Here is a 115,343-nt window from a genome sequence, read left to right on the forward strand (position 1 = left end):
CGCGATCGAACCATAACGAAGTAAAACTATTGCAATACTTTAACCCTAAAATAGTGCCGATGTGCTATTTCTCTCGCATGGATGCGGCATCGACACGACAAACACGGCACTACAGAAACGACGCTACAAAGCAAAAAAGCCCACCAGACACCTGGTGGGCTTTCTCTATATAACTAGCCTGACGATAAACTACTTTCACACTGGTTGCAGCACTATCATCGTCGCAAAATCGTTTCACGGTCCTGTTCGGGATGGGAAGGGGTGGGACCGATTTGCTATGGTCATCAGGCATAACTTGCTGGAAAACTGTTCCTCTACTGGGCAACAGGCCTCCTGAATTCCGGCTCGCATTCTAACAAGCAATTTCCGATACCACCAGCTTTATCGCACATGCCGTCAAAAACGCGGCAACGGCTGCACCGGGCCAGCCTGCAAGCCCGCCTGGCGCGTCGCCACCTGCACGGCCTCAATGCGCGCGGCCATCGACGGATGCGACGCCAGGTAATGCACCACGGCCGGCGTTGTCCCCTCCTCGCGCTGCAAGGTGGAAAACAATTCGGTGGCGCCGCCAGCATGCCCGTAGCGACATTGCAGGATAGCCAGTGCCTTTGCATCCGCAGCAGCTTCGCGGCCCCGCGAATACCCCGACTCGCCCAGATGCTGCGCTGGTGCCAGCACGCCCGCCGTCCCGCTGCCGTCGCCCGTGAGCACGGCGGCGGCGGCAATCAGCACCACGCGCCGGCCAACTGCGCGCAAGTGATCGCGGTTGGCCATGTGCGACAGCTCATGGGCCAGCACGAACGCCATGCCGTTTTCGGACTGCACACTGTCGAACAGCGCCGAGAACACGACCACCACGCCGCCTGGCGCGACCATCGCATTGGGCGTGTCCGAGCGATTCACGCGCACCGTGACCGGCCCGCTGACGCCGGCGCATTGGCGCATGCCATCGACCAGGCCCTGAGCCCACGCTTCACGCGTGCGCATCGCCGGCTCGCTCGCGGGCGGCGTCCATGCCACCATCTGCGTCAGCTGCGCCTCGGTCTCCGGTCCCATCCGGTCCACCACCACATCGACCAGCCAGCCCAGCACCAGATAGCCGACGACCACCGCCGCCGACAGCCCGGCAAGGATCAACAGGAAATCCTTGAGCGGATGGCCGGGCGTGACGTTGTCGTTGTGCTCGGGCAGCGAAGCCTGGTATTTCATGGTGCGGCGCTCTGTTCTGCGTAATAGATGGCGGTGCCGTAGGCCAGGACCTCGACGCCATTGATCTGCCGCTGGTTGCCCGTCAGCGGCATCGTTTCGAGGCGCACGTTGACGATCTCGTGGGCACCAGGGCAGCTTTCCTTCAAGCGCAGCACCGCTTCACGCTTGGCGCGATCAAGCAATGTCTCGTACGACTGCACCGGCCCGCCCACCAGCGAGCGCAGCGCCGACGCCGCCTTCTTGAAGTGGTCGACCGCCACCACCACGCTGCCCGTAACCAGCTCGGTGCGCGCCACCGGCCCAGACCCGAGCAATGTCTTGAGCGACGTGGCCGGCAAGTGCAGCCACGTTTTTTCCCTGGCGATGATGGAGCGGTAATGCCTGGCTTCGGCCATCCGCCCGAAGACATAGCCCAATCCAATCGGCACCGTCCAGAAGACAATCAGGAAAATTAAGTCCATCAGCCCACCGTCACCGCAGTGCCGTAGACATAGATCTCGGCGGCGCCGGCGGCCACCGACGAGGTCGAGAAGCGCACATTGACGACGGCGTTCGCCCCCATCTGCGTGGCTTGTGCCTGCATGCGTTCGGTGGCCTGCGCGCGCGATTCTTCCAGCAACTCGGTGTAGCCCTTGAGTTCGCCACCAACCATGTTCTTCAGGCCCGCCATGATGTCGCGGCCCACGTGCTTGGAGCGCACCGAGCTGCCGGAGACAACGCCGTGGCACGCCGTGATGGTCTTGCCCGGAACGGTTTCGATATTGGTCATGAACATGGAAGGCACTTTCTGAATAAGGAGTCGCCGATTGTAGGCGCCAATCTTTATTAGAAGCAATGTCGAATGCATAGTCACGCGAAGGACGACAGCATCACAGTAAAATACCGCCTTCAACCCCCCTCAGCCTGCCACCACCATGTCGATCCTGCTTACCACCCTGAACGCCCGCTACACGCACGCCTCGCTCGGACTGCGCTACCTGCTGGCCAATATGGGGCCGCTGCAGGACCAGACCCGCATTCAGGAATTTGTCACCGGCGCCAAGACCGCTGACCTCGTCGAGCGTATCCTGGCGCATGCGCCGCGCATCGTCGGCTTTGGCGTGTATATCTGGAACGTCGAAGAAACCACGCGCCTGGTCGCGATGCTCAAGCGCGTTGCGCCTGCCGTCAAGATCATCCTGGGCGGCCCGGAAGTTTCGCACGAGACCGGCGAGCAGGAGATCGTCGGGTTGGCCGACTATGTCATTACCGGCTGGGGCGACGTCACGTTCCCCAAGCTGTGCGGCGAGATCCTCAACGGCCCCAAGCCCTTGATGAAGATCCACGCCGGCGTGCAGCCGCCAATGGACGCGATCGCCCTGCCCTATGCGCTGTACAACGACGACGACATCGCCAACCGCACCCTGTACGTGGAAGCCTCGCGCGGCTGCCCGTTCAAGTGCGAGTTCTGCCTGTCGTCGCTCGACAAGACCGCCTGGCCATTCCCGCTCGACGCCTTCCTGGCCGAGATGGAAGCAATGTACGTACGCGGCGCGCGCCTTTTCAAGTTCGTCGACCGGACGTTCAACCTGAACGTCAAGACGAGCCTGCGCATCATGGATTTCTTCCTCGATAAAATCGCGCAGTATCCGGACGACCCGATCTACGCCCACTTCGAGCTGGTCCCCGACCACCTGCCCGATGCGCTGAAGGACACCATCGCCAAATTCCCGGCCGGCGCGCTGCAGTTCGAGATCGGCATCCAGAGCTTCAATCCCGAAGTGCAGGCGCTCGTGAGCCGCCGCCAGAACAACGAGAAGGCGGCCGAGAATATTCGCTGGCTCACGCAGCATGCCACCGCCCACCTGCACGTCGACCTCATCGCCGGCCTGCCGGGCGAAGACGTGGCCAGCTTCGCGCGCGGCTTCGACCAGTTGGTGGGCCTGGGCGCCGAGGAAATCCAGTTCGGCATCCTCAAGCGCCTGCGCGGCACGCCCATCATCCGCCACACCGAAGCCTTCGGCATGGTGTACGACCCGTACCCGCCGTACACCGTGCTGGCGACGGACAAGATCGACTTTGCGACCATGCAGCGCCTGGTGCGCTTTGCGCGCTACTGGGACTTGGTGGCCAACTCGGGGCGCTTTGCCAACACCACGCCGGTGCTGCTGGGCGCGGCGCCGTTCGACAACTTCATGGCGTTTTCGGACTGGATCTATACGCGCACCGATGCGACGCACCGCATCGCGCTCGATCGCCTGGCCAAGCTCGTGGCCGAGTACTTACAGGTGCGCGGCATGGCGGCGCATGAAGCGGCCAGCCTGCTCGCCAGCGACTACGCCGGCAAGGTCGATGCGCCGGCGCGCACGCCGCAACCGGTCCCCGATACGGCGCGCGCGGTGGCCCCGTCGCGCCAGGCGCGCCACCTTGCCGCCTGATTCGCGTAACCAACATTGTGGCAGCGGGCGCGATTCTCTTTTACACTGCCGCAATGCAGATTGAAAATGCGCCAACATTAACCATTCAACAGGCCGGCCAGGGGGCGGGCCAATCTGTCATCGCCAGCGGGGTCTGGCAAGTCCACGGCCTGTCGCAGCACGGTGTATTGAAGGGCATCACGCGCCAGCTCGCGAGCCTCAAGGATAAATCAGCCTGCACCTGGGACCTCTCAAACGTCGACAGCCTCGATCACATCGGTGCCCAGATGTTCTGGAATACCTGGAACAAACAGCGCCCGCCACGTCTCACGCTTGACCCACGCCAGGAAGACCTGTTCAAGCGCATCGAAGCAGCAAGCAAGATCACGCTGCCGCGCCAGCGCGTCAGTCCCTTCGACTGGCTGATCAGGCTTGGCGCCGGCATGCTTGATTTCTTCGCGCACCTGCGCAGCTTCATTGGCCTGATCGGCATCGTGATCCAGGACCTGTGGCGCTTTGCGCGCCGCCCGGCTACCGGCCCGTGGCGTGAAATCTCGGCCAATATCTATCACTCGGGTTTTCAGGCACTGGGCATCACGGCGATCGTGGGCTTCTTGATCGGGATCGTGCTGTCGTTCCTGTCGTCGCAGCAGCTGCGCATGTTTGGTGGCGACGCCTACCTGGTCAACATCCTTGGCATGGCGGTGATCCGTGAACTGGGCCCGCTGCTGGCCGCGATCCTGGTCGCCGGCCGCTCCGGCTCGTCGATCACGGCGCAACTGGGCGTCATGCGCGTGACTGAGGAACTCGATGCGATGCTGGTCATGGGCGTCTCGCACGGCTACCGCCTGATCCTGCCAAAGGTGATTGCGCTCGCGATCTCGATGCCGCTGCTGGTGGTCTGGACCGATGCGATGGCCCTGCTGGGCGGCATGGTGTCGGCAAAAATCGAGATGGGCATGTCGTTCCGCTACTTCGTGCAAAAGCTGCCCGATGCGGTGCCGTTCGTGAACTACACCATTGGCCTGCTCAAGGGCGCGACCTTCGGCGTGCTGATCGCGCTGATCGCGTGCCACTTTGGCCTGCGCATCAAGGCCAATACCGAGAGCCTCGGGCGCGGCACCACGACCTCGGTCGTCACCGCGATCACGGTGGTGATCCTGGCCGACGCAGTCTACGCAATCATCTTCAGCAACACGGGATTCTGATGGCCGATACCCAAGCACAATCCCCCCAGCGCCTGAACCTGCGGCCCGACGAAGAAGTGGGCAAACCCGTCGTCGAGATCCGCAACCTGTGGACCCGCTTCGGCCGCACCGTCGTGCACCAGGACCTGAACCTCGAGATCTACGATGGCGAGATCCTGTCGATCGTCGGCGGCTCGGGCACCGGCAAGACCGTGCTGCTGCGCCAGATGCTGGGCCTGGAGCGCCCGTCACAGGGCAGCGTGCACGTGTTCGGCGAAGACATCAGCGCGGCCAGGCCCGAGCAGCTGCAACGCATGCGCAACCATTGGGGTATGCTGTTCCAGCAAGGCGCGCTGTATTCGGCGCTGAACGTGTTCGACAACATCGCCCTGCCCATGCGCGAGCTGCATGCGCTGCCCGAAGACGTGATCCGCGACGCAGTGCTGCTCAAGATGGACATGGTGGGCCTGGGGCCGGAGCACGCGGCCAAGATGCCGGCCGACCTGTCCGGCGGCATGGTCAAGCGCGCGGCACTGGCGCGTGCGCTGGCGCTCGAACCGCAACTGCTGTTTCTCGACGAGCCGACCGCAGGCCTGGACCCCGACCTGTCAGATGCCTTCGTCACGCTGATCCAGACGCTGCACCGCGAACTGAAACTGACGGTGGTAATGGTCACGCACGACCTGGACACGCTGTTCGCGCTGTCCTCGCGCATCGCGGTGCTGGCCGAAAAACACGTGCTGGCCGTCGGACCGTCGTGCGACGTGCTCAAGGTCGAGCACCCGTTCATCAAACACTTTTTCCTGGGCCCGCGCGGCCAGCGGGCACTGGAAGTGCTCGACGAGCGCCGGGCCCAGAACGAATCGGAGACACACTAGTATGGAAAACAGGTCACATGCGCTGATGACCGGCATCTTCACGATCGCGCTCCTGGTGGCGACGGTGCTGATCGGCCTCTGGTTCAACCGCGACAAGACCGAGCTGGTGCCGTACGAGATCGTCACCACGCAGTCGATTCCCGGCTTGAACCCGCAAGCCACGGTGCGCTACCGGGGCCTGGAAATCGGGCGCGTCGACACGATCATCTTCGATCCGCGCGTCACCGGCCAGATCCTGATTCGCCTGTCGGTCGATGAGGCCTCGCCGATCACCAGCACCACCTATGCTTCGCTGGGCTACCAGGGCGTGACGGGCATCGCGTTCATCCAGCTCAACGACGAGCGCACCGGCTCGCCGCGCCTGAAGACAGGCTCGGACGCGATCGCCCGTATCCCGCTGCGTCCGGGCCTGCTCGATCAGCTCGAGGACCGCGGCCTCGCCATCCTCGTCAAGGCCGAACAGATCACGACCAGCCTCGACGAGCTGCTCAGCCCAGAAAACCGCGCCACGATGCTCGGCGCGTTCGAGAGCGTGGACCGCGCCGCCGAGGCCTACGCGGCAATCCCGCAGCGGCTCGATCCGGTGCTGAACCAGCTGCCGTCACTGATCACGAAGGTCGACCGCAGCATGGACTCGATCGACACGCTGGCCACCAGCGCCACCTCGATGACACGCAACTACGACAACCTGGCCACGCGCCTGCAAGCGCCGGACGGCCCGATCGAACGCCTGAACAGCACCATCGGCGCGCTCGGCGCGGCCACCAGCGAGCTGGAACTGGAAACGCTGCCGCACGTGGTGCAGATGACCGACGAAGCGCGCGCCTCGCTGCGCGCCGTGCGCCGCACCGCGAATTCGTTCTCCGACCGCCCGCAAAGCATCCTGTTCGGCACACCGGGCGACGCGCCCGGCCCGGGCGAGCCGGGCTTCGCGCCCCCGACCAAATGAGGACCACCGTGAATCTCCGCCCCTACCGTCTCGCCGTTGCCGTTAGCGTTGCTGTCGCCGCGCTGCTGGCCGGCTGCGCCAGCAACAAGGGCGCGCCCAATACCATTTATGACTTCGGCGCACCGTCGGCCCAGCTGTTCACGCCTGCCAACCCATCGTCGCAACTGCCCCCGATCGTCGTGATGGACGCCACCGGCGGCGCTGTCCTCGACAACGAGCGCATGGTGTACCGGCTGAACTACGCCGACCCATTGCAGGCCCGTACCTACGCTGGCAGCCGCTGGAGCGGCACGCCGCTCGACCTGGTCACGCGGCGCCTCAAGGTGCGCCTGGCGCAGGCCGGTGTCACGGTGCTGTCGGCCACCGACGCGGCCAACCGCGTGCCGATCCTGCGCATCGAGGTCGACGACTTCGTGCACGCGTTTTCCAGCACCAGCGCAAGCGAAGGGCAAATCCTGCTGCGCGCCTCGGTCCTGGCCGACCATCGCCTGGTGGCCCAGAAAAGCTTTGCGCACAGCGCCCCTGCCCCGAGCCAGGATGCCGCCGGCGGCGTGGCCGCGCTGGCCGCCGGCACTGACCGGATCGCGCTCGATCTCAAGAACTGGCTGTCGACCCTCGACCTGCAGGGCAAATGAGCGACGGGGCCATCTCCGCCGAAGTCGCGGCCGGCCGCTCGCGCGGCTCGCCGATCGTGCGCGCCGCGCTGATGGCGTATCTGCTCCTGATCATCTACGCCAGCTGGTTTCCGTTCACCGGCTGGCGCGATACCGGCGTGGCGCCGCTGGCGTTTCTGAACCTGGTCAAGCAGCGCTACTTCACGGGCTTCGACGTCGGCGTCAATATCGCCGGCTACATCCCGTTCGGAATGCTGCTGGTGCTGTCGTTCTATCCCCGCGTACGGGGCATCTGGGCGGTGCTGCTGGCAGCGCTGATCGGCATCTTCACCACCGGCGTCATGGAAACGGTGCAGAACTTTTTGCCCAGCCGCGTGCCGTCGAACCTCGATTTCGTGACCAATGCGGGCGGCGCGCTGCTCGGCGCCGTGCTGGGCGCCTTGTGGGCACCTGGCCTGCTCGATCGCAGCCGCCTGTTCAAGCTGCGTCAGCGCTGGTTCGCGCCCCATGCGAGCCAGGGACTGGTGCTGGTGGCCATGTGGCCGCTGGCGCAGATCTACCCGCAAAGCTACCTGTTCGGCCATGGCCAGGTGCTGCCGATCGTCTCCGGCTGGCTGTCGTCGTGGTTCGATACCGAGATCGACCTGGTGGCGATGCTGCGCCCCGGCGTGACGATGAGCGTCGAGCAGTACTGGCTGTCCGAGACCATCATCACCGCCTGCGGCATGACGGGCGCGGCGCTCACGCTGATGTGCCTCGTACGCCGCGGCGCTCCGCGCTTCTGGCTGATGATTGCCCTGCTGGCGGCGGCGCTGGTGCTCAAGGCGTTTGCCAGTTCGCTGCTGTTCCGGCCCGATAACGCGTTCGTCTGGGTCACGCCGGGCGCTGAAGGGGGCTTTTTGATCGGCATGATCATGCTCTCTGGCCTGGTGTTTGCGCCGCAGGTGGCGCAGCGGCGCCTGGCGGTGGTGACGCTGGTGCTGGCGCTGGTGGTCGTCAACACGATCCCGGTGAACCCGTATTTCTCGTCGACGCTGCAAGGCTGGGTGCAGGGCAAATTCCTGAACTTCAATGGCTCGGCGTGGTTCCTGTCACTGAGCTGGCCATTCTTCGCGCTCTGGTTCCTGGTGCTGCCGTCACATAAACTCAATCGCCAGTAAGATAATACTTCTGCCTTTTTCGACGAGAACGCCATGACCGACCAACCGTTTTACCAGCACCACGTCTTTTTCTGCATGAACGAGCGCGAAGGCAAGGATGCGCGCCAGAGCTGCGGCAAGTGCGGCTCTGAAAAAGCCCAGAAACATGCCAAGAAGCGCATCAAGGAACTCGGCCTGAGCGGCGAAGGCAAGGTCCGCATCAACCAGGCCGGTTGCCTCGACCGCTGCGAAGAAGGCCCCGTGCTCGTGGTGTACCCCGAAGGCGTCTGGTACACCTATGTCGATAACGAAGACATCGACGACATCATCGATACCCACCTGGTCGGCGGCAAGGTCGTCGACCGTCTCAAGATCTGACCATGAACATCCACTCGCAAAAATTCTATCTGGACGGCGACGCCGGCAAGATGCAATGCCTGCTCGACCTGCCCGACGAGGCCCCGCGCGGCATCGCGCTGGTCGCGCACCCGCACCCGCTGTACGGCGGCACCATGGAAAACAAGGTCGCGCAGACGCTGGCGCGCACCTTTGTCACGCTGGGCTACGCCGTGGCGCGCTTCAATTTCCGCGGTGTCGGTGAATCCGAAGGCGTGTACGACGACGGCAAGGGCGAAGTGGACGACATGGCCATCATGTACGAGCACATGCGTGCGCGCTACCCCGACCTGCCGGTCACGCTGGCCGGTTTTTCGTTCGGCACCTTCGTCCAGGCGCAGTTCGCGCTGCGCCTGGACGCCGAAGGCCGCGCGCCCGAGCGCCTGGTACTGGTGGGTACCGCGGCCGGCAAATGGCCGATGCCGCCCGTGCCGCAAGACACGATCCTGATCCACGGCGAGCAGGACGACACGATCACGATGCAGCAGGTATTCGACTGGGCGCGTCCGCTGGATATCCCGGTGATCATCATTCCGGGGGCCGATCACTTCTTCCATCGCAGGCTCGGCCATATTAAAAATCTGGTTGTTCAACTGTGGCGCCGTGACATTTAACGGTCACAGTCCCCTATAATCATTCCCTTCTCTTGAGGCAGTGCCCCCGGGCATTGCCTTGCGCTCTACCACCGCTCCACCTTTTACAATGACGAACGTTTCCATGAAAAAACTGTTAGCGGCCTTTGCCGCCAGCCTGGTAATGATCTCGGCCAGTGCGCAAACCGTGCCGGCTCCATCCATCGCAGCCAAGTCGTGGTTACTGCTCGACACCACAAGCGGCCAGGTCATCGCGTCGCAAGACCAGAACATGCGCATCGAACCGGCATCGCTGGCCAAGATCATGACCGCGTATGTCGCGTTTTCGGCAATTCGCGACAAGCGCCTGTCGATGAACCAGATGGTCAATGTGTCCGAGCGTGCCTGGAAAGTCGACAGCAGCAGCTCGAAGATGTTCATCGACCCGCGCGTGCCAGTCTCGGTCAGCGACCTGCTGCACGGCCTGATGATCCAGTCGGGAAATGACGCCGCCGTGGCGATCGCGGAAGCCGTCGCCGGCGACGAAGCCACCTTCGTCACGCTGATGAACCGCGAAGCGCAGCGCCTCGGCCTGAAAAGTACGCGATTTGCCAATCCGCATGGTCTGCCGGACGCAAACAACTACTCGACCGCCGCCGACCTGGCCAACCTGGCCTCGCACGTGATTCGCGACTTCCCCGAGTTCTACAAGATCGACTCGATCAAGCAGTTCACGTACAACAAGATCACGCAGCAGAACCGCAACCGCCTGCTGTGGCTCGATCCGACCGTAGACGGCATGAAGACCGGCCACACCGATTCGTCGGGCTACAGCATGATCTCGTCGGCGCGCCGGCCGAACGGCAGCACGGGCGAGCGTCGCCTGGTCGCCGTCGTGCTGGGCACCAGCTCGACCGAAGTGCGCACGCAAGAGAGCCAGAAGCTGCTGAACTGGGGCTTCCAGAACTTCGACACCGTCAAGCTGTATTCGAAAGGCCAGGCGATCCAGACTCCGCAGATCTGGAAAGGCTCGCAGCCGACCGTGAAGATCGGCTTCACGCGCGATATCCTGGTGACCGTGCCGAAGGGCGTGGCCGGTAAACTCAAGCCGGTGCTGGAGCGCCGCGATCCGCTGGTCGCGCCGCTGGCGCGCAACGGCGCGGTCGGCACGCTCAAGATGACGGTCGACGGCAAGCCGCTGCTGGTGCTGCCGGTCGTCGCACTGGAAGAAGTCCAGGAAGCGAGCATCTTTGGCCGCGCCTGGGATTCGATGCGTCTCTGGATGCAGTAATCCGGTCGCAAGAGCCGACAAGCCCGCCCGCGCAGCAGCGCCGGCGGGCTTTTTTCATGGGAGCCCGGCAAGAGAGTGGCGGTGGCAGGGCTATAATCGTGTAATCCTGTCATGACGAAAGAAACACGATGTCGCCTGCCCTGCCTGCCGATCTGCGCTGCCCCCGCATCCTCACACGCGAAGGCGGCCCGACGCTCTCGCGCATCGTCGCCGGCATGTGGCGCATGACCGACTGGGCGATGCCGGTCGCGGCGCGCGTCGAGTTCATCGAGCAATGCATCGCGCTGGGTGTGACCTCGTTCGACCACGCCGATATCTATGGCGACTACGGCGTCGAGATGCTGTTCGGTGAGGCGCTGCGCGCCCAGCCTTCGCTGCGCGCGCGCATCGAACTGGTGAGCAAGTGCGGCATCCGGCTCATGTCGGCCAAACATCCGGGCCACACGATCCAGCATTACGACACCGATGCGGCGCACATCATCGCGTCGGCCGAAGAATCGCTGCGCCGCCTGCACACCGACCACCTCGACCTGCTGCTGATCCATCGGCCCGACCCGTTGATGAACTTCGACGAGATTGCCGAAGCGTTTACCCAGTTGCAGGCGGCCGGCAAGGTGCGCCATGTAGGCGTGTCGAATTTCACACGCCACCAGTTCGAGTCGCTCAATCGCCGCGTGGCGCTGAGCACCAACCAGGTCGAGTTCTCGCCGCTCGTGACCACGCCACTGTTCGACGAAACCTTCGACGGCCTGCAAGACCTGGGCATCGCGCCGATGGTCTGGTCACCGCTGGGTGGCGGGCGCCTGTTCGATCCGACCAACGAGCGCGCAGCCGTGCTGCGCCAGACGATCCAGGGCATCGCCGAGCGTTTGAACCAGCCGTTTGCCAGCGTGGTGTTCGCGTGGATCATGCGCTTGCCGAGCCGCCCGATTCCGTTGACCGGCACCGGCCGCATCGCGGCGATTGCCGACGCGGTGGCCGGCACCACCTTTGAACTGACGCGCGAAGACTGGTTCCAGATCCTGCGCGCCGCGCGCGGCCACGAGGTTGCCTGATGCTCGAGGCCCACGTCAAGATCGTCGAAGGCCAAGCGTTAACGGCGCCGCAAAAGAAGGATCTGCTGAACCGGCTGGCACGGATCGAGGGCCAGCTGCGCGGCGTGCAGAAACTGATTGCGCTGGCCGACACGCCGTCGGACTGCGACGCCGTGGCGCAGCAGATGTCGGCGGCGCGCAAGGCGCTCGACCGCTCGTTCGTGCAGTTGCTGACCGCATCGATCGTGACCCAGACGAGCGGTGCGGCCGACCTGCCCGAGGCGCGCGCACGGGCCGCGCACCTGGCGGCGATGCTCGACAAGTTCGCCTGAACGAAAAAACGGCCCTTGTCAGGGCCGCCGGTTCATTCTTCGTCGTAGACTTTCGGCTGCGCCACCCCGCGCCAGCCCATCTTCCAGCCAATATTGAGCAACAGCGTCAGGCTGATGTACACCAGGAAGAACAGCACGAAGAAGCGCGTCTGCAGCACGGCCAGCAAGGCTGCGCACACAGCGACGATGACGATCATGAGCTTGCCGCTCGGGTGCTTGGAGCTGGGGAAGCGGATGGTCGACACCATCAGCGCGCCAACCACCACCATCAGGCCCGCCACCATGAATGCCTGCGCCATCTGGGTGACCGGATCGGGCCAGGCCACGACCACGGCCGACACGCAGGCCGCGCCGGCAGTGATCGGCATGCCGACGAAGTAGCGCGGGTCAGTGCGGCCCTGGCTGATATTGAAGCGTGCCAGACGCAGCGCGCCGCAGGTGACGAACACGAAGCAGGCCAGGCCGCCCATGCGCACCAGCGTCGGATGCACGTCGGTCAGTTGCGTGAAGCCGTAGCAGTACAGCAGCAGGCCCGGCGCACAGCCAAAGTTCATCACGTCGGCGATCGAGTCGAGCTGCATGCCGAAGCTGGACTGGGTATTGGTAGCGCGTGCCACGAAGCCATCGAGCGCATCGAACACGCCAGCCAGCACCAGCAGGATGGCGGCCAGGCGGAAGTCGCCCGGGTCGCCCACGCGCGCATTGTCGACCGAGATCACGATACTGGCGAAGCCGCAGGCAATCGACAGCAACGTGACGGAACTCGGCAGGGCGAACTTGGCGCGTGCGAGGCGTTGTTGGTTAATAGGCTTCAATGGACGACTCGACAAGATAAATGATGGCTTATTCTACAGCCTGCAAAACAAGGTGGTTGCGCGTTGACGTCACCACCCGCCGTGACGTCAAAATTTGCCCTAGAATATCGAATTGAGCCCGTATTGACAGGAGTTGTAAAATGAGCTATACGCTCCGTTGGCAGCTGATCATCCCAGCCCTGGCCGCCGCCCTGGGCCTGGCTGCCTGCGGCAGCAGCGATAGCGACAGCCTGTCCGCCCAGGTCACTGGCGGCACCGCCGTCAATCCCGATTCGTCCGTGGCCCCCGACCCCACCGGGGCCACAGCGCCCACGCAAACTGGCAATATCGCCGTCGACGGGCGCAACTGGATCAACTACCGGCGCAGCCAGATCAAGGTGCCGCAGGTGCCCGAGAACGCGCAGATCAACAACGCCGCGCTTGGGCATTCCGAGTACCTGCGCGTCAATAACCTCATGAGCCACGACCAGGTCGCCGGGCGCCAGGGCTTTACCGGCGCCGACCTGGGCGCGCGCCTGAACGCGGCCGGCTACACGTTGCGCGCCGATCGTGGCTATGCCTACGGCGAAGTCATCTCGGGCAGCCGCAACGGCTCGGGCTTCTACATGGCCGAAGAACTGATCACCGCGATCTACCACCGCTTCGTGATCTTCGAGCCGATGTTCCGCGAGATCGGCACCGGCGCAGCCATCGCCAGCAGCGGCTACCGCTACTTCACGGCCGATTTCGCCAGCCGCGACGGCTACGGCCCCGGCATCGCGCGCGGCACGCTCGTTACCTGGCCGTTCAATGGTCAGACCCAGGTCGTACCGAACTTCTTCAGCAACACCGAGCAGCCCGACCCGGTCCCCGACGCCAACGAGGTCGGCTATCCGATCAGCGTGCACACCAACCTCGATACCAACGTCACGGTCACCAGCTTCACCGTGCGCCCGCGCGGCGGCAGCGACCTGACCGTGCTGCGCATCGCGCCGCTGTCCGACAACAAGCCTGCTGCTGCCATCATCCCGCTGCAGCCGCTGCGCGGGGCCACCGTCTACGACGTCAGCTTCGCTGGCACGGTCAATGGTGCGGCCGTCACGCGCACCTGGTCGTTCACTACACGGTGACGGGCGCCCCGAGCGGCGATGCCGCAGCTGTCATCGACCTGGAAACCGCCCTGGACCGGGTCATGGGCGACCGTGCGATGTTCCTGCGCCTGCTGGCGCGCTTTGCCGGCGACTACCGCGACCTGATCCCGCGCCTGCAAGCTGCCATCGCTACCGGCGATGCCGTGCTGGCGCAGCGCATCGCCCACACGCTCAAGGGCGCGGCCGGCATGATGGAGGCAATCCCGCTGCGCCACCTGGCGCTCGACGTCGAACTGGCGCTCAAGAAGGACGGCGCGGCGCCGGCTGCGCTGATCGACGCGCTGGACGTTGAGCTGACACGGGTGCTGATGGAAGTGGATGCGCTGCTGGTGGCGCCGGATGCGGCGGCTTTGCCGGTGGTGTCGTCAACCGCATCGCCTGCGCTGCCGGTCGATGCGCGCGACCTGACGCGGCTGCGCGCGATGCTCGATATCGGCGATGGCCGAGCGCCCGAACTGGTAGCGCTGCTGCGGCCACGCCTGTTGGTCACGCTGGGCGCGGACCGCATGGCGGCGCTGGAGAAGTCCATCGAGCGTTTCGATTTCGAGCATGCGTTGCTGCTGCTGGCGCAGGCAGACGCCGCATCGCCGCCAGATCTCAACGCGTAAATTCAGCTTCTTCGTCGAAGGCATCGGCGCAGGGCTTGCCGCAGAACCGCCGCACGCTGTCGAGCGGCTTTTCGCAATACCAGCACGAGCCCTTGGCGGGCAGGTTGGCGCGGGTGGGCGCGGCGCTCACGGCGGCGGCAACCGAGACGGGCGGCGCCTGGAGCGCCCTGCCACTGTTCGGAAAACTCTCATAAGTCGTTTCCAAGATCCACCCCCTGATACGGCAACCTGAAGTCAGAGAAAGATTACTTCAGTGGAACTCCATGCCCATGAGAAAGCGCAAGCGGGAGCCCAACTGGCGAACCCATCACTGCGGTTCTTTGCGTATCAGTGTGCTCCCAATGCAATGTGGGTGCAATCCCTGACCTGCCATGACGATGCAATTTGACGTAACTGCAACATGCGGATCGGGTTGTGTTACTTCGCCGGTTCGAGCGTGACCACAAGGCCCGTGCGGGTGGTCTGGATGCGCGTCGGAACGAACTGCACGCCGGCATAACGCAAGTCGCTCTGGTCGAACGCATACACCGGCATGTCGCGCGCAACGGTGTCGATCAGTGTATTGGCAACGCGCGCCAGTCGGCGTTCGGCGTCAGGATTGCCAAGCTGCAGGCGGTCGACGCGCGGCTCGGCCATCATGACGGCGGCGCGCCCCGGATCGATGTACAGGCGGCCCGAGAACGCGACGTTGCCGGCCCAGGCGCGTGCAAACGGCGGTGCGACCGACGCATCGACAGCAAGCGCGACCCGGTCCTGATCCGGCACCAGTGACAGTTGCGGGCGCGTGAGCTGAACGTCAAAAATGTCGAGCAAGCGTTCGTTGATCGGGAAGCGCTTGTCGAGGCTGGATTGCAGCTTGTGCAGCGGCAGCTCTACCTGGCGCGGGCCGAGGACGCTGGCGCAGGATGAGAGCAGGCAGGCGCCAGCCAGCATGGCGGCGAGCCGAAATAGCGTGCGGCGCGCAGGACGGGGGGCAAGGGTCGTGATTCGCGTGTTCATAGCAGCAAGCCTAGCATGCCCGGCGGTGTTGGCGCGCGACGCGTCGCGACAACAGGGGTGAGCGATGCGCAAATGCAAGCCATTGCGCTTTGGACAGCTACCGCTATTCGCACACGCATTTCATACAAGTTGATGCGCTGGCGACGCGCAAGACCGTCTCAAGTTTTGGACGACACAATACCCACTCACAATTCATCGGAGGTGGGTATGGCGAATCGTATGAGGTGCGCAGTTCTGTGCGCTGTCCTGACGTTGATATGCGGCGCGGCGGCGCAGCCGCTTGGCGCATTCACATGGCACCTGTCGGGCGATAGGTTCGTGGCAAAGGTGGCCGGACAGCCAGGCGTGGATAAATGGAGCCAGCAGGCCGATGCGGCGTTCCAGCAGCGGTATGCAGAGGGCTATCAGGCCGGGGTTGTCGATGCAACGCAGGGGCGGCTGTGGTGCGCGCCGCCCGGTATGAAGCCGCTGGAAATCGATGATCGTATATGGGACGAGCTGCGCGGGCGCGCTGGCTCGATGCCGGGCAATGCAGCCGCCGAGCTGATAGCGCTGTATGTGGCTCGCTTCCCTTGCGCTGATGAAAAACTATCCAAGTAACCGCGTCGTCAGCCGCGACATGTTGTTCCAGCAGATCGGGTGGGATGACCTGATCAAAAATCCCGGCTACGGCAATACCTGCGCGATCCGCGTCAGTTTGGCGCTGATCCAGTCGGGCATCATAGTCCCGGTAATCGCCTTCCTATCAAGAGGATCGAGCCGGGACAGGCATCGAATCCTCCATTGGCAACTACCTATTTTCCGATACAGAATCGCCCGAAAATCACCCCCAGCAAATCATCCGGCGTAAACTGCCCGGTAATGCTGGAGAGCTGATCCTGCGCCAGCCGCAGCTCTTCGGCAAACAGGTCCAGCGACTGATCATCCTGCATTGCGTGCTGGCGCGCCAGCTCCAGGTGGTCGCTGGCCGCGCGCAGCGCAATCAGGTGCCGCTCGCGCGCCAGGAACAGCGACTCGCCCGTCTGCTGCCAGCCGGCGATGCGCAACAGTTCGGCGCGCAGCAGGTCGATGCCCAGCTTTTCGTGCGCCGACAGATACAGGTGCACGGCGTCCGTGCTTTCATCCTTCGACGGCTTGTGGCCCGACAGGTCGATCTTGTTCCAGATGCGCACCACCGGCACGTTGGCCGGGAAGGCCGCGACGATGGCTTCGTCAGCCGCGCTCGGGCCGAGGTTCGCGTCCAGCAGGTGCAGGATCACGTCGGCCTTGCCCACTTCGCCCCAGGTGCGCTCGATGCCGATGCGCTCGACCACGTCGATCTCGTCACTGATCGCGCGGATGCCGGCGGTGTCGATGATGTTCAGCGGGATGCCCTCGATCTGGATCGTCTCGCTGACCTTGTCGCGCGTGGTGCCGGCAATCGGCGTGACGATCGCGACGTCGGCCCCGGCCAGTGCATTCAGCAGTGACGACTTGCCCACGTTCGGCTGCCCGACCAGCACCACATTCAACCCTTCGCGCAGCAGCGCGCCTTGCGCCGCCTGGCGGAACACGTGCTCCAGCGCCGTAATGATCCCGGCAAGCTGGCCGCGCGCGTTCGATTTTTCGAGGAAGTCGATTTCTTCTTCCGGGAAGTCGAGCGTGGCTTCGACCAGCATGCGCAGATTGGTCGTCTGGTCCACCAGCGTGTGCACCACTTGCGAAAACGCGCCCGACAGCGATTGCGACGCCGACTTGGCGGCCGCTTCGGTCGATGCGTCGATCAGGTCGGCCACCGCCTCGGCCTGGGCCAGGTCGAGCTTGTCGTTGAGGAACGCGCGGCGCGTGAATTCGCCCGGTTCGGCCAGGCGCAGGTCCATGCTGCTGCCTGCTTCGAGCACGCGCCCCAGCAGCATCTGGAGCACGATCGGGCCGCCGTGGCCTTGCAGCTCCAGCACGTCTTCGCCGGTGTACGAATGCGGACCCGGGAAGTACAGGGCCAGGCCCTCGTCGATGATGTCGCCGTTGGCGGCCTTGAACGGGATGTAGGTTGCGTGGCGCGGCGCGAGCGTCACGCCGGGGAACAGCGCGGCGATCAGCGCGCCCAGCTCCTTGCCGGAGGCGCGCACGACGCCGATGCCGCCGCGGCCCGGGGCGGTGGCGATGGCGGCGATGGGTGAGGTATCGAGTTTCATGGGGCGATTGTAAGGGATGCGCGCGGCCGGGCCTATCGGCGGGCCGCGAAAAACAAAAAAGCCCGCGCACAAGGCGCGGGCTTTTCTCGACGACGCCGGCAGCTTACTTCGCGGCGGCCGTCTCGAACTTGCGCGTGATGACCCACTGCTGCGCGATCGACAGGATGTTGTTGACCACCCAGTACAGCACGAGGCCGGACGGGAAGAAGAAGAACACCACCGAGAACGCGATCGGCATGAACAGCATCATCTTGGCCTGCACCGGGTCGGTCGGCTGCGGATTGAGCTTGGTCGTGATGAACATCGACACCGCATAAATCACCGGCAGAATGTAGAACGGGTCAGGCTGCGTCAGATCCTGGATCCAGCCGATCCATGGCGCGCCGCGCATTTCGACCGACGCCTGCAGCACCCAGTACAGGGCGAAGAACACCGGCATCTGCACCAGGATCGGCAGGCAGCCGCCCAGCGGATTGATCTTCTCGGTCTTGTACAGCTCCATCGTGGCTTGCTGCATCTTGACCGGATCGCTCTTGAAGCGTTCGCGGATCGCCTGCATTTTTGGTGTGACCACACGCATCTTGGCCATGCTGCGATAACCTGCCGCCGACAGCGGGAAGAACGCCAGCTTGATCAGGATGGTCAGGGCGACGATGGTCCAGCCCCAGTTACCCAGCATCGCGTACAGCTGCGTCATGACCCAGAAGATCGGCTTGGCGATCACGGTCAGCATGCCGTAGTCCTTCACCAGCTCCAGGCCCGGGGTGATGGTTTCCAGCGTCTGCTCATCTTGCGGCCCCGAATACAGGCGCGAATCGACCGACACGGTGGCGCCAGGCGCCACGGTGCCCATCGACTGCACGGTACCGATCGCATACAGGTTGGTGGCGATCTTCTTGGTGAAGATGTCGCGCGGAGTGCGGTCGGCCGGGATGAAGGCCGAGACAAAGAAGTGCTGCGAAATCGCGACCCAGCCGTTGTCGGCCTTCAGCGAGTGATCCGCACTGCCCTTTTCGATCTGCTCGAAGGTCAGCTTCTGGTACTTGTCGGCGCTCGTGTACATGGTCGGACCGGTGTAGCTTGGCATGAACCACGAATCGGTGGCCGGCTTGGTGCCGTCATGCTGCAGCTGCAGGTACAGCGATGGCTGAACCGGTGCGGTGCCGATATTGGTCACGTCGTGACGCACGCCGATCAGGTAGTCGCCCTTGCGGAACGTCAGCGTCTTGGTCAGGCGCACGCCGGCCTGCTCCGCATCCATCACGACCTGCACCTGACCATTCGCGCCCAGCGTACGCACGCCAGGACGCACGATGAACGGCGTGGTGTGGTTCGGCAGCACGCCGGTGGCGGTGGTGCCGATCAGGCCTGTCTGGCCCAGATACACGTTCGGACCGTTCACGCTGAACAGGACCTGGTTCTTGGTCTTGTCGAAGTGATCGCGGTACTTGAGCATCTCGAGGCGCTTGATCACGCCGCCGACCGGGTCGATGTCGACCTTGACGACGTCGGTGGTGACGGTGACGAGCGGGCTCGCCACGGCCGCCACTGGCGCGCCGCCAGGAACAGCAGCTGCACCTGGCGTGGCCGGCACACCGGGCACGGCATTGCTGCCCGCTTGCGGTGCAGCCGGCACATCGGATGGCTTTTGCTGGGCAACCTGCGCCGGACGCGCCGGTGAGAACATCGACTGTTTGCCGTTAGCCACCATCCAATTGTTCCAGAGAACAATCAGGGAAATGGCGAACACGATCCACAGGACAGTACGTTTATTGAATTCCATTGGAGTCTTCAGGAGTGGTTGCAACCGCAAGCGGCTGAATGGGATTCCTTGGTGCCTGCAGGCGGCACCGGGTCGAGGCCGCCCGCATGCCACGGATGGCAGCGGCCCACGCGGCGCGCGGCCAGCCATGAGCCGCGTGCAGCGCCGTGGACGCGCAACGCTTCGATCGCATAATTGGAACAACTGGGATAGAAACGGCAGCGCGGCCCGAGCATCGGCGAGATCAGCAGTTGATAACCGCGCAGGATCCCGACAAACAGCGAGACGAGCAGCGTTTTCATGCCGCGTCCACCGGCGCCGGGCGCCGCAGCTGCGACGCGAACAGGCGCGTCAGTTCCACCTTCAACGCGGCCTTCAGGGCCCGGTTCGTGGCCGGGCCATCCTTGCCGTTGACCGGCCGCGACAAGCGGACGATGCAATCGACAGGCGGCAGGCCGGTGGTGCGGAACAGTTCGCGCGTGATGCGCTTGATCGTGTTGCGCGTGACCGCGCGCGGCGCAAAGCGCTTGGCCGCAACGACGCCCAGCCGCGCATGCGGCAGTGCGTTCGGTCGCGTATAGAGCACGAAATGCGCCGTTTTTTGCGCTGGCCGCAAACGAAAAACGGATGAAAATTCATCCGTTTTAACGATGCGCCGAACGCGCGCGAAGTCGTGCGAACCTTCGCCTGTCATCACTGACCGCAACGTGCGGTGTGTGACTTAGACAGCCAGACGCTTGCGGCCTTTGGCGCGGCGAGCGTTCAGGACTTGACGGCCACCACGGGTAGCCATACGTGCGCGGAAGCCGTGCGTGCGCTTGCGACGGACGACGGAAGGTTGGTAAGTACGTTTCATGGTGGTCTCGCTTAAAGCAAAATAAGATGCAAAATCGGGTCTGACTTGAGTCAGATTCGGCGCCGATGACAATTTCGCAGATTAAGCTCGCGTCATGCCACAGGTCTCTCTTCGCCCGACTACCAGCCGCTGAAATTATCAGCCTGACACGGTGCACGGACGGGGAACCCTGAATTAGACTCTAATTCGCGCATCAGTGTCAAGGTGGATGTTGTTTCGCAGGCCGCCTCCACCGCCCTTCCCGGCCCGCCTGCCGGGCACCCCGACAGGCCGTTTCGGTGGAAAATATGTGTAGCGCCTGTGGATAACTTTGTCCGGTGCGGGTAAAATAGCGTGTTACGTATCAACAAGCGAAGTAATGGAAAATTTTTGGCAGACCTGTTCCGCGCAGCTAGAGCTCGAGCTCACGCCACAGCAATATAGCGCGTGGATCAAACCGCTGGTCGCCCTCGACTACGAAGACGGCAAGCTGCGCGTGGCCGCACCGAATCGCTTCAAGCTCGACTGGGTCAAGACACAGTTTGCCACCCGCATCACGGAGTTGGCAGCCCAGTACTGGGAAGCGCCGGTCGAGGTGCAGTTTGTGCTCGACCCAAAAACGCACCCGTCGCGCAACACGGTCAGCGCCGGTGCGTCCGGCTCGACCGCAACGGTCGACTTCAACGCCCCGCGCCCGGCGCCCGGTGCTGAACACCCGAGCCCGAACAGTGGCAACGGCCCAAGCCACAACCAGAACCTGAACATTGCCAACTCGCCGAAACGCGAGCAAAGCCGCATCAACACCGAGCTGACGTTCGACAGCTTCGTGACCGGTAAGGCCAACCAGCTGGCGCGCGCCGCTGCAATCCAGGTGGCGAACAACCCGGGCGTGTCGTACAACCCGCTGTTCTTCTACGGCGGCGTCGGCCTGGGTAAGACCCACCTGATCCATGCGATCGGCAACCAGGTCATGGCCGACCAGCCGAACGCGCGCATCCGCTACATCCACGCCGAGCAATACGTGCGCGACGTCGTCACCGCCTATCAACGCAAGGGCTTCGACGACTTCAAGCACTACTATCACTCGCTCGACATGCTGCTGATCGATGATATTCAATTCTTCGGCGGCAAAAGCCGCACGCAGGAAGAATTCTTCTATGCATTCGAGGCGCTGATCGCCGCGAAGAAACAGATCATCATCACGTCGGATACCTATCCGAAAGAGATCACGGGCATGGACGACCGCCTGATCTCGCGTTTCGATTCCGGCCTGACGGTGGCGATCGAGCCGCCGGAGCTGGAAATGCGCGTCGCGATTCTGCTCAAGAAAGCGCAATCCGAAGACGTGACGCTGTCGGACGACGTCGCCTTCTTCGTGGCAAAACACCTGCGTTCGAACGTGCGCGAGCTCGAAGGCGCGCTGCGCAAGATCCTGGCGTACTCGCGTTTCCACGGCAAGGACATCACGATCGACGTCGTCAAAGAGGCGCTGAAGGATCTGCTGTCGGTGCAGAACCGCCAGATCTCGGTGGAAAACATCCAGAAGACGGTGGCCGACTTCTTCAACATCAAGGTCGCAGACATGTACTCGAAGCGCCGGCCGGCCAACATCGCCCGCCCGCGCCAGATCGCCATGTACCTGGCCAAGGAACTCACGCAAAAGAGCTTGCCGGAAATCGGCGAGCTGTTCGGCGGACGCGACCACACGACCGTGTTGCACGCGGTGCGCAAGATCGCGGGCGACCGCCAGAAGAATCCCGAATGCAATCACGAGTTGCACGTGCTGGAACAGACCCTGAAAGGGTAATCCGGCAGCAGCCGGGCAGACGCCTTGTGTTTGCCGCAGGCAATGGCACAATATCGTTTTAGTAATAATTAACCAATCAAACGTACTGAGGATAAAATGCAACTGGTCAAATCCACCCGAGATACGCTTCTCCGGCCACTGCAGATCGTGAGTGGTATTGTCGAGCGTCGGCACACTATGCCGATTCTGGCCAATATCCTCATTCGCAAAGATGGCCAGAACGTGTCGTTCCTGTCGACCGACACCGAAGTACAGATCACCACGCACGCCAATATCGGCGCGGGCGACGAAGTTGCCGGCACGACGGTCGCGGCGCGCAAGCTGCTCGACATCCTGCGCGCGCTGCCGGAATCGGGCGACGTCACGATGACGCTGCAAAACAAGCGCCTGGCCGTGCAGAGCGGCAAGTCGCGCTTCGCGCTGCAGACGCTCGCTGCCGAAGAGTTCCCGACCGTCTCGATCGCCGATACCTACAACGCATCGGTCACGCTGCCGCAAAAGACGCTCAAGCACCTGTTCAACATGGTGTACTTCTCGATGGCGCAGCAGGACATCCGCTACTACCTGAACGGCCTGCTGCTGGTGCTCGACGGCAGCAACATCATTGCCGTGGCGACCGACGGTCACCGCCTGGCCTTCTGCTCGGTGGAAACCGAACAGCAGTTCGAGCGCCAGGAAGTGATCATCCCGCGCAAGACCATCATCGAACTGCAGCGCCTGCTGGAAGAAAGCGATGAAACAGTCCGCCTGGACATCGCCGCGTCGCAAGTCAAGCTGACCTTCGCCGACATTGAGCTGGTCTCAAAACTGGTTGAGGGCAAGTTCCCTGACTACACGCGCGTGATCCCGAAGGGCTACAAGAACGACTTCACGATTAGTCGCGATGAGCTGCTGCGTTCGCTGCAGCGTGCCGCGATCATGACCAGCGACAAGTTCAAGGGCGTGCGCTGCATCATCGAGCCGGGCGTCATGAAGATCAGCTCGACCAATGCCGACCAGGAAGAAGCAGTCGAAGAACTCGAGATCGACTACGGTGGCGATTCGATCGACATCGGCTTCAACGTGACCTACCTGCTCGACGTGCTCAACAACCTGAAGTGCGACCAGGTCAACATCGCCCTGGGCGACTCGAACTCGTCGGCGCTGATCTCGATTCCCGAGGTTGGCGACTTCAAGTATGTCGTCATGCCGATGCGTATTTGATGCCTCGAACGGGCCGCTCCGGCGGCCCGGATGCAGCGTACCGCACGCTTCGCGTGCCGGTCTGAAATACTCAGTTTTAAAGAAAGTAGTCCATGTCCGAGAATACCCCAGCAGAAAATATCCCCGCCATTCCGGTGGATGATTATGGCGCCTCCTCGATCCAGATCCTGGAAGGCCTGGAAGCGGTGCGCAAGCGCCCGGGCATGTACATTGGCGACACGTCCGACGGCACCGGCCTGCACCACCTGGTCTTCGAAGTGCTGGACAACTCGATCGACGAATCGCTGGCCGGCCACTGCACCGAAATCCACGTCACGATCCACTCGGACAACTCGATTTCGATCACCGACAACGGCCGCGGCATCCCGGTCGGCCTGAAGATGGACGACAAGCACGAGCCAAAACGCTCGGCAGCCGAGATCGTCCTGACCGAATTGCACGCCGGCGGCAAGTTCGACCAGAACTCGTACAAAGTTTCCGGCGGCCTGCACGGCGTGGGCGTCTCCTGCGTGAATGCATTGTCGAAACTGCTGCGCGTGACGATCCGCCGCGACGGCAAAGTGCACCAGATGGAATTCGTGCGCGGCGTGCCGCAAAACCGCGAACTGGCAATGGTCAATGGCGTCGAAGTCTCGCCAATCAAGGTCATCGGCGAGACCGACAAGCGCGGCACCGACGTGCACTTCTGGGCCGACGAGACCATCTTCAACCACGTCGAGTTCCACTACGAAATCCTGTCCAAGCGCATTCGCGAACTGTCGTTCCTGAACAATGGCGTGAGCATCAAGCTGACCGACCAGCGCTCGGGCAAGGAAGAAATCTATGCATTCGAAGGCGGCACGCGCGGCTTCGTCGAATACATCAACAAGACCAAGAACGTGCTGCACCCGACCGTCTTCCAGGCGACCGGCGAGCGCATGTCGGACCAGAACACGAATATCTCGGTCGACGTCTCGATGCAGTGGAACGACGCCTTCAACGAGCAGGTGCTGTGCTTCACGAACAACATCCCGCAGCGCGACGGCGGCAGCCACCTGACCGGCCTGCGTGCGGCCATGACGCGCGTGATCAACAAGTACATCGACGAGCACGAGTTCGCCAAGAAGGCCAAGGTCGAAATCTCTGGCGACGACATGCGCGAAGGCCTGACCTGCGTGCTGTCAGTGAAAGTGCCGGAACCGAAATTCTCGTCGCAGACCAAGGATAAACTGGTGTCGTCCGAAGTGCGCGGCCCGGTCGAAGAGATCGTCGCCAAGACCCTGACCGACTTCCTGGCTGAAAAGCCGAACGACGCCAAGATCATCTGCGGCAAGATCGTTGAAGCCGCCCGCGCCCGCGAAGCCGCGCGCAAGGCACGCGACCTGACGCGCCGCAAAGGCGTCATGGACGGCCTGGGCCTGTCGTCGAAACTGGCCGACTGCCAGGAACGCGACCCGGCGCTGGCCGAACTCTACATCGTCGAGGGTGACTCGGCAGGCGGCTCGGCCAAGCAGGGCCGTGACCGCAAGTTCCAGGCCATCCTGCCGCTGCGCGGCAAGGTGCTGAACGTGGAAAAGGCGCGCTTTGAAAAGATGCTGTCGTCGGAGCAGATCACGACCCTGATCGCCACGCTCGGCACGTCGATCGGCCCAGACGAATTCAACGTCGAGAAATTGCGCTACCACCGCATCATCATCATGACCGATGCGGACGTCGACGGCGCCCACATCCGCACCCTGCTGCTGACGCTGTTCTACCGCCAGATGCCGCAACTGGTCGAACGCGGCCACATCTACATCGCGCAACCGCCGCTGTACAAGGTCAAGGCCGGCCGTGACGAGCGTTATCTGAAGGACGACATCGAAGAAGCCAGCTACATGATGAACTTCGCGCTCAATACCGCGTCGCTCATCCCGCGCGATGGCGCCGAGCCGATCAGCGGTGAAGATCTGGAGAAGCTTGCAAGCCAGTACAACCTGGCGAATACCATCATGCTGCGCCTGACGCGCGTGATCGACCGGGCTGCACTGACCGCGATCTTCAGCGGCGGCGTGGCACTGGACCTGACCACGCTTGAGAACGCCGAAGCATCGGCGCAGGCGATGGAAAAATCGATCAACGACCCGGCCGTCAAGGTCAAGGTGCGCTCGGACGACCTGTCCGAAAAGCACGCGCTGCGCATCGAACGCATCTACCACGGCAACGTGCAGGTGACGTCGATCGACGCCGACTTCGTGGCGGGCGCCGATTACGCGGTGCTGGCCAACTCGGCAGCAACATTCCAGGGCCTGATGGGCGAAGGCGCGATCGTGCGCCGCGGCGAAGGCGAGCGCATGAAGGAATTCGCCGTGCGCGACTTCCACGCAGCGATGCTGTGGCTGCGTGAAGAAGCCGAACGCGGCGTGTCGAAGCAGCGTTACAAAGGTCTGGGCGAGATGAACCCGTCGCAGCTGTGGGAAACCACGATGGATCCGACCGTGCGTCGTCTGCTGAAGGTGCAGATCGATGATGCGATCGCGGCGGATCAGATCTTTACGACATTGATGGGGGATGACGTGGAACCGCGTCGGAACTTTATTGAGGCGAATGCGCTGCGGGCGGGGAATATCGACGTTTAAACCACTGAAAACGGCATGAGCGGTTGTGCAGAAGGGCCGACCATCTAATTAGTCCTTCTGCTACCAAGTTTCATAAACAACATTCATTTGAATGTTCAATCGTAAAATGCTGTCGCAAGCGTAATAGATGATGGACCGCTCTTAATCAGAGGCGGTGGTCACTTGCATGCAATCCTTCTCGGCTAGCGTATGGGATGCAAAGCAATGACGGTTCGATAGATCAGCAAGCGTCTGCTAGATGTCGCAGTGCGCATCTTCCGAGAGAGAAACCAACGAACTATCGAAGACGTTGCAACAGCATCAGTTATAAAATAAAGACCTAATCAAGCCACCCCCCAAGATTCAACTTGCACGCCTAATAAGTTCCGACTTCTTCCGCTCATGTGCAATGTACCTTCGGCCGGCCCCAAAAAGCTATTGCCTAATAAGCTCAAGTCCAGACTTGCCGCATGCCGGCAAAACCAGCTCAATTTTAAAAACCCAAGCTGTATTGGATAAAGGCATGGCCGCGATGCGCAAGTTGTCTAGCCATGATTCCTTGGAATATGCCTTCGCTGCTCTCCGGCCTGTCAGCATCTTTCAGCTGAGTTCCTTGGCGCAGCGGTAGCAACATGGGATAAAATAGAGGGTTTCGAAATTGCGAGATATCAGTTTCTGACTGGTTATATCCTTGCCTTTCGAGAAAATTAAGTCACCCGGTTGTAATTTGGAAGAAAATTGATGTCAGAGCGTTGTAGAATCCCGGTTATCGATTTGTTCGCAGGTCCCGGAGGACTTTGCGAAGGTTTTTCTTCCATTGTCGACGAAAATGGATTACCTAGATTCGCTGTAAAAGTGTCAATCGAAAAAGATCCCGTGGCGCATCGCACTCTTATGCTAAGAGCACTGCTGAGAAAATTCCCAAAGGGTCAAGCACCAGATGCGTATTATCAATATATCCGCGGCACTATTACACGTGACGAGTTTTTAATCCATCCTGATATCCGAGAAGCCGCAGAAGCGGCCTCTAATGAAGCCCGCTGCGCCGAACTTGGAGCGACACCTCACGAAACCATCGACGCTTGGATCAAAGAAGGTATTGGCGATAGCGCTAACTGGGTGCTTATTGGTGGCCCTCCTTGTCAAGCTTACTCTGTGGCTGGGCGCTCTCGTTTAAGGGGAAAAGATCCGGAGGCTTTTGAAAGCGATAAGCGGCATTTTCTTTACACTGAATATCTGCGGATAATCCAAGAGTTTTCTCCTACAGTTTTCGTTATGGAGAACGTCAAGGGCATGCTGAGTTCAAAGCATGGCGGCTCTAAAATATTCGAACGTATTCTGCACGATCTATCTGCGCCTAAGGAAGGTCTTGCCTATCAAATTCGCTCATTCGTCGTTAATAGCGATGAGATTAAGCCCAGTGACTATATAATTGAGGCGGACGATTATGGCGTTCCACAAAGCCGGCATCGAGTAATACTATTCGGTATCCGGACTGATATCGCCAACTCCACCCCGGCACTGACTAAGCGTCCGCGTCGTTTTCTGCTAAGGAAGGCCACTCCGAAAGCGACGGTAAAGCAGGCTCTCTCTGGTTTGCCAGCGCTGAGAAGCCGGCTCTCCAAAGAGCCGGATTCTCATCAGGCTTGGCACGCGGCAATGAAAGAGGCTCCACTGAGCCTGAGCTATTGGAGGGCTCCTGCTCGCGAACGGATCAGCACACTTATGATTGATTCCGCCGATAGAGCAGAAACTCTGATGTCGTCGGGCGCGGAGTTCATTCCAACATTAGCTGCTGTAGGGCCTGAAATGCCCAAAGAACTGAGGCTATGGTATTCGGATAGTCGATTAGGAGGAGTTCTACAGCATAAGACGCGCGGCCACATGCGTTCGGACCTGCATCGTTACCTCTTTGCCGCGTGCTTTGCTGAAGAAAAAGGGCATGCGCCCTCGTTGTATGATTTCCCTCCTAAACTTATGCCAGATCATGTCAATGTGGATGCGGAGACAATTCCATTCGCTGACCGCTTTAGGGTTCAGGTTCGCGACGAGCCATCGTCCACAGTCGTAGCGCATATTAAAAAGGATGGGCATTATTACATTCACCCAGATCCTTTTCAGTGCCGAAGCCTTACTGTTAGGGAGGCCGCGCGTCTTCAAACCTTCCCTGACAACTATTTTTTTGAAGGAAGCCGAACTGAGCAGTATGGACAAATTGGAAACGCCGTGCCGCCCTTATTAGCCAGAAAAATCGCCAGAATAGTTTATAAATTTATGGTATCACCTCGAACTGGAATCTAAGCATGCGAGCACGCTATCTACGATTGCGTTGACGGCGCTCCAATCTCTTTAACTTCAATGTCGCTGTCAATCCAGCTGACAATCTGTTCTAGCAGGGACTTAGCCGTCGCAGAGTCGCGGGTGGCGCACTCCCATATGCATAAGACGCGCCACCCCGTAGACGTCAGCTTTCCAACATTGCACATATCGCGATTGACATTAGACTGCAACTTCGCGATCCAAAAATCGGTTCTCGTGGCAGGAATTTTGAAATATCTACATCTTTCGTGCGCGTGCCAAAAGCAACCGTGGACGAAAATTACTATTTTTCGTTTAGGCAAGACGATGTCTGGAGTTCCTGGCAGGTCACGACGATGAAGCCGAAATCTGTAGCCAGCGCTGAACAACATTTTTCTGATCAAAATCTCAGGCTTGGAGTTCTTTCCTCCGATACCGGCCATCATTCGACTACGCACCGCTGGTGAAACGACGTCAGCCATGAAACCTCTTGTTATAGATCTTGGACATCCCGTCACACCGACGCTGCCCGCACCTCCGGTATGTTAAACGCAAGAGCCGAATAGCTCGCGCTCATTACGGCATCCTTACATTCTGGACGTTTGGCCCACTCAGAAACCATCTTGCCTCCCGCCGAGGTGTGGAGAAAGTCGTTAACCTCTTTAGCCCAAACAGCGATTTGAGCCAGTAGCTCCGGCGATAGAGCTTGCTTTGCCCAAACGCGGTCTAGATCCATGCGGCTTCCCAGTTTCTCAGATAGCAACGAAACGGTGTATGCGGTAACGTTGGCTTGGAAAGCTTGGAACATAGGTCGCAAGAGTTTCTGGGATTCACGGTAGATTTTCGCTTTCGCGATCATTGCTTTGAAATCCGATACGGTCGGCACCGGGGCGTCTTGTCCATCGACTGGGGCGAGCGTAGCCATGAAGCGGTCAAAGTTTTTTTGAGATCCAAGGCTAACAATATCTGGCTTTCGATCCCATGCTGTAATGTACTTGGCCAAATCTGTCTTGGTAATACGTCGCGCTGCCGGAATAGCATCCTTTAGAGCTTTAAGTTTTGCTGCGGTCGTGCCCTCTCGGATCAGCAGTGTGTTATAGCTGCCGGCCGCGCGCTCGTAGAACCATTGGCTGACTCCATCTGGGCAATAAACAGTTCGCGAAAGCTTCTCAATTTCAACATGAAAAGGTTTATTAGCTGACAGGTCTGATTGCTTCACCGCATTTTGGCTGTTGGCGAATCGGGAGATATCAGACACCAAAGCCTCTTCTTTCGTTGAGTCTGCGGTTTTCATCACAATGATCTTCGCCGGCACTCGCACTTGACTAAGATCTGTATCGGGATATTTTTTCTTAGTGAAGTAGAGCGAGGCTGTCGTCTGGCCGCCATTGACAATCTGGAGACCCTTAAGCCATGCGATCCCTGCAGCCCCCTGATTGGCTTTGTCCAAACGCATTTCGTCTGCGACGATCACAATGCCGTTGTTGTAAGCCATAAACCGCTCGGGCGCGGATCGCAATGTGGACTGAATTCCCGCGTTGACGCCCTTTCCCTTGACGCTCAGGAAAGAGCGGACGTTCGCCTCAAGAAGCCGCGCACCGAATTTTTCGTAAAGTAGCCGCAGAGCCTCGCCAGGAATGGCTGTGAGAGCGTAATCATAGTCATCATTTTGACCCGGTACAAAGACGCAGGGAAGAGGGGAACCTGAGACCTCATTAAAATTGACAACTAACTCGTCACGGGGCTTGCCCTCTGACCAGTGACGGTGAAGCCGCTCGATATCCATGACTTCGAGACGCACGGCTTTGCCGCCAATATCTCGGGTTTTAAAACTCTTGGATTTTGCGACCTTGTCCGTAATTACGTACACACGGATTTGCTCAAGCTCGTTATAAATCGCATGCAGGGTCTCAGCCAACGAGCGTACGTCGCTTGATGGGTCAAGTTTTGCAGCCATTTTACCTTCAGCGCAAAGCGACAGAAAGCGGAGACATTGCTCGACCGCTGTTTTGGCTTCAGCGTCGGGGATTGGAGTAGGTACGTCGACATTGGCATATAAGCTCACAAACAAGTCAAGCTGGTCGTTTTCATCGGACACTGAATAGCCGCTAAGCTTAAGGTTCGCATTCCCTACCTTCCCCTCGAAGTAGCACTCGACCGGCTCGAAAGTCATACCGATCTCTGACATGTGGTCCATTACGATGCCGGCGAAAACCAACTCTTCATAAAGCGCTCCGTCACGCATCTGCGAGCGGACAGACGCCTGAGTCTCGCTCAGAAATTCACTTAAATTCATACCTAGATTGCTCCTAATTTCTTCAATGCTGCCTCAACGCCGACGTTTTCGCCGGGTGCTTTGTCCAAGTCAATGTCATACATGGCTCGGATCACGCCTGCTGGCGCGTTGCCTGAGGTAAGGCGGGGAAAATCATTGCATACTTCAATAACGCTCATTCCTATCGGCTCAAACCGCCGCGTATATTGGTTGATGTGGGCGTCAATGTAACCAGCAGCTAAAAGTCGCTCAGTCAAGAGCCTCTGCGCTTCCAAGTTCTCTTCATTTATTTGCCGGATCGCCTCAACGGCGTCCGGCAGATTTTGCCCACCGGAGGTCTGGCGTAGGCGTAGTCCCGCGATAAAAAGCGGTTGTCGTGTGGCATCGTCAAGCTGCTGCAGCGACCCGATTTTGGCTGGGAAGCCCGTAGTCGATAGCGTGGTTTTAACCTCTAGCGCGCCAGTGCCTAGTTCGAAGTCCTGTACCCCGTCCAGCGGGCCAACCCACAATTCGATAGCTAACTCTGGAGAAACACCTGCGTTAATAATAGCGTGCAACATCGTGAGCTCACCAATCAAACCGAGCTCCGCTTCGTAGCTCAAGGCCTGCATTCCCTTTCGCATGAATTCCTGCCAAGCGCCTACGCGCCCGACGAACAGTCGAAGAAGCTTAGCCTCTTCAGCGCCAGCCACAGCGGCGTCGTCGAGAGCTCCTACTACGTCGCACGCCATGGCTGCGAACAGCTCCGCGCTTCCGGAGAACTTGCGTGTGAGCGCTAACCAGAGCTTGCCGCTGTCGTCTGGGTCTGCACGTTCGACCGCAAAACCTTGTCCTTCTGGTAGTTTGGCTGCCGCAGCCAGCCGCTCGCTCGGAAAACCGATCAACACCGCTTCCTCATTGTCGGGTGATCGCCGGCCGGCGCGAACTTGAAGGGGTCCTGCGGATAGGAGCGCAATGGCTTGCCAACCTGGCTCGCTATCAGCGCCGCACAGCGATGACCAAGCCATCAGAAATTCGTCATTCGGCCGGGCCATATTCCTGCATCCAATAAAGAAGGTTCACTTCGTATTCCACGCGAATTCCATTTTCGCTTGCGGGGAACGCGATCGAAAAAGCCATGATTGGTTTATCCCAACCCGGCACGATGAGGTTCTCAGGGGTTTTATCTTTCCCCTTGTAGTAAGGAGCGAGGGAGTAAAGCAGTAGCAGTCCACGATCAGCCTCTCCGCCAAGCGCGCCCCGTGCCTCTCGAATACCTTTCCCACTCGGGGAGGTTGGCAATTCGGTTCGACGTCTGGCGGGGTCCGGCGTCCAAGCGGCACGCGTCCGCGCGAGTGCATCTCTCCAGACATCGTCATCAAGGTCAATGCCTTCATCTTTTGGATCAGTCAATACGCCGATTGCGAACATATCGGGGTCTCTAGAAAACGGCGGTTCCGGATCCTCAGTCTTTCGAGATTGGAAGGACTCCACTTTGAAGTCTCCAGGGAAACAATATTGGCTACCGGCTCCCTCGCCTCCGGTTAAAAGAGCTACGCTCCAGTCTGTTAATTTTCCAATATCCACCATTTTGGTAACGAAGTCTGCCAGTGGGCCTGTTTTGGCGCTGGTGGCGTTTGGATGCGTCGCGTATGAATCTAAGAACGAAAGAACATGCGAGGCATCGACGTCTTTCCATAGCCGAGCATTGGGCCATGAGTCATACTCGCCTTCACGTGAATATCTTGGTCCGTGCTGAAAATCCACGCCTAGCGATGCGATAAGTGAATTAACTGCAGCGAGATTATTTTGCTGGACCTTCGCGTCTCGATGGAAAAGGATTGTTTGAGGTTTGGTACCGCTGTATGTGAGGGAAAGTGTTTGCGCATTCCGCATCTTCAGCGGGGATGTGACGGTGAGTGTTTCGTGCGACATGACCTTAAGACCATATTGCTCAGGCGTGAGCTTGGCCTTAGCCATAAAGTCAAATTCTTCGCGTAGTTCTTCTGAGGCGTCGGCGATGTGAGCAAACCATTTCACCAGATCAGGCGACGTGTAGAGCCGACAGAGATCTAAGTAGTCGGGACGATACCCGAACCACCTGCCCATTTGCATAAGCGTGTCATACATTTTTGTCGTGCGTACGAAATAGCTTACGCAAAGGCCTTCAAGTGTCAGACCACGTGCCAGCTTGTCGCCGCCAACGGCGATGATCTTGAGAGCTGCGCCAGGAGTAGCATAATCCAATGCATCTTTCGCAGTACCGTTGACTGATCGAACCACGATGTCCTCGAGCACTTCGGTTAGCTTCGCTAGGACGTCATCCCATGACGGAAGTATAGGGGGGCATTCCTCAACGGGGGATAGCTCTGCAATCCGATCACGGGTAAGAACGAAATCCTCATCCCATAGCGTCCGCAACTGCGCGAGTAAGATCTCAGCATCTGTTTTCCGCGAGATCCGTTGGCGCATACGACGCACGACTTCATCAACCTGCTCCCGAACCTGGGCCTGCACATTGTAGTGGTCTAATGTCTCCGGACACCTCGATAGGTGGATAATTCACCTTCGAAGGAGTTTACATGACCAGGCAGCGCCGCAATTTTGACCCTAGCTTCAAGCTTGAGGTCGTTCGAATGATCACAGAACAAGGCCTCAGCATTTCGCACGTCAGCCAGACGATGGACATTGGCGTTACCGCGATCCGTCGCTGGATGGAACAGTACGAGGCCGAGCAACAAGGCCAGCCAGGCATTGGCAAACCGTTGACGGCTGAGCAGCAGCGAATCCGTCAGTTGGAGCAGGAAAACCGTCAACTTCGTAGTGATGTGGACGTCTTAAAAAAGGCATCGGCCTTCTTTGCCCGCGAGCTCAAATGAGCTATCGGCTCATCGATGAGCTGCAAACGAAGGCCGTACCTGTCGCACAAACCTGTCGTCTCCTTGGTGTTAGCCGGGCTGGATTTTACGAAGCCAAGCGTCGTGCAACTGCGCCGATGTTTTGCAAAGCGAGCGTGCATTTGCGTGCCGCGTTCATGAGCAGCGGCCAAAGTTACGGCAGCCGTCGGCTTGTCACGGCACTGGCCAACAGAGGCCTGCAGGTCGGGCGTTACAAGGTGCGCCGCCTGATGCAACAGGCCTGCCTGAAGCCAGTCTGGAAGCGCAAATTCGTACACACAACCGACAGTAAGCATGCCCTGCCGGTTGCGCCGAACGTCCTTGCCCGACAGTTCAACCCGGCAGCGCCGAATCAGGCTTATGCCTCGGATATCACGTACATCCGTACTGGCGCAGGCTGGCTCTACTTGGCTGTCGTGCTCGACCTGTTCTCGCGCAGAGTCGTGGGCTGGGCAATGGCGCCGAGCATGCCAGCTGCCTTGGTTTGCGATGCCTTGCGTATGGCGATCCAAGCTCGGCGACCAGCGGCCGGACTGGTCGTCCACTCCGACCGCGGCAGCCAATATGCAAGCGACCAGTACCAAGCGTTGTTGACCGAGCATGGCTTCGTTTGCAGCATGAGCCGCAAAGGCAACTGCTGGGATAACGCCGTCGCTGAACGCTTCTTCTTAAATTTAAAGATGGAGCGTGTCTGGCAGCGCAATTATGCGAACCAAGCCGAAGCCAAGCTTGATGTGGCCAACTACATCGTCGGCTTCTACAACTGCGAGCGCTTGCATTCTGTATTGGGCAATCTGCCGCCCAGCGTCTATGAACGCGCAATGGCAGAGAAAGAACTTATCGTTGTGTCCGAAATTACTTGACCACTACACATCGACGTATCGCGTTACGTGAATGAGCATAGAGCTGTGCTCGTTGCCTTGTCCCCGCAGTCCCCGAACCGCGCAGGCAAGAGCAAATGTTTGAATTGCCTTATGCAACGACGGCGGTATCGTCTCCTGTCCATCATAGATTGGAGTATGTGTTTTTTTGTGCTTTGGCGGCATCCATCCAGCATCGGTTTGCGGATTGTAATGATCCAGGATGCTTCGCGTAAGCGGCAGGGCCCCTATACGACCATCTTTCGTCAGCCTTCCAAACATGCGGGCAGGCCCAACGTAGTTTGATGGAGCCGCCAAGTTGATTATGAAAGCTTTCGGAAAAAGGTCGGGACCTTCCTTAACCGTGGCGCCTTTGTGGTGGATGTAAATGTTGGCAAACGGCGTGGCGGTGTAGCCGACGTAGGCCTTCCGAGTAAAGGAGTGGAGAATGCGACGAATTAGCCGATTGATCGTCTTCGGCTCATGCTCCTCGTCAGGGGTTCCATCATCATTAAAAAACTGCTCCCCCGTGTCCACCGACGCGTTATCCGCCTCGTCGTCAATAATTAAAAGCGGCAGTTTGGTTACTAACTTCCAGTCTGCTATTGAGCTAGGGGAATCTGCCACGCGCCCTTGAATCCACTTCAGCAGCTCCGTGAGGACAGTTTTTTGCTTTTTGACGACAAAGAGCCAAGGCCTTTCTTCTGGGGATATTCCATTGAAATGCTTGGCGATCTTTTTGTTGAAATCGCCGTTTTCAGCGCGCGTAGTCGCCGAATTGGTCTTGAGATCCTCGCCGAAGGCCGCGACGCCGATGGCCTCGCCCGCGACACGGTCAGTGGTGGTCTCGTAGCCCAAAAAACCCTCCTCAAGCCGAACCTGTGTCTGTGAACGAAGGTTGTTGTGCATGCCAGCTAACACGATGATGATTTTGTAGCCGGCGTCAGCGGCTTTGTTTATCAGTCCAGTATAGTTACTGGTTTTTCCAGATTGCACATGGCCAACCACAAGGCCTCGGCGGTCCCATGGGTCTGTCCGGTGCGGATCTTCTAGCAGGCCAAGGATGTTATCGGTCGCCTCATCAAGCTCGTCGACTACAACGTCAGAGAGCTTAGATTCTTGGTAGTCGCGGTAGCGTCGCCAATAATTCCAGTCTTTTTTCCTAGCGGCGGTGAGCCACTCAATATGACCTGTGTTGTCTTTGAGAGTAGTCGCTTTACCCATCCGGTGGCTAAATCGTTGAATCAACGTGACGACCACTTTCTGCTCGTCCAAGGCAATGGGCGGATCGCTGGCAAACATGGCCGCAGCGAGCTTTACCTTCGCGGCGATGTAAGAAGGCGTGATCTTGGATGAGTCCTTTTCAGCCTTTACTAATCTCTGTGCCGTAGCGATCACGTCTTCTAACAACTGCGCTTGGGCTGCTGCTGCTTCTGGTGCAATCATGTATTAATCCCTAGGGTAGCGACAAGCGCTGGATACTTTTGGAAGGGCTCGGTGCGGGCCATTGATTTGCGCGCTTCCTCGACGCTGAGGCCTTTTCGCCCAATCAGATCGTCAAAGAGCACCTGTGCAACCTCGACCACCGCGGCATTCGGTTCTCCCTCAAAGCTTGTTCGAGGCGTTTCTTTATTTTCGGCGGTGTCCAGCCAGATCCGTTGAACTGGTACAGTCTCTTCAATCACCCGTAGCATCGCCTTGATTAACGAGGCATGGCTCTTGGCACTTTCTAGCACGGCCGCGACAGACGGGTGGGTTTCTTCGATCCGGTAACGAATACCGGACTTGAGATGGTCAACACGCCAAGCTTGCTCGATCGGCTCATTTCCTTTTGCTGGTGTTGGTGCGCCTCGATAGGCGAACACACGCCGCGCTCGCTCCCTTGTGTTTTCGGCAAGGAGCGTGAGCCACGGACGAAGCGAGACCGGGGGACGTGCCTTGGATTTGCGGATGTCGATCTTCCAGTCAGCATCCGCTGTGTTGGGTATGTCTAGACGAATTCGAGCGAGTCGATGCGTTTCTTCCTTGTTCCATTGGCGTGGGCTTCCGAGCCCCAACCAACCGCCTGCGACCAACAGGCGCTCATTACGGTAGACATAGATGCCTTGCTGGGCCGTCCATCCATCGGGACCGGCATTCGTTTGAAATTCTGTGCCGCTCAGGGCATCTTGATGCGGTAAGACATGGCATTGGACTGAAACCACCCCATATTCAGTGTAGTGCTTTGTGGTTGGTGACGCCCATGGTTTGGCCGGGTGGCCTGACATGAACGGGTCCCAAGGAGCGATTGGGCGCCCATTAAGAAAAAGCATCAGCTTAGGTCGAGGACCCTGCAGCAGCCTATGAAAGACCATCGCTAAGTGAGACTGGACATTATCGATGAGATCGTGGAAGTCGTCCGAGTTGTATCCAGGAGTGACAATTCGGTCCATCACTTCCCAAAGAACCAAAGTACCTGACTTTTGCTGGGCAGGTATTTTAATGAACGACTCCGAGTTGTGAGCTGGCCCTTCGAACAAGAGCCACCCCCTGCCTGGATTTGCAGCGAGCTCGTCCAAGTCCCAACGCAGACAGCTCTCCACTCCTTCCTTGCTGGAGGCAACGGTCAAGAATCGATATACGACTATTCACTCCGCTCCACACAAAATCGACACGGACCTCATTGGCTCCGGCCGAGATACTATTGTCGATAATGTCAGCCAAGGCCGCTGCGGTCGAATATCCCAAGCCACGCAACGATTCAAGCATCGCCATTGCGTGCGGAGGAGCACTTCGCGTTTTTGAAGTCATTTCCAGAGTTCTTTTGTCATCTTGATCCAAGCTGTAAAACGCACAACTTATAAGCGGTTTTTTGTCCGCGAAATTTGTGTAAGGTGATCAGCATTGCCCTTGTCTCGCTCCTCCGGGTTGCTGGCGGGCCACTTACGTTTTCACTAAGTTCCGGTGATATGGGAGTTTGGTCCAGTCTTTGGGCAATCCTGCTCGGGTTACAGTTGCTCATCGCGAACCTTAGCGCCCTTGTGGACGTAGTGGCCTAAGAATACACACGCTAGAAGATCGAATTTGCTCGGCATCCTTAGCCTTTGAAGTGCTTTGGCTTCGATCTGTCGGACTCTCTCTCTTGTAACCTCATATCGAAGACCAACGTCTTCAAGTGTGAGTGCTTCCGGGATCCCAATGCCAAACCGTAGCCGAAGAACCTGCTCTTCCTTCGGCTTAAGAGTGGCTAGGATTTCACCTACTTTGAAGTGCGTCTGAGAGGTGACAGCGCTTTCAAACGGGTCAGGTGAGGAGTAATAAGACTGCGCATCCGGCGCTATGACCTCGTCGATTTGCAGGTCCTGTATCGGCAATGGCTCTTGAACGATGCGCTGAATCTCGTACAGCTTTCGAGCACTCATATTCGCCTTTGCCGCCAACTCATCTATTGTTGCTGACCGGCCGTATTCGATTTCAAGGTCCTGTACTAGACGAGCGATACGCTGCACTTGTTCGTAAATATGGACTGGCAAGCGAATAGTCCTGCACTTATCGGCGATGTAACGGCTGATGTGTTGGCGTATCCACCAAGTTGCGTAGGTCGAGAATTTGAAGCCTCGGCGCCAATCGTAGCGATCAATCGCCTTCAACAACCCGAGATTGCCTTCTTGCGCTAGGTCGTCCAGTGGCTCGCCACTATATAGATATTTTTTCGCATGGTGAAAGACAAGCTTCAGATTCGCCAACGCCATCCTGTCACGAGCTCGTTGGTAACTTCGAATAGCGCTAACATACCGAGAGGCGAGGTTTGCTGGATCGTCGATTTGTATATCCGCAAGCTCGGACAAGAATCGACGACATAACCGCAGCGATGCTAAGCTAGACCGCGCAGCTTTATAGGCGGAGCTGCTGCGCTCCGTGCTGATAGTGAGATCGGCCAAACAAGCTAATGCGGCCGAAAACTCATCCGCAAACCTGTTTGTTGGGCTTGAGGCACCGGTTTGTGCGTCAGAATCCATATCGGGATCAGCTCCATCGTCGATATCACCGTGGTCATCCACTTGGCGTCTGACCAGAGTATCAAGATCGTCGTCGACCAAATTTTCTGACTCAAGGTCAACCTGTGGCTCAGCCGGGCTGGTGGAGAGCCAACTCAATGGTTTTTGCCCGGCCTCGACCATGGCTCCTCTGGCAAGCGTTATCTCTATTCCACGCGGCCAGGCTGCCAAGGCGTCAAGCGCTTCTTCCAGCGCCGACTCCATAGCTTGGCCGAAATTGACTTCGTCCTCAGCGCTAATTAATTTTTGACGTTGGAACTCTTTCTGATAGAGCCGCAAGGGCTCAGAATACCGCGACTCAAGATTCTCGAGCAGGCCCAAGGCGCCTGCGACCTTATCTGCTTCGTCAAATGTTTCCTCCGGGTTGACGAACACCTCAAAATTTTCGTTGTCGCTTACATACTCAAATCGGTCGTCGACTTCTGAACCGAGATCCCCAATGACCATAGTCAGCAACAGTTCCGCCTCCACATTCGCTGAGCGGTCGGCGTTCAGAGATAACGCCTCGATCGCATCCTTGGGCACGCTGCCTTCACGGACTGCTCGCAGCAGCAATAGCCGCAGCAAGTTCCGAGCTTCGGCATCTTCAGCGCGAGCAAGCGGGAGAGACGCGTCTGGCAGATAAATCTCGACGTCGTCCCAGCCCTCAGATGAATCGAAAGGTTCATGATTCGAAATAAATTCTTGGATCGCTTTCGCATTTTCAGCGATAGCCGGATTTACCTCCGGAACGGCAGTCTCGTCTTCCGTCTCCCATCCAAGCAAATCAAACCCAAGCGCATCTTCTGAACAGACTTGATCAATTTCATCTATCCAAAGATTGAGGTCAGTTATTCCGATACCCTTGGAACCAATAGGAGCGCAATGGACAGCGCCTCCCATAGTGTGTTCATCAGTAAATAGGCTTTTTTGCGCTATCTCCGTAGTAGTCCTCATATCCACCGGCGCAATCCTGCTGAATGAAAGCGCGAGCTCTTCAAAAAGGATTGCAACGTCCTGCGCGCCAGCATCCACTGCGATGGCATGAGCGCTCATTCCCGAAGGAGCTAATAGATCCTTGTCCGCACCAGCGCTCAACAGTAGCTTGCATATGGAAAACTTGTTGCGCGCGGCAGCCAACATCAGAGCGGTGAAACCGTTCTTGTCTCGGGCGTTGATATTGTCGCCTCGGTCAATGTGAAGCTGAACGGCGCTCTCTACACCGGATACGACTGCCATTTTCAGGAAGTGATTGAGATGATCTACGTTTGACGCGCTTTTGTGAGTCATTTGCGCGTCCAAAGCCAGGTTTTTGAATCTAAACCTGCTAATCTTTCAAACCAGCTACCGGTAAATTTCACTGGTGCGAGCCAACGTTCGTTACCATCCATCATTTCGCGTTCACCAGCATTTCTACTCTTCCAGAATCTGTTCAAGAAAATTTTCTTGTGTTCAGGCAAATTCTACAACAGACCTCTTGCGATAGGATTACTTTTGGTGTTGTTTTATAGCCGATTGGGATTGGTAGCGAGCTTACATGGGCACCGGTCTCTAGGTACGCGCCGGTAGTCACTGCTTCAATGGCGCAGGCTGGCCCTCGCGTGAAGATGTCGTTCAAAGAGGTTTGACCACCTGTGGTACGGGCGGAAAAATCCTTGATCAACGCATTTTTCTGTTGCGTTGTTTCGCGTTGGGTTTGCGCTCACTCCGTGATGAGTGAATCTTTTGTCATGGTCTTAGGGAAAATACAGCGTCAGCAAACCGGCCAGCAGCTATGTGGCGCCAGATTGATACTGAGTTAGTCGCAAAAATGTCATAGTGACCTTTTGACGACCGCTGAAAAGGATGGAATTTCTTAAGGATTGTGCACGGCCAGCGCGCGTGCTGGCCCCAGTGCCGACATTCGGCAAATCGATTCTATGAAACATTGCATGATTTTCCTGCGCAGCGCTAGCACAAGACTGATTACGGCAGCCTAATCTTGACCACCGCATTCCCCGACGTCACATACAGCAGCCCTTTACCGTCCGTAACAATGCCGCGAATATCACCCAAGCTTCCCGGCAAATCCCCAACCCGCAACGTCGTCGCCCGCGTTGTGCCTGCCACCGTCGTCACCACCCCAGCCGGCGTAATCTTGCGCACCAGGTTATTGACCGCGTCAGCCGCATACAGATTGCCCTGTGGATCAACCGTCAGCGCCACCACCTGTTCAAACCGCGCCGCATTGCCGGTACCGTTGACCGCGCCGCGAACGTTCGGCGCACCTGCAATCGTAAACAGGTTATCCGACCCAAAATTGGCCGTCGGATTCCAGCGGCTGATCTCGCGCTCGAGGTCGAACATGTATACGGCATTGCTACTGTCGACCGCCATGCCCCGCGGCGCCAGCGTGCGCGTGCCGAACAGGTCGCCCACCGTGTTCTGCCCTTCCAGAATCCCCGTCCCGCCTGCACCGATGGCAAAACGGCGCGTGCCATAGTTGTTGGTGATGTAGAGATTGTTGTTGGCGTCGACGGCAATCGCCCCTGGCGTGACGTCAGGCCGACTCGCTGTCGCGATGTTGCTGCCAACCGGGATCGTCGTCACCGTCGCGACCTGGCCACCCGTTGTGATGCTGCGGATGTTCACGTCATCCGCCACATACACCGTGCCACCGCTCCCCACCGTCAACGCGACCGGATTGACGAAGCGCGCATTGGCGGCAGCGCCGTTGGTCAGCCGGCTCTGCCCTGCGCCGCCAGCCAGCGTGGTTACCACCCCGTCCGGTGTGATCTTGCGGATGACGTAGTTGCCGCGATCCGCCACGTAGACGTTGCCGCTGCTGTCGATCGCCAGCCCGTGCGGATTATTGAAACGCGCTGCCGTGCCGGTGCCGTCCATGGTCCCGTCGGCAGTCGGGTCGCCCGCGAACACCGACAGCGCCGACGTTTGTGCTGGTGGCGGCTTGTCATCGTCCTTGTCCTTGTCCTTCGGGATGCCGTCGCCGCACCCGGCCAGCAGCGCCATCAAACCAACGGCGCCAAGCAGATTCAGGCGCGAACGGGACACATCATCAACAGGGCGGTGCATTGGCAAAATCTCCAGAAAGTATCGCCGTCGATGCTATCACGCGCCATCCTGCAAGCAGATGCTCTCTTCCATGGCACCTGCATAAACGACGACCCATACGCCATAGGATCCACTCAGACTGCGGCAGAGAACTAGTCCGAATTCCCGTACTTTCTTTTCCACACGCGCCTATTGTCCGCTTGACATACGGCGCCGAGTTCCTTAAAGTCGAAATTATGTCTTTCACCCTGCATCTGTCGAACACTCTCCCTGCCGCTGGCGCGCTATCGCTAGCTGCACTGCTACTACGCGCCTGATCGTTCGGCCGTACGCCCGGCACACGCCGGTCCCCACAGCAGCAGGAAAGTCGCAGATGTCTACCACGCCAATTTTCGCTTCATCGTTTTTCCTCACCGGGTCCATCCTGGCGGCGAGCGCTTGCGTTCTTTCCGCAGCGCTAAACCTACCGACCGGTTGCCGGGCCTCGCGTTTCGTGGCCCGTCCGGCAGCCTCCGCCACCCTCAGGCGCATCCGCGCCGCCCAGTGACCAAACCAATCAGGAGCACCCGATCATGTTGACCAATCCCGCCGCCAAGTACCGTCCCTTCCCTGCCATCGACCTGGCAGACCGCCAGTGGCCAAGCCGCACCATCACCACGCCGCCGATCTGGATGAGCACCGACCTGCGCGACGGTAACCAGGCATTGATCGAGCCGATGAGCCCGGAGAAGAAGCTGCGCTTCTTCAAGATGCTGGTCAAGATCGGCATCAAGGAGATCGAAGTGGGCTTTCCGTCCGCCTCGCAGACCGACTTCGATTTCGTGCGCATGCTGGTCGACGACAAGCACATCCCGGAAGACGTTACAATCATCGTGCTGACCCAGTCGCGCGATGAGCTGATTCGCCGCACCGTCGAGTCGGCCGTTGGCGCCAAGCGCGCGATCGTCCACGTCTACAATTCGGTCGCTCCGGTGTTCCGCCGCGTGGTGTTCAATATGGAGCGCGACGAGATCGTGCAGATCGCCGTCAAGGGCACGCAGCTGATCAAGGATCTGACGTCCCAGCATCCGCAGACCCAGTGGGGCCTGGAGTATTCGCCGGAATCGTTCTCGACGACCGAGCTGGATTTTTCGAAGCAGATCACCGATGCGGTCAGCGCCGTCTGGCAGCCGACGCCGGCCAACAAGATGATCGTCAACCTGCCGTCGACCGTCGAAGCGGCCACGCCGAACGTCTACGCCGACCAGATCGAGTGGATGTGCCGTAACCTGAACAACCGCGAATCGCTCGTCATCAGCGTCCACCCGCACAACGACCGCGGCACTGCCGTCGCTGCTGCCGAACTGGCCGTGATGGCGGGCGCTGACCGCGTCGAGGGCTGCCTGTTTGGTAACGGCGAGCGCACCGGTAACGTCGATCTGGTCACGCTGGCGATGAATTTGTACACGCAGGGCGTACACCCGGGCTTGGACTTCTCGGACATCGACGCCGTGCGCCAGCTGGTCGAGGACTGCAACCAGTTGCCGGTGCACCCGCGCCATCCGTATGCGGGCGATCTGGTGTTCACGGCGTTCTCGGGTTCGCACCAGGATGCGATCAAAAAGGGGTTTGCGAAGCAGCAGGCCGACGCGATCTGGGAAGTACCGTACCTGCCGATCGATCCGGCCGACCTGGGTCGCAGCTACGATGCGGTCATCCGCGTCAACAGCCAGTCGGGCAAGGGCGGCATGGCCTATCTGCTCGAGCAGGAATACGGCCTGCAACTGCCGCGCCGTTTGCAGATCGAGTTCTCGCGCGTCGTGCAGCGCCAGGCCGACGAGAGCGGCCGCGAAATCAACCCGGCCGACCTGCACGCGCTGTTTGCGCGCGAGTACCTGGACCAGCAAGAGCCGTATCACTACATCGCGCACCGCATGACCGAAGACAGCGCGCATGATGTGCAGCTCGAAGTCGATGTGGCGCGCCACCATGCGCCGCAGGTGTTTTCCGGGCGCGGCAACGGCCCGATCGATGCGTTCGTCACGGCGCTGGGCCTCGAGATTCGCCTGATGGATTACCACGAGCATGCGATCGGCTCGGGCGCCGATGCCCGTGCGGCGTGCTATGTCGAGCTGCGGGTGGGCAATGGCCCGACGTTGTTCGGTGTCGGCATCGACAGCAATATCGTGACGGCGTCGTTCAAGTCAGTGCTGTCGGCGGTGAACCGCCATGTGGTGAGTGCCGAGCCGACGTCAGACGCATTGGCGGCATAACGATGTCACTTGGGCTCCCGCCTTCGCGGGAGCGACGCTGTTCAGGCTGAGGCCCCTGCAGTAAGCAAGTCGTCCCCGCGAAGGCGGGGACCCAAGGTCAGCCACCGACGCCGCAACCGCAACTCACCGCCCGCTCATCCGATCCACAATCTGCAACGACGCGCGCTCGCTCATCACCAGCACGAGCTTGAGCCGCGCGCGCGTCATCCCCACGAACAGCTTGCGCAGCGTCTGCTCGTCGAGCTCCTCGAAATCGATCTCGGTAAAAATCAGCGCCGGCGCCGACTGCCCCTTGAAGCGGTACACCGATTCGGCCAGCAGCCCGCCTTCGCGAAACACCGGCGTGCCGAACAAGTCATACGCCCCCGTGAACGAACGCAGCGAGTGCGCGTCGCTCAGGCGATCGAGCTGCAAAATCGCCGACTTTTCGCGGCCGCGAAACGCGCAGATCGCGATGTCCTGGCGCCCGAAGCCGGCCGCCAGGCACGACGTCACGGCGCGCCGCGTCTGCGCCAGCATCGCCTCGACGTCGCCTTCGGGATAGGTCAGCTCTTCGATGTCGGCGCCCTTGAATGGGCTGCCCGCCTCCACCGGCTGGTGCGATGCGCCGATGGACGTGAGCATGTCGACGATCTGGCGCGGGCTGCGGTAGTTGACATGCGAATGCAGCGTCACCCAGCCCGGCAGCGGCACCATCCCGCGGCCGTACAGGTTCTGGTCCGGATCTTCCATCCAGATCGCACGCCCGCCCTCTTTCAGCATGCGCAGCACGATGTCGCGCCACGCCACCGAAAAATCCTGCCCTTCGTCGACGATGACGACGTCGAACTGCCAGGTTTCGGGCAAGGTGGCGTCGGCCATCGATGCTTCGATCTTTTCCCACACATCTGCCGCCGCGTAATCGGGCGTGATGTCCTGCGCGCGCAGCCAGGCGTCCGACAGCATGTGGAAGGTCGCGACACGCCCACCGGCCGGCACCAGCCGTTCGATGTGGTCGGCCAGCGGCCGGTTGAAGCACACGTACAGCGGGCGCAGGCCAGCGTCGATGGCGGCGCTGTATTCGGCCAGCGCCAGCTGGGTCTTGCCGCTGCCGGCGGTGCCGATCACGTGCAGCCGGAATGGTGAGAAGTCGAGCCGTCGCGCCCAGGTAGCCAGGCCGCCCGAGAGTTTGGTGACCATCGCCTCGGCATTGCCGATCATGGCGCTCGGATCGGGCCGCAAGTTCAGCGTGTCGCCCAGGAAGCGCGTGACCTTGTCGAAGTCGTCGGTGCGCTCGGTGATGGGCAGCGCCTCGCGGATCACGCGCGCCAGCTTGGGTTTGTTCGACGCGTCGATGATGTGGTCGGCATCGATGCCGGCCAGCGGCTGGTCGCGCACGATGTAATCGGGGCAGTACAGCAGATAGTCGATCGACAGCGTCCCCTGGAAACGCTTGGCCAGGCCCTCAATCGTGGCCAGGATCTGCGTGCGGACCTTGCGCGGCTTGCCCTGGTAGCTTTTGACCAGGCCGTCCGGCGTTTCGTTCAGAAAGCCGGCGACCTGCTCGATGACCACCATGCGGCCATTTGGCGCGAGCACGATGAAGTCGACATCGCCATATACCGAGTAACCCTGCTCGACGTTCGTCCAGTGCACGCCGTGGTAGATCACGTAGGGCGTGTCGGCCAGGCGCTGCTCCAGGTAGGCGAGCGTCTCGATTTCGCGGGCGGCGGCGCCCGTGACAGACAGTTCGCGCCAGCCGCTTGGTTGGATATGGGCCATGGTGTCCGCTAACGTTAATAAGGTGGAAACTATTGTAAGACTGTTTGCACGATAGCCACACACCGTTGTCCATAGCACGCACCCGGTGCGCGGAAAGCTGTCGAATGGTTGCCTGAGTGAAAAATCTATTGTGGCCGTACGGCAATCCAGTGCACACTTTCGCTCATCCCGTTTCGTGCAGGTTTCCTTGTGTATTTCTCTTCCCCGTTCTCGCTGATCCTGCGCACGGCGCTGGTCCTGATCGGCCTGCTGCTTGCGACCGGCGCCGCCCAGGCCGGCGCGACGTACCGCTTCGGCGGCGCGGCGGTACCGGGCTGCTCGCTGTCGGGCAAGGTGTACACCTGCCCTAGCAGTGCGGGTATCGCAGCGGACGACAAGATCATCATCGAGACGGGCTATACCGTCAGCGTGCGGTCCGACTTCACGTTCGGCTACAACCAGGGCCTGACGATGTCGGGCACCGCGCGCCTGACCAGTACGGGCAATCTGAGCATTGCCGATCTTCCGCCCTTCAACCTGAATGTGTCCGGTGGTTCGTTCAGCTCTGCCAAAACCTTCACCGCTGGCAACCAGGTGCAGACCTTCAAGGCCGACATCAGCGCCGCGTCGCTGGTGCTGGGCAGTGGGTCAACCTTGCAGATCACCGGCACGCTGGTTTCCACCGGTCCGGTCACCATCGGATCGAACACGACGATCACTGGCCCTGTCACCGGTACCGCCATCACCATTGGTACGCCGGTCAGGATCACGGGCGACGTCAAGGCGTCCACGAGCCTGTTCCTGGGCTCGGGCAGCACGATCGACGGCAACGTCGACACCGGTCAGATGACGCTGCAAGCCTCGGAGGCGCTCATCACGGGCAATGCAGCGGTCGACTTTGCAAAGCTGGACTGGCACGGCCGCGTGGCCAAGAAAATCATCTGCAAGACAGGCACGCGCCCTGGCGAGTGCGACTGTGTGGAGAACCAGAGCGGCTATCCGGTCAATACCCCCGAAGGCCCGACCTGTGAGTCGGCCAAGCCGGCGACGGCCCCCTTGCACCATTTTCAGATCACCCATGACGGCAGCGGCCGCACCTGCGCGCCGGAAAGCGTGACTGTGACGGCCTGCGCCAACGAGTCTTGCAGCGCCTTGTACAAGGGCGGTGCACAAATCACGTTGTCGCCGGGTGCAGTGGCGGCCACCATCGACAGCTCCGGCACCACGCTGGCGCAGGTGTCGCGCAACACGGCCGGCGCGGACACCCTGCAACTGACGCAAAGTGGCGCCAAACCGGCCACCACCTGCTACAACAGCACGAGCAGGACAACCAGCTGCGCGATGACGTTCGCCAGCGGCGTGAGCTTCCGGATCGATGCGAACCACCATAAGGCCGGTGTCAGCGCAGGCGCCATCGTCACGGCACTCGCGCCCGACCCTGCCACCGGCCAGTGCGTGGCGGCCTTCAAGAAAACCAGCAAGGATATCGCGTACGCCTGCCAGCATGTCACGACCAGTGTCGACACCAAGGGTTTGCTGCTGACCGATACCACGACCAAACGCGCCGCTACACTGGTGTGTTCCAACGGTGCGGCGCAAGCCGTCAGCAGCTATTTCGATGACTACGGCAAGGCAGCGCTGACGCTGGCCTACCAGGATGTGGGCACGCTCAAGCTTCTGGCGTCGTTCGACGACGCCCAAGGCGACACCACGGTGACCGTTGTGCCCAACAAATTCATCTTTTCAACATTGCCTTCCTCACCCATTCGCGCGGGCGACAATTTCCAGGTCACCGTCACGGCGGTCAACGAGGCCGGCGCCACCACGCCAAGTTTCAACCGCAGCACCCTGGCAGCTAGCGCCACCCTCACCGACATTGCGGTGTCCTGCGTGGGCAAGGGAAGCGCGAACCTGTTCACCGGCGCCAAAACGGAATTCAATAGCGGCGTCGGTGTGGCGACCCTGGCGTGGGGCGACGTCGGCATGCTGGACCTGAAAGCGACGTTGAGCGATTTTTTGGGTAGCAAAGTAGAAGTGTTGAGCACCAGTGGCAAGTCAGCGACATGCACGCCGACCGTCGGCCCCTTCATCCCCAAGTATTTCAAGGTCGATTATCCGACTGTGAGCACGACACGCACGTTCTACTATGCTGGCGAGCCAATCCCTGTCGAGGTGGCGGCGATGAATGCGCAGGGCGCCATGACCACGAACTATTCGGGCGACCTGGGCCTGAGCGAAACGGTGACGCTGACTGCGCTCAATCCGGCCGACTATGCTGCAATCAAGGACACCAGTGCCGAACTGAAGGACTTCACCGTGCCGGCGAGCGCCTTCAAGGCCGGACTCGCACAGGCCAAGCCGGCTTACGGGCCGACAACCGCGGCGCCGATCGCTGCCAGCATTTTGCTCAGGGCCAGCAACAGCGGGGACGTGGTGACATCGGGCGATGGCAAGGGCAGCTATGAGAAAGCCCGGCCTGCAGTCCATAGTGGCCGCCTGCGTATCGCCAATGCATTCGGTCGCATCAACACGCTACTTCCGATGCGCATTGAAGCCTATTACTGGACCGGTAAAAGCTGGCTGTTCAATCAGAAGGATGACTTCACCGTGATTCCGGCCAGCGCGTTCGTGCAAGTGGCCCGTCCAAAAGTCACTGAGGGCGTGGCGCCGACGATTGGCGCTGTCAAGAGTGCCGTGGTACTGGCCAGCGGCCGCGGGCAAGTCGATCTGACGGGTGACCGGCCCGGCTGGATCGACCTGGCGATCAATCTGGGCAATGATACGCAGCCCCTGCCGTGCAACAACGCCGTGTATCCCAAGAACACCGGCGCCCGGCTGGCCTGGCTGCGCCTGCCCACGGGCTGCGCCGATCCATCGGCGCGCGCGACCTTTGGCGAGCAGTCGGCCGAAGAGCGTCGCATCATCCATGTGCGCCAGGTGTTCAATTGAGCCGCCAGCAGGGTTTCACGATGGTTGAACTGATTACGGTGATGGTGCTGATCGGCGTGCTGGCAGCCTTCGCTGTCCCGCGCCTGATGGGAGACAGCGCGACCGGCGCGGCCCTGTTTGGCGACCAGGTGGCCAGCGGACTGCGCATGGCCCAGAAAAGCGCGGTCGCGCGGCGCCGCACGGTATGCGTGACCACGACGGCAACCACGCTGACGCTGCGCGTGCGTACTGCTGTCGGCAACGGACTCTGTGGCAACGTGCAGCTGCAGGGCATCACCGATGGTCTGTACGACAGCAAGGAAGCAGGCATCGTCATGAACGGCGCGCCCCCGCTGCTGCTGTTCCGGCCCGACGGCACCATCGATGACGGCAACGGCGTACGCCTGGGCAGGGTCGACATCGCCATCAAGGGTGCTGACGCCCTCCGGCGCACCATCACGCTCGACGGAGGCACTGGCTATGTCCATTAAACGCATGGCAGGCACCACGCTGATCGAACTGATCGTCGCAATCGTGATCGTGGGCACCGCCCTGGCGGGACTCGTGGCTGCCTACAACCGCGCCAATATCGCCTCCACCGATCCCTTGATTACCCAGCAAATGCTGGCGATCGCCGAATCGATGATGGAAGAGGTCATGCAAAAGCCGTTCGTCGCCCAGCAAAATCAGACTGGTCGCCTGTTTTTCAATGACCTCATGGACTACAACGGCTATGGGCCTGTCGCCGTCAGCAATGTCAACGGCGGCGCTGTCCCAGGCCTGGAACGCTATACCGTGCAGGTGCAGGTCAGCCCACAGGGCCTCACCGGCGTGGCCGCTACCGACGCCATGCGCGTCCAGGTCGTCGTAAGCGCGCCCGGCGCCCAGGATCTGCGTCTGGTCGGCTGGAGGACGCGTCCATGAGCCATTGCATGCGCTACTCCATGCGCCATAGCGTGCAGCGCGATGGCGGGTTCTCGCTGGTCGAGCTGATCCTGGTCATCGTCCTGATCGGCATCATCGGCGGCGTGCTCACGATGCAGCTGGCCCCGGCGATTCAGAGTTACCTCTTGATCAGCCAGCGCGCAGGCCTGACGAGTCAGGCTGACACCGCGCTGCGCAGGATCACCACCGAGGTGCGCGCCGCCGTGCCCAATTCGCTGCGCCTGAATAATCCGCAATGCCTGGACCTCGTGCCCACCCGCGATGGCGGCCGTTATCGAATGGGCCCTGACACGGTCAATCCCGGCGACGCCCATATCAACGATGCCGAAACCGGTACCGCATTCGATGTGCTCACGCCGCTCAATGCGATGCCGACACCAGGCGATGCGATCGTGATCGGCAACCGCAGTCCGGACGATGTGTATAACGGATCAAATGTCGGCACGGTCAGCGCGCTGGCCGGGCCATCGCCGAATGCGCAGGCCGGCATCAGCCGCATCATGCTGAACGCGCCGATCCAGATTCCCCAAGGGTACGATGGCGGCCGCTTCCTGGTCGTGCCAGGAAACGAGCGCGTCGTTACTTACGTCTGTACGCAGGGCGTCGACAAAGTAACCGGCAACGGCACAGGCTTCCTGACACGGTTTTCCCGCACCACGCCTGGCGCAACGACGTGCAATGCGCCGGCCGGCACATCGGCCATCGTGGCCACCCGGGTGTCGGCCTGCAGCTTCGTCGTCTACACCAACCAGGGAGCGACCCAGGACAGCGGCTTCGTACAACTCCAGCTCACGCTGACCGAGCGCGGTGAATCGGTCCCGCTCACGATCGGCACCCACGTCGACAACCTGCCATGATCCGCTTCCCCATCCTTCCCCGGCGCCAGTCGGGTTTCGCCTATATTGCTGCCGTGATCTTCCTGGTGGTGATTGCCGGCGTCGCGGTCGTGCTGTTGCGCCTGACCGATACGCAGCAGAGCACCGTCAACCAGGCCTTGCTGGCCTCACGCGCCAGCCTGGCGGCGCGCGGCGGCCTTGAATGGGTCTTTAACAACCCGGCGCAGCGCTGCTCCCAGGCCCCTCCGTCGACCAGCAATGCAGCGCCAGCGGGGGCGGTCAACCATCTCAATGACTTCCGTGCCGAGTCCGGATTTCTGGTCAGTGTCAGCTGCTCGTTCCGCGCCTATAACGAGGGCGAAGCGATCGATGACAGCGGTAACTCGTCGCCGGTTGTCAAACGCATCTACCGGATCGAGGCCGTGGCCTGCAATGGCACTGCCACCACCTGCCCGGACCCCGGCAGCGTGCCACGGGCCGATTACGTCGAGCGCGCGCAAGTGGCCACCATCTGCCTGCTGACCAACGGCGCGCCTTGCGTGTGAGTGTTACCGTTGGCAACGGCTGCCTTGCCGGAGGATCGTGCAATCTTCCCGGACCATCGCAGGCCCCGCCGGTGGTCTAATGGCACGTTGTTCACCGACCCGAGAAACTGTCCATGCAAGCGATCCGCGACCTCGCCACCCAGATTGCGCAGCACACCCCCGGCGACGGCATGCACCAGAGCCCGATCCCCGGCGTGTGGCTGATCCGCAGCGGCCAGACCACTGAACCGCTGCGTGTCGTGCACACGCCGGCGGTGTGCATCATCGCGCAGGGCGCCAAGCTGGTCTCGCTGGGCGGCACCGACTACCGGTACGACACGGCCAAGTTTTTGGTGGTGTCGGTCGATTTGCCGGTGACCGGCTGCGTGACGCTGGCGACCGAAGATGAACCCTATCTGTGCCTGCGGGTCGATCTCGATGCCCAGTTGCTCGCTGCGCTCGACCTCGAACTGCCGGCCCGCCCGGCCGCGCGCGGCACGCCCCCTGCGCGCGGGCTGTTCCTGAGCGAGACCACGCCCGCGCTGCTCGAAGTCGCCAACCGCCTCGTGCGCCTGCTCGATGCGCCCCACGACATCGCGGTGCTCGCGCCGCTGCTGCTGAAAGAATTTCATTATCGCCTGCTCACCGGCGAGCATGCCGACACCGTGCGCCATTGCGCGCGCGGCGATGGCCGCATCGCGCAGGTCACCCGGGCCATCTGCTGGATCAAGGATCACTACAACCGGCCACTGAGCGTCGAGCGCCTGGCTGGCGAGGTGGGCATGAGTTCGTCGACGCTGCACGAGCACTTCAAGACCGTGACCTCGATGAGTCCGCTGCAGTACCAGAAGCAGCTGCGCCTGCAAGAAGCGCGGCGGCTGATGCTCGCCGGGTCGATCGACGCGGCGCGCGCGGGCCATGCGGTGGGCTACGAAAGCAGCTCGCAGTTTTCGCGCGAATACGCGCGCTTCTTCGGCCTGTCGCCGGGGCGCGATGCGACGCGGCTGCGCCAGTCGCTGCAGGCGGGCGGCCTGCAGGCGATGCGCTGACAGGGCGTCCCGGCGACGTGCCTGTGCTGCGGTCTTCTATAATCGTCGCATGACGTTTATTCCACTGACCCGCGCATGAGCTATCGCCTGGCGATCTTCGACTTCGACGGCACGCTGGCCGACTCGTGGCCCTTCTTCATGAGCGTGTTCAACGAGATCGCCGATCAGCACGGTTTCCGGCGCGTCGACGCGGCGCAGGCCGAGCAGCTGCGCCACTACGGTCCGCGCGACATCATGCGCCATGTCGGCATGCCGGCCTGGAAGCTGCCGATCGCCTCGCGCTCGTTCATCGACCGCATGCGCGGCGCCACCGGCCGCATCGCGCTGTTCGACGGCATCGCCCACACGCTGCGCGAGCTCGATCGCAATGGTGTGCGGCTGGCGGTGGTCTCGTCCAATGCCGAAGACAATGTGCGCGACGTGCTGGGGCCGGAACTGGCAGGCCTGATGGGACAGTACGAATGCGGCATGTCGATCTTCGGCAAGGCCGCGCGCATCCGCAAGGTCGTGCGCCGTGCCACGGTGCCGGCGATCCAGGCGTTGTATGTCGGCGACCAGACAACCGATGGCGACGCCGCGCGGCGGGCCGGGATCGCATTCGGCGCGGTCGGCTGGGGCTATGCGTCGATCGAAGCGCTGCGCCAGGTGGCGCCAGAGCGGGAGTTCGGCACGCCCGCGGATCTGCTGTCGCTCGCCGGCCAGGCGTGCCCGCCACGGAATTGCCCGGACGCATAGGCCAGTTGCTATACTCGGCAGCAACTGCATCAATGAACAACGGACCTTTCATGCGCCTTCCCCTCATCTTCCTGGCGCCGCTACTGCTGAGCGGCTGCTTCATCGAGACGTCGACGTACGTGATCGACCTGAATACCGATCATGCGATCACGCTGAAGGTGGAGAAGGACAATTTCTGGACGAAGGAAGGCACGCTGCGTATCGTCATGTCGCGCCTGCCGGATTGCCAGCGCCAGTATGAGCTGGGCTCGGTGTGGCTGGCCGACTTGCAGGTCGAGCTGTTCGGCAACGGCAACAACGTTTATACGCTGCGCGCGGACGACCAGGCGTGGCAGATCGACACCACGACCTGTAGTGAGCTGAAGGCGCCCGACCCCGATGCCGTCACCGGCCTGCCGCTGGGGATCTTTACGCTGGACAGCGACAACAAGCTCAACTTCGAGAAGCCGGAAGCGGTCAGCGAATAAGGCTCAGTAGCGCTGCGTCAGCGCGCGCAATCGGTTGAGCTCGACGTCACGACCTGATTTCTCGAGCACGCTTTCAAGCAGCGACTGGCCGTTTTCGCGTTGCATCGTCCACTGCGTGAAATACTCGTGCACCGTGCGCCACGGGGGAAAATCGGGTGGCATCGCGCGCCAGGTGGCGCCAGTGTGCAAAAAATACAATACGGCGCAAAACACGTCGTACAAATCGTGCTTGCGCGGGCGCGTCTTGCGGCGTGCCGCTTCAAGCATGGCGCGCACGACCTCGAAGTGTTCGCGTGGTATATCGCTGGGGTAGACAGCTCGGTCCATGGGTGACCTCCAAAACAGCTTGGAGGCCCGGATCTGGAACAGGTTCCCTAGCTGTATTTACAGTCTACCCAAAATAATTGAACCTAGCTAGTCCCGCGCTAGCGCCAGGAACTCGGTTCGCAGTGCCAGGTTCGGCTGCAGCTCGCCCAGCAGGGTCGATGTGATGGTTTCTTCGCCGATGGCGCGGATGCCACGGCTTTCCATGCACAGGTGGCGGCACTTGATGACCACGCCCACTGCTTTCGGTTCCAGCACTTCCATCAGCGCGTTGGCGATCTGCATCGTCATGCGTTCTTGTACCTGCAGGCGCTTGGAAAAGATATCGACCAGGCGGGTCAGCTTCGACAGGCCGACGATTTTGCCGTTCGGCAGGTAGCCAACGGTGGCCTTGCCGAAGAACGGCGCCAGGTGGTGCTCGCAATGGCTGTAGACCGGAATGCCACGCACGACGATCAGCTCGTTGTATTCCTCGGCACCGTCTTCGAACGCCTTGAGCACTTCAACCGGATTCTGGTCGTAACCCGAAGTCCAGTGCTTCCAGGCCTTGGTCACGCGCGCGGGCGTTTCGATCAGGCCGGGACGGTCCGGATTTTCGCCCAGCGTTTTCAATAGACGACGCCAGTCGTGTTCGGTGAAAGCTTCTTTGTCAGACATGGTGCACCCTAAAATAACGATTGCCGCCAGTATATAGAAAACGTCTGGCCCCGGTCGGGGTGGCCCTATTCTTGCGCTAAATCATCCCCTGCATGCGACATATCTCATAACGTTGAGTACGGTCGTCGTTCAGGGAGAGCGTCATGTTCGGCAGCACGGTCTTGGAAGTCGTCATCGGCATGGCATTCTGCTACGGCTCCCTGGCGCTGACGGTCACCACCTTGCAAGAGGCATTATCGGCCGCGTTCAGCCTGCGCGCCGGCATGCTGCGCACCTGCATCCAGCGCATGCTGCGCGACCCGCAGTTCACCGGCACTGCGCGGGCGGTCTACGCACACCTTTTGGTCAGTGCACATGACGACCTCACCGGCCCGCACGCGCCGCCGCATCCCGGCCCATCCTACATCGAACCAGCCAACTTCGCGATTGCCCTGATCGACGCCATCCGCGGGGGCGGCATGGCGCTCGACAGCGCCATCGCCGCCGTGCCCGATCCGCAATTGCGGCGCGCGCTGAACACGCTGTACGTGCAAACGGGCGGCGACGTGCAGCGCTTTCAGGCGGCGCTGGGCGGCTGGTTCGACAGCACCATGGCGCGCCTGTCGGGCGCCTATAAACGGCGCCAGTTGCTGGTGTCGTTCCTGCTGGCGCTGCTGCTGGCAATCCTGCTCAACATCGACAGTATCCATCTGTTCCAGACACTATGGCGGCATCCGGCCCTGGCTGCCGGCATCGGCGCCGTGCCTGCCGCGCTCGACGCGGAGCTGGTGAACGATCTGGCAACGCTGCCGATCGGCTGGGCCAGCTTTACCCCGGTGCTCGACGCTGCGTTTGTGCTGCAGGTCGCCGGCTGGCTGATCACTGCCAGCACGACGCTGTTCGGCGCGCCGTTCTGGTTCGATATCCTGCAACGCGCGATCAATCTGCGCAGCACGGGCGCCAAGCCGGCCCGGGTACAGGCCGGGCAAGCCATGGCGCACCATGCCGGCCCGGCAGCGCCGTAGCGCCACGTCAGGTATTACGTACCGGGTGGCCGGTGCGCGTCGATCAGCACGCTCGAGATCGACATCTGCGGCACCCGCTCCGGCCACTCGTCACCCGGACCGAACCAGCGCGCCTCGGCGATTTCAGCCGGGTCCACGCGGATCTCGCCGTCCAGATAATCGGCCGTGAAGGCCAGCATCAGCGAGTGCGGGAACGGCCATGACTGGCTGGCGAAATAGCGCGGATTGTGCACGCGCAGTCCGACTTCTTCGAACACTTCGCGCGTGATGCATTCTTCGATCGACTCGCCCGCTTCCAGGAAGCCCGCCAGCGGCACGAAACGCTGCGTGGCATGCAGCACGTGTTTGGCCAGCAGTACCTGATCGCCCTTGCGGATCAACACCATCATGGCCGGCGAGATGCGCGGATAGGCCATGTGACCGCACTGCGGACACTTGAAGCAACGCTCGCCTGTGGCCAGCACCGTGCCGCTGCCGCACACGCCGCAGAAGCGATGGGTGCGTGCCCATTCCGCGACCTGGGCGGCGCGACCGGCCAGGCCCACCAGGGACTCGTCCATCACACCAAACAGCGCGCGCAGGCCACGCCACGCATAGCCTGCCGGCAGTGCGGGTTCGGCATCGAGCCAGCCGGTCTGGCAGTACCGGCCATCGAGCAGGCCGAGCGGCTGCAGGTGTCCGCGCACCGCGCCGACCTGTTCGAGCACGGCGACGTCGGGCAGCGCGGGCCCGTCTTCACGCACCAGCAATTGGCCCTTGTGGAACAGGAAGTTCAGCGGCGCCGGATCCGGATGCGGCGCAAACAGTGGCGTGAAGGAAGCAGGCGTATGCAGCATGGTCGATGGGGTGGTCAAGGAGATCGCCAAATGATACTGCCTTTCACGGTTCGGGATTCGGCGTGGCCCTTGCCCGTTTACCGCTCTGGGCAACGTGGTGTCCACAAGCCAGCGCGCCTTTAAAGACGCATTATTTCTGGTGATGGATGCTCTGAATCGGCGTTGCCGACATGCTAAGCACTGGCGCCTTGAACTGCTCTTGACCCGATGTCATTAACGAAATCGTCCTGCAACTTGTCTAGTCAGGTCATGTTGCAATTTACCGACCCGCGCTCCGACTTTTGCCTGCTTGGCTGCTGTGTAAGTCATTAATTTATTAGGGAAATAGTTGGATCATGGCATTCAAAAAGCGTTGTATTCGCGCTGAAAATGTCACCAATTTCCACACAGAAATAGCGCTTTTCGTCCAGAATAGATAGCTATCTATCTAAATCGTACTGTCATGGACAAACTGTCATCACTGGTCGGTCGCCATTCATTCAACGCCCGTATCTTCTATAACGGCGCGTTTTGCGATACCAATCAATTCACCGAAAACGGTGTCTCCGGTCAGCTGCACGTGGTGCGCGAAGGGCCGGTCGATTTCATCCATGACGATGGCGAAGTCATCACCGTCACCGAACCGACGCTGCTGTTTTACCCACGCGGCGCCAGCCACCGTCTGCAGGTGCATCCCGGCCACACCGCCAACCTGCTGTGCGCCCATATCCAGTTCCAGGACGAGATGAGCAATCCGTTGTCGCGCGTGCTGCCCAATTGTCTCGTCATGCCGCTGAGCGAAATTGCCGGACTGCGCTCGACGCTCGACCTGCTGTTCAGCGAAGCCAGCCAGGCCGAGCCGGGCCGCGAAGTGATCCTGGATCGCCTGTGCGACGTGTTGCTGATCCAGGTGATCCGGCGCGAATTCGACAGCGGGCGCTTGTCGCTGGGCCTGCTGGCCGGCCTGTCGGACCGCCAGTTGTCGCTGGCGCTGACGGCCATCCACGAGCGCCCGCATGAGCCGTGGAGCCTGCAATCGCTGGCCAAGGTGGCCTGCATGTCGCGCGCCGCGTTCACCGAACGCTTCCGCGACGTGATGGGCATGCCGCCGGGCGAATACCTGACCCGCTGGCGCATCGGCGTCGGCAGCCGCCTGCTGCGCCAGGGCATGCCAGTCAAGCAAGTGAGCAGCCGCGCCGGCTATACCAGCCCGTCCACGTTCACGCGCGCCTTCACGACCATGATGGGCGCCTCGCCGCGCGAGTGGCTCAAGCAAGCAGCAGGCTGATCCAGAAACGACAACGCAGACGGGCCTTGTGGCGCCGTCTGCGTTGTCGTTTGTATTTTTAGGTCAGGCATGCGGCCATCCAGGCCGCAGTGCACGCAACTCACTTCAGCATGCGGGTACGGCAAGCGACCATCGCGATCACGATCGACAGGCCGCCGATGTAGGCAATGGCTGCCTGCATGCCGATGAAGTGCGCGACGGCACCGATGGCTGGCGGGCCCATCAGGCTGCCGCTGTACGCCATGCTCGCCACCGCAGCCAGGGCTGCCGGGCCTTGCGCGCCAGCCGCGCTGAACACGAACGGGAACACCAGCGCCAGGCCAACACCGGCAACAGCGAAACCGATCAGCGCCACATAGGCATTCGGGGCCAGCACCGCGAAGAACAGGCCGGCCGCCGCGATCATGGCGCCGGTGCTCACCAGACGCTTGGCGCCGTGGCGCTCTTTCAGTTTGTCGCCGAACATGCGCGAGATCAGCATCATCACCGAGAAAGCCGACAGCGACAGCGGCGCCAGACCATCGGATGCACCGAAGTGTTCTTTGAGGAACATGCCGCTCCAGTCAGCGATGCTGCCTTCAGCCATCGAACCGAAGAAGCCCAGCAGACCCAGCAGCACCAGCGGACCGCGTGGCAATGCAAACGATTTCTTCTCAACCTGGACGCCGACTTCATCTGCTTCCAGCACGCTGTAGGCCATCCACAGCACGACGGCTAACGGACCGGCCAGCATCAGGAAGTGGGTTGCCGGTGCAATCTTGAGGCTGGCCATCAAGCTGCCCAGCGTGGCACCCACCAGACCGCCAGCGCAGCACAGGCCATGCAGGCGCGACATTTCGGACTTGCCACTGACTTTTTCGCGGCGCGCTGCCGCCGAATTCATTGCCACATCGAAGATGCTGGCGGTCACGCCCAACATCAGCACCGACATCATCAGGCGCGGCACGGTCGGCGCCATGCCGATCGACACCAGCACACTCAGCAGTGCCAGGCCCGCCAGCAGGATGGTCTTGCGGGCGCCGAAGCGGCCCATCATGAACGACGAAACCGGATACGACAGCACGGCACCCAGGCCGCCACAGACCAGCACCATCGACAGTGCCGCATGCGACACATTGACGCCGGCGGCCAGCGCAGGGATACGGCCAGCCCACGATCCCATGATCAGGCCGAACAGCGCGAAGACGAGTGGCAGGGAATATTGCTGGGCTTGTACAAGGACAAACGACGAACGGCGCGGCGCAGAAACAGGGGTGTGCATGAAAGCGGTGAATTGTTAAATTATTGAGGTGTCAAAGGATTGCCAAAGTGCTCTTCAGAAGCCAGCCGCGCGTGAAATATTTACTTCAGGCATCTGATGGAGCGCAATTCTAAACACCTTTTTTCGCTATGGTTTTCTAAACGAAAAAATATTTGCAACCGTTGTTTTGCACTCACACATGAATAATGAAAGCGTTGGCTTGGACACATCACCAGATAGGGATTTAACAATAAAAACAACGAAAAAATCCCATAAATCGCGGAATATGTAACGATTTATTGCGTCCATTGCGGTGCTTGAGGAATTGCTATTCACAATCTGTATTTGTTGCGACGCACCAAAAACGGGCAAATCCTAGTGCAAGTGCAGCACTTCGACGACTTGCTACAACAAGAAAATGTCGTGGCAAAGGTTTTTCTGAGGAAAGTACGTCGCCGTCCCTAGAGCATCAACCAAAGGGTGCGCCAATTGTTAAATCATGACTGAAAAATGACATCGATTTTTAGTGCCTCGGCACAAAAAAAGGCTACCCTCAGGCAGCCTTTCTGGTCATCGGCACGATCTTGGTTTCTCAAGCAGCCTTGTCTTGAATCAGTTGCAACAAGTCAAAGCCGGGGTCAGGTCTGACATTCAGACACGACCTCTGCCTTAACAACTGCCAATAATGCCACGCCCAGTCAGGCTGCCCCGGTACCAGTCCGCTCCGACTACCCGACTGTCGAGATCGTGTCCGAATGTCAGACCTGACCCCGGCTTTTTATCCTGGTTTCCCAGGCGACGTGTCTTACACGAGTTGCAGCGTCACATCGATATTGCCGCGGGTCGCGTTCGAATACGGGCACACGATGTGCGCGCGGTCGATCAGCGTTTGCGCTTCATCGGCTGGCACGCCTGGCAGGCTAATCTTGAGCAGGACTTCGATGCCGAAACCGGTCGGGATCGGGCCGATGCCGACCGTGCCTTCTACCGCAACGTCCGGCGAAATCTTCAGCTTGTCTCGGTTGGCGACGAATTTCATCGCGCCGAGGAAGCAGGCCGAGTAGCCGGCAGCGAACAATTGCTCAGGGTTCGTGCCAGCCAGACCATTACCGCCGAGTTCTTTTGGGGTCGTCAGCTTCACATCCAGCGCGCTGTCGGACGACACGGCGCGGCCTTCGCGGCCACCCGTTGCGGTAGCATTGGCGCGGTAGAGAACGTTTTCGATTGCCATGATGAGACTCCTTGAAAGGGTGGCGGATGCCCGCCGAACTATTTAACGCTATTATATAGCGCGCTATTTATATGGGTTGCTGCCTTGGCCCGCCGACCCGCTTGCCCGTTGTGGGGTACGTTCGGCGCTGCCATGAACAGCATATTACATAGCTCGCTATTTAATAGCAAGCGATTTTTATGAAGTCCTTTGAGCAAGCCTACAGCACGGCGCTTACACCAGCCGCACCGACTCCCGCACGACCAGACTCAACCCCGGCACATCGGCAGCCGGTTGCTGATGCCCCAGCATGGCCAGCATGCGCCGCCCGATCCCGGTCCCGACTTCATACAGCGGCTGGCGCACGGTGGTCAGTGGCGGCGTCGTGTACATCGAGCTTTCCAGATCGTCGAAGCCGACCAGCGAGATGTCTTCGGGTACGCGGATATTGCGGCGGTACAGCGCCAGGCGCGCGCCATAGGCCGTCAAATCGTTGGCTGCGAAGATCGCGCTGAAACGCACATTGGCCACCAGCAGGCTGTTCAGTGCCAGCAGGCCGCTGGACTCGCTGAAGTCGCCCGTCACGACCAGTCGTGGGTCGCTCGCGATGCCGTGTTTGGCCAGCGTGTCGTTGTAGCCCGCCAGGCGCTCGCGCGCGTCGCGATGATCGGGTGGCCCGGCGATGTGGGCAATGCGCCGGTGCCCCTGGCTGATCAGGTATTCCACCGCTTCGCAGGCACCGCCGTAGTTGTCCAGGCAAAAGGCCTGTGTGCGCTCGCCCTGCACTTCGCGCCCGAACGCCACGATCGGCACGCGGCGCGAAAAGTCGAGGATCTGCTTGTCGCTCATATTGCCGGTCAGGATCGCCACGCCATCCACGCGGCGCCCGATCAACAGCTCGACCCGCTCGGCTTCTTCATCGGCATGCCAGTGGCCGCTCATGATCAGGAGCGCGTAGCCGGATGCCTTGACCGCATCCTCGATGCCAACCATGGCGCGGTTGAAGTAACCGCTCTCGAGCGACTGGGTCAGGACGCCGATGGTGTTGGTGCTGCCCATCTTGAGGCTTTGCGCCAGGCGGTTGGGCTTGTAGTTGAGCTCATCGATGACGCGCTCGATCGTGCGCCGCTTGTCGTCCGACACTTTCGCGGTGCCGTTCAAAAAGCGCGAGACGGTCGCCGGCGACACGCCTGCCCTGCTGGCGACCTGGTACAGCGTGGTGATACCGCTCTCGATGTTTTTCATGAAGCGTTCTGGACAGGTCCGGGGCAATTTGTTGCTTGAAGTATATCACGCAGCTTTCACATAAAACGGCCGCTGAACGATGCTTATGAAACGCTTTCATAAACAATCCGTCGTTGACCTGCAACAAACCCGCTACTCCCTATCATAAATACTAATTGACATTTTTTTACCGTTGAAATTACTATGAAACCGTTTTCAAGATTGATGAAACCGATTTCTTATCAGTCCTAACGCAAGCAGCATCCATAAAACTATATCGGAGACAAGCATGACAACCATGACGCCCCAACTGGCAGGGGTCCGTACGCCCTCGTCCGCCCCTATCCGCCTGGCCATCCTGACGCTGCTCGCCAGCATCGGCACGGCGCAGGCCCAATCGGCTGCCGATCCGGCGTCGCCTGCCGCCGCCACCCCGGCAGCAGTCGTCGACAACGGCCGTATCGCCGAAGTGGTCGTGACCGCCACCAAGCGCTCGACCTCGCTGCAGCGCACCCCGATCGCCGTCACCGCGCTGACCGCCGCCACGCTGGCCGACAACCATGTCCAGACCCTGCTCGACGTCGTCGCACTGGTCCCGGGCTTCCAGGCCACGGCCCAGGGTGACCACGGCGTGACCACGATGACGCTGCGCGGCATCGGCAACGACAGCGCCAAGACCGAGTACGCCGATCCTGAAGTCGCTTCGTTCGTCGACAACGTGTATTCGCCGCGCGCCGAAGGCGCCACTGCCCTGCTGTTCGACGTCGAAGGCATCGAAGTGCTGCGCGGCCCGCAAGGCACGCTGTGGGGCCGCAACTCCACCGTCGGCGCCGTCAATATCCAGACCGTCAAGCCAGAGCTGAACAGCCGCTCGGGCTACGTGGAAGGCGGTATCGGCGACTACAACCGCATCGGCACGCGCGGCGCGGTCAATGTGCCGCTGTCCGAAACGGCAGCACTGCGCTTTGCCGTCGTGCACGAGCGTCATGATGGCTATGTCGATTACCAGCAATTCCCGAACCCGTCGATCGCGCAACAGCGCGCTGCCTACCTGGCCGCCGGCGGCGCCGCTGCCGGTTTCCGCCCGATCAATCCAAACAACTACGTCTCTGGCGGCGACAAGTACAGCGCCCAGGACCAGACTGCAGCGCGCATGTCGCTGCTGTGGCATCTGGCGCCGAACCTGCGCTGGAACATCGCCTACGAAAAATTCATCGACCGCGGTACCCCAAGCGCCAACCTGATGCAGACGCCGCGTGCGGGCCAGGACCACTGGTCAACCCTGTCCGACTCGTCGCCATGGGTCAACCGTGACAGCGACAACGTGCGCAGCCGCCTGAGCTGGGACATCAGCCCCGACCTCGCGCTGCAATACGTGGCTGGCTGGTCCAAGTACAGCGGCGACATGCGCTTCGATCAGGACGGCGGCACGATCGTCCCGACCTCGATCATCTCGGGCGGCAAGTTCCAGGAACACACCACGACCGACTCCAACTACCGCAGCTATAGCCACGAAGTCCTGCTGCAGTCGGTCGGCACGCGCGCCATCGACTGGCAGGTCGGCGCCTACTACGGCAAGGAAAAGAACAATATCCGCTTCGACATCGGCGGCATGAACGGCACCGAAGATGGCACCGTGGCATGGCAGGGTTCGTTCATCCAGCCTGACCAGACCGTGGAAAACTCGGCCGTCTTCGGCCAGGCCACGTGGAACATCACCGACGCCTGGCACCTGACCGGCGGCGTGCGCTACACCCACGACAAGCGCGTTCACATCGGCGGCCGCGGCTACACCTGGGCGTACGACGCCAGCGCGCCACAACTGCCGCTCAATCCGCAGATCGATCCGCGCGATCCGGTCAATGGCTACCAGTCCGGCGTACCGAACGATGGCCGCTACAGCGACAACAAAGCCACCGGCCTGGTGCGCGTGAACTATGACATCGACCGCAGCAATATGGTGTATGCGAGCGTGTCGACCGGCTACAAGGCGGGCGGCGTGCAGGATCGCGGCTTGCCGTACCAGCCAGAGACGCTGACCAACTTCGAGATCGGGTCGAAGAGCACCTTCATGGATGGCGCACTGCGTATCAACAACGCGCTGTTCTACATGGACTTCAAGGACTTCCAGTTCAATTCGCCGGTCAGCTTCTCCGACGGCAGCCGTGGCCTGGCCATCGAGAACGCCGATGGCGCCAAGGTCATGGGTCTGGAAACCGAGATCGCCGCCCGTATCGCGAAAGACGGCCGCCTGTCGATCGCACTGGCCGTGCTCGACACCAAGCTGGGTCACCTGGTCGCCGGCTCGAACGATTATGCGCTGCCACCGTGCACGGTCGACACCCGCATCGAGACCTGTCTGGACGTGAGCGGCCACAAGCTGCCACACGCACCGAAGTTCTCGACCACGGTGCAGTACCAGCACACGTTCCGCCTGGCCGATGGTGCTACCCTGGTGCCGCGCATCACGGCGCGCTACGAGGATGAAGTCAGCCTGAGCGTGTTCGACCTGGGTCCGGAAGACCGCCAGAAAGCCTACGCCAGCGCCGACCTTGGCCTGCGCTACGCGAAGGACAAATGGTGGGTCGACGCCTTCGTGCGCAACGTCGGCGACAAGAAGATCAAGACCAGCGCCTTCAACGGCTTCGGCCCTTGGCTGGCGCAGTACAAGCCACCACGTACGGTTGGCGTGAATACCGGCTTTGATTTCTAAAAGCTGAAGCATGGCAAGCGCGCCCGGTGGGCGCGCTGCTTTTTTTGTTTGACCTGAATCTGCCCCAGCAGTGATCCGAGAGTTCCATGACCAACAGCCCCGACTTCGACTTCCGCAATAATTTTCCTTCCGACTTCACCTGGGGCGTGGCCACCAGTTCCTTCCAGATCGAGGGCGCTGCCGCCGTCGATGGCAAGGGGCCGTCGATCTGGGATACCTTCTGCCTGGACCAGAACAATATCAAGGATGGCAGCGACGGCATCGTCGCTTGCGACCACTATCACCGCTACCAGGAAGACGTCGGCATCATGGCCTCGATCGGCGTGGACGCCTACCGCTTCTCGTTCGCCTGGGCGCGCGTGCAGCCGGATGGCAAGGGCGCCTGGAACGAAGCGGGCTTCGATTTCTATGACCGCCTGCTGACCGAACTGGAAAGCAAAGGCATCCGCGCGCACGCGACCCTGTACCACTGGGACCTGCCGCAAGGCCTGCAGGATGATGGCGGCTGGCTCAATCGCGAGACCGCCTACCGCTTCGCCGACTACGCGCGCGAGATCGCGCGCCGCTTCGGTAACCGGATCGAGGCAATCGCCACCCACAACGAGCCGTGGTGCACGGCCAACCTGGGTTACGGCAATGCACAGTTCGCGCCCGGCGTGGCCGACCTGAAGCAATCGATCCAGGTCTCGCACCACCTGCTGCTGTCGCACGGCCTGGCCATGAGCGCCATGCGCGAAGTCGGCAGCAGCGCGCAGCTGGGCATCGTATTGAACCAGTGGACCGCCGATCCGGCCACCGATTCGCAGGCCGACCGCGACATGGCCGAATTCGAGTACGCACGCTCGGTGCAGTGGTTCATGGACCCGATCTTCAAGGGCCGCTACCCGGAACTGGCGCTGCGTGGCCATGGCGAGAACGCCCCCGTCGTTGCTGACGGCGACCTGGCCATCATCCACCAGAAGATCGACTTCCTCGGCTCGAACTATTACTTCCGCTCGTGGTGCAGCGCCAGCACCCCGCCCGTGCCGGCGCCGGCGCGCCACGGCGTGACCGACATGGGCTGGGAAATCTTCCCCGAAGGCCTGTCCGAACTGCTGCTCAAACTGAAGGCCGAGTATCCCGACCTGCCGCCGGTATACATTACCGAAAACGGCATGGCCAATCCGGACGTGCTGGAAAACGGCCGCGTGCATGATACGGCGCGCATCGCCTACGTGCGCAGCCACCTGGCCGCGCTCAAGGACGCGATGGATGCGGGCGTCGACGTGCGCGGCTACTTCCTCTGGAGCCTGCTCGACAACTTCGAGTGGAATTCGGGCTACGCCAAGCGCTTCGGCATCGTGCACGTGGACTATGCGAACCAGCAGCGCACGCTGAAGGACAGCGCGCTGTGGTACCGCGAATTCATCGCCAGCCGCATCAAGGCTTGATCAACCGGATCGATCATGCGCCCTGCCAAAACCGTATCACCGCTGCTGTGGGTCCCGACCGGCTACTTCACGATGGCGCTCGGCTACGTGATGCTCACCAGCGTCACCGCCATCATGTTCAAGAATCTGGGCATGGACAACGGCCGCGCGGCCCAGTATTCGAGCCTCCTGATCCTGGCCTATACGGTCAAGCCGCTGTTCGCGCCGTTCGTCGAGATGTACCGCACCAAGAAGTTCTTTGTGTTGTGCTCGCAGCTCGCCATCGGCGCCGGCTTTGCCGGCGTGGCGCTGCTGATGGAACTGCCCGGCTACATGACGTTTTTGATGGCGATCTTCTTTGCGCTGTCGTTCATCGGCGCGACGCAGGACATCGCCAGCGACGGTGTGTACGTCACGTCGCTCGACGCGCGCGCGCAGTCGCTGTACTGCGGCATCCAAAGCCTGTCGTGGAATATCGGGCCAATCGTCGCTGCCGGCGGCATGGTCTACCTGAGCGGCTACCTGCACACCCATGTGTTCGGCCATGATCCGGGCGTGTTCGGCCCGGACTGGATCGACGCCTGGCGCATCATCTTTCTGCTCGTCGGTGGCCTGACGCTTCTGATGGCGCTGTGGCACTGGCGCTTCATGCCCGATGGCGCGCGCGCCGCCGACACGCCATCGAGCGCGAAGGATGCCGGCCGCATTTTGGTCGACGCCTTCGTCACGTTGTTCCAGAAGCGCGGCGTATGGCGCATGATCGCGTTCGCATTCCTGTTTCGCTTCAGCGTCGGCCTGCTGGAAAAGATCGGCCCGTTCTTCATGGTCGACCCGGCCTCGAAAGGGGGCCTGGGTCTGTCCAACGAAATGCTGGGCCTGATTTACGGCACCTACGGCCTGGCCGCGGTGCTGGTCGGCTCGCTGCTGGGCGGCCTGTATGTCGCCAAGCGCGGCCTGAAGTCGACGCTGTTCGTGCTGTGCTGCGCGATCAACATCCCGAACGTCGCCTTCCTGGTCATGAGCATCTACACCCCATCGAGCCTGGTCCTGATCACGCTGGGCGTGGCCATCGAAAAGTTCTTCTTCGGCTTCGGCGCGGTCGGCTTCATGATCTACCTGATGCAGCAGCTCGCACCGGGCAAGTACACGACCACGCACTATGCGTTCGGCACGGGCCTCATGGGCCTGTGCGGCATGGTCACGGGCGTCATCAGCGGCCACCTGCAGGAGATGATGGGGTACGTCGCCTACTTCGGCCTGGTGATGGTCGCGACCATCCCGTCGTTCATCGCCACCTGGTACGCGCCGTTCTATCACGATGACGGCAGCACGCCGGCGGCGGGCGTCGGCACGGATGCCAAGACGGTGCCGGCATGAAGCGCACCGTGCTCGCCACGGCGCTGCTGACGCTTGCTGCCAGCGCCGGATCTGCAGAGATCAAGGTCAATGCGGTGGGCTTTCTGCCGCAATCGCACAAGCTGGCCGTCATCCCGCAGGCGCCAGGTGCGAACCGGTTCGAGGTCGTCGACGCTGACGGCAAGGTCGTGCTGGACGGCGCGCTGGGCGCGGCGAGCCGCTGGGCGCCGTCGGGCGAGACCGTGCGCGTGGCCGACTTCAGCGCATTGACGCAGGCCGGCGCCTACCGCGTCCGCGTGGGCAGCCTGGTCTCCGATCCGTTCACGGTCGCCCAGGACGGCTACCGCGCGCTGGGCGACGCGGCCCTGAAGGCGTTCTACTTCAACCGCAGTGCGATTGACCTCACGCCACAGTTTGCCGGCGCGTGGGCGCGACCGGGGGGCCATCCGGACGACAAGGTGCTGGTGCACGCGTCGGCGGCATCCAAAGCGCGCTCGCAAGGCACGGTCATCGCCAGTCCCAAGGGCTGGTACGACGCCGGCGACTATAACAAATATGTGGTCAACTCGGGCATCTCGACCTACACGCTGCTGGCCGCGCTCGAGCACTTCCCCGATGTCTTCAAGCGCGACATCGGCATTCCCGAATCCGGCAATGGCGTGCCCGACATCCTCGACGAGGCGCTGTGGAACCTCGACTGGCTGCTGACGATGCAGGACCCGGCCGATGGCGGCGTGTACCACAAGCTCACCAACCTGCGCTTCGACGGGATCGTGATGCCGCACGCGGCGTCCACCACCCCGCGCTACGTGGTGGCCAAGAGCACGGCAGCGGCGCTCGATTTCGCCGCCACGATGGCCACCGCCAGCCGCGTGCTGGCGCCGTACGAGGCGAAGTGGCCGGGCCTGTCGCAGCGCATGCTGGCGGCGGCGCAGGCTGCGTGGCGCTGGGCCGAGGCGCATCCGAACGTCGTCTTCAAGAACCCGAAGGATGTCGTCACCGGCGAATACGGCGACGCGCAGCTGGCCGACGAATTCGCCTGGGCAGCGGCCGAACTGTTCATCGCGACCGGGCAGAATAACTATGCGCAGGCCTTCATGCGCCGTGATGCTGCCTTGAGCACGCCGGCCTGGAGCGATGTGGCCGCGCTGGGCTGGACGTCGCTGGCGCACCACCGCGCCCGCCTGAAGCCCGGCATCGACCGCGCCCTGATCGAACGCCGCATCGACGCGCTGGCCAGCCAGCTCGCGAAACATGCCGATGGCGGCTACCGGGTACCGCTGGCATCAAAAGACATCGTCTGGGGCAGCAATGCGGTAATCCTGAACCAGGGCATGATGCTGCTGCAGGCCTATCGCATCAACGGCACGCCTGCCTACCTGCAGGCGGCGCAGTCGAGCCTTGACTACGTATTGGGCCGCAACGCCACCGGCTACACGTTCGTCACGGGCTTCGGCGCGCGCCCGGTCATGCATCCGCACCACCGGCCATCGATGGCCGACGGCGTGGCCAGCCCGGTACCGGGCTGGCTGGCCGGCGGCCCCAATCCGGGCCAGCAGGACGCCAAGGACTGCCCGCCGTATCCGAGCAAGCTGCCGGCGCTGTCCTATCTCGACCACGCATGCAGCTACGCCGCCAACGAGGTCGCCATCAACTGGAACGCGCCGCTGGTGTACGTGACCGCGGCGCTGTCCGCACTCACGCCCCATGCCATGACCGACACTGCCACCGTCTCGCTTGCCGCGCTGCTGCGCGAAGAACAGCAACTGCAATTCGACCGCTTCGACGATGCCACCGCGCGCGCCGTCGGTGCGCAGCTGGTCGCGCGCGCCGAGCGCGAACGCAAGACGGTGACGATCCAGGTCACGCGTGGCGACACCGTGCTGTTCAAACAGGCGATGCCAGGGGCGTCGCCCGATCACGCCGACTGGATCCGCCGCAAGAACAACCTGGTCGGACGCACCGGCCACAGCTCGTTCTATACCCACAACGAAGTGCGCCAGGGCGGGGGCGACCATGATGCGCTGCCGGGCCTGAACATGCGCGACTATGCGGCCCACGGCGGGGCCTTCCCCGTGATCGTGCGCGGCCAGGGCGTGGTCGGCACGGTGACTGTGTCCGGGCTGCCGGGGCCGGACGACCATGCGCTGGTGGTCGCGGCGCTGAAGGACTATCTGAAGCCCGCCTCGCCCTGACGGGTTTTCATCCCCGCCAGCAGTGACGTGAGCTGGCGCATGTCGGCCGGCTTGACCAGGTAGTGGTCAAACCCGGCCTGGGCCGCCGCCTGGCGGTCGGCATCGCTGCCGTAACCGGTCAGCGCGATCAGCAACGGCGCGGCGGCGCCCATGTCCGCCTTGATGCGCCGCGCCAGCTCGCGCCCATCCATCTCGGGCAGGCCGACGTCGAGGATGCAGGCGTCCGGCTGCGCTCCCAGAATCCACTGCAGGGCCACGCGCGACGCGTGTTCGACCTGCACCCGGTGGCCATCTGCTTCGAGCAGCAGCGCCAGCGAGGTCGCGGCATCGGCATTGTCGTCCACCACCAGGACATGGCGGGCCGCACTGCGCTGCGCATGTTCAACAGCTGGTGCCGCGGCGGGCGGCGCGGCCTGGTCGCTGCTGCGCGGCAGGATGACCGTGAACGTGCTGCCCCGGCCCGGCCCGGCGCTGTCGGCGCGCACCTGGCCGCCATGCAGCTCCACCAGATTCTTTACCAGCGCCAGCCCGACGCCCAGACCGCCCTGGGCCCGATCGGGGGTGCGCTGCGCTTGGGTGAACAGGCCAAACACGTCAGGCAGCAGCGCAGGCGGAATGCCCATGCCGTTGTCCTGCACCGTCAGCACGGCGACGGCGCCCGTCACACGCAGCGACACCACCAGGCTGCCACGTTCGGGCGTGTATTTCGCCGCATTGTTGATCAGATTTGCCAGCACCTGGATCAGGCGCTTGGCGTCGCCGTCCACCGGCACGGGGGTTGCGGGCAGCTCGGTGCGCAGACTGTGGCGTTTCAGCTCGATCAGCGGCTGCACCTGTTCCAGCGCCGCCGTCACCAGCTGACGCAAATCGAGCGGCGCGCGATCGAGTTCGATCATGCCGCGCGTGACGCGCGAGACGTCCAGCAGATCGTCCACCAGATGAACCATGTGCTCGACCTGGCGCGTGATGATTTCGCTGGTGCGCCGCACCTGGCCCGGATCGGTCGCATACACGCTCTTGAGCAGGCGGGCGGCGGTGCTGATCGGCGCCAGCGGATTGCGCAGCTCGTGCGCCAGCATCGCCAAAAATTCGTTCTTGCGCTCGGCCGCCAGGTGCAGCGCCTGCAGCGCCTCGTTGCGTTCGCGCTCGGTCAGGGTGCGCGTGACTTCCTGGCGGTACAACTGCCAGGCAAAGCGCCACACCACCGCGATCAGGATCACCAGCTGGCCCCAGACGAACAGCCAGATCATCGTGGTCAGGTCGATGTCGCGATTGGCCGAGCGCACTGCGCCGGTGGCGATCATGCCCAGCACGACCGGCGCCAGCACCAGCGGCAGCACCAGCTGGCGCAGCGTGCGGCCGCCGGTGCTGGCGCCGGTCAGCGCGACGACCATGCCCTGGTCCGGGCGCAGCAACAGGATGGCAGCACTGACAAGCACGAAGGCCAGCGCGGTACGCAGCGACGTGCCGCGCCCCGGCAGCAGCTGGTACAAAAAGGTGTCTTCGGCGGCGAAGCCCGCCAGTGTCAGCAGCGAAAACAGCGCGACGCCGGCAGCGAGCGCCTGCGCCAGGCCCACGGTGCGGCGCCCGCCGATCAGGTTCAGGCTGATGCCCAGTACAACGAACAGCCCCACCGTGAGCGGCGCCGGCAGGCTCCACGCGTTCCCCGCAGCGCCCAGTCCGAGCGACAGCGGCGCCGGCGCCCAACCGGCAAGGCGCATCGTCACGCCAGCCAGACCAAGCGCCAGGACCAGCAGCGCCGGCACGTGGCTCGCCCGCGCAGCAGCCGGCGCCGCTCGCAGCATCAGCAGCAGGCTGACAGCGGCGCACGCGAAGCCGAGCGCACTGTAAGGGTACATTTGCGGCTGGCCGGGCGCCGCGCCGATCAGGAATGGCGCGTGCCATGCCCAGCCTGCGAGCGTCGCAGCCGCAATCAGCAGGCAGGCAATGGCAGCGCCAGCCGGGATGGCGCGGGAAACGGGAAACGTCATCATGAATCGCATGGGTTGTTCGAAGCGCCCCCGCAGATAGTCACCGGGACGAGCCCGACATCGTACCAGCCCTCGCATCGAGCACGGACAACCACCTGCAAGCCGGCTTTACGCCGCTTTACATTTGCTCCCCTGTTGCATGCCAGGTGCGCGGCCGTTAAAAAGAGACGACTCGCCACAGGACAGACATCATGGTTTCCAGCATCAGCAGCAGCACCCCAACCCAGGCAACCCAGGCACCGGCCGCCCGGAACAATCCGGACCCGACGGTTGCCACCCCCGCCGTGGTCACCACGACCGACGATCAGGACAACGCTCCCGCGCCGACCCAGAGCGCCGAATCGGCCGCCAGCGCGCGCCTGGGCGACCAGTTGAACGCCCAGGCCGATGCGTCGCGCGTGCAGCGCGCCGTTGATGAAGCCAGTACTGAGGCCAGTACCGACAGCGGTACGGCCACGGACAGCGAAGCAGCCACCGAAACCGCAGCGGCCGTCGCCCCGACCGGCGGCGCACCTGCCGCCGCCGCATCATCGGCCACATCCACCACATCGGCCACGACCAACGATTACGTTGCCGAGGCCGACACCGATTCGGACAAGACCGTCAGCGACGACGAACAGGCTGCCTACGACACCAGGCTGCGCCAGCAGGCCGAAGCGGCCGCCGCGACGAAGGCGGCGGCGGCAAAAGAAACCGCGCCACAGGACGCGCTGACCGCCGAAGTGCGCGCCACGTATGGCGTCGATGAAGCCGCCGAACCGGTGCTGAATATCACTGCCTGAAGCCGGATAATGCTGCGCTGCACCCGAAGTTATCAGCAGTAAAATCGAAATAAACGACGAACGCGTTGTAGTCAGGTCGTCAACTACGGTAGAGTGTCGCATTCCGAGAAGTATTTCACGAGGCGGCGCATGCCAGAATTCAGCCCAACTACGCCCCCCGGATCGTTGCTTGCCAACTATCTGCATGCCTGCTTTGCCAGGCTGCCGGATGCCATCTGGCGCCCAGCCGACCAACAATCACTCTCGCCGATGACCACGATGGTGCGCAACGTACCTGTGGCACCCGCGACGCACGCCCATGGCGCGGCGCATGCAGTACGCACGCGCGCGCCGGAGAACACCATGAATCACCCTCAAATTGCCCTGCGCCTGTGTGCGCGCCGTTACATGTCGCACTGCCCCGAAGGATGATGTCGATGACCTCACTGCCACTGATCCTCCTCGTCCTCCTTCCTTTCGCCGGCGCATTCGTTTCCGCCTGCCTGCCCATCGGGTCGCGCAACCGGCCCGCCGCCGTCGCCGGCGTGTTCACCCTGGCAGCGCTGCTCATTGCCATTTCCAGATTCGACGAACTCGGCGCCGGCCAGATGGTGCTGACGCGCTACGAATGGCTGCCGCTGTTCGGCCTGGACTTCATCATGCGGATGGACGGCCTGGCCTGGCTATTCTCGATCATGGTGCTCGGCATTGGCCTGCTGGTGATCCTGTACGCGCGCTACTACATGTCCAAGCGCGATCCGGTGGCGCGCTTCTATGCCTACATGCTCGCCTTCATGGGCTCGATGATGGGCGTGGTCCTGTCCGGCAACCTGATCCAGCTGGTGGTGTTCTGGGAACTCACCAGCCTCACGTCCTTCCTGCTGATCGGCTACTGGCAAGACAGCAACGACGCCCGCCGCGGCGCGCGCATGGCGTTCACCGTCACCACCGCTGGCGGCCTGTGCCTGCTCACCGGCGTGCTGGTCCTTGGCCACATCGTCGGCAGCTACGAGCTCGATGCGGTGCTCGCCGCCGGCGACCAGATCCGCGCGCACGACCTGTACCTGCCGGCCCTGGTGCTGGTGGCACTGGGCGCACTGACCAAGAGCGCGCAGTTCCCGTTCCACTTCTGGCTGCCCCATGCGATGGCCGCGCCGACGCCCGTCTCGGCTTACCTGCACTCGGCCACCATGGTCAAGGCCGGCGTGTTCCTGCTGATTCGCCTGTTCCCGGCGCTGGGCGGCACGGCCGAATGGACCTGGCTGATCGGCGGAGCCGGCGTCATCACGCTTCTGCTCGGCTCCCTGTTCGCGATCTTCAAGAGCGACATGAAAGGCTTGCTGGCCTATTCGACCATCAGCCACCTGGGCCTGATCACGGTGTTGCTCGGCATCGGCTCGCCGCTGTCGGTGGTGGCGGCGATTTTCCACGTCATGAACCACGCGATCTTCAAGGCGTCGCTGTTCATGGCTGTGGGCATCATCGACCATGAAACCGGCACCCGCGACATGCGCGTGCTGCGCGGGCTGCGCCGTGCGATGCCTGTTACCGCCGCGCTGGCCATCGTGGCGTCGGCCTCGATGGCCGGCGTGCCGCTGCTCAACGGCTTCCTCTCGAAAGAGATGTTCTTTGCCGAGACCGCCCACGTGGGCGGCACCGAAGACTGGAAGATGTCGTATGCGGCCGTGGCCATGGGTATCTTCAGCGTGGCCTATTCGCTGCGCTTCATCAGCGTGTTCTTCGGCCAGCTGGCCAAGGACCTGCCGCAGGAGCCGCATGAGCCGGTGCGCTGGATGCGCTTCCCGGTCGAGTGCCTGGTGGTGCTGTGCATCGCCGTGGGCGTGATGCCCGAGCGCGTGGTGGGCGACATCCTGGCCGTGGCCTCGAGCTCCGTGCTGGGCGCGGCCATGCCGGCCTACGATCTGGCGATCTGGCACGGCTTCAACCTGGCGCTCGGAATGAGTGGCGCGGCCCTGGTGCTGGGCGCCCTGCTGTACTGGGTGCTGCTGCGCCGCCACGATCTGCGCGAACGCACGCGTGTTCCGGTCTTGCACCGTCTGAAAGGCGCACAAGCCTACGAGAACACGATGCTGGCATTGACGCTGGGCGCCAACTGGCTGATTCACTGGACCGCCACCCGCCGCCTGCAGCCGCAGCTCCTGGTCATGATGACACTCATGATCGTCGTGCCGCTGCTGCTGGTCGATCCGTGGCCCGGCCTGCCCGCCGTGAACCTGGGCCAGATCGAACCGCTGTTCGCCGCCCTGTGGCTGATCGGCGCCGGCTGCGCCGCGGGCGCCGCCTACAAGGCCAAGTACCACCGCCTGGCTGCCCTGAGCATGGTCGGCGGCACCGGCATCGTCACCGCACTCACCTTTGTGTGGCTGTCGGCGCCCGACCTGGCGCTGACCCAGCTGATGGTCGAAACCGTGACCACGGTGCTGATCCTGCTTGGCCTGCGCTGGCTGCCGCCGCGCCTGGTACCGAAGGTACTCAAACTCACGAAAGCGCCGCCAAGCACCTGGTTCCGGCGCTCGCGTGACGGCCTGATCGCCGTCGGCGGCGGCCTGGGTATCGCTGCGGCCAGCTATGCGGTACTGATGCGCGCCCCGCCACCGTCCATTGGCGAATTCTTCGTACTGCGCGCGCTCACGGAAGGCGGCGGCTCGAACGTGGTCAATGTGCTGCTGGTCGACTTCCGCGGCTTCGACACGATGGGCGAGGTGACCGTGCTGGCGGCTGTCGCGCTGACCGTGTATGCGCTGCTGCGCCGCTTCCGCCCCGCCCCCGAGTCCATTGCGATTCCCGTGCAGCAGGCCAGCGACGTCGATCCGACCAAGGACCAGGCGCCGGCCGTACAGGCACGCAGCGGCTACCTGATGATCCCGGCCGTCTACCTGCGCCTGTTGCTGCCGGTGATGGGCGTGATGGCGGCCTATTTCTTCATGCGCGGCCACAACCTGCCCGGCGGTGGTTTCGTGGCGGGCCTGATTTTTGCCACCGCGCTGATCGTGCAGTACATGGTTGCCGGCACCGACTGGGTTGAATCGCACCTGCGCCTGCGCCCGCACCGCTGGATCTCCTGGGGCCTGTTCTGCGCCTGCTTTACCGGCATCGGCGCCTGGTTCCTCGGCTATCCGTTCCTGACCAGCCATACGGCCCACCTCGACCTGCCCCTGCTGGGCGAACTGCACGCACCGAGCGCGTTCATGTTCGACCTGGGCGTATTTTTGGTCGTCGTCGGTTCCACCATGCTCATCCTCGTCGCGCTGGCCCACCAGTCGCTGCGCAGCCACCGCCTGGCGGCTGACGCCACGCGCGCCACCATCCCACCTGCCAAGGAGATCCTCTGATGGAGCTTGTTCTGTCGCTTGCCATCGGCATCGTGTTCGCCTCTGGTATCTGGCTCGTCCTGCGTCCGCGCAGCTTCCAGGTGCTGTGCGGCCTGATGCTCATGTCGTACGCCGTCAACCTGTTCATCTTCTCGATGGGCCGCTTGTGGCTCAATGCGCCGCCGCTCACGCCGGCTGGCACCCTGCCCAATCCGGCCATCATGGCCGATCCGCTGCCGCAGGCGCTGGTCCTGACGGCGATCGTGATCGGCTTTGCCACTACCGCCCTGTATCTGGTGGTGATGATCGGTTCGCGCGGCCTGACCGGCACCGACCACGTTGACGGCAAGGAGCCCGAGTTATGAGTCTGCCCTGGACCCAGCACCTGATCCTGGTGCCGGTAATACTGCCGCTGCTGGTCGGCGCCGCACTGGCTCCGCTCACGCAGGGCTGGCACCGCCTGAAGTTCTGGCTCAGCTACGCCTCGATCCTCGGCCTGGTGGCCAATGCGCTGGCGCTGATCCACATGACCGACGGCGGCGTGTGGCAGGACGGCATGGGTATCTACCTGGCCGCCAACTGGAGCGCGCCGTTCGGCATCGCCCTGCTGGCCGACCGCCTGAGCAGCATCATGCTGTTGCTGACCGCCGTGCTGGGCCTGGCCGCGCTGCACTTCACCAAGCTGCGCTGGGGCCGGATCGGCGTGCACTTCCATACCTTGTTCCAGTTCCTGCTCATGGGGATCAACGGTGCCTTCCTGACCCACGACCTGTTCAACCTGTTCGTGTTCTTCGAAGTCATGCTGGCGGCTTCGTATGGTCTCGTGCTGCATGGATATAACGCCGAGCGTATCCGCGCCAGCATGCAGTACATCGCCATCAACCTGGCCGCCGCCCTGCTGTTCTTGCTCGGCATCGCCCTGATCTACGCGACCACCGGCACCCTGAACATGGCCGATGTGGCAGCACGCGTGCCGCAGCTGGCGGGCGACGACCTGGCGCTGTTCAAAATCGGCGTCACGCTGATGGCGCTGACCTTCCTGACCAAGGGCGCCATGTGGCCACTGGGCTTCTGGCTGCCGACCACCTACGCGGCGGCCTCGCCCCCGGTGGCGGCGATGCTGGTGCTGATGACCAAGGTCGGCGCGTATGTGGTGCTGCGCCTGTGGCTGCTGATCTTTTCGGACGACGCGGGCGCTGCGGCAGGCTTCGGCCAGGACGCGCTGCTCTACGGCGGCATGGCAACCATCGTGTTCGGCGCAGCCGGCATGCTCTCGACCGACAACGCCGGGCGCATCGCGGGTTATGCAGCGACCGTCTCGTCCGGCACCCTGCTGGCGGTGATCGGCTATGGCCTGCCGAACCTGGTCACGGCCGGGCTCTACTACCTGATCGGCTCGACGCTCGCGGTGGCTGCATTCCTGCTTCTGATCGAACTGATCGACCGCATCCGCACCCCGCGCTCGGCAATGCTGGCGCTGACCATGGAAGCCTACGCGGTCGAGGATACGCCGGACGAACCGGTCGGGCGCGGCGTGCCGGCCGTGATGGCCTTCCTGTCGCTGGCCTTTACCGCCTGCGCGCTGATGATCGCCGGGCTGCCACCACTGCCTGGCTTCATTGCCAAATTCGGCATGTTCCATGCGGTACTCCATCCGCAGGTCGTGGCCACCAGCGCCCCCGGCGTCATGACGATGCCGGCATCGATTCCCACTGCCGGCTGGGCACTGATCGTGCTGATCGTGCTGTCAGGCCTGATCTCGGTGATCTCGATGATGCGCTTTGGCGTACGCACGTTCTGGGCCAGCGGCATACTCGAGGCGCCCAAGCTGCACCGTACCGAAGTCGTGCCGATCATGTTCCTGCTGGCGCTGGCGGCCGGGATGACGGTGCAGGCCAATGCACTGTTTGGCTACCTCGCGCGCGCCAGCGATGACCTGCATCATCCGGCAACCTATATCGGCCGGATTCTGTCCGAACCGTCCCTGCCCGGGCCGGCCACCTCGCCGGCGCCGCCGGTCAACCTGACCCCGGAGGCGCCATGAAACGCTGGCTCCCCCACCCAATCGTCTCGCTCCTGCTGTGCGGCCTGTGGCTGCTGCTGAACCAGACGCTCTACCCCGGCCACATCCTGCTCGGGCTTCTGCTCGGCATTGTCGTCCCGATCCTGACCCGGCACCTCAACCCGCTCGGTTACCCGCGCCTGCGCTCGCCGATAGTCGCCCTTCGCCTGTTGAGCTCGGCACTGATCGAGGTGGTGCGCTCGTGCATCAACGTGAGCCGGGTGATCGTGTTCAACGACTACGCCAACCTGAAAGCCCAGTTCATCCGGGTGCCGCTGACGATGCGCAATGAATACGGCCTGGCCGCGCTGTCGTGCCTCATCAACATCACGCCGGGGACAGTGTGGACCGAACTCGATCCGGAGAGTCACGAGCTGATCCTGCATGTGTTCGACCTGCATGATGCGGCCTGGTGGGTCGAGACCATCACCACCCGCTACGAGCAGCCCCTGATTGAAATCTTCGAGAAGAAAGGCCCCCATGGCGACCCTGCTTGAACTGTCGATCGGCTATGCCCTCGTCTGCACGCTGGCGGCGATGCTGCTGTGCTTTGTGCGGCTGCTGATCGGGCCCTCGGCCCACGACCGCGTGCTGGCGCTCGACACGCTGTGGATTTGCGGGATGCTGCTCGCGCTGGTGCTGGGCATCCGCTTCGGAACCCAGGTGTATTTTGAAGTGGCGATGCTCATCGCGCTGATCGGTTTTGTCTCGACCATCGCAATCGCCAAGTTTTTGATGCGTGGGGAGATTATCGAATGAACGGCATTGCACAACTTCCTGGCTGGGCTGCACTCATTGTCTCGCTGCTGCTGATCGTGGGTGCGAGCATCGTGCTGATCGGGGCCCTGGGCCTGGTGCGCCTGCGCACCTTTTACCAGCGCATCCACGGCCCGGCGATCACGGTCTCGCTCGGCGCCGGCAGCCTGCTGCTCGCCTCGATGCTCTACTTTACCGTGGCCCGCTCACGGCCCGTCGTGCACGAGATCATCATCACCCTGTTCGTCCTGCTCACGGCGCCCGTGGTGTCGATGATGATCATGCGCGCCGCCGTCTATCGCGACCTGCGGGCACGCAGGGCCGATGCCGGGGCAACGGCAGGCGATGTGTACTCGATCGTGGATGAAAAGTAGGCACATCAGGGCCGGATGAGCGCCCCGCCATGCTCTGACGTTGAGTAAATACAACAGCGCTGTCCACCGGATGGCGCGATGCAGCAATGATAGCGCTATCAACTTACGCTCCATAACGCTGAGCCGAGAGCGCGTTTCCACCCACTGTTCCTGTCCAGGAACGCCGCAAATCCCATCAGAACACACTGCGTTGCAACATTGATATCTGGTTTACAAATTTCATCACCTCGACAACACTGAAAAAAAGCGCGATGTTAGCGCTAACGAATTGAGGAGATACGATGTCGGCAAGCAGCACATCCCCGGCCCTGCGCTGGGTTGTCATGGGTGTCAGCGGATCGGGCAAAAGCACGGTGGGGGCCATGCTGGCCGCCCATGATGGCGTCCCGTTCCTCGAAGGCGATGCCTATCATCCGCCCGCCAACGTCAGCAAGATGAGCGCCGGCATCCCGCTCGACGACGACGACCGCGCCGGCTGGCTTGCCAGTCTGGCCGGCGAAATCCGCGCCGCGCGTGAACAGGGTCATGGCCTGGTGCTGTCCTGCTCATCGCTGAAGCGGCGCTACCGCGACCTGCTGCGTGACGCCGATCCGGCGCTGCGCTTTGTCCACCTGGCCGGCCCGCGCGAGCTGATCGCCACGCGCATGACAAGCCGCCCCGGCCACTACATGCCGCCGTCGCTGCTCGAGAGCCAGCTGCGGATCCTCGAGCCGCTGCAGCCCGACGAAGCCGGCCTGACCCTCGACATCACGCTGGCGCCGCAGGCGCTGATCGAAAGCATCACGGCCAGCGCCTGACCATCAGCGCAGCCCTTACCGATTTGCCAGCAGGCGCAGCCACCCACCCATAGAGGCGGCGCGCTTTCAACCAACGAGCATCGAGGAGACAACCATCATGCGCACACCCGTTCAACGCACTCTCATCAGCCTGGCCGTGGCCAGCGCCTGCTGGATGGTCGGCGCCGCCGCCCACGCCCAGCAAGCGCAAACCGAGCCTGCCACCGACATCACACCCGAGGCGAGCGCGCCGGAGGCCACGCCGGCAGCGGCAGAACCGGCTTCCACGTCCGTGGTGCGCATCTCGGGCTCGCGCATCGCCGCCCGTGGCTTCTCGCAGCCGACGCCCACCACGAGCCTGAGCGCCGCCGACCTCGAAAAGGCGGCCAAGCCGAACCTGTTCAACACGCTGACCGAACTGCCGGCGCTGCAGGGCAGCACGGGCCGCACGACCAGCACCAACAGCACCAGCAGCGGCATCCAGGGCCTGAGCTCCCTGAGCCTGCGCGGCCTGGGCACGATCCGGACCCTGACGCTGCTCGACGGCCAGCGCGTCGTCGGCGCCAACGTCACGGGCGTGACCGACGTGAGCCAGTTCCCGCAACTGCTGGTCAAGCGCGTCGACGTGGTCACCGGCGGCGCCTCGGCGTCGTACGGCTCGGATGCCGTGGGCGGCGTCGTCAACTTCGTCACCGATAAAACCTTCACCGGCTTCAAGTCCAACGTCCAGCTGGGCCAGACCAAGTACGACGACGACCGCGGCGCCACGGTGCAAGCCGCCTGGGGCCGGGCCTTCCTCGACAACCGCCTGCACGTGACGGCCAGCGGCGAATTCACGAAAGAAAACGGGATCGAATCGCCCGGCATCGGCGGCATGGGCCCGAACGGCCGCACCTGGTACCAGAACCCGGCGTATTCGGTGCGCCCATTGAACCAGACCGGTGACGGCCTGCCGCAATACCGCGTGATCTCGAACGCGCAGCAGTACCAGTACTCGAAATACGGCCTGATCACGAACGGCCCGCTGCAGGGCACCGCATTCGGCGACGGCGGCGTGCCGTACCAGTTCCAGTATGGCTCCAATGGCCGGCCGACCGGCACGGGCGCCGTCACCGGCTGCGTCAATCCGTTCTGCATCGGCGGCGACTTGAGCGGCAGCGTGGGCTCGGGCACCAACCTGGCCATGAACTTCAAGCGCCAGGTAGCCTACACCCGCGTCTCGTACGACCTCGATGCGGACAACCAGGTCTACTTCACCGCCAACTACGGTCAGGTCGCCTCGCGCTTCTCGCCCAACCCGGGCGCGGCCAAGAACGCCAATCTGACCATCCAGTGCTCGAACCCGTTCCTGCCGGCGTCGATCCTGGCCGCCTGCGCGCAGAACAACATCACGAGCTTCCAGTACGGCACGGCGAACGCGATCTTCCCCGAAAACATCGATGTGCAGCCGACCCGCACCCAGCGCCGCTTCGTCATCGGCGCCGAAGGCCGGTTCGACCTGTTCGGCAAGTCGTGGGGGTATGACGCCTACATCACGCATGGCGAGAACAAGACCAATCTCGATGCGAACAACATGACGATCAACCGCCGTTACAACGCCGCGATCGACGCCGTGCGGGCGCCGAACGGCCAGATCGTGTGCCGTAATCCGGTGGCCGCCGCATCGGGCTGCGTGCCGCTCAACATCATCGGCAACAACGCGGTGGATCCAGCCGCCTGGGCCTATATCGCGCCAGAAAACGGCCCGCGCCAGCGCACCACGCAAAGTCAGGACGTCGGCAGCTTCAACATCAATGGCGAATTGTTCGAAGGCTGGGCCGGTCCGGTGTCGGTGGCCACGGGCGCCGAATACCGGCGCGAGAAGTACCGCGTACGCGGCGATGCCTACGGCAACGGCGTCACGCCCGCCTCGCCGAACAACGCCATGTATCCGGTCGACCCGCTGCTCGACACCACGGTCGGCAACAACTGGTACGCCGGTAACTTCCACAACGGCGACGGCAGCTACAACGTCCGTGAAGCCTACGTGGAGCTGAATATCCCGCTGCTGAAATCGGCCACCTGGGGCGAAGCGAACCTGAACCTGGCCGACCGCGAAACCAAGTACAGCACCGCCGGCAGCGTGGGCAGCTGGAAGATGGGCGCGACCTGGCAAACGCCGGTCGACGGCCTGCGCCTGCGCGGCGTGACGTCGAAGGACGTGCGCGCACCGAACCTGAGCGAGCTGTATGCCGCGCCGGTGGTGGTCAACAACGTGGTGCAGTACCAGGGCAACACGATCAGCGTGCAGGAGCGCACCGTCGGCAACACGGCGCTGCGGCCCGAGATCGCCCGCAACAATTCGTTCGGCATCGTCCTGAGCCAGCCAACGTGGGCGCCCGGCTTCTCGGTGTCGCTCGACTACTTCGACATCAAGGTCAAGGGCGTGATCGCGGCGCTGACGATCCAGCAGGAAGTCGACCTGTGCGTGGCCGGCAACCAGGAAATCTGCTCGGCCATGGTGCTCAACAACCCGGGCAACAACTACGTCACGGTGCAGAACTTCAACCTGGCTTCGCTGCACACGAAGGGCTTCGATATCGAGACCTCGTACAGAACAGGACTCGAACGAGTGAACCTGCCAGGACGCTTCACGTTCCGCGCGCTGGGCACGCGCAACCTGCACTTCATCACCGATACGGGCGTGGTCGGCACGATCCCGGTGGACGCCGCCGGCTCGAACATGAGCAACACGCCGAAGTGGAAAGTGCTGGCGCAGCAAACCTGGGAGCACGACAAGCTCAGTCTGACGCTGACCGAACGCTGGGTCAGCGACGGCACCTACCGCAACGACTTCATCGAGTGCCAGACCGGTTGCCCGGTGTCGACGCTGATCCACCCGACCATCTACAACAACCGGATGAAGGGCGCGACCTACTTCGACCTGGGCGGCAGCTACAACGTGTCCAAGCAGTTGCAGCTCTACTTCAAGATCGACAACCTGGCCGACAAGGATCCGGAACCGGCACCGCAGACCAACGCCAGCTACGGCATCAACCCGGCACTGTATGACGTGGTCGGTCGCACGTACCGGGCCGGCCTGCGCTACGGCTTCTGACCGGCCGGCGGCATGCTCGATATCGTATCGGTACTGCTGGCGGTGGGCCTGCTCACGCTCTTGATCGCGTGGGGCAAGGTTCAGCCCCTGCTGGCCTTCGTGGCGGCGTCGCTGCTGGCGGCGCTGCTGCTGGCGGCGCTGCTGCTGGGGGTGCCGCTGGCGCGCATCCCCGGCGCCATCGAAAAAGGCATCGGCGACCTGCTTGGCTCCCTGGTGGTGATCATCTGCCTGGGCGCCGTGTTCGGCAAACTGATCGCCGACAGTGGTGCGGCGCGCCGCATCGCCACCTGCCTGGTCGATGCGCTGGGGCCGCGCCGCCTGCCGATCGCCTTGACGATCACCGGCTTCGTGGTCGGCATCCCGCTGTACTACAACGTCGGCTTCGTGCTGCTGGTGCCGCTGATCTTCTCGCTCGTCTACAGCTCGGGGCGCCCGGCCGTGGCGCTGGCAATCCCGCTGCTGGCGGGCCTGTCGATCGCGCACGGCTTCCTGCCGCCGCACCCGTCGCCGGTGGCGCTGGTGGCAGCGATCCACGCCGACATGGGCACCACGCTCCTGTACGGGATCCTGGTGGCGGTGCCGACCCTGATCATCGCCGGGCCGGTGTTTGCCATGACGCTCACGCGCATCCAGGCCAAACCGGCCGCCATCTTCCAGGAGAGCCAGCAGGCGCCGATTGCGGCGCTGCCCGGCGCGTTCAACAGCTTCGCCACCGCGCTGCTGCCGGTGCTGCTGCTGGGTGCGACGACGCTGCTGACGATGGCGCGGCCTGACCTCAATGGCGTGCTGGCGTTCTTTGCCAATCCGCTGGTCGTGATGCTCGTGTCGTATGCGGTGGCAATCGTCTCGCTCGGCCTGGCGCAGGGCCGCTCGTTCGTTACCGTGATGCAGGGCCCGGCCGAGGCGATGCGCGAGATCGCACCGATCCTCCTGATCATCGCCGGCGCCGGCGCGCTCAAGCAGGTGCTGGTCGAATCGGGCGTCAGCGCGGACCTCGGCGCGCTGCTTTCGGGCTTGCCGGTGTCTCCGCTGGTGCTGGGCTGGCTGGTGGCGACCGTGATCCGCATCTGTCTTGGTTCTGCCACCGTGGCCGGCGTGACGGCCGGCGGCATCGTCGCCCCGCTCGTCCAGAGTTCGGGCGTCGACCCGAACCTGATGGTGCTGGCCATCGGCGCCGGAAGCCTGATGTGCAGCCACGTCAACGACTCCGGCTTCTGGATGTTCAAGGAATATTTTGGCCTGTCGCTGCAGGACACGTTCCGCTCCTGGACGCTGATGGAAACGCTGGTCGGTGTCTTCGGCCTGCTGTTCGTCCTGCTGCTGTCCCAACTTTTATTGCTGTGATCCGTTTCAAGGAAACCACCATGATGACAAGGCTGTTCGATCTTCCCCGTGCACTGGCCTTCTTGCTGCTGCTGGCCGCCAGTGTCTCTTCCGGCGCTGCTTCCCTCTCTGCCTACCCTGCCATGCCGGTCGACCCGCGCGCGATCGTCGTGCGCGCTACCGGCGACGGCGTCACCGACGACAGCGCCGCGCTGCAGGCGGCGATCAACAGCGCGGCCAACGGCGGCCAGGGCGGCGTCGTGTTCCTGCCGTCGGGCCGCTATCGCGTCACGCGCTCGATCCTGATTCCGCTGGCGGTGCGCGTGTATGGCGTGGGCCCGACGCGTCCCGTGTTCGTGCTGGCTGCGAATACGCCCGGCTTCCAGAAGGGTGTCGCGAACATGGTGATCTTCACCGGCGGCGACCAGTACAGCGTGGGCAAGGTGCCGATGCCGGTGCCGAGCGCCGTCCCGTTCAGCACTGAAGACGGCAAGGCGGTGCGCAACGCCAACTCGTCGACCTTCTATTCGGCGCTGTCGAACGTCGACTTCGAGATCAAGGACGGCAATCCGGCCGCCGCCGCCGTGCGCATGCACACGGCGCAGCACTCGAACCTGAGCCACATCGATTTTCATATCGGCTCGGGCCTGGCAGGCGTCTACCAGGTGGGCAACGTGGCCTTCAACCTGCGCTTTCACGGTGGCCGCTACGGCATCCTGAGCGAGAAGACCTCGCCCGCCTGGCAATTCACGCTGCTCGATTCGACCTTCGATGGCCAGCGCGATGCGGCGATCCGCGAGCATGAGGCCAGCCTCACGCTGGTCAATGTCGACATCCGCAACACGCCGGTGGGCGTGGAGATCAACCGCGGTTATGGCGACTGGCTGTGGGGCAAGGACGTGCGCTTCGAAAACGTCAGCCGCGCCGCGCTCATCGTCAGCAACGAGAACAATGTTTACACGCAGGTCGGCATGGAAAACGCCAGCGCGCGCAACGTGCCGACGTTCGTGCGCTTTCGCGACAGTGGCAAGACGCTGGCCGGCAAGGGCCGCGACTATCTGGTGAAGGAATTCAACTACGGCCTGTTCATCAAACAGATGGGCGAGCCGGGGCAGTTCTCGACCAACTACAAGACAGCGGCGCTGCCGGCCAATGGGACGCCAGCACGCGCGCTGCGCGCGCTGCCCGCATCAACTGACTGGGCCAATGTGCTCGACTACGGCGCGAAGGGCGACGGCAGTACCGACGATACGGCAGCGCTCCAGAAAGCCATCGACAGCAAGCGCACGGTGTACCTGCCGCTGGGCTTCTACGTCGTCAACGACACGATCCGCATGAAGCCGGACACGGTACTCATCGCGCTGCATCCGGGCCTGACGCAACTCGTGATTCCGAATGGCTCGCCGCAGTACCAGGGCATCGGCAGCCCGAAGGCGCTCCTGGAAAGCGCACGTGGCGGTGATGGCATCGTCTCGGGCCTGGGCCTGGCCACCGGTGAAGTCAACAACCGCGCCGTGGCCTTGCTGTGGCGCGCGGGCGAACAATCGCTGGTGGACGACGTGCGCATTCAGGGCGGTCACGGTACGCGCCTGTACGACGGCAGCCGCGCCGACCCGTACAAGAAGGACGCCAAATTCGACACCACCGCACACTGGGACCGCCAGTATCCGAGCGTCTGGGTCACCGACGGCGGTGGTGGTACGTTCTCGGGCATCTGGTCGCCCAGCGGCTATGCGCAGGCCGGCTTCTACGTCACCAATACGACGACGCCCGGCAAGGTCTACGAACTCTCGGCCGAGCACCACATCCGCGCCGAGATCGTGCTGGACAAGGTGCAGAACTGGGAATTTTTGGCGCCGCAGACCGAGGAAGAAGTGCGTGACGGGGCCGACGCGGTGTCGGTCGAGATCCGCAACTCGAAGAACATCCTGTTTGCCAACTACCACGGCTACCGCGTGACGCGTTCGTACAAGCCGATGCCGGCCGCAATCCTGGTCACCAATTCCAGCGACATCCGTTTTCGCAACGTGCACGTGAACGGCGAGAGCGGCTTTGCCAGCTGCGACGACGCCGGTTGCGCCACCTATCTGCGCGCCAGCAAGTTCGCCTACGAGAACGCGATCCGCGACGTGACCAACAAGCTCGATGTGCGCGAACGCGAGTTCGCCGTGTTCGACTACAGCGGCGCGCAGCGCAAGGCGCCTGCGCCGCTGGGCAAGGTCGACAAGCTCGAAAGCGGCTTCTATTCGATCGCCGGCGGCGTTGTCGATGCGCAGGGCAAGCTGTACTTCGTGGACCGTCACTGGAAGCGCATCTTCAGCTGGACCAAGGATGAAGGTCTGGTCGTGGTGCGCGATGCGCCGCTCGATCCGGTCAACCTGGCGATCGACAGCAGCGGCAACCTGATGGTGCTGTCGTCCTACGGCCCGCAGGCGAGCGTGTATGCGTTCGACCCGCGCAAGCCCGGCCTCGACATGACGATGATCCAGCCGACCCCGGTGGCCGCGCGCAACGGTGGCCGCATCGCGGTGCCGGTCAACTTCTGGCAGAACGGCGAATTCAAGGACCAGCTCAATCCCGATACCTACGAATTCACGACGCTGGCCGAGATGTTCGCGCGCGACGTGGCGCTCCCGAAAGCCAATGAATACGTGTCGCCTGACGGCAGCCTCGCACTGCCGGCCTACCGCGTGCTGCGCCAGGGCGCGGCCGACCACCTGGGCTGGCGCTGGGCCGATTCGCTGCAGACGCACGGTTTTGTCACGACCCCGGTGGGCGGCCGCGTCGTGTTCACCAACGGCTCGGAAAACCGCACCTTCAGCGGCGTGGTGGGCGCCGGCGGCGGGATCACTGACCTTAAGCTCGTGGCCAATCGCGGCGGCGAAGGCGCGGCAGTCGCGCCGAATGGCGACGTGTACGTGGCCAACGGCCAGGTCTTCATCTACGGCAAGGACGGCAAGCAAAAGGGACGCATCGACGTGCCGGAGCGCCCGCTGCAACTGCTGTTTGGCGGCGCGAACAAACGCACGCTGTTCATCCTGACCCACCACGCGCTGTACGCAACGCAGATCAACTGAGGACGCCAATATGAAACGCATCACCAGGGCGCTGGGCGCAGCGCTGCTGCTGGCAGCGGCAGCGGACGGCGTGGCCGAGGACCAGTTCAAACTGCTGGTACTGGCCATGCCCGGCAAATACCACTACGAATACATTCCGATTGCGCGCGACAGCCTGGAGCGCATGGCCAAGCTGCACGCGTTCGAACTCACCTACACCAACAAGCCACAGGTGTTCGAGGGCGACCTGACGCAGTATGCGGCCGTGATGTTCCTGAACACGCCAGGCGAAGAGCTGAACGCGGCGCAGCGCGCCAAATTCGAGGCCTATATGCGCGGCGGGGGCAACGCGATCGTCGTGCACCGCGCCGCGATCACGCCGCCGAACGACTGGGTCTGGTACGAAAAAATGGTGGGCCGCTCGGTCGGCCCGCACCCGAAACTGCAGACGGGTGTGGTCACGGTCGTCGACCAGAACTTCCCCGCCACGTTCGGCCTGCCCGCGCGCTGGATCTGGAGCGACGAGTTCTACGTCACGACCAATCCGTATCAGGTAAAGATCGACACGGTACTGAGCGTGGACGAGTCGAGTTACGACACGACGAAGATCTGGCCCGGGCAAACCGTCAAGGGCATGGGCAAGGACCACCCGATCGCCTGGCACCACCGGCACGAACAGGGGCGCGTGTTCGTCACCACGCTGGGCCACAACGGCGAGATGTACCGCGATCCGCAGTACCTGAATCATCTGCTGGGTGGGATTTACTGGAGTGCGACGGGGTTGGGGCAGAAGCGCTGATCGGGTGTGCAAACCGAGCTCGCTTTTGTGGTGCAGTAACGACCGTTGGACGCGTGGATGGCATAGCCATCCACGCGTTCAAACCAACCTCGCTTGGCGGCGCAACAACGCACATCGGGCGTCAGCGTCGCTCAGCATCGTCGTCATCGCCACACCAGGCCTAATCGCTTGCGCGCTGCGCAGCAGCAGCGCGCGCGGCAACACGCTGGACACGGCGCCATCCTGCGCGCGCAGCAATGTGCGCACGGTGCGGCCCAGGGCGCTCAGGTACAACGTGCCGCCCACGCGGCGCCATTCCAGTTCAAGCGTGCCGGGATGCGCCCGCAGCAATGCGGCCGCATCGATCGCCAGGTCATCGCTGGCCAGCGCCCCGCCTGCAAACGCGAGGCGATCCTGCGCGGTCGCGCCAGGGTCGGACGGAAAGCCGAACGGGCCGACCGACAACCAGCCGCTGAACAGCCAGGTGATGACGAGCACACCGCCGCTCAGGCCCAGCCAGTGGTGCCAGCCCTGCCAGCCCTTGTACGGCGACATGCGCCCGCCCGCATAGCGGCGCTGCACGCGCAGCCGCTGGACGCCCAGCACCATGCCGGTCACGGCCAGCAGCAGCGCCACGCCGGCCGTCGACATCACGGCCAGGCGCCATGCTTCGTTGTGCTTGCGCAGCGGCGTGACGTACATCCAGTGGACGACGGCGCCAACCCAGTTCCAGGCGCGCTCGCTGCGCGTCGTGTCGCGCACCAGCTCCCCGGTGCGGCTCGAGACGTACACCACGCTGCCAGCGTCGTCGTCGGCCGTGACGCGCAGCAGCGGCTGGTGCACGCGCACCGAGCCGAACGTCCACTGGTCGACATCGATCGCTTCGAACGACAGCGAACGCGCATCCGGCGCCGCGCTGCGTGCGCTGCTCGACGCTACCTGCTCGTCGACCACGAGCGCTGCGCCGTTGTCGGCCCACACCGAGTTCCACGTGCCGTCATGGCCAAAATGCCAGGCCGGCCGGCCCGCCACCGTGTTCAGGCGCACCGCATCGGGCAGGCCCTTCAATGCTGTCTCGCGCCACGCCGCATCCGCGCTCACCTGGACGCGCGCCGGATCGAGCGGTGCAAGCCAGGTACGGCGCTCCGCCTCGGTGAGCTCAGGATACGGGACATACATCATCACGATGCCCGTGCCAAACCACAGCAGCACGAGCAGACCGATACCGATCCCGAGCCAGCGATGCCACAGGTGCAGCTGGCGCTTCATCGAAGCCATCGCAATCCCGATCAGTAGCGCCAGTGGACCGTCAGCTCGGCATGCAGCGCGCGCAACAAGGTTGTTTTCATCATTTGCTCTACTTTTTCGCCGGGGTTGCCGTGGGCTCGATCAGCACCAGCTTGCCGGTCTTGGGATCGCGATAGACTTCGCCGACGCGGTCGTAACCGCTGCCGTCTTGCGTGACGCCGCTGGCGGGGCGCTCGATCTGGCGGCCCTTCTCGACCGGTTGCGGCGGTTTGATGGCGCCTTGCGAACCGGCGATTGCTGCGATCAGGCCACAGGCAAAGACCAGCATTACGTCGACCAGGTTGACCAGGCTCGCGCGCGGGTCTTCGTCGCTCTGGTCGAAGCGCGCGTCGAGGTGCCGGTACAGGCGCAGGCGGCCACGTGCCGGGGCGCTCATGCCAGCGGCTCCATCGCGTCCAGCGTCTCTTCGTACCAGCGGCGGCGCAGCTTGCCGATCACCAGGCCGGCGATGCCGGCAACGAGGCCCAGCACGGTCGCATCGAAGGCAACCGTCACGGCGCTGGCCAGCTTGGCCGGATCGCCTTCCCCCAGCGCGGCCAGGCCAGGCCCGAGCGGAATGATCGTGGCCATCAGGCCGAGCATTGGCGGGATGCGCGCCAGCAGGTCGGCGCGCTCCAGACGGTGACGGGCCAGCTTCTGCACGTGCCCGACGTTGCCGGATGCGCGCAACCGCGCCAGGCCGTGGAAGCGCTCGCCGACGGCGATGCCCGATTCGACCAGCGCAATGGCGCAGCCGGCCAGCAGCACCACCAGCGAAGGCGTGAGCAGCCAGCTGACGGCGTCGTGCAACCAGGCATAGGACAAGTGATCGATCATGAGGTACTCCTTACAGGTTGAGGGATGCTGCGGCCGCGCCACAGGCCGAGCGCAAACAGGGCAAAGCAGGCCGCCAGGATGACCAGGACCTGCACGATGCGCAGGCCAGGAAGCGGCGCGGGTTCGGGTGGTTGGTTGAGTTCATAGACGCGCATGGCTGGCGGCGCCGTCAGTGCGGGCGCGGAAGGCGCCTGCCCCTGCTGTGCGTTGGCGCGTGGCGGCGCTACGGCCGGTGATGCCGCAGCTGCCGGCGCGCCGGCCGGTACCGGGACGGCAAGCGCCGGCAGCATCTCGCCGCGCGCCTTCGCCAGCGTGACGCCGAGCTGCTGCGCATCGCCGCGATCGAGTTGCGGCGCCAGCCAGCCCCACATCGGGTGATCGGGCGACGTGTGGCCGCTGCCCGGCAAGCCATTGGCAGCCACCAGGCGCGCCAGCTCGCCGCCCATCGTGCGGATCGTTTCCGGGTCGGTCTTCCAGAAGCCTTTTTCGGCGGCCACCATGAACACGGCCAGCATGTGCGCCTTGACGTGCGCGTTGTGGCGCTGGCCCAGGAAGGCCGGCAGGCCAAGCTTGTGCGCATCGTCGAAGTAGACCGCCTTGACCTCGTCCCAGGCCCAGTTCTTCACGAGGTCCGGGCGCGTGACCTGCCAGCCCCACAGGTTCTCGATGAATTCCTGGCCCATCGTGCGCGCGCCCGAGTAGCCGTTGTCCATCAATGGGCGCAGCCACGCGGGGTTCAAAAAGCGCCCGCGCAATTCGCCCAGCAGCGCAGTGGCCAGCGGCTCGACGTCGGCTTGGCCCGGCCGCCCGTGCTGCAGGATCAGCGCGTCCGGCACGCGGCCGGTGCGCGTCTCGACGGCCAGTGACAGGCCACCCAGGTAGTCGAAGGCATCGTTGTTGTCGAGCAGGCCGTACAGATTGCTGGCGCGGCCGTGGTAGGTGCGGTGGATGCCGTCCAGCGCCACGTCGAAGGCACGGTGCTGCGCGTCGCCGTCGGCGTCCAGGCCATACGCGTGGCCCATGCGATTGCGGTAGGCACGGCCGATCTCCTCGCGCTCGCGCCAGGCGCCCGAGCGTTCGGTCAGGCGGTTCACGCCCGTGCCGTACGCGCCCGGCGCGTCGCCGAACACGCGCAGCGCGGCGCCCTGTCCCGCTTCGATGGTCGATGCGCCACCGGCGACCAGCGCGCGCTGGCGCACCACCCATTCGCGCGCAACCCGGTTGTCCTGCACGGCTTCACTACCCCAGGCGGCGCCCTGGAGTGGCGCCAGCGCGGCTTGCAGCGCCTCGCGCAGGGCCGGGTCCTGCCGCGCCATCGTTTCGGCGGACGCCGCCAGCGCCAGCCGGCCGGCGCGGTCGATCAGGCGGATCAGGTTCGGGTACAGGTCGCGAAAGAGGCCAGACGTGGTCACCAGCGCATCGCGCCGCACGGCGCCCGGCACCAGGCGCACATCAGTGACAATGCCGCGCGCATTCCAGACCGGCTCGGCGCCCATCATGGCCAGCGCAAAGCCGACCATCACGCCCTCGTCGCGCACCGCGTCCGAGGCCCACAGGATGATGCCTTCGCTGCCCTGCTCCCGCGCAGCATCGCCCTTGCTGCGCGCCATCGCCTTGACTGCCATCTTTTGCGCCAGCCCGAAACCCAGGCGCGTGGGCAGGATGTCGCCATCGACCGCGTGGAAGTTGCGGCCCGTCGGCAGCGCCTCGGGTGAGCGCAGCGGATCGTTGCCCTTGCCGGGCTCGATGTAGCGGCCATCCAGGCCCGCGAGCAGGCCCACCATTTCGCGCCGCGGCGAGTCGCGCAGCTTGTCGGCGATGGACGGATCGTCGATGCCGCTCTTGGCCATCGACTCGAGCATCAGGTCAAGCGACTTCTGGTCCCACGGCCGGCCAAAGACGTGCAGGCCGAATGGCATGAACTTCTCTTGCAGCTTGGTCAGGTAATGGCCGATCTCGTGCGCCAGCAAATCGTCGTCGGCAGCGTCGAAGCCGATGCCCCGCACTTCGAGCACGTCGGACATCGACGCTTCGAGTTCGGCGCGCAGGTTCAGCGCCACGACGCGCTCGCGCATCAGTTGCGCGGCCTGCGTCTTGAGTGACTCGGACGACGCAGCTTCGAAACTCTCGACGATCTGGCGCAGCGACAGCAGCTCGTCGTACAGCGGCGTCGTCGCCAGTGGTGGCGTCAGGTGGTCGACGATGATCGCCAGGCCGCGGCGCTTGGCCTGCGTGCCCTCTCCCACGCCGTCGACGATGTACGGGTAGATGCCCGGCAGGTCGCCCGCAATCAGGCTGGGATAATCGTCGCTCGACAGGCCCACCGCTTTACCGGGCAGGAATTCAAAGGTCGAGTGGCGCCCCACGTGCACGACGGCGTCGGCCTTGAAGCGGTCGCGGATCCAGTGGTAGAAGGCCAGGTACTGGTGCGGCGGTGTGATGCTGGTATTCGCGTGCAGCAGTTCTTCATCGACTTCCCAGCCGCGCGGCGGCTGCGGGCCGATGAACACATTGCCGAACGTGAGGCCCGGTACCAGCAGCTTGCCGCTGTCGACCATCACCTTGCCCGGCGCCGGGCCCCAGCCGCGCATGCCTTCGATGCCGTAGCCGATCAGGCGCCGATACAGTGGCGCGAGCGCCTTGCACGGACTGGGCTTGCTGTCGTCGAGACAGGCGCGGTAGCCGTCTTCGAGCGCATGCAGGTCGCGCGTGGCCTGCACGCGCTGCGGATGGTCGACACCCTCGACCAGGTGCAGCAATTCCTTGATGATCGTCTCGGCCTGCTTGCGGCCCGGCGCGCGCTCGCCCTGCGCTTCGGCGACCAGCACGTCGGCATGCAGGCGGCCCAGCATGCCGTCCTTCATCTCGCCCTGCACGCGCGGTGCAAGCGTGGCGAACCAGCGCGCGTAGTCGGCCGCGCTGACGCTGTTCACCACACCGCTCATTTCGCGCAGCGCGGCGCGGTCTTCGGGCAGGTTCACGCCGTGCGCCATGATCATGTCGAGCAGCGCTTCGGGCGTGGCGGGTAAATCGCCGACCGTGTAGCCGGCGGCTTTCAGCGCGTGCAGCATGTCGAACAGCGATGCCGGCACGTTCAGGTTGTCGGCGCCGATGTTCTGGCGGCCCGGCGGGTGGTTGTAATAGACCATCGCGACGCGCTTGTCGGCATTGCGCTTGGCACGCAGCGCCAGCCAGCGGCTCACGCGCGCCGTCATGCGATCGACTTCGGCCGGCAGCAGCACCGGCGGGCGGTTCTCGATGCCGGTCAGGCGGTCGCGCTGCGACTGGCCCAGCGCCGCCACCACCACCGGCTGGCCGATTCCCTGCAGCTCGGGCAGCGCGACGCGGTACTGGACCGAATCCGGCGGCAGGCCATCGGGCGAAAGCTGCCACTGCATGGCGGTGCGGTCCGACAGGCGGATCGCCTTGAACACGGGGATATCGAAGCGTTTGAAGGCTTCGCTGACGACTTCGCGCCCTTCGGCGGCGCCGACGACGAAGTCCTGCAGCACCACCAGCGCCGCGGGCTTCGCTGGCGCGATCAGCTCAGGCAGGCGCACCAGCGCTTCGCGCGAGGCGCCGCCCCAGCGCGTGAGCAGCTGCACGCAGGCCTGGCCTTGCTCTTCGATGCGGCGGCACAGCGCAGCCGGCACCATGCCATCCATGTTCGCCAGATCGAGCACGACGACGGTCGGGCGGTCCTTCAGACCCAGCTTGGCGGCGTTGCCCCAGGCGGCGGCATCCTGCAGCTCGTTCTGGCCGACGCGCAGGCGCAGCGTCGGCTCGGGCAGCGGAGGGCCCAGCGCTGTTGATGGATGCAGCAGGTGGGCGATGAGGGCCGTGGTGTTGTCCACGCCGCCGGCTTGCCAGACGCGCCGCGCCGCGAGCCAGTGGCGGGCCGCGGGATTGGCCTCTGCCGCCTGCAGCGCGGCGGGCGCCGGCGCTTCGGCCGCCAGTTCGCGCAGCAGCTCGGGCGCGAAGCCGGCCAGGCTGCCGTGCGCCGCGCGCGTCATCAGGTTCAGGCTTGCTTCGCCATTGAAGGCCAGCACCGCGGTGCCTGGCTTTGCATGGCGCGCCAGCGCATCCTTCATGCGGCGCGCCGGATCGCCGAACAGCGACACCGCCAGCACCGTGTCGGCGCCGGTGATCCACTGGCCCACCTCGCGTTCACTGGCGGCCATCAACTGGGCCGGCGTGCGCAACTGAATCCGGTCGCGCGGGTGGCTGGCCAGGTGGCGGTGCGCAGCTTCGATCGCGCCCGGCGCGGCGCGCTCGGTGACCACGGCGAACATGGTGGCGGCGTGGCCGTGGGCGCAGGCAAGCAGGGACGCGAGCAAAAGCACCAGCGCAGTACAGGCGCGGGGGAGCGAAGCAGTGTTCATGTGAACGTCGACCTTTCAGCTGCGCGCCAGGGCGCGCATGACAACGGGCAGACGTCTTCCTTCCACGCGGGACGCAGCAGCCACGCGCACGCGCACGTGCGAACGCCTGCGCGAGCGCATTGGCAACACGGAAGGAACGACGAACTACCAACCGGCACGCCCACACCCCGGGACGTACGCAATGCATCGTGAAGGCCGGTCTTCTGGCTTGCCGTCATCCTTCCCGGGTCCTGCCTTCCCGTGCACGGGGCACAGTGGCGTTCGACGAGGGTCGTCAGGCATACAGCAGCGGGGGCTGCGCCGGACTGGCGTGCGATGGATTCGCACACGTCACCGGCTTCCCGTTTCACCTTCCTGCAGACGAGCAGGACGGCACCATTCACTTGATTGGGCGCGATTCTACAGCCCGGGTGCGCCACTGTCACCGCATTCTTTGGCCTCTAGGGAAGCACTGATTAATTCATGGAGGCGGACTTGGCACGGAAAATAGCCACCCTGCGGCGTTGCAAATTCTCGCAATAGCTCGCTATTGCTGCGATTTGCGCCTTGCATGGCGGCTTTTTCCGCAGCCAATTCCATCCCCCAGAATAAATCAGTGCTTCCCTAGCCTAGAATGGCGGTATCGTCCGGCCAGGCCGGCACCCACTACTTCTTCGCGACCGTTCACATGATCACACGACAAGACTGCCTGGCCCTCGACGCGGCCGATCCGCTGGCCCCTCAGCGCAATGCGTTTGCGCTGCCGGACGGCGTGATTTACCTCGATGGCAATTCGCTCGGCGCCCGCCCCCGCGCGGCCCTGCAACGTGCGCAGGACGTGATCGCCGCCGAATGGGGCAATGACCTGATCCGCAGCTGGAACACGGCCGGCTGGTACGACCTGCCGCAGCGCCTGGGCACCCTGATCGCGCCGCTGATCGGCGCCGCCGCCGATGAAGTGGTGGTCACCGACTCGACTTCGGTGAACCTGTTCAAGGCGCTGGCTGCGGCGCTCAAGATGCAGGCCGACGCACCGGCGCACGCGGCCCGCCGCATCATCCTCACGGAGCGCGACAACTTCCCGAGCGATATCTACATGGCCGAAGGCCTGATCGGCTGGCTCGAGCGCGGCTACGAGCTGCGCCTGCTCGACAGCTGGGCCGACCTGCCGGCCGCCCTCGAAGGCGACGCCGGCGGCCAGGTGGCGGTGGTGATGCTCACGCACGTGAACTACCGCACCGGCCGCATGCTCGACATGAAAACGATCACGGCGCAGATCCACGCCGCCGGCGCGCTGGCGATCTGGGACCTGGCCCATTCGGCCGGCGCGGTCGAGGTAGACCTGAATGGCGCCAACGCCGACTTCGCGGTGGGCTGCACCTACAAATTCCTCAACGGCGGGCCGGGCGCGCCTGCATTCATCTGGGTGCCGCAGCGCCACCACGCGCAATTCACGCAGCCGCTCACGGGCTGGTGGGCGCATCGCCAGCCGTTCGCGATGCAACCGGCGTTCGCGCCGGTGGCCGGCATCAAGCGCGCGATGTGCGGCACGCAGCCGGTGGTGGCGCTGGCGCTGATCGAATGTGGGCTGGCCGTGTTCCAGGACGTGACGATGGCGGCGCTGCGCAAGAAGTCACTGGCGCTGTCGGACCTGTTCCTGGCGCTGCTCGAACAGGAATGCGCCGCGCATCCGCTGGAACTGATCACGCCGCGCAATCATGCGGACCGTGGCAGCCAGGTAAGCGTCACGCATCCGCATGGCTACGCGGTGATGCAGGCGCTGATCGCACGCGGCGTCATCGGCGACTACCGCGAGCCGCAGGTGATGCGCTTTGGCTTCACGCCGCTGTACACGGGGTATGACGATGTGTGGCAGGCGGTGATGGTGCTCAAGGATATCCTGGACCGCAGTGACTATCAGGTCGATGCCAAGCGCACTGCGGTGACCTGAGCGATTCTCGATCAATTCTCGGTCGATTCCCAAGAGAGGACACGATGCCCTGCCCTGTTAACCCGGATTCGTCCGCCAGCGATGCCGATGTGAGTGGCTGCCCTGTCTCGCAGCCCGGCTACCACGGCGCCAAGCTCGATTTCAGCAAGGACATGAGCTACGGCGACTACCTGTCGCTCGACACGATCCTCAACGCCCAGCATCCGCTGTCGCCCGAGCACAACGAGCTGCTGTTCATCGTCCAGCACCAGACCAGCGAACTGTGGATGAAGCTGATGCTGCACGAGCTGCACGGTGCGCGCGACAACATCGCGCGGGGCCAGCTGCCGGCGGCGATGAAGATGCTGGCGCGCGTGGCCGCGATCATGAATCAGCTCGTGCATGCATGGGATGTGCTGGCGACCATGACGCCGCCCGAGTACACGGCGATCCGTCCGTACCTGGGCGCGTCGTCGGGGTTTCAGTCGCACCAGTACCGCGAGATCGAATTCATCTTGGGGAACAAGAACGTCACGCATTTGCAGGTGCACCAGCACAAGCCTGAAGCGCACGCGGCGCTGCAGGGCGTGCTGGATAAACCGTCGCTGTATGACGAAGCGATCATCGCGATGGCGCGCAGTGGGCTGGCCGTGGATGCGGCGCGGCTTGCCGGGCCATGGCATCAGGCGACGCAGTCGGATCCGTCGGTGAAGGCGGCGTGGATGGTCGTGTATCGCGATACCGACCAGTACTGGCCGCTGTATGAGCTGGGTGAAAAGCTCGTCGATATCGAGACGGCGTTTCGCTTGTGGCGCTTCCGGCATGTGACGACGGTGCAGCGCGTGATCGGTTTTAAAACCGGCACGGGTGGCACGGACGGCGTGGGGTATTTGCGCAAGATGCTCGATGTCGTGCTGTTCCCGGAATTGTTCGAGTTGCGCACCGAGTTGTAATCATCTTCATTCAAGGACCGCCTGCCATGATTTCCCATCTCGACCATTTGGTGCTGACCTGCACCGACCTCGATGCGACGAAGCATTTTTATACGAAGGTCATGGGCATGCGTCTTGAAACCTTTGGCGCGGGGCGGATTGCCTTCAAATTTGGCAACCAGAAGATCAACCTGCACCAGCGCGGCGCCGAATTCGAGCCGAAGGCGCACCTGCCGGTGCCGGGAGCGCTGGATCTGTGCTTCATTGCATCGGTGCCGCTTGATGCTGTCATCGCGCATCTGGGCAGCTGCGACTGGCCTATTGTCGAAGGGCCGGTCGAGCGGACCGGGGCGACCGGCAAGATTCGCTCGGTGTATGTGCGTGATCCGGATCTGAATCTGATCGAGATTTCGGAACCGATCGGCTGAAGTCGTTGCCGCAGGAGCTGCGGCGCACATTTCGTACGCAGCATGATGGGCGTACGGTGGCGCTATCATGCAAGCCGTTTTCTATTTTCTTGATTGAATGCTCGATATGGCGGCGGTAAAAAAAAGCGCCGTGAGTCACAGACCCACGGCGCTTTGATCGCTCCAACAACATTCAGTCTTAGAACGGAATGTCGTCATCCATATCCGAGAAGTTCGGTGCCGGCTTCGGCTGCGGACGTGCTGCCGGTGCCGGTGGCGCCTGGCGTGGTGCTTGCTGGCGTGGCTGCTGTGGCGCCGAGTAGTCGTCGTCCATGCCGCCACCGCCCATCCCGCCACCCATGCCGCCGCCGTCGCCGCCCATGCCCTGGCGACCGCCCAGCATCTGCATGTTTTCAGCGATGACGTCGGTTGCGTAGCGCTCGATGCCGTCCTTGTCGGTGTACTTGCGGGTCTGCAGACGGCCTTCGACGTAGACCGACGAACCTTTTTTCAGGTATTGCGCGACGATCTCGGCCAGGCGACCGAAGAACGAAATACGGTGCCACTCGGTCAGCTCTTTTTGCTCGCCGGTGTTGCGGTCTTTGGATTTGTACGAGGTGGCGACCGCGATGTTCGCGATGGCGTCGCCGCTCGGCATGTAGCGCACTTCCGGATCGCGGCCGAGGTTGCCGACGATGATGACCTTGTTAACTGATGCCATTTGATTACTCCTGCTGGGTATGATCAGCCCTGACTCTGCATGCTTCTAGGCGTCAGGGAACGTGGTGGTACAGCGCACTATTATGAGGCCGGCGCCCGGATTTGCCACAACAATTTGTTGGGATTCATCAGCCGTAACGCAGCGTCATCCGGTCGATTTTGTTGTCAATCCGATCTCATCCATAGCTCGGTAGGGAAATTTATTTTGCGAATCTGAACGCTTTGTCATTGAACCGTTCAGAGGGCGACCCACATACGGCGGACATGTCGTTGTCCAGGCCATCGCGCCACCCGGATGCGCTTGCCGAACCGGCAATGCGCACATTAGAACCACTGGACAAATATACAGCCGTAACAAAAACCAGCTACACTAACGGGTTCTCCCCGATTGGCCCGCTGACCCGGTCGCTTAGCGTTCGCGGCTCCGCCACGGTGGCCCACATAAACTAATAGAAAGTCTGCCCAACTTAATGGAAGAAATTCGCATTCGTGGTGCCCGCACGCACAATCTGAAGAACATCAATCTGGATCTGCCGCGCAACAAGCTGATCGTGATCACGGGTCTGTCGGGCTCCGGCAAGTCGTCGCTCGCTTTCGACACCTTGTACGCCGAAGGCCAGCGCCGCTACGTCGAGTCGCTGTCGGCCTACGCGCGCCAGTTCCTGCAACTGATGGAAAAGCCCGATGTCGACCTGATCGAGGGCCTGTCCCCGGCCATCTCGATCGAGCAGAAGGCGACCTCGCACAATCCGCGCTCGACCGTCGGCACCGTCACCGAAATCCACGATTATCTGCGCCTGCTGTATGCGCGCGTCGGCACGCCATATTGCCCACAGCACCCGCACCATCCGCTGGCCGCGCAGACCGTGTCGCAGATGGTCGACTCGGTGCTGGCCATGCCGGAAGGCACCAAGCTGATGATCCTGGCGCCGGTCGTGGCCGGCCGCAAGGGCGAGCATGGCGACCTGTTCCTGTCGATGCAGGCCCAGGGCTTCGTGCGTTTCCGTATCGCCAGCGGCGTGGCCGCGGCCAAGATCTACGAGATCGACGAGCTGCCCAAGCTGAAGAAGACCGAGAAGCACACGATCGACGTCGTGATCGACCGCATCAAGGTCAATCCGGATATCAAGCAGCGCCTGGCCGAAAGTTTCGAGACCGCACTGCGCCTGGCCGATGGCCGCGCGGTCGCATACGAAATGGATACCGAAAACATGACGGTGTTCTCGAACAAGTTCGCCTGTAATGTCTGCGGCTACTCATTGCAAGAGCTGGAACCGCGCCTGTTCTCGTTCAATAACCCAATGGGTGCCTGCCAGGAATGCGATGGCCTGGGCCACATCGAATTCTTCGATCCAAAACGGGTCGTGGCCTTCCCGCATCTGTCGCTGGCGTCCGGCGCAGTGAAGGGCTGGGATCGCCGCAACCAGTTCTACTTCCAGATGCTGCAGAACCTGGCGTCGCACTACGACTTCGACCTCGACATGCCGTTCGACAAATTGCCGGCAGCATCGCAGGATGCCGTGCTGTTCGGCTCGGGCAAGACGGCGATCCCGTTCAGTTATGTGAACGAGCGCGGCCGTACGGTGATTCGCGAGCACACGTTCGAAGGCGTCGTCAACAACCTGCAGCGCCGCTATCGCGAAACCGATTCGATGGCCGTCAAGGAAGAGCTGGCGAAGTTCATCAACGAAAAGAAATGCCCGTCGTGCGAAGGCGCGCGTCTGCGCACTGAAGCGCGGTACGTGAAAATCGGCCAGGGCGCCCAGCAGCGCGCCATCTATGAAGTGTCCGATAAACCGCTGCGCGACACGCTCGAATTCTTCGAAACGCTCGAACTGACCGGCGCCAAGAAAGACATCGCCGAGCGCGTGATCAAGGAAATCATTTCGCGCCTCAAGTTCCTGAACAACGTTGGCCTGGATTACCTGTCGCTCGACCGCAGCGCAGACACTTTGTCCGGCGGCGAAGCGCAGCGTATTCGCCTGGCGTCGCAGATCGGCTCGGGCCTGACGGGCGTCATGTACGTGCTCGACGAGCCGTCGATCGGCCTGCACCAGCGCGACAACGATCGCCTGATCGCAACGCTGAAACACCTGCGCGACATCGGCAACAGCGTGCTGGTCGTCGAGCACGACGAAGACGCGATCCGCACTGCCGACTACATCGTCGACATGGGGCCGGGCGCGGGCGTGCATGGCGGGCAGATCATCGCCGAAGGCACGCTCGAGCAGATCATGAAGAACGAGCATTCGGTCACGGCCCAGTACCTCGATGGCCGGCGCCGGATCGAAGTGCCGAAGAAGCGCACCAAGGCCGACCCGGCGCGCCAGCTGGTGATCACGGGCGCCAAGGGCAATAACCTGAAAGACGTGACGCTGACGCTGCCGGTGGGCCTGATGACCTGCATTTCGGGCGTCTCGGGTTCGGGCAAGTCGACCTTGATCAACGACACGCTGTACCCGGCGCTGTCGCGTCACCTGTACGGCTCGCAGACCGAGCCGGCCGAGCACACGTCGATCCATGGCCTGGAACACTTCGACAAGGTGATCTCGGTCGACCAGGCGCCGATCGGCCGCACCCCGCGCTCGAATCCGGCGACGTACACGGGTCTGTTTACGCCGATCCGTGATCTGTTCTCGACGGTGCCGACGGCCAAGGAACGTGGCTACAGCGCGGGCCGCTTCTCGTTCAACGTCAAGGGCGGGCGCTGCGAAGCGTGCCAGGGCGATGGCGTGATCAAGGTCGAGATGCACTTCCTGCCGGACGTGTATGTGCCGTGCGATGTCTGCCACGGCAAGCGCTACAACCGCGAAACGCTGGAAGTCAATTACAAGGGCAAGAACATCACCGAGGTGCTGGAACTGACCGTTGAGGATGCGCACGAGTTCTTCAAGCCGGTGCCGGTCATTGCGCGCAAGCTGCAAACGCTGCTGGACGTGGGCCTCGGGTACATCAAGCTGGGGCAAAGTGCGACGACCTTGTCGGGCGGCGAAGCGCAGCGCGTCAAGCTCTCGCTCGAGCTGTCCAAGCGCGACACGGGTCGGACGCTGTATATCCTGGATGAGCCGACGACCGGCCTGCACTTTGCCGACATCGACCTGCTGCTGAAGGTGATTCACCGCCTGCGCGACCAGGGCAATACGCTGGCGATCATCGAGCACAACCTGGACGTCATCAAGACGGCGGACTGGGTGGTCGACCTGGGGCCGGAAGGCGGCGCCGGCGGTGGTGTCATCGTGGCGACGGGTACACCGGAAGACGTGGCCAAGAACAAGGAAAGCGCGACCGGCAAGTATCTGAAGCCGTTGTTGAAGGTGTCAGCGAAGGCGTAATACGCTGCTTGAGGCAGCACGATCAAACGGGGGCAACGCCAGCGGCGCTGCCCCCGTTTTTTTATGCGCGCAAAGCCTGCATTGCCGCGCTGATGAATGCGCCCATGCGCTCGTCAACCATCCCGGATTGCCGCAGTGCTGGCTCGTCCTGCAGCGCTTGCCGGATCTTTTGCTGGGTTGCCGGCTGGTCGCCGGCAAACGAGCGGAACAGATCGAACCACGCCAGCGCCAGCGCGCGTGCCTGCGGCGAGTCGGGCGCATGGCCTTCGTCCATCGCCGTGCGGACCTGCGCCACCAGCGGCGGCCACTCGGCATCGCGTTTGCCGAAGTTGGCGCGCATGAAGGCAAATTCATCGTCGTCGAGATAGTTGCGGTAGATCGACAACTGGTGCGCCTTCGATGCCGCCAGGATGAACGTCATCATCTGCGGCGAAATACCGGTACGCTCCTGTACGCTGGGCTCGTGCTCGTGCATCGCGTTCAGCTTGGCGAACAGGATCGGATTGTTCCCCGTATCGCGCCGGACCATGGCTATCCACTGCGTTGCCAAAACCTGCGCCTGGGGATCACCAGGATCGGTACCGGCATCCATCAGCGCCTGCACTTGCGCCACCAGTGCCTGCCACTCGGGTTCGACATCATCGGCCTGGGTATAGATCGGTAATTGCGTGAGTTCTTCCTGCGAAAAATATTTGTCGTACATGGTCATGTGCTCCAGCGTTGTCAGCCAATCGGCCAGATCCGGTTCCTGTCCATCGGCCAGCTGACCCTGCAGTTGGGACAGGCGGCTGCGCAAGGCTTTGGCCTGCTGGATCTGCTCGGTCAGCAGGCCGATCTGGCGCGCGACGACCGTGGCCAGCGACAGGTCGGCTCTGGTGAGGGTGGTTCCGATGTCGGCCAGCGCCAGCCCGAACCTGCGCAATGCCAGAATGCGGTGCAGGCGGGCGATGTCGGCTTCGTTGTACAGCCGGTAGCCGGCGTCGGAGCGCGCAGAAGGCGATAGCAACCCGATCGCGTCATAGTGGTGCAAGGCACGGACCGTCAAGCCAGTGCGTTTTGCCAGTTCCCCAATTTTCAGCAGCATCGTCGTCACCCTTTCTTCATGCGTGAAGACAGGATGGAGCCTGACGCCACGTGAGGGTCAAGCCTACAATGAATCAGGGGCAGCGCCACCGGCGCTGCCCCTGTTCTTTTTTTTATATTTTCACCGTCGCGAAGACGGCGCCTCCCCCACCAGGCAGCTTAAGCTCAAGCAGCCAGTTGTTTCTCCAGCCGGTCACGCGTGGCCACCAGCTCTTGCGGCAGGTGGTAAGCCAGCTTCTCGAACAGCTCGGTATGCAGTTTCAGTTCTTCGCGCCAGGCATCCTTGTCGATCGACGTGATCTGCGCAAATTGCTGCTCGCTGAAGTCCACGCCTTCCCAGTTCAGGTCGGCGTAGTTCGGCGTGGTGCCAAACAGGTGCTCGGTGCCACCGGTGGCGCCGGCGGTGCGGTCCAGGATCCATTTCAGGACGCGCATATTGTCACCGTAACCTGGCCACACGAAGTTGCCCTGTGCATCGGTGCGGAACCAGTTGACGCAGAAGATCTTTGGCAATGCCGCCGGATCAATTGCTTCGACCTTCTTGCCCAGATCGAGCCAGTGCTGGAAGTAGTCGCTCATGTTGTAGCCGATGAATGGCAGCATCGCGAATGGATCGCGGCGTACGACGCCCATCTGGCCGGCAGCGGCGGCGGTGGTTTCGGAACCCATCGCGGCGGCCATGTAGACGCCTTCCACCCAGTCGCGCGCTTCGGTCACCAGCGGCACAGTCGTCGAACGACGGCCACCGAAGATGAACGACGAGATCGGCACGCCGGCCGGATCGTCCCAGGCAGCATCGATCACCGGATTTTGCGTTGCGGCGACCGTGAAGCGTGCATTTGGATGCGCCGCCTTGGTGCCCGATGCCGGCGTCCAGTCCTTGCCCTGCCAGTCGATCAGGTGGGCCGGTGCTTCCTTGGTCATGCCTTCCCACCAGACGTCGCCGTCGTCGGTCAGCGCGACGTTGGTGAAGATGACGTTTTCACGCAGCGAAGCCATGCAGTTCGGATTGGTCTTGTCGTTGGTGCCCGGGGCTACGCCGAAGTAGCCCGCTTCCGGGTTGATGGCGACCAGCTTGCCATCGGCGCCCGGCTTGATCCAGGCGATGTCGTCGCCGATCGTCGTGACTTTCCAGCCGTTGAATGCCTGTGGCGGGATCAGCATCGCGAAGTTGGTCTTGCCGCAGGCCGACGGGAACGCGGCGGCGATGTATTTCTTGTCGCCTTGTGGCGATTCGACGCCCAGGATCAGCATGTGTTCGGCCAGCCAGCCGGTGCCGCCCTGCTGCGCTTCCTGGTACCCCATGTTCGAAGCGATGCGCAGTGCGAAGCACTTCTTGCCCAGCAGCGCATTGCCGCCGTAGCCGGAACCGAACGACCAGATTTCGCGAGTGTCCGGATAGTGGACGATGTACTTGGTGGCATTGCATGGCCATGCGACATCAGCCTGGCCATCGACCAGCGGCATGCCGACCGAGTGCACGCAGGGCACGAAGTCGCCGTCCTGGCCCAGCACGTCGTACACGGCGCGGCCCATGCGCGTCATGATGCGCATGTTGACGGCAACGTAAGGCGAGTCGGACAACTCGACGCCAATGTGGGCGATCGGCGAACCGAGCGGGCCCATCGAGAACGGCACGACGTATAGCGTGCGGCCGGTCATGCAACCGTCGAACAGGCCGTGCAGCGTATTGCGCATTTCGGCCGGTTCCATCCAGTTGTTGGTCGGGCCGGCTTCTTCTTTCGTGGCCGAGCAGATATAGGTGCGGTCTTCGACGCGCGCCACGTCCGACGGATCGGACCAGGCCAGGTAGGAATTTGGACGCTTGGCCGGGTTCAGCTTTTTCATCGTGCCAGCGGCAACCATCTCGGCGCACAGGCGGTCGTATTCGTCTTCCGAACCGTCGCACCAGTAAATGCTGTCAGGCTTGGTCAGCGCAGCAATCTCAGCCACCCAATTGATGAGTTTTTGATGTTTGATGTAAGCTGGGACGTTCAGTGCGGCGACGCCGCCCATCACGGGTTGGTTCATGGGGATACCTCCAAATGCCAATTAAGAATTCGGGTGGACCGTTACCTTGCATCGTCTTCGGCCGGGGCGCCCTGCGGTCGATCACGACGTTGGGCAGGCACTCCGCGGCAGAAGCAGGCGTCAACACTTGACGATACAGCGGGCAGGTCGGCAGCTTCGAGTGAAGCCTTGCGGTGCGTCTCGTGAGCACCGTTGGATACGTGTCATTCGCTTAAGTTCTGCGCCGATTGTACACCCGCAAAACGGCGTTTCGACGGCTTTCACTACAAAAAAGTAGGAAAAATGCCCGACTAATGTAGTAGGCTATTTGGGCATTTGCCCTATCGTGTTATTTGTTTACAGGCAGATCATACAATTGTGACAACACCACTGAAAATCGCGATTCTTGACGACTATCAAGACGCTGCACGCCGTCTCGCGTGCTATCCCCTGCTCGATGGCCATGAGGTCAAGGTCTTCCAGAGTTCGACCCGCGGCCTGGGCCAGCTTGCCATCCGGCTGGCGCCGTTCGATGCGCTGGTGCTGATCCGTGAGCGCACCACCTTCCCTGCGGCCCTGCTCGCCAAGCTGCCCAACCTGAAACTGATTTCGCAAACCGGCAAGGTCAGCGGCCATATCGACGTGGCTGCTGCGACCGCGCGCGGCATCGCGATTGCCGAGGGCACCGGCTCGCCGGTTGCACCGGCAGAATTGACGTGGGCCCTGATCATGGCGGCCAGTCGCAAGATCGTGCCGTATGCCACCAATCTGAAAGAGGGGCTGTGGCAGACGGCATCGACCAATCCGGTACTGAACGGCGTGGGCCGCGTGCTGCACGGCCGCACGCTCGGGCTCTGGAGTTACGGCAAGATCGGCAAGCTGGTGGCCGGCTATGCGCGCGCGTTCGGGATGCGCGTGGTGGTGTGGGGCAGCGAAGCCAGCCGACTGGCGGCGCTGACGGATGGCTTTGAGGCGGCGCCATCGCGTGAGGCACTGTTCGAGATGGCCGATGTGCTGAGCCTGCACTTGCGCCTGGCCGAATCGACCCGTGGCATCGTCACGGCAAGCGATCTGGCCCGCATGAAACCGGACGCGTTGTTCGTCAATACCAGCCGCGCCGAACTGGTGGCCGATGGCGCGCTGGAAAGCGCCTTGAAGAAAGGCCACCCTGGCATGGCCGCGCTGGACGTGTTTACCAGCGAGCCGCTGGGACCGGATTCACCATTGCTGCGCATTCCGACCGTGCTGGCGACACCGCACCTGGGCTATGTCGAGCAGGACAGTTACGAGCTGTATTTCAGGGCGGCGTTCGAGAATATCGTGCAGTTCGCGCAGGGTACGCCGACCAATATTCTCAATCCAGAGGCGTTGAACAAACGCTGAGCACAAGACGCCGCAGGCTCAGCGCAGCTCCGGCTCGCCTTTGATGTTGATCTTTGGCGCCGGCAGCACATGCGTGCCAGTCCAGAGCCCGGCCCAGCCCGGCGGCCAGCCGATATCCGGCCCGGCATAGGGTTTGAGGCCCGCGCGCACCGGCACGATCGGCACCGGTGGCGCTTCGATCAGGCCGCCGCCCGGTGGCCGCTCCATGTTCAGGCTATACATATAGCCAGGCAGCAGCAGGTCGCATGCCTGCGCGAACCACGCCGTGTGATCTTCGTCGCGGCCCAGCGCCTCGGCAAGTCCTTGCGGATCGAACTTGGCCAGCGCGTGGATCAGCTCATCGGTGCTCGCGCCCGGCACATCGTTCCACCCCATCACTGGATTGTTGTTGTACTCGGCGCCCGAGCCATACCAGCCTTCGCGCCAGGTGCGCTGCATCCAGTTGCGCGGCCCTGTGAACAGGTGCCAGCGCCAGTGCAGGCCGGATGGCTTGGGCCACGAGTACAGATACAGTTTCTGATAACCGGCCTCGTGCAGCGCACGGACGACGGCCATCAGGCGCGCGTGCGGCATGCGGTCGGGCGGAGCGCGCCGGAACAGGATCGGCTCGCCGTCGGCGTGCTGCACCTCGTCGTTCGACAGGTTCAGGTCTTGCGCGCGCGACTCGTTACCAAAGCGCGCTGACACCCACCCGGTGAGCAGGTTGACATGCGTGATCACGCCATAGCCGCGATGGCGCTGGAAGATCACGGTTCCGGGGGCAACTGCTTTCATGGCAAATATGGAAATAGACAGGAGAAAAGGAAAACGGTGGAAGAAGTACTCATCCGATCCGGATGATTCTAGCGCAGTCGCCTGGAGATCGCCGGTGGTTTGGCGATATCATGGGGACCTTTTTTCAGCGAGTGGATAAACCAACATGACTTTGCGACTCATCGCCACCGGCGGCACTTTCGACAAGCATTACAACGAACTCAATGGCGTGCTGGGCTTCGCCGAAAGCCATTTACCAGAGGTCATCAAGCGCAGCCGCATGACGGTGCCGGTGGCGCTGGACGTGCTGCCGCTGCTCGATTCGCTCGAGATGGGCGACGCTGACCGCGAGCGTGTGCTGACGACCTGCCGGGCCGCCGCCGAGAAAGCCATCGTGATCGTGCACGGCACCGACACGATGCGCGAGACGGCCGCTGTGCTGGGCGCGGCGGGCCTGGACCAGACCATCGTGCTGACCGGCGCCATGATCCCGTATGCGATCGCCAATTCCGACGCGCTGTTCAACCTGGGCTTTGCCTGCGGCGTCGCACAAGTGCTGCCGGCCGGCGTCTACGTGGCGATGAACGGCCAGGTGTTCCCGTGGGATAACGTGACCAAGAACCGCAGCGCTGGCGTATTCCAGGGACTATAAATATAGTCGAAAAACGGCAACGGCCAGACACGAGGTCCGGCCGTTCTCTCCACCGGCGCCTTGCTCGGGCGCCGTGTGTCTGACGCCTGATTACGCCTTGGCTTCGCCGCCCAGCGCTTCGACCACATCGGCCAGCATCTTCGACAGCTCGCCCGTCATCAAGACGATATCGTTGTCGAAACGTTCGTCGTCGTTGTGGGTCGCGCTTTCGCCTTCCTTGATCACGTCCAGCGGCTTGATGCCCTTGATCGCCAGCGACTCGGTCAGCACGAAGCTGACGCGGTCGTTCCAGGTCATGGCCAGGCGCGTGCACTGCTTGCCAGCGGCGATGTGGCGGCGGATGTCGTCCGGTTCCAGCGTGTGCTTCACGTAGCGCACTGCGGCGCGGCTTTCGCCCGTGGCGCGCAGTTCGGTGTCCTGGTCGATCGTGAAGCCGTATGGCGCTTCATCGGCTTCGAGCCAGCCGGTCATCACGGCCACCGGCGAACGCTGCACACGGAGCGACTCCAGCGGCATCTTGTCGATGGCCTTGAGCAGCAGCTTGACGACGTCGTCGGCCTTGGCCGGGCTGGCCGCATCGACCACGAGCCAGCCGTTGACCGGGTCGATCCAGGTCCAGACATTGCTGCGCAGCGTGAAGGCGCGCGGCAGCAGTTCGTCGGCCACGCGCTCCTTCAGTTCCTTCATGGCTTTTTTGCCTGGCGGGAAGCCCTGCGCTTCCTCCATCTCGGCCGCCTTGGCCTTGGCTACCTGGTTGATGACCGATGCCGGCAGCAGTTTCTTTTCGGTGCCCAGCATGATCAGCATCTGCTTGTTCACGACATGGACCAGGCCGCCGTTCGGGCGCGGTGCGTCCCAGCCCTGGCGCAGCAATTCGTTGCTGTTGGCAGGCACGAAGCTGCCCGGCTCGAGGGCCTTTTCCAGCTGTTCAGGGGTGTAGGCCCAAGGGGCCGGCAGGCGATAGATCTGGAGATTCTTGAACCACATAGGCTTAATCCGCTTGTTTCGATGTTTCTAGGGAACGACATTCTACGCTGCACAGGAGCCGCAGCGTCAAAAATGTCAGGGGGTTGTCGCGTCATCCAGAGAATCGTCGAACAGCCGTAACTGCTCGACAATCTCGGTGTCGCCCAGGCGCACGCCGACGCCCAATAATCGCACCGGCCGGCTGGCGCGCGCCCAGCCGGTCTCCAGTAAACGTCCATATGTCGGAATGTTGGGCGCATATCCCACACATTCGACGGTTGTCTGCTGGAAGTCCGAAAACTTGATCTTCACGAACAGCTTGTTGATGAATTTTTCAGCATTAGCCCGTTTGATGCGGCCCAGCAAATGCTCGTGCAGGTCGGGCAGCAGCTTCAGGCAGGCGGCCAGGTCGGGCACGTCCGGCGTGTAGGTTTCCTCGGTGCTGATCGACTTGCGTTCGCGCGAGGTATTCACTTCGCGGTGGTCGATCCCGCGGCTCAGGTCATACAGCCGCACGCCGAAGCTGCCCATATGCTCTTGCAGCTTGTCCAGGCTCCAGCCGCGCAGATCGGCGCAGGTCTGGGCACCAAGCCGGTTCAGTTTCTCGGCCGTGACCTTGCCCACGCCGTGCAGCTTCTTTACCGGCAGCGCCGCAACAAACGCGTCGACTTCTTCGGGCCGCACCAGGAACAGGCCGTCGGGCTTGTTCCAGTCGCTGGCAATCTTGGCGACGAACTTGTTCGGGCCCACGCCGGCCGAAGCCGTGATGCCCACCGTCTCCACGATGCGGCGCCGGATCTCCTGCGCGATCAGCGTCGCACTGCCCTTGCAGTGCGGCGAATCGGTCACGTCCAGATAGGCTTCGTCGAGCGAGAGCGGCTCGACGATCTCCGTGTAATCCTGGTAGATGGCCATGATCTGGCTGGACGCGATGCGGTACTTTTCCATCGCCGGCGGAATCACCACCAGCTCCGGACACAGCTTCATCGCCTGGGCCGTGGCCATTGCCGAATGAATGCCGAAGCGGCGCGCCTCGTAATTGCAGGTGGCAACCACGCCGCGCTGGTCGGCACGCCCGCCCACCGCCAATGGCCGGCCGCGCAACGACGGATCGTCGCGCATCTCGACCGATGCATAAAAGCAGTCGCAATCGCAGTGGATGATTTTTCGGGCTGGGGCGTTCACGCTGGCGGGCCGCCCCATGCGGTCACAAACTGCCGGGGTCGCTTACTGTAATTGCATACAGTATCTTCTAAAAATCTTCCCCGTGCAAATGTTGCTTATTTCTGGGCAGCCTCCCCTGTGGCCACCGACTCAGCGTGTCACTGACAGCGCATACCGGCCGTTGCTCGTGCCGGTGCCGCCACTGGTGTAGACCACCCGCAGATAAAGAACCGACGTGCCCGTGCTGGTATTGGCGAACGTGACGGTGTCGGCCACGCCGGCGCGGTTCACGCTCGCGCTCAGTTGCTTGCCTGCGCTGTTGTACAGCTGCAGGTCATAGTTCGCCGTTGCCAGCACCGCGCTCAAGCTGGCCTTGAGTGTCTTGCCGGCCGGCAGATCGACCCGGAAGTAATCGGTATCGGTTGTCGTGCCCAGGTTGCCGGTGACGCTGGCGTTAAAGGGCGAGACCGGATCGGCGGTGGCGATGGTGTTGTTCGCTTCGCTTTCGGCAACCGCGACAGGCGCGGCGCTGCTCTTGGCCCAGTCGGCAGCGGCGCGTGCATTGACGATGCCGGCACCGCACCCCGAGCAACTGGCCGGAAACGCGCGCGCCGTCGACTTCAGCCGTGTTGCAATCTCGTCCGGCGTCAGGTTGGTATTGAGCGCCAGCATCAGCGCAGCCACGCCGGCCACGTGCGGCGCCGCCATCGACGTGCCCTGGTAGACCGCGTAGGTGTCCGCCAGCGGCCCGCTCCGGCCGCTGTTGAGCGTGGAAAGCACACCCGAGGCGCCATCGCCGCCCGGCGCAGCCACCGCGACCAGCGCGCCGAAATTGGAGTACCTTGCCCGCCCGCCAGTACGGCCGGTAGCGGCCACCGCGATCACGCCGGTGCAGTTGGCCGGACTCGCGTTTCTGACGTCCATGGCCGAATTGCCCGCTGCGGCCACCACCACGGCGCCGCGCGCGCGCGCCCCGTTGACGGCGTTCTGCATCGTCGCGCTGCAAGCGCCACCCCCGCCCAGCGACAGGTTCAGCACGCGCGCCTTGTTGGGATTGGCCGGCACGCCGGAAACGGTTCCGCCGGACGCCCAGGTGATCGCATCGGCGATGTCGGATGTGTAGCCGCCGCACTTGCCCAGCACGCGCACCGGCACGATTTTGGCGTTGTATGCCACGCCTGCCACGCCGGCGCCGTTGTTGGTGCGCGCCGCCACCGTGCCAGCCACGTGCGTGCCGTGCCAGCTGGATGGCTGGTCAGAGAACGGCTGGCCGCCGCCGCAGGCACCGGCCGTGATGCCGTCACCCGGGTCGCTCGCATCGCTGTCACGACCGTTGCCGTCGTTGCCGATGGCGGCGGTACTGATGAAATCGTAGCCAGGCAGGATCTGGCCAGCCAGATCGGCGTGCGGACGGTAGCCGGTGTCGATCACGGCTACCACCACCCCGGCGCCCGTGGAGATATCCCAGGCAGTCGGCAGGCGCAAGCCGCCCACGGCATCGTAGTAATGCCATTGATCGGTAAAGCGCGGGTCGGTCGGCGTGGCCGCATGCGTCATGATGCGGTCTGGCTCGGCATACTCGATCGACGCATCGCGCATCATCATCTCGGTCGCCAGCGAGCGCACTTCGGCCAGATTGTGCCGGCGATCGAGCTTGAACACCTTTGCGCCGTTCGACAGCGCATGGCTCTCCCGGACCAGCACGCCAAACTGCTGGCCGGCGCGATCGAGCCTGGCCTTGCGCGCGCTGCTGCCGCCTTCCACGATTACTGTCGATCCATTGGCGGCGGGCTGGGCGTCGCGGTACTTCACGATGACGCGGTCGGTTTCCAGAATGGATTGTGGCTCCTGGGAGCCTGCGGCGGCGGCGCACACCGGAAGGGATGCCAGCGCCAGCCAGAGTGCAGCGCGCTGCAACGCCGCAGCGTGGATCGAATACGTTTGTTTCATGATTTTTCCCGTTCAAGTTCTGCATCAGGCATGTCGATGCGCCTGAGTCATGACAAGACCAGCTGCACCGGGCGCCGCAACATAGCGGCAGATTCAAGAGTAGCCCTAAGGAAACATATTGTCGCGTGGAAAATCACATCCTTTCAGCATAGTTACAACACTTGCACTGGTCGTTTCCTCATTAACATTTTTTCTTTGGCGTAACTTTTTGAACGCGAAATATGTAACGGCTTATTTTAGTTAATTAACAATCATGAACAGAGAATCCTGAGCCCAAAAAAAACACGCGCGAAGAATCGCGCGTGTCATGGATCCAAAAAACGACCCTGGCCATGAAGATGGCGCAGGATCACTGGCTTACCAGCTCAGTTTCAGCGTATAGCGGCCGTTGGTCGTGCCCGTGCCGCCACTGTAATAGGTCACCCGGACATAGCGGATCGCCGTGCTGCTGGTGGTATTGGCCGAATTGACAGTATCGGTCGCGCCGGCGCCGTTCTGGCTGGTGCCCAACTGCGCGCCGGTGCTGCTGTACACGTACAGGTCATAGTCGGCCGTCGTTGACGTTGAGGTCAGGCTCGCCGCCAGTGTCTTGCCAGCTGGCAAATCGACGCGGAAATAATCGGTGTCGGTCGTGCTGCCCAGGTTGCCGGTGACGGTCGTGTTGCTGGCCGCGACCGGGTCTGCCGTGGCCGTCGTGTTGTTCGACTCGCTCTCGGCCAGCGTGGTGACCGGTGTACCGCCACCGCCCCCTGTGGCCGACGCCACGGCAGCGGCCGCATCGACGATGCCGGTGCCGCAACCCGAGCAGCTGGCCGGGAACGCGCGCGCCGTCGACTTGAGTTTCGACTCGATCTCGTCCGGCGTCAGGTTGGTATTTACCGCCAGCATCAGCGCTGCCACGCCAGCCACGTGCGGCGTGGCCATCGACGTGCCCTGGTAGGCCGCGTAGCTGTCCGCGGCCGGTGCGCCGGTGCCGCTGTTGAGCGTCGAGAGCACGCCCGAGGCGCCATCGCCGCCAGGCGCTGCGACGTCCACCAGCGTGCCGAAGTTCGAGTACGACGCGCGCCCGCCGGTGCGGCCGGTGGCCGCCACCGCGATCACGCCCGAGCAGTTGGCAGGGCTGGCATTGCTGACGTTGACGGCGTCGTTGCCGGCAGCGACCACCACCACCGCGCCGCGCGAACGGGCGCCGTTGATGGCGTTCTGCGTGGTCGCATCGCAGGCGCCGCCGCCGCCCAGCGACAGGTTCAGCACGCGCGCCTTGTTGGCATTGGCCGGTACACCCGAGACCGTGCCGCCGGACGACCAGGTGATGGCGTCGGCGATGTCAGACGTGTAGCCACCACACTTGCCCAGCACGCGCACCGGCAGGACCTTGGCGTTGTAGGCCACGCCTGCGACGCCGGCGCCGTTGTTGGTGCGCGCGGCCACCGTGCCGGCCACGTGCGTGCCGTGCCAGCTCGATGGCTGGTCACGGGTCGGCTGGCCGCTGCCGCAGGAACCGGCGGTGACGGCGTCGCCCGGGTCGCTCGCGTCGCTGTCGCGGCCGTTACCGTCGTTGCCGATGGCGGCGGTGCTGATGAAGTCATAGCCGGCCAGCTGCTGGCCGCTCAGGTCGGCATGAGGCCGCGAGCCGGTGTCGATCACGGCCACGATCACGCCGGCGCCGGTCGAGACATCCCAGGCGGCCGGCAGGCGCAGGCCACCCGCCGTTTCGTAGTAGTGCCACTGGTCGGTATAGCGCGGGTCGGTCGGCGTGGCCATGTGCGTCATGATGCGGTCCGGCTCGGCATATTCGATCGACGGATCGCGTGCCATCATCTCGGCGGCCAGGGACTTCACTTCGGCAAGATTGCGCTTGCGGTCGAGCTTGAACACTTTTGCGCCGGTGGAAATCGGATGGCTTTCCTGCACCACCATGCCGAACTGCTGGCCGGCGCGGTCGAGCTTGGCCTTGCGCTCGCTGCTGGTACTGGCCACGCGTGCAGCGAGGCCATTGACGGCCGGTTGCGCGTCGCGGTACTTCACGATGATCCGGTCGGTTTCCACAATGAACTGTGGCCCCGGGGACGCCGCATCGCCCGCAGCCGCCAGGGCTGCGCTCGAGGCCAGCGCCAGGGATACCGCGGCGCACATCTTCAATACGACAGGACGAATCGAATGCGTTTGCTTCATTTTTCTTCCTTGTTCAAGGTTTTCCGTCGGGCGAAAGGGCTCGCCCGTATCGTTGTAGTCCGGACATTGCCGGCGCCGCATCGAGGCGGCTCAGCCAGCGTAGCGCGAAAGAAAGATTTAACGGAACGCAAACCTGACAGAGTGAAGCGTGCATACAACGGTTACATGCCTAAATTTTGCAAAACCATGTTTTGTTCGGCGAAACACAAATTTAACAGAATACTTGACACCTAAAATTTGTTGACGAAGGTTTATCGCATCGTTCTCAGATGCAAAAAAGGGCCGCGCAATGCGCGGCCCTTTTCGTTTGTGACACGTGGGCCTCGTGCGAGGCCGGTCAATTCTTAGAAATTACCCTTGAATTGCATGCCCCACTGGCGCGGCTCGTTGGTGAAGCCGGTCAGGTTGTTGAAGTCGATCGCACCGGTGATACGGCGCTGGTCGAGCACGTTGCGGCCGAAGGCTGCGACTTCATACTTGCCGTTGCCGAAGATGTAGCCGACGCGTACGCCGCCTTCGGTCAGTGGTGCACCGGTGAACTCGGTCGACTCGTACAGGAAGAAGTTGACCTTGCTGCGGTACGACCAGTCGGTGTAGAAGTACAGCTCGCCGTCACGGAACGGCACGCCGTAGCGGGCCGTCGCGTTGAAGGTCCAGCGCGGTGCCTGTGGCAGTGCATTGCCATCGATCACGACACGGCCGGCGCCGTTGATCGGATCGGTGATCGTGCACTGTGCGCAGCGGTTGACCGACAGGCTACCGTCGCGGATCTGCGTGTAGTTGTAGCTCGCGCCGGCGCTCATGCGCAGGGCGGTGCTGATCGCTGCTTCGAAGTCGAACTCGGCGCCGCGGCCCTTGGTCTTGTCGGCGTTGATCAGGCGGTTGACGTTCGAATTGCCACCCACCACGGTCAGCTGCTGGTCGTCGATCGTGTAGTCATAGATCGAGAACGAGCCACGTGCGCGGCGCTCGAACAGGTCAGCCTTGATGCCCAGCTCGACCGACTTGATGGTCTCGGCATCGGCCACGGTAATTGGCACCGACGCCGACGCAGCAGCGATACTCGGGGCGCGGAAGCCCGTTGCGGCGCGGCCGTACACGTTCACGTCAGGCGTGAGCTTGTAGGTGGCCGACAGGTCCCAGCTGACCTTCTTCTTGTCCGCTTCGACCGACGACGGGCCGATCTGCACGACGTTGGTCGCTTCGATGGTGCGGAACTCTTTCTCGTCCTTGGTGTAGCGCACGCCGCCGCGGATGGTCCAGTCAGGGGTCAGGTTGTACGTTGCCGAAGCGAACGCAGCCCAGGCCTCGTTCTTCTGGGTCGACACCAGGCGCGAGGTGCGCGCGTAGGTGGTGCTGTCGAAGTTGTCGCTGCCGCCGGTGACGTCTTCATCGAAGAAGTAGACGCCGGTCTGCCAGTTGAACGGGCCGGTGTTCTGCGATTCGACGCGGAATTCCTGGCTGTACTGGTCGAGGTTGTTGATGTAGCCGTTGGTCTCGACCTGGAACGGGATGAAGCCCGGGCCGGTCGGCGTGCCGCCGTCGATGTCGCCGCGGCTCGAGTAACCGATGATATGCTCGTAACCGGTGATCGACGACAGCTTGTAGCCGCCCAGATCCCATTCCAGACGCAGGTTGATGCCGTTGGTTTTCAGGTCCTGGTCATTCATCGCATTGGTGACGATCTGGTCCAGATCGGTGCCGTCGGCGAAGGTGTTGCTGCCCTTCTTGATCAGGTTGGCGCGGAACAGACGCGCGCTGCCATTGGTCTGACGCTGGTGGAAGCCCAAGAGGCCGGTAACACCATCTTTGCTGTACAAGAACTGCACGCGCTCGGCGTGTTCGTTGTAGCCGTCGAGTTCACCGCGCTTGGTGGTCTTGGCCGGGGTGCTGTAGTTGTCGACGTAGTCGTCGCGGTGCTGGCCAACGGCCGACACGCGCATCGCCACGTTGCTCGACAGCGGCACGTTGACGGCGCCTTCGGCATTGAACGTGTAGTGCGATGCCGCCGACACGTTGTAGTAGCCTTCGGTGCTGTTCAGGCGTGGCTTTTCGGACTCGAACTTGACGACGCCGGCCGGAGTATTACGGCCGAACAGCGTGCCCTGCGGGCCGCGCAGCACTTCGACGCTGGCCAGGTCGAAGATCGGGAAGCCCTTGAGGATCGGGTTCTCTTGCACGATGTCGTCGTACACGAGCGAGACCGGCTGCGAGGCGAAGGTGTTGAAGTCGGTATTGCCGTAGCCGCGGATGTAAAAGCGCGGGAAGGTACGGCCGTTCGACGATTCCACGTTCAGGCTCGGCACTTTGCCAGCCAGCAGGCGGATGTCTTCGCCGCCGGAGACCAGGACGTCCAGTTTGTCACCCTTCAGGGCCGTCACCGACACCGGCACGTCGCGGATGTTCTCGGTACGGCGCTGCGCGGTCACGGTGACCGATTGCAGCTGCAGGGACTCGGGCGCCGGTGCGGCCGGGGCCGCCGTCTGGGCGGCTGCCTGGGCGATCGGCAGCAGGGCGAGGAACGCCAGCGCTGCGCCATGGGAGCAGGTGACGCGCTTGTGCATCTTGGACATCTTGGTCATGGAGTATTTTCCTGGTGATGATAAAAGAACCGGTGTCTCCGTTCTTCTTTTCCAACGCCCCCCTGCCGGGTGCGCGGCGGTGATACCCCGCCTCGGCAACGCGCATCTATGGCGCCCATCTTTCCGATGTTTTAAGGTTGCCGACTTGCTAAAGGCGGTATTGTCCGTGATGGTTATCAGTCGGGCAAGCAAATAACTCGTTGACGCCATGATTACAACACATGCATATCGTTGGCTGCGGCCGGGGGTCATGACCAGAAAAAATAGCGCTTTCGATATTTTTTCGAAAAACCCCTTGCAGACCCTCAAACGCACCCTCT

At 62.5% G+C, this 115,343-nt stretch carries 92 protein-coding genes, 1 rRNA gene, 1 pseudogene and 1 riboswitch; of the genes and pseudogenes, 53 read left to right on the forward strand and 41 right to left on the reverse strand.

The genetic code is table 11. The features are described from left to right. Positions 1-176: 176 nt before the first annotated feature. The 4 genes from rrf to AC1MGT_RS10070 all read right to left on the reverse strand — a co-directional run bounded on the left by rrf (position 177) and on the right by AC1MGT_RS10070 (position 1,984). A 5S ribosomal RNA gene (gene rrf, locus AC1MGT_RS10055) occupies positions 177-289 on the reverse strand. A 107-nt stretch (positions 290-396) separates the two neighbouring features. Next, complete coding sequence (locus tag AC1MGT_RS10060; RefSeq protein WP_499504048.1) at positions 397-1,209, reverse strand: M48 family metallopeptidase; 813 nt, start codon at positions 1,207-1,209, stop codon at positions 397-399. Beyond that, complete coding sequence (locus AC1MGT_RS10065; RefSeq protein WP_499504049.1) at positions 1,206-1,670, reverse strand: YbjQ family protein; 465 nt, start codon at positions 1,668-1,670, stop codon at positions 1,206-1,208. Before AC1MGT_RS10065 ends, AC1MGT_RS10060 begins: the two co-directional genes overlap by 4 nt. Beyond that, on the reverse strand, positions 1,670-1,984 hold the full coding sequence (locus AC1MGT_RS10070) for a YbjQ family protein (RefSeq protein WP_183555251.1): 315 nt from the start codon (positions 1,982-1,984) through the stop codon (positions 1,670-1,672). Before AC1MGT_RS10070 ends, AC1MGT_RS10065 begins: the two co-directional genes overlap by 1 nt. Positions 1,985-2,123: 139 nt before the next feature. Between AC1MGT_RS10070 and AC1MGT_RS10075 the strand changes: the two genes are divergently transcribed. The 11 genes from AC1MGT_RS10075 (at position 2,124) to AC1MGT_RS10125 (ending at position 11,997) form a co-directional block, all read left to right on the forward strand. After that, positions 2,124-3,626 (forward strand): B12-binding domain-containing radical SAM protein, encoded by a 1,503-nt coding sequence (locus tag AC1MGT_RS10075; protein ID WP_499504050.1) that lies wholly within the window; start codon positions 2,124-2,126, stop codon positions 3,624-3,626. A gap of 53 nt (positions 3,627-3,679) precedes the next feature. Next, positions 3,680-4,813, forward strand: a complete 1,134-nt coding sequence (locus tag AC1MGT_RS10080) for an MlaE family ABC transporter permease (RefSeq protein WP_499504052.1) — start codon at positions 3,680-3,682, stop codon at positions 4,811-4,813. Next, a complete protein-coding gene (locus AC1MGT_RS10085) occupies positions 4,813-5,670 on the forward strand; it encodes an ABC transporter ATP-binding protein (RefSeq protein ID WP_499504053.1) in 858 nt (285 codons plus the stop codon). Before AC1MGT_RS10080 ends, AC1MGT_RS10085 begins: the two co-directional genes overlap by 1 nt. Position 5,671: 1 nt before the next feature. Next, positions 5,672-6,619, forward strand: a complete 948-nt coding sequence (locus AC1MGT_RS10090; protein WP_499504054.1) for an MlaD family protein — start codon at positions 5,672-5,674, stop codon at positions 6,617-6,619. An 8-nt stretch (positions 6,620-6,627) separates the two neighbouring features. Beyond that, the gene (locus AC1MGT_RS10095) at positions 6,628-7,254 is read left to right on the forward strand and encodes an ABC-type transport auxiliary lipoprotein family protein (RefSeq protein ID WP_499504055.1); all 627 of its coding nucleotides are present in this window, start codon (positions 6,628-6,630) and stop codon (positions 7,252-7,254) included. Further along, positions 7,251-8,393, forward strand: coding sequence for a VanZ family protein (locus AC1MGT_RS10100; protein WP_499504056.1), 1,143 nt, complete (start codon positions 7,251-7,253; stop codon positions 8,391-8,393). The genes AC1MGT_RS10095 and AC1MGT_RS10100 overlap by 4 nt, the downstream gene beginning before the upstream one ends. Before the next feature lie 33 nt (positions 8,394-8,426). After that, positions 8,427-8,750: a (2Fe-2S) ferredoxin domain-containing protein gene (locus tag AC1MGT_RS10105; protein WP_183555244.1), complete on the forward strand. Its 324-nt coding sequence runs from the start codon at positions 8,427-8,429 to the stop codon at positions 8,748-8,750. 2 nt (positions 8,751-8,752) lie between these two features. Beyond that, entirely contained in the window at positions 8,753-9,382 is a 630-nt protein-coding gene (locus tag AC1MGT_RS10110; protein ID WP_499504057.1) for an alpha/beta hydrolase, read from the forward strand. A 103-nt stretch (positions 9,383-9,485) separates the two neighbouring features. Beyond that, entirely contained in the window at positions 9,486-10,631 is a 1,146-nt protein-coding gene (locus AC1MGT_RS10115; protein ID WP_499504058.1) for a D-alanyl-D-alanine carboxypeptidase family protein, read from the forward strand. Between the two features lie 128 nt (positions 10,632-10,759). After that, positions 10,760-11,686 carry an aldo/keto reductase gene (locus AC1MGT_RS10120; protein ID WP_499504059.1) on the forward strand — a complete coding sequence of 309 codons (927 nt, stop codon included), beginning with the start codon at positions 10,760-10,762 and terminating at the stop codon, positions 11,684-11,686. After that, complete coding sequence (locus tag AC1MGT_RS10125) at positions 11,686-11,997, forward strand: metal-sensing transcriptional repressor (RefSeq protein ID WP_499504060.1); 312 nt, start codon at positions 11,686-11,688, stop codon at positions 11,995-11,997. The genes AC1MGT_RS10120 and AC1MGT_RS10125 overlap by 1 nt, the downstream gene beginning before the upstream one ends. Positions 11,998-12,029: 32 nt before the next feature. On the opposite strand, the gene pssA is transcribed toward AC1MGT_RS10125, so the two are convergent. After that, the gene (gene pssA, locus AC1MGT_RS10130) at positions 12,030-12,812 is read right to left on the reverse strand and encodes a CDP-diacylglycerol--serine O-phosphatidyltransferase (RefSeq protein WP_499504061.1); all 783 of its coding nucleotides are present in this window, start codon (positions 12,810-12,812) and stop codon (positions 12,030-12,032) included. A 140-nt stretch (positions 12,813-12,952) separates the two neighbouring features. Between pssA and AC1MGT_RS10135 the strand changes: the two genes are divergently transcribed. Together AC1MGT_RS10135 and AC1MGT_RS10140 are read left to right on the forward strand one after the other, a co-directional pair. Continuing rightward, positions 12,953-13,921, forward strand: a complete 969-nt coding sequence (locus AC1MGT_RS10135; protein WP_499504062.1) for a CAP domain-containing protein — start codon at positions 12,953-12,955, stop codon at positions 13,919-13,921. After that, positions 13,918-14,550, forward strand: coding sequence for an Hpt domain-containing protein (locus AC1MGT_RS10140; protein WP_499504063.1), 633 nt, complete (start codon positions 13,918-13,920; stop codon positions 14,548-14,550). Before AC1MGT_RS10135 ends, AC1MGT_RS10140 begins: the two co-directional genes overlap by 4 nt. Here AC1MGT_RS10140 and AC1MGT_RS10145 read toward each other — a convergent pair. Both AC1MGT_RS10145 and AC1MGT_RS10150 read right to left on the reverse strand, forming a co-directional pair. After that, positions 14,540-14,755 (reverse strand): hypothetical protein, encoded by a 216-nt coding sequence (locus tag AC1MGT_RS10145; protein ID WP_499504064.1) that lies wholly within the window; start codon positions 14,753-14,755, stop codon positions 14,540-14,542. The genes AC1MGT_RS10140 and AC1MGT_RS10145 overlap by 11 nt on opposite strands. 212 nt (positions 14,756-14,967) lie before the next feature. Beyond that, positions 14,968-15,549 (reverse strand): DUF1439 domain-containing protein, encoded by a 582-nt coding sequence (locus AC1MGT_RS10150; protein ID WP_499504065.1) that lies wholly within the window; start codon positions 15,547-15,549, stop codon positions 14,968-14,970. Positions 15,550-15,756: 207 nt separating this feature from the next. On the opposite strand from AC1MGT_RS10150, the gene AC1MGT_RS10155 reads away from it, so the two are divergent. Then, the gene (locus tag AC1MGT_RS10155; RefSeq protein WP_499504066.1) at positions 15,757-16,149 is read left to right on the forward strand and encodes a Rap1a/Tai family immunity protein; all 393 of its coding nucleotides are present in this window, start codon (positions 15,757-15,759) and stop codon (positions 16,147-16,149) included. A 194-nt stretch (positions 16,150-16,343) separates the two neighbouring features. Here AC1MGT_RS10155 and mnmE read toward each other — a convergent pair whose 3' ends face one another. From mnmE to rpmH, 5 genes are all read right to left on the reverse strand, one after another. After that, entirely contained in the window at positions 16,344-17,723 is a 1,380-nt protein-coding gene (gene mnmE, locus AC1MGT_RS10160; RefSeq protein WP_499504067.1) for a tRNA uridine-5-carboxymethylaminomethyl(34) synthesis GTPase MnmE, read from the reverse strand. A gap of 103 nt (positions 17,724-17,826) precedes the next feature. Continuing rightward, positions 17,827-19,506 (reverse strand): membrane protein insertase YidC, encoded by a 1,680-nt coding sequence (gene yidC, locus AC1MGT_RS10165; RefSeq protein ID WP_499504068.1) that lies wholly within the window; start codon positions 19,504-19,506, stop codon positions 17,827-17,829. An 8-nt stretch (positions 19,507-19,514) separates the two neighbouring features. Then, a complete protein-coding gene (gene yidD, locus AC1MGT_RS10170; protein WP_499504069.1) occupies positions 19,515-19,787 on the reverse strand; it encodes a membrane protein insertion efficiency factor YidD in 273 nt (90 codons plus the stop codon). Then, positions 19,784-20,179 carry a ribonuclease P protein component gene (gene rnpA, locus AC1MGT_RS10175; RefSeq protein ID WP_258838052.1) on the reverse strand — a complete coding sequence of 132 codons (396 nt, stop codon included), beginning with the start codon at positions 20,177-20,179 and terminating at the stop codon, positions 19,784-19,786. Before rnpA ends, yidD begins: the two co-directional genes overlap by 4 nt. Positions 20,180-20,206: 27 nt before the next feature. Further along, positions 20,207-20,341, reverse strand: a complete 135-nt coding sequence (gene rpmH, locus AC1MGT_RS10180; protein ID WP_040378179.1) for a 50S ribosomal protein L34 — start codon at positions 20,339-20,341, stop codon at positions 20,207-20,209. A 358-nt stretch (positions 20,342-20,699) separates the two neighbouring features. Between rpmH and dnaA the strand changes: the two genes are divergently transcribed. The 4 genes from dnaA (at position 20,700) to AC1MGT_RS10200 (ending at position 28,207) form a co-directional block, all read left to right on the forward strand. Then, positions 20,700-22,127, forward strand: a complete 1,428-nt coding sequence (gene dnaA, locus AC1MGT_RS10185; RefSeq protein WP_183555234.1) for a chromosomal replication initiator protein DnaA — start codon at positions 20,700-20,702, stop codon at positions 22,125-22,127. A 96-nt stretch (positions 22,128-22,223) separates the two neighbouring features. After that, positions 22,224-23,330, forward strand: a complete 1,107-nt coding sequence (gene dnaN, locus AC1MGT_RS10190; RefSeq protein WP_183555233.1) for a DNA polymerase III subunit beta — start codon at positions 22,224-22,226, stop codon at positions 23,328-23,330. A 92-nt stretch (positions 23,331-23,422) separates the two neighbouring features. Continuing rightward, a complete protein-coding gene (gyrB, locus tag AC1MGT_RS10195; RefSeq protein ID WP_499504070.1) occupies positions 23,423-25,927 on the forward strand; it encodes a DNA topoisomerase (ATP-hydrolyzing) subunit B in 2,505 nt (834 codons plus the stop codon). A gap of 720 nt (positions 25,928-26,647) precedes the next feature. Next, on the forward strand, positions 26,648-28,207 hold the full coding sequence (locus tag AC1MGT_RS10200) for a DNA cytosine methyltransferase (protein ID WP_499504071.1): 1,560 nt from the start codon (positions 26,648-26,650) through the stop codon (positions 28,205-28,207). Between the two features lie 17 nt (positions 28,208-28,224). On the opposite strand, the gene AC1MGT_RS10205 is transcribed toward AC1MGT_RS10200, so the two are convergent. From AC1MGT_RS10205 to AC1MGT_RS10220, 4 genes are read right to left on the reverse strand one after another with little or no spacing between them, the layout of a single operon-like run. Continuing rightward, positions 28,225-28,686 carry a very short patch repair endonuclease gene (locus AC1MGT_RS10205; RefSeq protein ID WP_499504072.1) on the reverse strand — a complete coding sequence of 154 codons (462 nt, stop codon included), beginning with the start codon at positions 28,684-28,686 and terminating at the stop codon, positions 28,225-28,227. A 32-nt stretch (positions 28,687-28,718) separates the two neighbouring features. After that, positions 28,719-30,500: an AIPR family protein gene (locus AC1MGT_RS10210; protein WP_499504073.1), complete on the reverse strand. Its 1,782-nt coding sequence runs from the start codon at positions 30,498-30,500 to the stop codon at positions 28,719-28,721. A gap of 2 nt (positions 30,501-30,502) precedes the next feature. Beyond that, positions 30,503-31,513 carry a PD-(D/E)XK motif protein gene (locus AC1MGT_RS10215; RefSeq protein WP_499504074.1) on the reverse strand — a complete coding sequence of 337 codons (1,011 nt, stop codon included), beginning with the start codon at positions 31,511-31,513 and terminating at the stop codon, positions 30,503-30,505. Continuing rightward, on the reverse strand, positions 31,497-32,975 hold the full coding sequence (locus AC1MGT_RS10220; protein ID WP_499504075.1) for a Z1 domain-containing protein: 1,479 nt from the start codon (positions 32,973-32,975) through the stop codon (positions 31,497-31,499). The genes AC1MGT_RS10215 and AC1MGT_RS10220 overlap by 17 nt, the downstream gene beginning before the upstream one ends. Before the next feature lie 65 nt (positions 32,976-33,040). Between AC1MGT_RS10220 and AC1MGT_RS10225 the strand changes: the two genes are divergently transcribed. Then, positions 33,041-34,218 (forward strand): IS3 family transposase gene (locus tag AC1MGT_RS10225; protein ID WP_499500736.1). Its coding sequence is split into 2 segments (ribosomal slippage): positions 33,041-33,308 and positions 33,308-34,218, totalling 1,179 coding nucleotides; the frame shifts between segments, so codons are not numbered across the junction. A gap of 3 nt (positions 34,219-34,221) precedes the next feature. Here AC1MGT_RS10225 and AC1MGT_RS10230 read toward each other — a convergent pair. From AC1MGT_RS10230 to AC1MGT_RS10245, 4 genes are all read right to left on the reverse strand, one after another. Beyond that, entirely contained in the window at positions 34,222-35,661 is a 1,440-nt protein-coding gene (locus AC1MGT_RS10230; protein ID WP_499504076.1) for a Z1 domain-containing protein, read from the reverse strand. Continuing rightward, positions 35,658-36,734 carry an ATP-binding protein gene (locus AC1MGT_RS10235; RefSeq protein ID WP_499504077.1) on the reverse strand — a complete coding sequence of 359 codons (1,077 nt, stop codon included), beginning with the start codon at positions 36,732-36,734 and terminating at the stop codon, positions 35,658-35,660. The genes AC1MGT_RS10230 and AC1MGT_RS10235 overlap by 4 nt, the downstream gene beginning before the upstream one ends. A 468-nt stretch (positions 36,735-37,202) precedes the next feature. After that, on the reverse strand, positions 37,203-39,521 hold the full coding sequence (locus AC1MGT_RS10240; protein WP_499504078.1) for a sigma-70 family RNA polymerase sigma factor: 2,319 nt from the start codon (positions 39,519-39,521) through the stop codon (positions 37,203-37,205). Between the two features lie 675 nt (positions 39,522-40,196). After that, positions 40,197-41,240 carry an NHL repeat-containing protein gene (locus tag AC1MGT_RS10245; RefSeq protein ID WP_499504079.1) on the reverse strand — a complete coding sequence of 348 codons (1,044 nt, stop codon included), beginning with the start codon at positions 41,238-41,240 and terminating at the stop codon, positions 40,197-40,199. Between the two features lie 611 nt (positions 41,241-41,851). On the opposite strand from AC1MGT_RS10245, the gene leuA reads away from it, so the two are divergent. Continuing rightward, complete coding sequence (gene leuA / locus AC1MGT_RS10250; RefSeq protein WP_499504279.1) at positions 41,852-43,534, forward strand: 2-isopropylmalate synthase; 1,683 nt, start codon at positions 41,852-41,854, stop codon at positions 43,532-43,534. 123 nt (positions 43,535-43,657) lie between these two features. On the opposite strand, the gene AC1MGT_RS10255 is transcribed toward leuA, so the two are convergent. Continuing rightward, positions 43,658-45,295, reverse strand: coding sequence for an ATP-binding domain-containing protein (locus tag AC1MGT_RS10255; protein WP_332531348.1), 1,638 nt, complete (start codon positions 45,293-45,295; stop codon positions 43,658-43,660). 189 nt (positions 45,296-45,484) lie between these two features. On the opposite strand from AC1MGT_RS10255, the gene AC1MGT_RS10260 reads away from it, so the two are divergent. The 8 genes from AC1MGT_RS10260 (at position 45,485) to AC1MGT_RS10295 (ending at position 52,758) form a co-directional block, all read left to right on the forward strand. Next, positions 45,485-48,223, forward strand: a complete 2,739-nt coding sequence (locus AC1MGT_RS10260) for a DUF6701 domain-containing protein (RefSeq protein WP_499504080.1) — start codon at positions 45,485-45,487, stop codon at positions 48,221-48,223. Next, positions 48,220-48,693, forward strand: coding sequence for a pilus assembly FimT family protein (locus tag AC1MGT_RS10265; protein WP_499504081.1), 474 nt, complete (start codon positions 48,220-48,222; stop codon positions 48,691-48,693). The genes AC1MGT_RS10260 and AC1MGT_RS10265 overlap by 4 nt, the downstream gene beginning before the upstream one ends. Beyond that, positions 48,683-49,126, forward strand: coding sequence for a type IV pilus modification PilV family protein (locus AC1MGT_RS10270; RefSeq protein WP_499504082.1), 444 nt, complete (start codon positions 48,683-48,685; stop codon positions 49,124-49,126). Before AC1MGT_RS10265 ends, AC1MGT_RS10270 begins: the two co-directional genes overlap by 11 nt. An 8-nt stretch (positions 49,127-49,134) precedes the next feature. After that, positions 49,135-50,004, forward strand: coding sequence for a prepilin-type N-terminal cleavage/methylation domain-containing protein (locus AC1MGT_RS10275; RefSeq protein WP_499504083.1), 870 nt, complete (start codon positions 49,135-49,137; stop codon positions 50,002-50,004). After that, positions 50,001-50,528: a pilus assembly PilX family protein gene (locus tag AC1MGT_RS10280; protein WP_499504084.1), complete on the forward strand. Its 528-nt coding sequence runs from the start codon at positions 50,001-50,003 to the stop codon at positions 50,526-50,528. The genes AC1MGT_RS10275 and AC1MGT_RS10280 overlap by 4 nt, the downstream gene beginning before the upstream one ends. Positions 50,529-50,641: 113 nt before the next feature. Next, positions 50,642-51,556, forward strand: a complete 915-nt coding sequence (locus AC1MGT_RS10285) for an AraC family transcriptional regulator (protein WP_499504085.1) — start codon at positions 50,642-50,644, stop codon at positions 51,554-51,556. 75 nt (positions 51,557-51,631) lie between these two features. Beyond that, a complete protein-coding gene (locus tag AC1MGT_RS10290; RefSeq protein ID WP_499504086.1) occupies positions 51,632-52,291 on the forward strand; it encodes an HAD hydrolase-like protein in 660 nt (219 codons plus the stop codon). 50 nt (positions 52,292-52,341) lie between these two features. Beyond that, complete coding sequence (locus AC1MGT_RS10295; protein ID WP_499504087.1) at positions 52,342-52,758, forward strand: hypothetical protein; 417 nt, start codon at positions 52,342-52,344, stop codon at positions 52,756-52,758. A 51-nt stretch (positions 52,759-52,809) separates the two neighbouring features. On the opposite strand, the pseudogene AC1MGT_RS10300 reads toward AC1MGT_RS10295, so the two are convergent. Both AC1MGT_RS10300 and folE read right to left on the reverse strand, forming a co-directional pair. Further along, positions 52,810-53,085, reverse strand: a pseudogene (locus AC1MGT_RS10300) (transposase); the annotation flags it as partial. 87 nt (positions 53,086-53,172) lie between these two features. Continuing rightward, positions 53,173-53,739 (reverse strand): GTP cyclohydrolase I FolE, encoded by a 567-nt coding sequence (gene folE, locus AC1MGT_RS10305; protein ID WP_258838037.1) that lies wholly within the window; start codon positions 53,737-53,739, stop codon positions 53,173-53,175. Positions 53,740-53,882: 143 nt separating this feature from the next. On the opposite strand from folE, the gene AC1MGT_RS10310 reads away from it, so the two are divergent. Next, a complete protein-coding gene (locus tag AC1MGT_RS10310) occupies positions 53,883-54,743 on the forward strand; it encodes a hypothetical protein (RefSeq protein WP_499504088.1) in 861 nt (286 codons plus the stop codon). A 14-nt stretch (positions 54,744-54,757) separates the two neighbouring features. On the opposite strand, the gene nudC is transcribed toward AC1MGT_RS10310, so the two are convergent. Next, positions 54,758-55,579 (reverse strand): NAD(+) diphosphatase, encoded by an 822-nt coding sequence (gene nudC / locus AC1MGT_RS10315; RefSeq protein WP_499504280.1) that lies wholly within the window; start codon positions 55,577-55,579, stop codon positions 54,758-54,760. A 442-nt stretch (positions 55,580-56,021) separates the two neighbouring features. On the opposite strand from nudC, the gene AC1MGT_RS10320 reads away from it, so the two are divergent. After that, entirely contained in the window at positions 56,022-56,846 is an 825-nt protein-coding gene (locus AC1MGT_RS10320) for an AraC family transcriptional regulator (protein WP_499504089.1), read from the forward strand. Between the two features lie 100 nt (positions 56,847-56,946). On the opposite strand, the gene AC1MGT_RS10325 is transcribed toward AC1MGT_RS10320, so the two are convergent. From AC1MGT_RS10325 to AC1MGT_RS10335, 3 genes are all read right to left on the reverse strand, one after another. Continuing rightward, a complete protein-coding gene (locus AC1MGT_RS10325; protein WP_499504090.1) occupies positions 56,947-58,107 on the reverse strand; it encodes an MFS transporter in 1,161 nt (386 codons plus the stop codon). Positions 58,108-58,891: 784 nt separating this feature from the next. After that, entirely contained in the window at positions 58,892-59,317 is a 426-nt protein-coding gene (locus AC1MGT_RS10330) for an organic hydroperoxide resistance protein (protein WP_183555210.1), read from the reverse strand. Between the two features lie 213 nt (positions 59,318-59,530). After that, a complete protein-coding gene (locus tag AC1MGT_RS10335; protein WP_332531334.1) occupies positions 59,531-60,541 on the reverse strand; it encodes a LacI family DNA-binding transcriptional regulator in 1,011 nt (336 codons plus the stop codon). A gap of 268 nt (positions 60,542-60,809) precedes the next feature. Between AC1MGT_RS10335 and AC1MGT_RS10340 the strand changes: the two genes are divergently transcribed. The 4 genes from AC1MGT_RS10340 (at position 60,810) to AC1MGT_RS10355 (ending at position 68,193) form a co-directional block, all read left to right on the forward strand. After that, positions 60,810-63,233 (forward strand): TonB-dependent receptor, encoded by a 2,424-nt coding sequence (locus AC1MGT_RS10340; RefSeq protein ID WP_499504091.1) that lies wholly within the window; start codon positions 60,810-60,812, stop codon positions 63,231-63,233. An 86-nt stretch (positions 63,234-63,319) separates the two neighbouring features. Further along, positions 63,320-64,663 carry a GH1 family beta-glucosidase gene (locus AC1MGT_RS10345; RefSeq protein WP_499504092.1) on the forward strand — a complete coding sequence of 448 codons (1,344 nt, stop codon included), beginning with the start codon at positions 63,320-63,322 and terminating at the stop codon, positions 64,661-64,663. A 15-nt stretch (positions 64,664-64,678) separates the two neighbouring features. Then, positions 64,679-66,019: an MFS transporter gene (locus AC1MGT_RS10350; protein ID WP_499504093.1), complete on the forward strand. Its 1,341-nt coding sequence runs from the start codon at positions 64,679-64,681 to the stop codon at positions 66,017-66,019. Next, positions 66,016-68,193: a heme-degrading domain-containing protein gene (locus AC1MGT_RS10355; RefSeq protein ID WP_499504094.1), complete on the forward strand. Its 2,178-nt coding sequence runs from the start codon at positions 66,016-66,018 to the stop codon at positions 68,191-68,193. Before AC1MGT_RS10350 ends, AC1MGT_RS10355 begins: the two co-directional genes overlap by 4 nt. On the opposite strand, the gene AC1MGT_RS10360 is transcribed toward AC1MGT_RS10355, so the two are convergent. Further along, positions 68,169-70,196 carry a hybrid sensor histidine kinase/response regulator gene (locus AC1MGT_RS10360; RefSeq protein ID WP_499504095.1) on the reverse strand — a complete coding sequence of 676 codons (2,028 nt, stop codon included), beginning with the start codon at positions 70,194-70,196 and terminating at the stop codon, positions 68,169-68,171. The genes AC1MGT_RS10355 and AC1MGT_RS10360 overlap by 25 nt on opposite strands. 179 nt (positions 70,197-70,375) lie before the next feature. Between AC1MGT_RS10360 and AC1MGT_RS10365 the strand changes: the two genes are divergently transcribed. The 13 genes from AC1MGT_RS10365 (at position 70,376) to AC1MGT_RS10425 (ending at position 86,520) form a co-directional block, all read left to right on the forward strand. After that, on the forward strand, positions 70,376-70,966 hold the full coding sequence (locus tag AC1MGT_RS10365) for a hypothetical protein (RefSeq protein WP_499504096.1): 591 nt from the start codon (positions 70,376-70,378) through the stop codon (positions 70,964-70,966). Positions 70,967-71,095: 129 nt separating this feature from the next. After that, positions 71,096-71,377 carry a hypothetical protein gene (locus AC1MGT_RS10370; RefSeq protein WP_499504097.1) on the forward strand — a complete coding sequence of 94 codons (282 nt, stop codon included), beginning with the start codon at positions 71,096-71,098 and terminating at the stop codon, positions 71,375-71,377. Between the two features lie 5 nt (positions 71,378-71,382). Next, entirely contained in the window at positions 71,383-74,298 is a 2,916-nt protein-coding gene (locus AC1MGT_RS10375) for a monovalent cation/H+ antiporter subunit A (protein WP_499504098.1), read from the forward strand. Then, positions 74,298-74,642, forward strand: coding sequence for a Na+/H+ antiporter subunit C (locus AC1MGT_RS10380; protein WP_499504099.1), 345 nt, complete (start codon positions 74,298-74,300; stop codon positions 74,640-74,642). Before AC1MGT_RS10375 ends, AC1MGT_RS10380 begins: the two co-directional genes overlap by 1 nt. Further along, the gene (locus AC1MGT_RS10385) at positions 74,639-76,321 is read left to right on the forward strand and encodes a monovalent cation/H+ antiporter subunit D (protein ID WP_499504100.1); all 1,683 of its coding nucleotides are present in this window, start codon (positions 74,639-74,641) and stop codon (positions 76,319-76,321) included. Before AC1MGT_RS10380 ends, AC1MGT_RS10385 begins: the two co-directional genes overlap by 4 nt. Continuing rightward, complete coding sequence (locus AC1MGT_RS10390) at positions 76,318-76,836, forward strand: Na+/H+ antiporter subunit E (protein WP_499504101.1); 519 nt, start codon at positions 76,318-76,320, stop codon at positions 76,834-76,836. Before AC1MGT_RS10385 ends, AC1MGT_RS10390 begins: the two co-directional genes overlap by 4 nt. Next, on the forward strand, positions 76,820-77,098 hold the full coding sequence (locus AC1MGT_RS10395) for a K+/H+ antiporter subunit F (protein WP_499504102.1): 279 nt from the start codon (positions 76,820-76,822) through the stop codon (positions 77,096-77,098). The genes AC1MGT_RS10390 and AC1MGT_RS10395 overlap by 17 nt, the downstream gene beginning before the upstream one ends. Further along, complete coding sequence (gene mnhG, locus AC1MGT_RS10400) at positions 77,095-77,469, forward strand: monovalent cation/H(+) antiporter subunit G (RefSeq protein WP_499504103.1); 375 nt, start codon at positions 77,095-77,097, stop codon at positions 77,467-77,469. The genes AC1MGT_RS10395 and mnhG overlap by 4 nt, the downstream gene beginning before the upstream one ends. Positions 77,470-77,750: 281 nt before the next feature. Further along, complete coding sequence (locus tag AC1MGT_RS10405) at positions 77,751-78,266, forward strand: gluconokinase (protein WP_499504104.1); 516 nt, start codon at positions 77,751-77,753, stop codon at positions 78,264-78,266. A 97-nt stretch (positions 78,267-78,363) separates the two neighbouring features. Next, a complete protein-coding gene (locus tag AC1MGT_RS10410) occupies positions 78,364-81,342 on the forward strand; it encodes a TonB-dependent receptor domain-containing protein (RefSeq protein WP_499504105.1) in 2,979 nt (992 codons plus the stop codon). Between the two features lie 12 nt (positions 81,343-81,354). After that, positions 81,355-82,686, forward strand: coding sequence for a gluconate:H+ symporter (locus AC1MGT_RS10415; RefSeq protein ID WP_499504106.1), 1,332 nt, complete (start codon positions 81,355-81,357; stop codon positions 82,684-82,686). Positions 82,687-82,706: 20 nt separating this feature from the next. Continuing rightward, positions 82,707-85,742: a glycosyl hydrolase family 28-related protein gene (locus AC1MGT_RS10420; RefSeq protein WP_499504107.1), complete on the forward strand. Its 3,036-nt coding sequence runs from the start codon at positions 82,707-82,709 to the stop codon at positions 85,740-85,742. 10 nt (positions 85,743-85,752) lie between these two features. Further along, positions 85,753-86,520, forward strand: a complete 768-nt coding sequence (locus AC1MGT_RS10425; RefSeq protein ID WP_499504108.1) for a ThuA domain-containing protein — start codon at positions 85,753-85,755, stop codon at positions 86,518-86,520. Positions 86,521-86,598: 78 nt separating this feature from the next. Here the strand turns inward: AC1MGT_RS10425 and AC1MGT_RS10430 are convergent, their stop codons facing one another. From AC1MGT_RS10430 to AC1MGT_RS10445, 4 genes are all read right to left on the reverse strand, one after another. Then, entirely contained in the window at positions 86,599-87,777 is a 1,179-nt protein-coding gene (locus AC1MGT_RS10430; protein ID WP_499504109.1) for a PepSY domain-containing protein, read from the reverse strand. Positions 87,778-87,856: 79 nt separating this feature from the next. Then, a complete protein-coding gene (locus AC1MGT_RS10435) occupies positions 87,857-88,183 on the reverse strand; it encodes a DUF2149 domain-containing protein (protein WP_183555189.1) in 327 nt (108 codons plus the stop codon). Beyond that, positions 88,180-88,623: a MotA/TolQ/ExbB proton channel family protein gene (locus tag AC1MGT_RS10440; RefSeq protein WP_499504110.1), complete on the reverse strand. Its 444-nt coding sequence runs from the start codon at positions 88,621-88,623 to the stop codon at positions 88,180-88,182. The genes AC1MGT_RS10435 and AC1MGT_RS10440 overlap by 4 nt, the downstream gene beginning before the upstream one ends. Then, positions 88,620-93,005 (reverse strand): cobaltochelatase subunit CobN, encoded by a 4,386-nt coding sequence (locus AC1MGT_RS10445; protein WP_499504111.1) that lies wholly within the window; start codon positions 93,003-93,005, stop codon positions 88,620-88,622. The genes AC1MGT_RS10440 and AC1MGT_RS10445 overlap by 4 nt, the downstream gene beginning before the upstream one ends. 176 nt (positions 93,006-93,181) lie before the next feature. Further along, positions 93,182-93,400, reverse strand: a riboswitch (cobalamin riboswitch). 272 nt (positions 93,401-93,672) lie between these two features. Here AC1MGT_RS10445 and kynU point away from each other — a divergent pair. Genes kynU through AC1MGT_RS10460 form a run of 3 tightly spaced genes read left to right on the forward strand, consistent with a single transcriptional unit; the run spans position 93,673 to position 96,274 of the window. Then, the gene (gene kynU / locus AC1MGT_RS10450) at positions 93,673-94,935 is read left to right on the forward strand and encodes a kynureninase (RefSeq protein ID WP_499504112.1); all 1,263 of its coding nucleotides are present in this window, start codon (positions 93,673-93,675) and stop codon (positions 94,933-94,935) included. Between the two features lie 44 nt (positions 94,936-94,979). Further along, positions 94,980-95,867, forward strand: coding sequence for a tryptophan 2,3-dioxygenase (gene kynA, locus AC1MGT_RS10455; protein WP_499504113.1), 888 nt, complete (start codon positions 94,980-94,982; stop codon positions 95,865-95,867). A gap of 26 nt (positions 95,868-95,893) precedes the next feature. Next, the gene (locus tag AC1MGT_RS10460) at positions 95,894-96,274 is read left to right on the forward strand and encodes a VOC family protein (RefSeq protein ID WP_499504114.1); all 381 of its coding nucleotides are present in this window, start codon (positions 95,894-95,896) and stop codon (positions 96,272-96,274) included. Positions 96,275-96,452: 178 nt separating this feature from the next. On the opposite strand, the gene ssb is transcribed toward AC1MGT_RS10460, so the two are convergent. After that, on the reverse strand, positions 96,453-96,974 hold the full coding sequence (gene ssb / locus AC1MGT_RS10465) for a single-stranded DNA-binding protein (RefSeq protein ID WP_258836787.1): 522 nt from the start codon (positions 96,972-96,974) through the stop codon (positions 96,453-96,455). A gap of 469 nt (positions 96,975-97,443) precedes the next feature. Between ssb and uvrA the strand changes: the two genes are divergently transcribed. Beyond that, positions 97,444-100,305, forward strand: a complete 2,862-nt coding sequence (uvrA, locus tag AC1MGT_RS10470) for an excinuclease ABC subunit UvrA (RefSeq protein WP_499504115.1) — start codon at positions 97,444-97,446, stop codon at positions 100,303-100,305. Between the two features lie 61 nt (positions 100,306-100,366). Here uvrA and AC1MGT_RS10475 read toward each other — a convergent pair whose 3' ends face one another. Together AC1MGT_RS10475 and AC1MGT_RS10480 are read right to left on the reverse strand one after the other, a co-directional pair. Next, entirely contained in the window at positions 100,367-101,389 is a 1,023-nt protein-coding gene (locus AC1MGT_RS10475) for a MerR family transcriptional regulator (RefSeq protein WP_499504116.1), read from the reverse strand. A gap of 164 nt (positions 101,390-101,553) precedes the next feature. Then, positions 101,554-103,419, reverse strand: coding sequence for a phosphoenolpyruvate carboxykinase (GTP) (locus tag AC1MGT_RS10480; RefSeq protein ID WP_499504117.1), 1,866 nt, complete (start codon positions 103,417-103,419; stop codon positions 101,554-101,556). Positions 103,420-103,788: 369 nt separating this feature from the next. Here AC1MGT_RS10480 and AC1MGT_RS10485 point away from each other — a divergent pair, with 369 nt between their 5' ends. After that, entirely contained in the window at positions 103,789-104,781 is a 993-nt protein-coding gene (locus AC1MGT_RS10485; protein WP_499504281.1) for a D-2-hydroxyacid dehydrogenase family protein, read from the forward strand. A gap of 18 nt (positions 104,782-104,799) precedes the next feature. Here AC1MGT_RS10485 and AC1MGT_RS10490 read toward each other — a convergent pair whose 3' ends face one another. Further along, a complete protein-coding gene (locus tag AC1MGT_RS10490) occupies positions 104,800-105,555 on the reverse strand; it encodes an L-asparaginase (protein WP_183555178.1) in 756 nt (251 codons plus the stop codon). A 145-nt stretch (positions 105,556-105,700) separates the two neighbouring features. Between AC1MGT_RS10490 and AC1MGT_RS10495 the strand changes: the two genes are divergently transcribed. Continuing rightward, positions 105,701-106,186 carry an asparaginase domain-containing protein gene (locus tag AC1MGT_RS10495; protein WP_499504118.1) on the forward strand — a complete coding sequence of 162 codons (486 nt, stop codon included), beginning with the start codon at positions 105,701-105,703 and terminating at the stop codon, positions 106,184-106,186. A gap of 90 nt (positions 106,187-106,276) precedes the next feature. Here the strand turns inward: AC1MGT_RS10495 and AC1MGT_RS10500 are convergent, their stop codons facing one another. The 5 genes from AC1MGT_RS10500 to AC1MGT_RS10520 all read right to left on the reverse strand — a co-directional run bounded on the left by AC1MGT_RS10500 (position 106,277) and on the right by AC1MGT_RS10520 (position 115,023). Then, positions 106,277-107,173, reverse strand: coding sequence for a recombination-associated protein RdgC (locus AC1MGT_RS10500; protein WP_499504119.1), 897 nt, complete (start codon positions 107,171-107,173; stop codon positions 106,277-106,279). A 75-nt stretch (positions 107,174-107,248) separates the two neighbouring features. Then, complete coding sequence (gene dinB, locus AC1MGT_RS10505) at positions 107,249-108,355, reverse strand: DNA polymerase IV (RefSeq protein ID WP_499504120.1); 1,107 nt, start codon at positions 108,353-108,355, stop codon at positions 107,249-107,251. 111 nt (positions 108,356-108,466) lie between these two features. After that, on the reverse strand, positions 108,467-110,266 hold the full coding sequence (locus AC1MGT_RS10510) for a S8 family peptidase (protein WP_499504121.1): 1,800 nt from the start codon (positions 110,264-110,266) through the stop codon (positions 108,467-108,469). A gap of 357 nt (positions 110,267-110,623) precedes the next feature. Then, the gene (locus tag AC1MGT_RS10515; protein WP_499504122.1) at positions 110,624-112,441 is read right to left on the reverse strand and encodes a S8 family peptidase; all 1,818 of its coding nucleotides are present in this window, start codon (positions 112,439-112,441) and stop codon (positions 110,624-110,626) included. A gap of 344 nt (positions 112,442-112,785) precedes the next feature. Then, a complete protein-coding gene (locus tag AC1MGT_RS10520) occupies positions 112,786-115,023 on the reverse strand; it encodes a TonB-dependent receptor (protein ID WP_499504123.1) in 2,238 nt (745 codons plus the stop codon). Positions 115,024-115,343 lie beyond the last annotated feature (320 nt).

It is taken from the genome of Telluria sp. BA11, assembly GCF_056680305.1.

What these genes read in the sequence shown, in the direction of transcription:
- AC1MGT_RS10120 (WP_499504059.1), top strand. Translation starts at nt 10,760, where the DNA reads ATGTCGCCTGCCCTGCCTGCCGATCTGCGCTGCCCCCGCATCCTCACA.
- AC1MGT_RS10295 (WP_499504087.1), top strand. Translation starts at nt 52,342, where the DNA reads ATGCGCCTTCCCCTCATCTTCCTGGCGCCGCTACTGCTGAGCGGCTGC.
- AC1MGT_RS10150 (WP_499504065.1), bottom strand. Translation starts at nt 15,549, where the DNA reads ATGAACACGCGAATCACGACCCTTGCCCCCCGTCCTGCGCGCCGCACG.
- AC1MGT_RS10340 (WP_499504091.1), top strand. Translation starts at nt 60,810, where the DNA reads ATGACAACCATGACGCCCCAACTGGCAGGGGTCCGTACGCCCTCGTCC.
- AC1MGT_RS10255 (WP_332531348.1), bottom strand. Translation starts at nt 45,295, where the DNA reads ATGGCCCATATCCAACCAAGCGGCTGGCGCGAACTGTCTGTCACGGGC.
- AC1MGT_RS10115 (WP_499504058.1), top strand. Translation starts at nt 9,486, where the DNA reads ATGAAAAAACTGTTAGCGGCCTTTGCCGCCAGCCTGGTAATGATCTCG.
- AC1MGT_RS10475 (WP_499504116.1), bottom strand. Translation starts at nt 101,389, where the DNA reads ATGCTGCTGAAAATTGGGGAACTGGCAAAACGCACTGGCTTGACGGTC.
- AC1MGT_RS10360 (WP_499504095.1), bottom strand. Translation starts at nt 70,196, where the DNA reads ATGCGATTCATGATGACGTTTCCCGTTTCCCGCGCCATCCCGGCTGGC.
- AC1MGT_RS10440 (WP_499504110.1), bottom strand. Translation starts at nt 88,623, where the DNA reads ATGATCGATCACTTGTCCTATGCCTGGTTGCACGACGCCGTCAGCTGG.
- mnhG (WP_499504103.1), top strand. Translation starts at nt 77,095, where the DNA reads ATGAACGGCATTGCACAACTTCCTGGCTGGGCTGCACTCATTGTCTCG.
- AC1MGT_RS10320 (WP_499504089.1), top strand. Translation starts at nt 56,022, where the DNA reads ATGGACAAACTGTCATCACTGGTCGGTCGCCATTCATTCAACGCCCGT.
- AC1MGT_RS10135 (WP_499504062.1), top strand. Translation starts at nt 12,953, where the DNA reads ATGAGCTATACGCTCCGTTGGCAGCTGATCATCCCAGCCCTGGCCGCC.
- AC1MGT_RS10290 (WP_499504086.1), top strand. Translation starts at nt 51,632, where the DNA reads ATGAGCTATCGCCTGGCGATCTTCGACTTCGACGGCACGCTGGCCGAC.
- AC1MGT_RS10500 (WP_499504119.1), bottom strand. Translation starts at nt 107,173, where the DNA reads ATGTGGTTCAAGAATCTCCAGATCTATCGCCTGCCGGCCCCTTGGGCC.
- AC1MGT_RS10060 (WP_499504048.1), bottom strand. Translation starts at nt 1,209, where the DNA reads ATGAAATACCAGGCTTCGCTGCCCGAGCACAACGACAACGTCACGCCC.
- AC1MGT_RS10215 (WP_499504074.1), bottom strand. Translation starts at nt 31,513, where the DNA reads ATGGCCCGGCCGAATGACGAATTTCTGATGGCTTGGTCATCGCTGTGC.
- AC1MGT_RS10070 (WP_183555251.1), bottom strand. Translation starts at nt 1,984, where the DNA reads ATGTTCATGACCAATATCGAAACCGTTCCGGGCAAGACCATCACGGCG.
- AC1MGT_RS10370 (WP_499504097.1), top strand. Translation starts at nt 71,096, where the DNA reads ATGCCAGAATTCAGCCCAACTACGCCCCCCGGATCGTTGCTTGCCAAC.
- AC1MGT_RS10280 (WP_499504084.1), top strand. Translation starts at nt 50,001, where the DNA reads ATGATCCGCTTCCCCATCCTTCCCCGGCGCCAGTCGGGTTTCGCCTAT.
- AC1MGT_RS10355 (WP_499504094.1), top strand. Translation starts at nt 66,016, where the DNA reads ATGAAGCGCACCGTGCTCGCCACGGCGCTGCTGACGCTTGCTGCCAGC.
- AC1MGT_RS10385 (WP_499504100.1), top strand. Translation starts at nt 74,639, where the DNA reads ATGAGTCTGCCCTGGACCCAGCACCTGATCCTGGTGCCGGTAATACTG.
- AC1MGT_RS10410 (WP_499504105.1), top strand. Translation starts at nt 78,364, where the DNA reads ATGCGCACACCCGTTCAACGCACTCTCATCAGCCTGGCCGTGGCCAGC.
- rnpA (WP_258838052.1), bottom strand. Translation starts at nt 20,179, where the DNA reads ATGACAGGCGAAGGTTCGCACGACTTCGCGCGCGTTCGGCGCATCGTT.
- AC1MGT_RS10245 (WP_499504079.1), bottom strand. Translation starts at nt 41,240, where the DNA reads ATGGCGCTGCTGGCCGGGTGCGGCGACGGCATCCCGAAGGACAAGGAC.
- AC1MGT_RS10405 (WP_499504104.1), top strand. Translation starts at nt 77,751, where the DNA reads ATGTCGGCAAGCAGCACATCCCCGGCCCTGCGCTGGGTTGTCATGGGT.
- AC1MGT_RS10155 (WP_499504066.1), top strand. Translation starts at nt 15,757, where the DNA reads ATGGCGAATCGTATGAGGTGCGCAGTTCTGTGCGCTGTCCTGACGTTG.
- kynA (WP_499504113.1), top strand. Translation starts at nt 94,980, where the DNA reads ATGCCCTGCCCTGTTAACCCGGATTCGTCCGCCAGCGATGCCGATGTG.
- AC1MGT_RS10230 (WP_499504076.1), bottom strand. Translation starts at nt 35,661, where the DNA reads ATGATTGCACCAGAAGCAGCAGCAGCCCAAGCGCAGTTGTTAGAAGAC.
- AC1MGT_RS10435 (WP_183555189.1), bottom strand. Translation starts at nt 88,183, where the DNA reads ATGAGCGCCCCGGCACGTGGCCGCCTGCGCCTGTACCGGCACCTCGAC.
- AC1MGT_RS10285 (WP_499504085.1), top strand. Translation starts at nt 50,642, where the DNA reads ATGCAAGCGATCCGCGACCTCGCCACCCAGATTGCGCAGCACACCCCC.
- dnaA (WP_183555234.1), top strand. Translation starts at nt 20,700, where the DNA reads ATGGAAAATTTTTGGCAGACCTGTTCCGCGCAGCTAGAGCTCGAGCTC.
- AC1MGT_RS10480 (WP_499504117.1), bottom strand. Translation starts at nt 103,419, where the DNA reads ATGAACCAACCCGTGATGGGCGGCGTCGCCGCACTGAACGTCCCAGCT.
- AC1MGT_RS10350 (WP_499504093.1), top strand. Translation starts at nt 64,679, where the DNA reads ATGCGCCCTGCCAAAACCGTATCACCGCTGCTGTGGGTCCCGACCGGC.
- AC1MGT_RS10420 (WP_499504107.1), top strand. Translation starts at nt 82,707, where the DNA reads ATGATGACAAGGCTGTTCGATCTTCCCCGTGCACTGGCCTTCTTGCTG.
- AC1MGT_RS10515 (WP_499504122.1), bottom strand. Translation starts at nt 112,441, where the DNA reads ATGAAGCAAACGCATTCGATTCGTCCTGTCGTATTGAAGATGTGCGCC.
- dnaN (WP_183555233.1), top strand. Translation starts at nt 22,224, where the DNA reads ATGCAACTGGTCAAATCCACCCGAGATACGCTTCTCCGGCCACTGCAG.
- AC1MGT_RS10510 (WP_499504121.1), bottom strand. Translation starts at nt 110,266, where the DNA reads ATGAAACAAACGTATTCGATCCACGCTGCGGCGTTGCAGCGCGCTGCA.
- rpmH (WP_040378179.1), bottom strand. Translation starts at nt 20,341, where the DNA reads ATGAAACGTACTTACCAACCTTCCGTCGTCCGTCGCAAGCGCACGCAC.
- AC1MGT_RS10330 (WP_183555210.1), bottom strand. Translation starts at nt 59,317, where the DNA reads ATGGCAATCGAAAACGTTCTCTACCGCGCCAATGCTACCGCAACGGGT.
- AC1MGT_RS10490 (WP_183555178.1), bottom strand. Translation starts at nt 105,555, where the DNA reads ATGAAAGCAGTTGCCCCCGGAACCGTGATCTTCCAGCGCCATCGCGGC.
- AC1MGT_RS10460 (WP_499504114.1), top strand. Translation starts at nt 95,894, where the DNA reads ATGATTTCCCATCTCGACCATTTGGTGCTGACCTGCACCGACCTCGAT.
- ssb (WP_258836787.1), bottom strand. Translation starts at nt 96,974, where the DNA reads ATGGCATCAGTTAACAAGGTCATCATCGTCGGCAACCTCGGCCGCGAT.
- AC1MGT_RS10085 (WP_499504053.1), top strand. Translation starts at nt 4,813, where the DNA reads ATGGCCGATACCCAAGCACAATCCCCCCAGCGCCTGAACCTGCGGCCC.
- AC1MGT_RS10110 (WP_499504057.1), top strand. Translation starts at nt 8,753, where the DNA reads ATGAACATCCACTCGCAAAAATTCTATCTGGACGGCGACGCCGGCAAG.
- folE (WP_258838037.1), bottom strand. Translation starts at nt 53,739, where the DNA reads ATGTCTGACAAAGAAGCTTTCACCGAACACGACTGGCGTCGTCTATTG.
- AC1MGT_RS10345 (WP_499504092.1), top strand. Translation starts at nt 63,320, where the DNA reads ATGACCAACAGCCCCGACTTCGACTTCCGCAATAATTTTCCTTCCGAC.
- yidC (WP_499504068.1), bottom strand. Translation starts at nt 19,506, where the DNA reads ATGGAATTCAATAAACGTACTGTCCTGTGGATCGTGTTCGCCATTTCC.
- nudC (WP_499504280.1), bottom strand. Translation starts at nt 55,579, where the DNA reads ATGCTGCATACGCCTGCTTCCTTCACGCCACTGTTTGCGCCGCATCCG.
- AC1MGT_RS10520 (WP_499504123.1), bottom strand. Translation starts at nt 115,023, where the DNA reads ATGACCAAGATGTCCAAGATGCACAAGCGCGTCACCTGCTCCCATGGC.
- AC1MGT_RS10415 (WP_499504106.1), top strand. Translation starts at nt 81,355, where the DNA reads ATGCTCGATATCGTATCGGTACTGCTGGCGGTGGGCCTGCTCACGCTC.
- AC1MGT_RS10275 (WP_499504083.1), top strand. Translation starts at nt 49,135, where the DNA reads ATGCGCTACTCCATGCGCCATAGCGTGCAGCGCGATGGCGGGTTCTCG.
- AC1MGT_RS10065 (WP_499504049.1), bottom strand. Translation starts at nt 1,670, where the DNA reads ATGGACTTAATTTTCCTGATTGTCTTCTGGACGGTGCCGATTGGATTG.
- AC1MGT_RS10125 (WP_499504060.1), top strand. Translation starts at nt 11,686, where the DNA reads ATGCTCGAGGCCCACGTCAAGATCGTCGAAGGCCAAGCGTTAACGGCG.
- AC1MGT_RS10325 (WP_499504090.1), bottom strand. Translation starts at nt 58,107, where the DNA reads ATGCACACCCCTGTTTCTGCGCCGCGCCGTTCGTCGTTTGTCCTTGTA.
- AC1MGT_RS10240 (WP_499504078.1), bottom strand. Translation starts at nt 39,521, where the DNA reads ATGACTCACAAAAGCGCGTCAAACGTAGATCATCTCAATCACTTCCTG.
- mnmE (WP_499504067.1), bottom strand. Translation starts at nt 17,723, where the DNA reads ATGAAACTCGATACCTCACCCATCGCCGCCATCGCCACCGCCCCGGGC.
- AC1MGT_RS10210 (WP_499504073.1), bottom strand. Translation starts at nt 30,500, where the DNA reads ATGAATTTAAGTGAATTTCTGAGCGAGACTCAGGCGTCTGTCCGCTCG.
- AC1MGT_RS10075 (WP_499504050.1), top strand. Translation starts at nt 2,124, where the DNA reads ATGTCGATCCTGCTTACCACCCTGAACGCCCGCTACACGCACGCCTCG.
- AC1MGT_RS10200 (WP_499504071.1), top strand. Translation starts at nt 26,648, where the DNA reads ATGTCAGAGCGTTGTAGAATCCCGGTTATCGATTTGTTCGCAGGTCCC.
- gyrB (WP_499504070.1), top strand. Translation starts at nt 23,423, where the DNA reads ATGTCCGAGAATACCCCAGCAGAAAATATCCCCGCCATTCCGGTGGAT.
- AC1MGT_RS10270 (WP_499504082.1), top strand. Translation starts at nt 48,683, where the DNA reads ATGTCCATTAAACGCATGGCAGGCACCACGCTGATCGAACTGATCGTC.
- AC1MGT_RS10390 (WP_499504101.1), top strand. Translation starts at nt 76,318, where the DNA reads ATGAAACGCTGGCTCCCCCACCCAATCGTCTCGCTCCTGCTGTGCGGC.
- yidD (WP_499504069.1), bottom strand. Translation starts at nt 19,787, where the DNA reads ATGAAAACGCTGCTCGTCTCGCTGTTTGTCGGGATCCTGCGCGGTTAT.
- AC1MGT_RS10375 (WP_499504098.1), top strand. Translation starts at nt 71,383, where the DNA reads ATGACCTCACTGCCACTGATCCTCCTCGTCCTCCTTCCTTTCGCCGGC.
- AC1MGT_RS10365 (WP_499504096.1), top strand. Translation starts at nt 70,376, where the DNA reads ATGGTTTCCAGCATCAGCAGCAGCACCCCAACCCAGGCAACCCAGGCA.
- AC1MGT_RS10495 (WP_499504118.1), top strand. Translation starts at nt 105,701, where the DNA reads ATGACTTTGCGACTCATCGCCACCGGCGGCACTTTCGACAAGCATTAC.
- AC1MGT_RS10090 (WP_499504054.1), top strand. Translation starts at nt 5,672, where the DNA reads ATGGAAAACAGGTCACATGCGCTGATGACCGGCATCTTCACGATCGCG.
- AC1MGT_RS10310 (WP_499504088.1), top strand. Translation starts at nt 53,883, where the DNA reads ATGTTCGGCAGCACGGTCTTGGAAGTCGTCATCGGCATGGCATTCTGC.
- uvrA (WP_499504115.1), top strand. Translation starts at nt 97,444, where the DNA reads ATGGAAGAAATTCGCATTCGTGGTGCCCGCACGCACAATCTGAAGAAC.
- AC1MGT_RS10105 (WP_183555244.1), top strand. Translation starts at nt 8,427, where the DNA reads ATGACCGACCAACCGTTTTACCAGCACCACGTCTTTTTCTGCATGAAC.
- AC1MGT_RS10080 (WP_499504052.1), top strand. Translation starts at nt 3,680, where the DNA reads ATGCAGATTGAAAATGCGCCAACATTAACCATTCAACAGGCCGGCCAG.
- AC1MGT_RS10205 (WP_499504072.1), bottom strand. Translation starts at nt 28,686, where the DNA reads ATGGCTGACGTCGTTTCACCAGCGGTGCGTAGTCGAATGATGGCCGGT.
- AC1MGT_RS10430 (WP_499504109.1), bottom strand. Translation starts at nt 87,777, where the DNA reads ATGGCTTCGATGAAGCGCCAGCTGCACCTGTGGCATCGCTGGCTCGGG.
- AC1MGT_RS10395 (WP_499504102.1), top strand. Translation starts at nt 76,820, where the DNA reads ATGGCGACCCTGCTTGAACTGTCGATCGGCTATGCCCTCGTCTGCACG.
- AC1MGT_RS10380 (WP_499504099.1), top strand. Translation starts at nt 74,298, where the DNA reads ATGGAGCTTGTTCTGTCGCTTGCCATCGGCATCGTGTTCGCCTCTGGT.
- AC1MGT_RS10445 (WP_499504111.1), bottom strand. Translation starts at nt 93,005, where the DNA reads ATGAACACTGCTTCGCTCCCCCGCGCCTGTACTGCGCTGGTGCTTTTG.
- kynU (WP_499504112.1), top strand. Translation starts at nt 93,673, where the DNA reads ATGATCACACGACAAGACTGCCTGGCCCTCGACGCGGCCGATCCGCTG.
- AC1MGT_RS10335 (WP_332531334.1), bottom strand. Translation starts at nt 60,541, where the DNA reads ATGAAAAACATCGAGAGCGGTATCACCACGCTGTACCAGGTCGCCAGC.
- AC1MGT_RS10425 (WP_499504108.1), top strand. Translation starts at nt 85,753, where the DNA reads ATGAAACGCATCACCAGGGCGCTGGGCGCAGCGCTGCTGCTGGCAGCG.
- dinB (WP_499504120.1), bottom strand. Translation starts at nt 108,355, where the DNA reads ATGGGGCGGCCCGCCAGCGTGAACGCCCCAGCCCGAAAAATCATCCAC.
- AC1MGT_RS10100 (WP_499504056.1), top strand. Translation starts at nt 7,251, where the DNA reads ATGAGCGACGGGGCCATCTCCGCCGAAGTCGCGGCCGGCCGCTCGCGC.